The sequence below is a fragment of the Wenyingzhuangia gracilariae genome, assembly GCF_056387575.1.
Map to the genome: position 1 here is coordinate 3,027,501 of NZ_CM150748.1, position 115,343 is coordinate 3,142,843.

General features: G+C 31.5%; 95 protein-coding genes, 2 rRNA genes and 1 other RNA gene (2 of these 98 cut by a window edge). 43 read left to right on the plus strand and 55 right to left on the minus strand.

Annotated features, from left to right (window positions below; translation table 11 throughout):
- From ACY2IJ_RS13330 to bioB, 5 genes are all read left to right on the plus strand, one after another.
- A 23S ribosomal RNA gene (locus tag ACY2IJ_RS13330) occupies nucleotides 1-61 on the plus strand (it extends 2,732 nt beyond the left edge of the window).
- Between the two features lie 151 nt (nucleotides 62-212).
- Nucleotides 213-322 (plus strand): 5S ribosomal RNA (gene rrf / locus ACY2IJ_RS13335).
- Nucleotides 323-597: 275 nt separating this feature from the next.
- Complete coding sequence (locus ACY2IJ_RS13340) at nucleotides 598-1,176, plus strand: MarC family protein (RefSeq protein ID WP_476724812.1); 579 nt, start codon at nucleotides 598-600, stop codon at nucleotides 1,174-1,176.
- A 37-nt stretch (nucleotides 1,177-1,213) separates the two neighbouring features.
- On the plus strand, nucleotides 1,214-2,374 hold the full coding sequence (locus ACY2IJ_RS13345) for a beta-ketoacyl synthase N-terminal-like domain-containing protein (protein WP_476724813.1): 1,161 nt from the start codon (nucleotides 1,214-1,216) through the stop codon (nucleotides 2,372-2,374).
- Nucleotides 2,375-2,423: 49 nt separating this feature from the next.
- A complete protein-coding gene (gene bioB, locus ACY2IJ_RS13350) occupies nucleotides 2,424-3,533 on the plus strand; it encodes a biotin synthase BioB (protein WP_476724814.1) in 1,110 nt (369 codons plus the stop codon).
- A gap of 54 nt (nucleotides 3,534-3,587) precedes the next feature.
- Here bioB and ACY2IJ_RS13355 read toward each other — a convergent pair whose 3' ends face one another.
- Complete coding sequence (locus ACY2IJ_RS13355; protein ID WP_476724815.1) at nucleotides 3,588-5,129, minus strand: glycerol-3-phosphate dehydrogenase/oxidase; 1,542 nt, start codon at nucleotides 5,127-5,129, stop codon at nucleotides 3,588-3,590.
- A 131-nt stretch (nucleotides 5,130-5,260) separates the two neighbouring features.
- On the opposite strand from ACY2IJ_RS13355, the gene dnaE reads away from it, so the two are divergent.
- Complete coding sequence (gene dnaE / locus ACY2IJ_RS13360; RefSeq protein ID WP_476724816.1) at nucleotides 5,261-9,760, plus strand: DNA polymerase III subunit alpha; 4,500 nt, start codon at nucleotides 5,261-5,263, stop codon at nucleotides 9,758-9,760.
- A gap of 60 nt (nucleotides 9,761-9,820) precedes the next feature.
- On the opposite strand, the gene gldJ is transcribed toward dnaE, so the two are convergent.
- The gene (gldJ, locus tag ACY2IJ_RS13365) at nucleotides 9,821-11,524 is read right to left on the minus strand and encodes a gliding motility lipoprotein GldJ (protein WP_476724817.1); all 1,704 of its coding nucleotides are present in this window, start codon (nucleotides 11,522-11,524) and stop codon (nucleotides 9,821-9,823) included.
- Nucleotides 11,525-11,652: 128 nt separating this feature from the next.
- On the opposite strand from gldJ, the gene porU reads away from it, so the two are divergent.
- The 3 genes from porU to ACY2IJ_RS13380 all read left to right on the plus strand — a co-directional run bounded on the left by porU (nucleotide 11,653) and on the right by ACY2IJ_RS13380 (nucleotide 17,793).
- Nucleotides 11,653-15,534: a type IX secretion system sortase PorU gene (gene porU, locus ACY2IJ_RS13370; RefSeq protein WP_476724818.1), complete on the plus strand. Its 3,882-nt coding sequence runs from the start codon at nucleotides 11,653-11,655 to the stop codon at nucleotides 15,532-15,534.
- Between the two features lie 17 nt (nucleotides 15,535-15,551).
- Nucleotides 15,552-16,658 carry a type IX secretion system outer membrane channel protein PorV gene (gene porV / locus ACY2IJ_RS13375; RefSeq protein WP_476724819.1) on the plus strand — a complete coding sequence of 369 codons (1,107 nt, stop codon included), beginning with the start codon at nucleotides 15,552-15,554 and terminating at the stop codon, nucleotides 16,656-16,658.
- Between the two features lie 64 nt (nucleotides 16,659-16,722).
- Complete coding sequence (locus tag ACY2IJ_RS13380; protein WP_476724820.1) at nucleotides 16,723-17,793, plus strand: 3-oxoacyl-ACP synthase III family protein; 1,071 nt, start codon at nucleotides 16,723-16,725, stop codon at nucleotides 17,791-17,793.
- Nucleotides 17,794-17,795: 2 nt separating this feature from the next.
- Here ACY2IJ_RS13380 and tsaD read toward each other — a convergent pair whose 3' ends face one another.
- Nucleotides 17,796-18,818 (minus strand): tRNA (adenosine(37)-N6)-threonylcarbamoyltransferase complex transferase subunit TsaD, encoded by a 1,023-nt coding sequence (tsaD, locus tag ACY2IJ_RS13385; RefSeq protein WP_476724821.1) that lies wholly within the window; start codon nucleotides 18,816-18,818, stop codon nucleotides 17,796-17,798.
- A 105-nt stretch (nucleotides 18,819-18,923) separates the two neighbouring features.
- On the opposite strand from tsaD, the gene ACY2IJ_RS13390 reads away from it, so the two are divergent.
- The 5 genes from ACY2IJ_RS13390 (at nucleotide 18,924) to ACY2IJ_RS13410 (ending at nucleotide 26,905) form a co-directional block, all read left to right on the plus strand.
- Nucleotides 18,924-23,240, plus strand: coding sequence for a translocation/assembly module TamB domain-containing protein (locus ACY2IJ_RS13390; RefSeq protein WP_476724822.1), 4,317 nt, complete (start codon nucleotides 18,924-18,926; stop codon nucleotides 23,238-23,240).
- A 69-nt stretch (nucleotides 23,241-23,309) separates the two neighbouring features.
- Nucleotides 23,310-24,218, plus strand: a complete 909-nt coding sequence (locus tag ACY2IJ_RS13395) for a sugar phosphate nucleotidyltransferase (protein ID WP_476724823.1) — start codon at nucleotides 23,310-23,312, stop codon at nucleotides 24,216-24,218.
- A 156-nt stretch (nucleotides 24,219-24,374) separates the two neighbouring features.
- On the plus strand, nucleotides 24,375-25,361 hold the full coding sequence (gene pfkA / locus ACY2IJ_RS13400; RefSeq protein ID WP_476724824.1) for a 6-phosphofructokinase: 987 nt from the start codon (nucleotides 24,375-24,377) through the stop codon (nucleotides 25,359-25,361).
- 53 nt (nucleotides 25,362-25,414) lie between these two features.
- Nucleotides 25,415-26,416, plus strand: a complete 1,002-nt coding sequence (gap, locus tag ACY2IJ_RS13405; RefSeq protein WP_476724825.1) for a type I glyceraldehyde-3-phosphate dehydrogenase — start codon at nucleotides 25,415-25,417, stop codon at nucleotides 26,414-26,416.
- A 126-nt stretch (nucleotides 26,417-26,542) separates the two neighbouring features.
- Nucleotides 26,543-26,905: a methylglyoxal synthase gene (locus ACY2IJ_RS13410; protein WP_476724826.1), complete on the plus strand. Its 363-nt coding sequence runs from the start codon at nucleotides 26,543-26,545 to the stop codon at nucleotides 26,903-26,905.
- 37 nt (nucleotides 26,906-26,942) lie between these two features.
- On the opposite strand, the gene ACY2IJ_RS13415 is transcribed toward ACY2IJ_RS13410, so the two are convergent.
- Genes ACY2IJ_RS13415 through truA form a run of 4 tightly spaced genes read right to left on the minus strand, consistent with a single transcriptional unit; the run spans nucleotide 26,943 to nucleotide 32,116 of the window.
- Nucleotides 26,943-29,213, minus strand: a complete 2,271-nt coding sequence (locus tag ACY2IJ_RS13415) for a transglycosylase domain-containing protein (protein WP_476724827.1) — start codon at nucleotides 29,211-29,213, stop codon at nucleotides 26,943-26,945.
- A 9-nt stretch (nucleotides 29,214-29,222) separates the two neighbouring features.
- Nucleotides 29,223-29,603, minus strand: coding sequence for a RidA family protein (locus ACY2IJ_RS13420; protein WP_476724828.1), 381 nt, complete (start codon nucleotides 29,601-29,603; stop codon nucleotides 29,223-29,225).
- Between the two features lie 4 nt (nucleotides 29,604-29,607).
- Nucleotides 29,608-31,377, minus strand: coding sequence for an ABC transporter ATP-binding protein (locus ACY2IJ_RS13425; protein ID WP_476724829.1), 1,770 nt, complete (start codon nucleotides 31,375-31,377; stop codon nucleotides 29,608-29,610).
- Nucleotides 31,364-32,116, minus strand: a complete 753-nt coding sequence (truA, locus tag ACY2IJ_RS13430; RefSeq protein ID WP_476724830.1) for a tRNA pseudouridine(38-40) synthase TruA — start codon at nucleotides 32,114-32,116, stop codon at nucleotides 31,364-31,366. The genes ACY2IJ_RS13425 and truA overlap by 14 nt, the downstream gene beginning before the upstream one ends.
- Nucleotides 32,117-32,223: 107 nt before the next feature.
- On the opposite strand from truA, the gene ACY2IJ_RS13435 reads away from it, so the two are divergent.
- Nucleotides 32,224-32,718 carry a metallophosphoesterase family protein gene (locus ACY2IJ_RS13435; protein ID WP_476724831.1) on the plus strand — a complete coding sequence of 165 codons (495 nt, stop codon included), beginning with the start codon at nucleotides 32,224-32,226 and terminating at the stop codon, nucleotides 32,716-32,718.
- Here ACY2IJ_RS13435 and ACY2IJ_RS13440 read toward each other — a convergent pair.
- Both ACY2IJ_RS13440 and ACY2IJ_RS13445 read right to left on the minus strand, forming a co-directional pair.
- Complete coding sequence (locus tag ACY2IJ_RS13440) at nucleotides 32,715-34,490, minus strand: AMP-dependent synthetase/ligase (protein ID WP_476724832.1); 1,776 nt, start codon at nucleotides 34,488-34,490, stop codon at nucleotides 32,715-32,717. The two genes, ACY2IJ_RS13435 and ACY2IJ_RS13440, sit on opposite strands and share 4 nt — an antisense overlap.
- 56 nt (nucleotides 34,491-34,546) lie before the next feature.
- A complete protein-coding gene (locus ACY2IJ_RS13445; RefSeq protein WP_476724833.1) occupies nucleotides 34,547-35,491 on the minus strand; it encodes a LysR substrate-binding domain-containing protein in 945 nt (314 codons plus the stop codon).
- A 115-nt stretch (nucleotides 35,492-35,606) separates the two neighbouring features.
- Between ACY2IJ_RS13445 and ACY2IJ_RS13450 the strand changes: the two genes are divergently transcribed.
- A complete protein-coding gene (locus tag ACY2IJ_RS13450) occupies nucleotides 35,607-36,077 on the plus strand; it encodes a Dps family protein (protein ID WP_476724834.1) in 471 nt (156 codons plus the stop codon).
- A 73-nt stretch (nucleotides 36,078-36,150) separates the two neighbouring features.
- Here the strand turns inward: ACY2IJ_RS13450 and ACY2IJ_RS13455 are convergent, their stop codons facing one another.
- The 6 genes from ACY2IJ_RS13455 to ACY2IJ_RS13480 form a co-directional block, all read right to left on the minus strand.
- Nucleotides 36,151-37,122 carry a transketolase family protein gene (locus ACY2IJ_RS13455; RefSeq protein WP_476724835.1) on the minus strand — a complete coding sequence of 324 codons (972 nt, stop codon included), beginning with the start codon at nucleotides 37,120-37,122 and terminating at the stop codon, nucleotides 36,151-36,153.
- Between the two features lie 64 nt (nucleotides 37,123-37,186).
- Entirely contained in the window at nucleotides 37,187-37,762 is a 576-nt protein-coding gene (locus tag ACY2IJ_RS13460; protein WP_476724836.1) for a Maf family nucleotide pyrophosphatase, read from the minus strand.
- A gap of 10 nt (nucleotides 37,763-37,772) precedes the next feature.
- Nucleotides 37,773-38,615: a geranylgeranylglycerol-phosphate geranylgeranyltransferase gene (locus ACY2IJ_RS13465; RefSeq protein WP_476724837.1), complete on the minus strand. Its 843-nt coding sequence runs from the start codon at nucleotides 38,613-38,615 to the stop codon at nucleotides 37,773-37,775.
- Complete coding sequence (gene smpB, locus ACY2IJ_RS13470; protein ID WP_476724838.1) at nucleotides 38,615-39,070, minus strand: SsrA-binding protein SmpB; 456 nt, start codon at nucleotides 39,068-39,070, stop codon at nucleotides 38,615-38,617. The genes ACY2IJ_RS13465 and smpB overlap by 1 nt, the downstream gene beginning before the upstream one ends.
- Nucleotides 39,071-39,082: 12 nt before the next feature.
- A complete protein-coding gene (locus ACY2IJ_RS13475; protein WP_476724839.1) occupies nucleotides 39,083-39,523 on the minus strand; it encodes a hypothetical protein in 441 nt (146 codons plus the stop codon).
- Nucleotides 39,524-39,563: 40 nt separating this feature from the next.
- On the minus strand, nucleotides 39,564-40,202 hold the full coding sequence (locus ACY2IJ_RS13480; protein WP_476724840.1) for a nitroreductase family protein: 639 nt from the start codon (nucleotides 40,200-40,202) through the stop codon (nucleotides 39,564-39,566).
- 263 nt (nucleotides 40,203-40,465) lie between these two features.
- On the opposite strand from ACY2IJ_RS13480, the gene ACY2IJ_RS13485 reads away from it, so the two are divergent.
- Nucleotides 40,466-41,860: an MFS transporter gene (locus tag ACY2IJ_RS13485; RefSeq protein WP_476724841.1), complete on the plus strand. Its 1,395-nt coding sequence runs from the start codon at nucleotides 40,466-40,468 to the stop codon at nucleotides 41,858-41,860.
- Between the two features lie 602 nt (nucleotides 41,861-42,462).
- Nucleotides 42,463-44,094: an ABC-F family ATP-binding cassette domain-containing protein gene (locus tag ACY2IJ_RS13490; RefSeq protein ID WP_476724842.1), complete on the plus strand. Its 1,632-nt coding sequence runs from the start codon at nucleotides 42,463-42,465 to the stop codon at nucleotides 44,092-44,094.
- Nucleotides 44,095-44,128: 34 nt separating this feature from the next.
- Here ACY2IJ_RS13490 and ACY2IJ_RS13495 read toward each other — a convergent pair whose 3' ends face one another.
- The 8 genes from ACY2IJ_RS13495 to clpB all read right to left on the minus strand — a co-directional run bounded on the left by ACY2IJ_RS13495 (nucleotide 44,129) and on the right by clpB (nucleotide 60,993).
- Nucleotides 44,129-49,417 (minus strand): GEVED domain-containing protein, encoded by a 5,289-nt coding sequence (locus ACY2IJ_RS13495; RefSeq protein WP_476724843.1) that lies wholly within the window; start codon nucleotides 49,415-49,417, stop codon nucleotides 44,129-44,131.
- A 670-nt stretch (nucleotides 49,418-50,087) separates the two neighbouring features.
- Entirely contained in the window at nucleotides 50,088-52,340 is a 2,253-nt protein-coding gene (locus tag ACY2IJ_RS13500) for an FdhF/YdeP family oxidoreductase (RefSeq protein ID WP_476724844.1), read from the minus strand.
- 210 nt (nucleotides 52,341-52,550) lie between these two features.
- Entirely contained in the window at nucleotides 52,551-54,431 is a 1,881-nt protein-coding gene (locus tag ACY2IJ_RS13505; protein WP_476724845.1) for a hypothetical protein, read from the minus strand.
- 25 nt (nucleotides 54,432-54,456) lie between these two features.
- The gene (locus ACY2IJ_RS13510) at nucleotides 54,457-55,653 is read right to left on the minus strand and encodes a hypothetical protein (protein ID WP_476724846.1); all 1,197 of its coding nucleotides are present in this window, start codon (nucleotides 55,651-55,653) and stop codon (nucleotides 54,457-54,459) included.
- 474 nt (nucleotides 55,654-56,127) lie between these two features.
- Nucleotides 56,128-57,255, minus strand: coding sequence for a flavin monoamine oxidase family protein (locus tag ACY2IJ_RS13515; RefSeq protein ID WP_476724847.1), 1,128 nt, complete (start codon nucleotides 57,253-57,255; stop codon nucleotides 56,128-56,130).
- 48 nt (nucleotides 57,256-57,303) lie between these two features.
- A complete protein-coding gene (locus ACY2IJ_RS13520) occupies nucleotides 57,304-57,942 on the minus strand; it encodes a peroxiredoxin (RefSeq protein ID WP_476724848.1) in 639 nt (212 codons plus the stop codon).
- Nucleotides 57,943-57,961: 19 nt separating this feature from the next.
- Nucleotides 57,962-58,297: a gamma-glutamylcyclotransferase family protein gene (locus ACY2IJ_RS13525; protein WP_476724849.1), complete on the minus strand. Its 336-nt coding sequence runs from the start codon at nucleotides 58,295-58,297 to the stop codon at nucleotides 57,962-57,964.
- A gap of 107 nt (nucleotides 58,298-58,404) precedes the next feature.
- A complete protein-coding gene (clpB, locus tag ACY2IJ_RS13530) occupies nucleotides 58,405-60,993 on the minus strand; it encodes an ATP-dependent chaperone ClpB (RefSeq protein WP_476724850.1) in 2,589 nt (862 codons plus the stop codon).
- 242 nt (nucleotides 60,994-61,235) lie between these two features.
- Here clpB and ytxJ point away from each other — a divergent pair, with 242 nt between their 5' ends.
- Both ytxJ and ACY2IJ_RS13540 read left to right on the plus strand, forming a co-directional pair.
- Nucleotides 61,236-61,610, plus strand: a complete 375-nt coding sequence (gene ytxJ, locus ACY2IJ_RS13535; protein WP_476724851.1) for a bacillithiol system redox-active protein YtxJ — start codon at nucleotides 61,236-61,238, stop codon at nucleotides 61,608-61,610.
- A gap of 120 nt (nucleotides 61,611-61,730) precedes the next feature.
- Nucleotides 61,731-62,102, plus strand: coding sequence for a nicotinic acid mononucleotide adenyltransferase (locus ACY2IJ_RS13540; protein ID WP_476724852.1), 372 nt, complete (start codon nucleotides 61,731-61,733; stop codon nucleotides 62,100-62,102).
- Nucleotides 62,103-62,457: 355 nt separating this feature from the next.
- Here the strand turns inward: ACY2IJ_RS13540 and ACY2IJ_RS13545 are convergent, their stop codons facing one another.
- The 3 genes from ACY2IJ_RS13545 to ACY2IJ_RS13555 are packed head-to-tail and all read right to left on the minus strand — an operon-like array spanning nucleotide 62,458 to nucleotide 64,438.
- On the minus strand, nucleotides 62,458-63,246 hold the full coding sequence (locus ACY2IJ_RS13545) for a Cof-type HAD-IIB family hydrolase (RefSeq protein ID WP_476724853.1): 789 nt from the start codon (nucleotides 63,244-63,246) through the stop codon (nucleotides 62,458-62,460).
- A gap of 22 nt (nucleotides 63,247-63,268) precedes the next feature.
- Nucleotides 63,269-63,481, minus strand: a complete 213-nt coding sequence (locus ACY2IJ_RS13550; RefSeq protein WP_476724854.1) for a hypothetical protein — start codon at nucleotides 63,479-63,481, stop codon at nucleotides 63,269-63,271.
- A gap of 6 nt (nucleotides 63,482-63,487) precedes the next feature.
- The gene (locus ACY2IJ_RS13555; RefSeq protein WP_476724855.1) at nucleotides 63,488-64,438 is read right to left on the minus strand and encodes a hypothetical protein; all 951 of its coding nucleotides are present in this window, start codon (nucleotides 64,436-64,438) and stop codon (nucleotides 63,488-63,490) included.
- A gap of 251 nt (nucleotides 64,439-64,689) precedes the next feature.
- On the opposite strand from ACY2IJ_RS13555, the gene glyA reads away from it, so the two are divergent.
- Nucleotides 64,690-65,964 (plus strand): serine hydroxymethyltransferase, encoded by a 1,275-nt coding sequence (gene glyA, locus ACY2IJ_RS13560; protein WP_476724856.1) that lies wholly within the window; start codon nucleotides 64,690-64,692, stop codon nucleotides 65,962-65,964.
- 188 nt (nucleotides 65,965-66,152) lie between these two features.
- Nucleotides 66,153-67,262, plus strand: coding sequence for an MBL fold metallo-hydrolase (locus ACY2IJ_RS13565; RefSeq protein ID WP_476724857.1), 1,110 nt, complete (start codon nucleotides 66,153-66,155; stop codon nucleotides 67,260-67,262).
- 83 nt (nucleotides 67,263-67,345) lie between these two features.
- Here the strand turns inward: ACY2IJ_RS13565 and ACY2IJ_RS13570 are convergent, their stop codons facing one another.
- From ACY2IJ_RS13570 to ACY2IJ_RS13580, 3 genes are all read right to left on the minus strand, one after another.
- A complete protein-coding gene (locus ACY2IJ_RS13570) occupies nucleotides 67,346-67,522 on the minus strand; it encodes a hypothetical protein (RefSeq protein ID WP_476724858.1) in 177 nt (58 codons plus the stop codon).
- A gap of 50 nt (nucleotides 67,523-67,572) precedes the next feature.
- On the minus strand, nucleotides 67,573-67,734 hold the full coding sequence (locus ACY2IJ_RS13575; protein ID WP_476724859.1) for a hypothetical protein: 162 nt from the start codon (nucleotides 67,732-67,734) through the stop codon (nucleotides 67,573-67,575).
- Nucleotides 67,735-67,797: 63 nt separating this feature from the next.
- On the minus strand, nucleotides 67,798-67,986 hold the full coding sequence (locus ACY2IJ_RS13580) for a hypothetical protein (RefSeq protein ID WP_476724860.1): 189 nt from the start codon (nucleotides 67,984-67,986) through the stop codon (nucleotides 67,798-67,800).
- Between the two features lie 194 nt (nucleotides 67,987-68,180).
- Here ACY2IJ_RS13580 and ACY2IJ_RS13585 point away from each other — a divergent pair, with 194 nt between their 5' ends.
- On the plus strand, nucleotides 68,181-68,807 hold the full coding sequence (locus ACY2IJ_RS13585) for a Crp/Fnr family transcriptional regulator (RefSeq protein ID WP_476724861.1): 627 nt from the start codon (nucleotides 68,181-68,183) through the stop codon (nucleotides 68,805-68,807).
- 47 nt (nucleotides 68,808-68,854) lie between these two features.
- Here the strand turns inward: ACY2IJ_RS13585 and ACY2IJ_RS13590 are convergent, their stop codons facing one another.
- Nucleotides 68,855-70,294: a TlpA family protein disulfide reductase gene (locus ACY2IJ_RS13590; RefSeq protein WP_476724862.1), complete on the minus strand. Its 1,440-nt coding sequence runs from the start codon at nucleotides 70,292-70,294 to the stop codon at nucleotides 68,855-68,857.
- Between the two features lie 132 nt (nucleotides 70,295-70,426).
- Nucleotides 70,427-71,656 (minus strand): phosphoserine phosphatase SerB, encoded by a 1,230-nt coding sequence (gene serB, locus ACY2IJ_RS13595; RefSeq protein ID WP_476724863.1) that lies wholly within the window; start codon nucleotides 71,654-71,656, stop codon nucleotides 70,427-70,429.
- A gap of 146 nt (nucleotides 71,657-71,802) precedes the next feature.
- On the opposite strand from serB, the gene ACY2IJ_RS13600 reads away from it, so the two are divergent.
- The 3 genes from ACY2IJ_RS13600 (at nucleotide 71,803) to ACY2IJ_RS13610 (ending at nucleotide 75,386) form a co-directional block, all read left to right on the plus strand.
- The gene (locus ACY2IJ_RS13600) at nucleotides 71,803-73,530 is read left to right on the plus strand and encodes a SulP family inorganic anion transporter (protein ID WP_476724864.1); all 1,728 of its coding nucleotides are present in this window, start codon (nucleotides 71,803-71,805) and stop codon (nucleotides 73,528-73,530) included.
- A gap of 62 nt (nucleotides 73,531-73,592) precedes the next feature.
- Nucleotides 73,593-74,999: an MBL fold metallo-hydrolase gene (locus ACY2IJ_RS13605; RefSeq protein WP_476724865.1), complete on the plus strand. Its 1,407-nt coding sequence runs from the start codon at nucleotides 73,593-73,595 to the stop codon at nucleotides 74,997-74,999.
- 3 nt (nucleotides 75,000-75,002) lie between these two features.
- Nucleotides 75,003-75,386, plus strand: a complete 384-nt coding sequence (locus ACY2IJ_RS13610; protein ID WP_476724866.1) for a rhodanese-like domain-containing protein — start codon at nucleotides 75,003-75,005, stop codon at nucleotides 75,384-75,386.
- Nucleotides 75,387-75,466: 80 nt separating this feature from the next.
- On the opposite strand, the gene ACY2IJ_RS13615 is transcribed toward ACY2IJ_RS13610, so the two are convergent.
- Complete coding sequence (locus ACY2IJ_RS13615) at nucleotides 75,467-76,078, minus strand: low molecular weight phosphatase family protein (protein ID WP_476724867.1); 612 nt, start codon at nucleotides 76,076-76,078, stop codon at nucleotides 75,467-75,469.
- Between the two features lie 102 nt (nucleotides 76,079-76,180).
- Between ACY2IJ_RS13615 and ACY2IJ_RS13620 the strand changes: the two genes are divergently transcribed.
- On the plus strand, nucleotides 76,181-76,720 hold the full coding sequence (locus ACY2IJ_RS13620; protein ID WP_476724868.1) for a DNA mismatch repair protein MutS: 540 nt from the start codon (nucleotides 76,181-76,183) through the stop codon (nucleotides 76,718-76,720).
- 51 nt (nucleotides 76,721-76,771) lie between these two features.
- Here ACY2IJ_RS13620 and ACY2IJ_RS13625 read toward each other — a convergent pair whose 3' ends face one another.
- Genes ACY2IJ_RS13625 through ACY2IJ_RS13635 form a run of 3 tightly spaced genes read right to left on the minus strand, consistent with a single transcriptional unit; the run spans nucleotide 76,772 to nucleotide 80,026 of the window.
- Nucleotides 76,772-78,490 carry a phospho-sugar mutase gene (locus ACY2IJ_RS13625; RefSeq protein WP_476724869.1) on the minus strand — a complete coding sequence of 573 codons (1,719 nt, stop codon included), beginning with the start codon at nucleotides 78,488-78,490 and terminating at the stop codon, nucleotides 76,772-76,774.
- Between the two features lie 59 nt (nucleotides 78,491-78,549).
- A complete protein-coding gene (locus ACY2IJ_RS13630; protein WP_476724870.1) occupies nucleotides 78,550-79,503 on the minus strand; it encodes a glycosyltransferase family 2 protein in 954 nt (317 codons plus the stop codon).
- A gap of 7 nt (nucleotides 79,504-79,510) precedes the next feature.
- Complete coding sequence (locus tag ACY2IJ_RS13635) at nucleotides 79,511-80,026, minus strand: DUF4199 domain-containing protein (protein ID WP_476724871.1); 516 nt, start codon at nucleotides 80,024-80,026, stop codon at nucleotides 79,511-79,513.
- A 142-nt stretch (nucleotides 80,027-80,168) separates the two neighbouring features.
- Between ACY2IJ_RS13635 and ffs the strand changes: the two genes are divergently transcribed.
- The 4 genes from ffs (at nucleotide 80,169) to ACY2IJ_RS13655 (ending at nucleotide 84,432) form a co-directional block, all read left to right on the plus strand.
- Nucleotides 80,169-80,267, plus strand: an RNA gene (ffs, locus tag ACY2IJ_RS13640) — signal recognition particle sRNA small type.
- 230 nt (nucleotides 80,268-80,497) lie between these two features.
- Nucleotides 80,498-81,640: a sterol desaturase family protein gene (locus tag ACY2IJ_RS13645; protein ID WP_476724872.1), complete on the plus strand. Its 1,143-nt coding sequence runs from the start codon at nucleotides 80,498-80,500 to the stop codon at nucleotides 81,638-81,640.
- Nucleotides 81,641-81,682: 42 nt separating this feature from the next.
- The gene (gene ruvB / locus ACY2IJ_RS13650; protein ID WP_476724873.1) at nucleotides 81,683-82,705 is read left to right on the plus strand and encodes a Holliday junction branch migration DNA helicase RuvB; all 1,023 of its coding nucleotides are present in this window, start codon (nucleotides 81,683-81,685) and stop codon (nucleotides 82,703-82,705) included.
- Between the two features lie 2 nt (nucleotides 82,706-82,707).
- The gene (locus tag ACY2IJ_RS13655; protein ID WP_476724874.1) at nucleotides 82,708-84,432 is read left to right on the plus strand and encodes a SulP family inorganic anion transporter; all 1,725 of its coding nucleotides are present in this window, start codon (nucleotides 82,708-82,710) and stop codon (nucleotides 84,430-84,432) included.
- On the opposite strand, the gene ACY2IJ_RS13660 is transcribed toward ACY2IJ_RS13655, so the two are convergent.
- Genes ACY2IJ_RS13660 through ACY2IJ_RS13670 form a run of 3 tightly spaced genes read right to left on the minus strand, consistent with a single transcriptional unit; the run spans nucleotide 84,433 to nucleotide 87,131 of the window.
- Entirely contained in the window at nucleotides 84,433-85,926 is a 1,494-nt protein-coding gene (locus ACY2IJ_RS13660; RefSeq protein WP_476724875.1) for a DUF4301 family protein, read from the minus strand.
- A 10-nt stretch (nucleotides 85,927-85,936) separates the two neighbouring features.
- Nucleotides 85,937-86,644 (minus strand): phosphoglycerol geranylgeranyltransferase, encoded by a 708-nt coding sequence (locus ACY2IJ_RS13665; protein ID WP_476724876.1) that lies wholly within the window; start codon nucleotides 86,642-86,644, stop codon nucleotides 85,937-85,939.
- A complete protein-coding gene (locus ACY2IJ_RS13670) occupies nucleotides 86,631-87,131 on the minus strand; it encodes a 4'-phosphopantetheinyl transferase family protein (protein ID WP_476724877.1) in 501 nt (166 codons plus the stop codon). The genes ACY2IJ_RS13665 and ACY2IJ_RS13670 overlap by 14 nt, the downstream gene beginning before the upstream one ends.
- 181 nt (nucleotides 87,132-87,312) lie before the next feature.
- Here ACY2IJ_RS13670 and ahcY point away from each other — a divergent pair, with 181 nt between their 5' ends.
- On the plus strand, nucleotides 87,313-88,626 hold the full coding sequence (ahcY, locus tag ACY2IJ_RS13675) for an adenosylhomocysteinase (RefSeq protein ID WP_476724878.1): 1,314 nt from the start codon (nucleotides 87,313-87,315) through the stop codon (nucleotides 88,624-88,626).
- A 49-nt stretch (nucleotides 88,627-88,675) separates the two neighbouring features.
- Here the strand turns inward: ahcY and folK are convergent, their stop codons facing one another.
- Complete coding sequence (gene folK, locus ACY2IJ_RS13680; protein WP_476724880.1) at nucleotides 88,676-89,176, minus strand: 2-amino-4-hydroxy-6-hydroxymethyldihydropteridine diphosphokinase; 501 nt, start codon at nucleotides 89,174-89,176, stop codon at nucleotides 88,676-88,678.
- A 60-nt stretch (nucleotides 89,177-89,236) separates the two neighbouring features.
- Between folK and sppA the strand changes: the two genes are divergently transcribed.
- Both sppA and ACY2IJ_RS13690 read left to right on the plus strand, forming a co-directional pair.
- Complete coding sequence (gene sppA, locus ACY2IJ_RS13685) at nucleotides 89,237-90,979, plus strand: signal peptide peptidase SppA (protein ID WP_476724881.1); 1,743 nt, start codon at nucleotides 89,237-89,239, stop codon at nucleotides 90,977-90,979.
- 30 nt (nucleotides 90,980-91,009) lie between these two features.
- Nucleotides 91,010-92,878: a hypothetical protein gene (locus ACY2IJ_RS13690; protein WP_476724882.1), complete on the plus strand. Its 1,869-nt coding sequence runs from the start codon at nucleotides 91,010-91,012 to the stop codon at nucleotides 92,876-92,878.
- Here the strand turns inward: ACY2IJ_RS13690 and ACY2IJ_RS13695 are convergent.
- From ACY2IJ_RS13695 to pyrR, 4 genes are read right to left on the minus strand one after another with little or no spacing between them, the layout of a single operon-like run.
- On the minus strand, nucleotides 92,875-93,789 hold the full coding sequence (locus tag ACY2IJ_RS13695; protein ID WP_476724883.1) for a ribonuclease Z: 915 nt from the start codon (nucleotides 93,787-93,789) through the stop codon (nucleotides 92,875-92,877). The genes ACY2IJ_RS13690 and ACY2IJ_RS13695 overlap by 4 nt on opposite strands.
- Nucleotides 93,789-94,115 carry a hypothetical protein gene (locus tag ACY2IJ_RS13700; RefSeq protein WP_476724884.1) on the minus strand — a complete coding sequence of 109 codons (327 nt, stop codon included), beginning with the start codon at nucleotides 94,113-94,115 and terminating at the stop codon, nucleotides 93,789-93,791. Before ACY2IJ_RS13700 ends, ACY2IJ_RS13695 begins: the two co-directional genes overlap by 1 nt.
- Nucleotides 94,116-94,119: 4 nt before the next feature.
- Entirely contained in the window at nucleotides 94,120-95,049 is a 930-nt protein-coding gene (locus tag ACY2IJ_RS13705; protein ID WP_476724885.1) for an aspartate carbamoyltransferase catalytic subunit, read from the minus strand.
- The gene (gene pyrR, locus ACY2IJ_RS13710; RefSeq protein ID WP_476724886.1) at nucleotides 95,050-95,598 is read right to left on the minus strand and encodes a bifunctional pyr operon transcriptional regulator/uracil phosphoribosyltransferase PyrR; all 549 of its coding nucleotides are present in this window, start codon (nucleotides 95,596-95,598) and stop codon (nucleotides 95,050-95,052) included.
- A gap of 146 nt (nucleotides 95,599-95,744) precedes the next feature.
- Here pyrR and ACY2IJ_RS13715 point away from each other — a divergent pair, with 146 nt between their 5' ends.
- From ACY2IJ_RS13715 to ACY2IJ_RS13750, 8 genes are all read left to right on the plus strand, one after another.
- Nucleotides 95,745-97,112, plus strand: a complete 1,368-nt coding sequence (locus ACY2IJ_RS13715) for a tetratricopeptide repeat protein (protein WP_476724887.1) — start codon at nucleotides 95,745-95,747, stop codon at nucleotides 97,110-97,112.
- 32 nt (nucleotides 97,113-97,144) lie between these two features.
- Entirely contained in the window at nucleotides 97,145-98,068 is a 924-nt protein-coding gene (locus ACY2IJ_RS13720) for a polyprenyl-phosphate transporter (protein WP_476724888.1), read from the plus strand.
- A 2-nt stretch (nucleotides 98,069-98,070) separates the two neighbouring features.
- Entirely contained in the window at nucleotides 98,071-99,075 is a 1,005-nt protein-coding gene (locus ACY2IJ_RS13725) for a DUF368 domain-containing protein (protein ID WP_476724889.1), read from the plus strand.
- A 1-nt stretch (nucleotide 99,076) separates the two neighbouring features.
- A complete protein-coding gene (locus ACY2IJ_RS13730; protein WP_476724890.1) occupies nucleotides 99,077-99,820 on the plus strand; it encodes a shikimate dehydrogenase family protein in 744 nt (247 codons plus the stop codon).
- A 97-nt stretch (nucleotides 99,821-99,917) separates the two neighbouring features.
- Complete coding sequence (locus tag ACY2IJ_RS13735; protein ID WP_476724891.1) at nucleotides 99,918-100,307, plus strand: hypothetical protein; 390 nt, start codon at nucleotides 99,918-99,920, stop codon at nucleotides 100,305-100,307.
- A 25-nt stretch (nucleotides 100,308-100,332) separates the two neighbouring features.
- Nucleotides 100,333-100,920 carry a penicillin-binding protein activator LpoB gene (locus tag ACY2IJ_RS13740; RefSeq protein ID WP_476724892.1) on the plus strand — a complete coding sequence of 196 codons (588 nt, stop codon included), beginning with the start codon at nucleotides 100,333-100,335 and terminating at the stop codon, nucleotides 100,918-100,920.
- A gap of 67 nt (nucleotides 100,921-100,987) precedes the next feature.
- The gene (locus tag ACY2IJ_RS13745; protein WP_476724893.1) at nucleotides 100,988-102,376 is read left to right on the plus strand and encodes a COG3014 family protein; all 1,389 of its coding nucleotides are present in this window, start codon (nucleotides 100,988-100,990) and stop codon (nucleotides 102,374-102,376) included.
- Nucleotides 102,377-102,421: 45 nt separating this feature from the next.
- Nucleotides 102,422-104,128, plus strand: coding sequence for a DUF349 domain-containing protein (locus ACY2IJ_RS13750; RefSeq protein WP_476724894.1), 1,707 nt, complete (start codon nucleotides 102,422-102,424; stop codon nucleotides 104,126-104,128).
- 48 nt (nucleotides 104,129-104,176) lie between these two features.
- Here ACY2IJ_RS13750 and ACY2IJ_RS13755 read toward each other — a convergent pair whose 3' ends face one another.
- The 10 genes from ACY2IJ_RS13755 to ACY2IJ_RS13800 all read right to left on the minus strand — a co-directional run bounded on the left by ACY2IJ_RS13755 (nucleotide 104,177) and on the right by ACY2IJ_RS13800 (nucleotide 112,453).
- Nucleotides 104,177-104,755 (minus strand): Crp/Fnr family transcriptional regulator, encoded by a 579-nt coding sequence (locus ACY2IJ_RS13755; RefSeq protein ID WP_476724895.1) that lies wholly within the window; start codon nucleotides 104,753-104,755, stop codon nucleotides 104,177-104,179.
- A gap of 66 nt (nucleotides 104,756-104,821) precedes the next feature.
- Nucleotides 104,822-105,136 carry a DUF6122 family protein gene (locus ACY2IJ_RS13760; RefSeq protein ID WP_476724896.1) on the minus strand — a complete coding sequence of 105 codons (315 nt, stop codon included), beginning with the start codon at nucleotides 105,134-105,136 and terminating at the stop codon, nucleotides 104,822-104,824.
- Entirely contained in the window at nucleotides 105,123-105,755 is a 633-nt protein-coding gene (locus ACY2IJ_RS13765; protein WP_476724897.1) for a WbqC family protein, read from the minus strand. The genes ACY2IJ_RS13760 and ACY2IJ_RS13765 overlap by 14 nt, the downstream gene beginning before the upstream one ends.
- Before the next feature lies 1 nt (nucleotide 105,756).
- A complete protein-coding gene (lepB, locus tag ACY2IJ_RS13770; RefSeq protein WP_476724898.1) occupies nucleotides 105,757-107,307 on the minus strand; it encodes a signal peptidase I in 1,551 nt (516 codons plus the stop codon).
- Nucleotides 107,308-107,323: 16 nt separating this feature from the next.
- Complete coding sequence (dapB, locus tag ACY2IJ_RS13775; protein WP_476724899.1) at nucleotides 107,324-108,025, minus strand: 4-hydroxy-tetrahydrodipicolinate reductase; 702 nt, start codon at nucleotides 108,023-108,025, stop codon at nucleotides 107,324-107,326.
- Between the two features lie 2 nt (nucleotides 108,026-108,027).
- Nucleotides 108,028-108,507, minus strand: coding sequence for a DUF5683 domain-containing protein (locus ACY2IJ_RS13780; protein WP_476724900.1), 480 nt, complete (start codon nucleotides 108,505-108,507; stop codon nucleotides 108,028-108,030).
- Nucleotides 108,508-108,586: 79 nt separating this feature from the next.
- Nucleotides 108,587-109,480, minus strand: a complete 894-nt coding sequence (locus ACY2IJ_RS13785) for a ParB/RepB/Spo0J family partition protein (protein WP_476724901.1) — start codon at nucleotides 109,478-109,480, stop codon at nucleotides 108,587-108,589.
- 4 nt (nucleotides 109,481-109,484) lie between these two features.
- Nucleotides 109,485-110,246, minus strand: coding sequence for a ParA family protein (locus ACY2IJ_RS13790; protein ID WP_476724902.1), 762 nt, complete (start codon nucleotides 110,244-110,246; stop codon nucleotides 109,485-109,487).
- 111 nt (nucleotides 110,247-110,357) lie between these two features.
- Nucleotides 110,358-111,824, minus strand: a complete 1,467-nt coding sequence (locus tag ACY2IJ_RS13795) for an aminoacyl-histidine dipeptidase (RefSeq protein ID WP_476724903.1) — start codon at nucleotides 111,822-111,824, stop codon at nucleotides 110,358-110,360.
- Nucleotides 111,824-112,453 carry an NAD(P)H-dependent oxidoreductase gene (locus tag ACY2IJ_RS13800; protein WP_476724904.1) on the minus strand — a complete coding sequence of 210 codons (630 nt, stop codon included), beginning with the start codon at nucleotides 112,451-112,453 and terminating at the stop codon, nucleotides 111,824-111,826. Before ACY2IJ_RS13800 ends, ACY2IJ_RS13795 begins: the two co-directional genes overlap by 1 nt.
- Nucleotides 112,454-112,530: 77 nt before the next feature.
- Here ACY2IJ_RS13800 and ACY2IJ_RS13805 point away from each other — a divergent pair, with 77 nt between their 5' ends.
- Nucleotides 112,531-113,805, plus strand: a complete 1,275-nt coding sequence (locus tag ACY2IJ_RS13805) for a DUF2851 family protein (RefSeq protein WP_476724905.1) — start codon at nucleotides 112,531-112,533, stop codon at nucleotides 113,803-113,805.
- Here the strand turns inward: ACY2IJ_RS13805 and ACY2IJ_RS13810 are convergent.
- Nucleotides 113,802-114,614, minus strand: coding sequence for a metallophosphoesterase (locus ACY2IJ_RS13810; RefSeq protein ID WP_476724906.1), 813 nt, complete (start codon nucleotides 114,612-114,614; stop codon nucleotides 113,802-113,804). The two genes, ACY2IJ_RS13805 and ACY2IJ_RS13810, sit on opposite strands and share 4 nt — an antisense overlap.
- A 31-nt stretch (nucleotides 114,615-114,645) precedes the next feature.
- On the minus strand, nucleotides 114,646-115,343 hold the end of the coding sequence (locus ACY2IJ_RS13815) for an alpha-ketoacid dehydrogenase subunit alpha/beta (protein ID WP_476724907.1). Its footprint extends 1,759 nt past the window's final position; only the last 698 of its 2,457 coding nucleotides appear in the window; its start codon lies off the right edge, out of view — the gene reads right to left on this strand; it ends in the stop codon at nucleotides 114,646-114,648.

Sequence of the window (115,343 nt, forward strand, 5' to 3'; positions counted from 1 at the left end):
ACAGGTGTAAAGGCAGTAATGTCATAGCCGAGTATTACTAATAACCCATAGGCTTATGTACTTGCGGGCTTTAATAACGTATACAATCGAGTAATAGAAAAAGTATAATATTGGTATCAATATGTTAACACATAATCAATTTACAATTGGCAATGTACAATTATGAAAAAAAATCGTAATTATTAATTGACTAGTTTGTAATTGAATAATCTTAAGGTGATTATTGCAATAGGGCTCACCTCTTCCCATTCCGAACAGAGCAGTTAAGCCTATTAGCGCAGATGGTACTATCGTTAGATGGGAGAGTATGTCATCGCCTTTTTTTGAATCCCGATTCTTTATTAGAATCGGGATTTTTTGTTTTATATAACCTTCATTAACATTGTAGTGATGGTTTTTGGGGTATAGAGTTTGCTGATTACTAGTTTTTTAAAATATTTCCTCTAGGTTTATCTGCTTTTTTTAAAACAATATCTGAATGTAAAAATTGAGCTGCTTTTGCAGAATCTGTTACTTTAACAGCACTACGTTTTAATATTTCAGATTCAAATTTGGTTAATACACTTTTTCTTAAGGAATAATGTGTAGTTTTGATGAATGAATTTGTTTTTTAATTTTAAAGAAATTGTTACAGCAACTATGATTCTTTTTGCTGTTATTGACATTATTGGAAGTGTACCAATTATTATTAATCTCCGAAAAAAAGTAGGACACATTCAATCAGGAAAAGCAACTATTGTTTCTGGTGTTATTATGGTTTTGTTTTTATTTGTAGGTGATGAAATTTTAAGCTTGATAGGAGTTGATGTAAATTCATTTGCTGTAGCGGGATCATTTGTTTTATTTTTTTTAGCTATTGAAATGATACTTGGAATAACAATTTTTAAAGATGAAATGACAGAATCGAGTTCTATAGTCCCTATTGCTTTTCCTCTTATTGCTGGGGCTGGAACTATGACTACTTTAATTTCTTTAAGATCTGAATTTGCTGTAGAGAATATTGTGGTTGCTATTTTTATTAATAGTATTTTTGTGTTCTTTGTTTTGAAAACCTCAAAAAAAGTTGAACAGATTTTAGGAGGAGTAGGTTTAAGTGTGCTAAGAAAAGTGTTTGGAATTATTTTGTTAGCTATTGCAGTTAAATTATTTACTTCTAATATTAATCAATTGTTTTAATACTTTTTAGAAGAAAGAATTTTATGAACTATTTTGGATGAAATTAATATCAATAACTGGGTACGCTTCTGTTTCAACTTTGGGAATCAATCCTATGGAGGTTTGGAAATCGTATAAAGAAGAAAAACACTTTTTAGAAGAGTTAACTTTTGATAAAGTAAGCGCTTTGGTAAGTAAGTTGCCAGAGAGTATAGAAGAAGAATTGAATGTCTTAAAAAATTCTAATACAAAATACAAACATTTAGATAGGTCTGTATTGATGGCCATTTATGTAGGAAGATTAGCCTTTAAATCTTCTGGATGGGAATGTAGTTCAAGCTTTGGAATTAACATGGGATCTTCTAGAGGAGCAACGGGATTGTTTGAAGAATTTTATGATGATTTTTCTAAAAATGAACTTGGTAAAACCCATCCCTTAACATCACCCACCACTACGTTAGGAAATTTATCAACTTGGATTGCTGATGATTTACAATCTAAAGGACCAGTTATTTCACATTCAATTACATGTTCTACAGGCTTGCATGCTATTTTAAATGGTGTAGCATGGATTAATTCGGGCATGTCTAATAAATTTATGGTTGGTGCCACAGAGGCACCTAATACTCCGTTTACAATTGCTCAAATGCAAGCTATTAAGATTTATGCAGACAACAAAGATTTATATCCTTGCAAAGCATTAAATCTTGATAAAAAACGAAATACAATGTGCTTAGGAGAAGGAGCAGTTGCTTTTTGTTTAGAAGAAGGAAAAAACGACAAAGCAGTTGCTTATATTGAATCTGTTGGGTATGCAACAGAAAAATTAAAACATAATATTTCTATTACAGATGAAGCAGAATGTTTTCAAGATTCAATGAAAATGGCTTTGAAAAATTTAGATGGTGAAATAGATGTGATTGTAATGCATGCACCTGGAACCATAAAAGGGGATTTATCAGAAATAAAGGCTATAGAAAAAGTTTTTGGTAAAAAACAACCCTCTATAACCTCTAACAAATGGAAAATAGGACATACTTTAGGGGCTTCGGGTTCTTTTAGTATGGAATTAGCCATCTTAATGTTAATGAAACAAGAATTTATTGGAATTCCTTATTTGCCTGATTTAAAACAACCTACTAAAATAGAACGTATTATGGTAAATGCTGTTGGCTTTGGAGGAAATGCAGTTAGTATTGTTTTAAAGAGAAATTCGTAAATAAAGAAGCATTTTTTACTACTTTTACCGAATCAATTAAATGAAACTTATGAGTGAAGTAAGACACAATTGGACAAAGGAAGAAATTTTAGAAATATACAATAAACCTTTGATGGAGCTTTTATATGAAGCAGCAACCATTCATAGGTTACATCATGATCCTAATGAAGTTCAGGTATCTACTTTGTTATCTATAAAAACAGGTGGATGTTCTGAAGATTGTGGATATTGTCCGCAAGCAGCACGTTATCATACAGATATTGAAGGGAATGATTTAATGCCTGTACAACAGGTTAAAGCACAAGCTTTAAGAGCAAAAGCATCAGGGTCTTCTAGAGTTTGTATGGGAGCTTCTTGGAGAAATGTAAAAGACGGACCTGAATTTGACGAAGTTTTAGAAATGGTTCGAACCATTAATAAATTGGACATGGAGGTATGCTGTACTTTGGGAATGGTCACTGAAAACCAAGCACAAAGATTGGCAGAAGCAGGTTTGTATGCTTATAATCATAATTTAGATTCATCAGAAGAATATTATAAAGAAGTAATTTCTACAAGAGGGTTTCAGGACAGATTAGATACAATAGACAATGTTAGAAAAACCAATGTAACAGTATGTTCTGGAGGAATTATTGGAATGGGGGAATCTATAGAAGATAGAGCAGGAATGTTAGTTGCATTATCAACATTAAACCCACAACCGGAATCTACACCAATTAATGCTTTGGTAGCGGTTGAAGGAACACCTTTAGAAGATCAAAAACCAGTGGAAATTTGGGATATGATCAGAATGGTAGCTACCACAAGAATTGTATTGCCAGAAACTCAAGTAAGATTGTCTGCAGGAAGAACTCAAATGAGCCAAGAAGGACAAGCATTTTGTTTCTTTGCAGGAGCCAATTCTATTTTTGCAGGTGACAAGCTGTTAACAACTCCTAATCCTGATGTAAATGAAGATATGAAATTGTTTGAGAAATTAGGTTTGAATCCTATGAAACCATTTACTAAAAAGGTACAACCTAAATCAGTTTCAGCAGAAGATTCTAAATATCAAGCATTGGGAGAAAATCCTAAATGGACTAGACCAGAGCATAAAATTGCTAAAAACGAAGAAGCAAAACAAAAAGCCAAAGAAATAAGAGCAGCTGAAAAGGCTTAAACAAATTTCTAATAAAACATAAAAAAACTCGTAGAATAAAATCTACGAGTTTTTTTATGTTAAAAGATATTGTTGAGCTAGTTTCGTGAAGTTTATAACTTCCTTTTCTCTCCATTGGTTGTTTTGGTTTAAATATTGTTGCATAATTATAGCTACTGTTTCTGCAGAGTCTATACTTGCTTTGGCATCTAAAAATAATAAACGAATTCTTCTAGCTAAAAAATCTTCTATTGTTTTAGCATCTTCATTGTGTACAGCCCAAACAATTTGAGCTTTTATGTAGGAATAATTAGGATGGATTTTTTCTTTTAATTCAGGATTTTTTTCAGTCAAACGTTTAATTAATTTAGCATCCGTACCATAAATGCTTAAAGGATTTGTATCATTTTTTTGTTTGTGATACCCGTGAATATTTAAAAATTCAGTTTCTGATTTTACAAAAGGAATTACGGCAACCATAGTGGCCTTGTCTACAACGTCTTCTGCCATTTTTCTATAGGTCGTCCATTTACCCCCAGCAATACTAATCAAACCACTTTTACTAACCTCTATTACGTGTTCCCTAGAAATTTCGGCAGTATCTTCTGCGTTTCCATTTTTTACCAAAGGACGTAAACCTACAAAAACACTTTTTACATCTTTTTTAGTAGGAGTTTTAGTTAAATATTTAGCTGTGTGAGTTAATAAAAACTCTATTTCATCTTTTTTAGCTAAGGGTTCATAAGAATATTTTTTCACAGGAGTATCGGTAGTTCCAATAATTATTTTATCATGCCAAGGAACAGCAAATAAAACTCTACCATCTTCTGTTTCAGGAATCATAATGGCAGTATCACTAGGTAAAAAACTTTTATCTAAAACAATATGCACTCCTTGACTACTGGTCATTATTTTAGGAGTAGATTTTTGATCTTGTTGTCTAATGGTATCAGAAAAAACACCTGTAGCATTAATGACTGCTTTTGTTTGGATTGTATAAGTTTTAGAAGTATTTACCTCTTTAATAATTGCACCATCAATCAATCCAGCTAAGTTTTTGGTAAAGTTTACAAATTCGGTATAATTTAAAATTGTTGCTCCTTGATCTTTAGCAGTTTGCATCATGTTAATTAGCAGACGGGTGTCATCAAACTGACCATCGTGATAAATTACACCACCACGCAATCCTTTTTGACTAACGGTAGGAATGTAATTAATGGTTTCTTCTTTCGATAAAAATTCTGAATCTCCAAAACCTTCTTTTCCAGCCAACCAATCATATAGTTTTAAACCAATTCCATAAAAAGGACTTTCCCACCAATCGTAAGTAGGAACCACAAATTTTAAATCGTGTACAATGTGTGGTGCATTTCTTTTTAAAATGGCACGTTCTTTTAAAGCTTCTAAAACCAAAGAAAAATTTCCTTGTTGTAAATATCTAACTCCTCCATGTATCAGTTTGGTACTTTTGCTAGAAGTCCCTTTTCCATAGTCTTCTTTTTCTACCAATAAAGTTTTATATCCTCTAGAAGCTGCATCAATAGCCGTTCCAATTCCTGTAGCTCCACCACCAATAATTAGTATATCCCAATGAGTGTTTTCAAGTAAATCTTTCATAATAAAGATGATTTGATGGTTGTATTAAAGGTACTACAAATATTGGTTGATAACTATTTTGTAGGATGCTTAAAACGACAATATTTTACGTGATATATTTTGTATTTTTAATCCTTCCCAAAAGAAAGCATATGTACTTAATTTTTGATACAGAAACTACAGGTTTACCTAAGAGCTATAAGGCTCCAATGACAGATACTGAAAACTGGCCTAGATGTATACAAATAGCTTGGCAATTGCACGATGATATGGGACGTGTAATTGAGCACGATAATTTTATGGTACAACCAGATGGATTTAACATTCCATTTGATTCTGAAAAGGTACATGGTATTTCTACCGATTTGGCTTTGGAACAAGGAATTTCTTTGAAAGAAGGTTTAAATCGATTTAATCAAGTTTTAGAAAAAACCAAATTTTTAGTAGGACAAAATGTTACGTTTGATGTAAACATTATGGGAGCTGAATTTATTAGAGCTGGAATAACTCCCAATTTTAAGGCCTTTGAATTTGATAGTTTTAATTTAGAATCGTATAATTTTAATGCCAAAATTCCTAAAAACAGACCTTTAGCTATTGACGACTTATCTGAAGATGACAAAAACACGCTTGGAATTTTAGATACATGTACCGAGGTTACAGCTAGTATGTGTCAAATTCCTGGAGGTAGAGGAGGAAAATTCAAACTGCCAACTTTAACAGAGTTACATCATTATTTGTTTGGTGTTGGTTTTGGCGAAGCTCACAATGCAACCGCCGATGTAGAAGCTACGACTCGTTGTTTCTTTGAGTTGATTAGAAAACAAGCTTTTACACAAGAACAATTAGATGTAGATCCGAGTTATTTTACAGCGTTTAAAACGCTAAACCCTAAACCGTTTGAGGTAATAGGATTAAAACACTTAAACTTAAAAAAGGAAAGTGATAAAATTCGTAAACGTCAATCGGAGCAAGCAGGAGCTAAAGGAAAAGGGGTTAATGTAAAAGAAAATTTAGCAAAATTAGAAGAAGTTTCTTTTGCACATTTACACAATCATACTCAATACTCTATTTTACAATCTACCATAGAAATAGGTGCTTTGGTAAACACTGCTGGTAAATACAACATGTCTGCAGTTGCCATGACAGATACTGGAAACATGATGGCGGCTTTTCATTTTACCAATGCTGTTGCCGGGTATAACAGTGGAATTAAAGCTAAAAGAGAAGAAGCCGAAGAAAAAGGAGAAGCGTTTGATGGAAAAGAATTAGTACCCATAGTAGGTTGCGAATTTTTTGTTTGTGAAAACCATTTAGATAAAACCAAAAAAGACAATGGATATCAAGTAGTGATGCTTGCTAAAAACCGTAAAGGATATCAAAACCTAGCTAAAATGTCTTCAACCGCTTTTGTGGATGGTTTTTATTATGTGCCAAGGATTGACAGGAAGGTTGTAGAACAATACAAAGAAGATGTTATTGTTTTAACAGGAAACTTGTATGGAGAAGTACCTAGTAAAATTTTAAATGTAGGAGAAAAGCAAGCCGAAGAAGCTCTGTTGTGGTGGAAAGAACAGTTTGGAAGTGATCTGTACATTGAGCTAATGCGACATGGTCAAGAAGATGAAAATGTGGTAAATAAAGTTTTGTTAGAGTTTTCTAAAAAACACAATATTAAAGTAGTTGCTACTAATAATACTTTTTACATAGATCAAGAAGATGCTAATGCGCATGATATTTTGTTGTGTGTAAAAGATGGAGAAAAACAAGCAACACCTATTGGTAGAGGTAGAGGCTATAGATACGGATTGCCTAACGATCAGTATTATTTTAAGTCACCAGATGAAATGAAGGAATTGTTTGCTGATATTCCTGAAGCAATTCGCAATATTCAAGAATTGGTAGATAAAATAACTCCTTTTACTTTGGCTAGTGATGTATTGTTACCCGCTTTTGATATTCCAGATGAATTTAAAGATGATAAGGATTTAGAAGATGGAGGTAAAAGAGGAGAAAATAACTTTTTAGCCCATTTGGTATACGAGGGAGCTAAAAAGAGATATGGAGAAATTACTCCAGAAATTAAAGAGCGTTTAGATCTTGAGTTAGATGTTATTGCCAAAACAGGATATCCTGGATATTTTTTAATTGTAGAAGATTTTATACGAGCTGCCCGAGAAATGGGAGTTTCTGTAGGACCAGGACGTGGGTCTGCAGCAGGTTCTGTTGCGGCTTATTGTTTATGGATTACCAATATAGATCCAATTCAGTACGATTTACTTTTTGAGAGGTTCTTAAATCCGGAACGTATTTCCATGCCCGATATTGATATTGATTTTGATGATGAAGGACGTGGACGTGTTATTGATTATGTAATTGATAAATATGGAGCCAATCAAGTAGCACAAATTATTACTTATGGTACCATGGCTGCAAAATCATCTATTAGAGATACAGCCAGGGTTTTAGATTTACCACTTTTTGAAGCCGATAGAATTGCCAAGTTGATTCCTGGTATGAAGCTTAAAAAAATATTTGGATTAGATGATAAAGAATTAGCAGCTAAGTTACGATCCGAAGAAATGGAAATGGTTAACGAACTTAAACGTATTTCCGAAGGAGATGGGTTAGAAGCAGAAACTGTAAATAAAGCCCGTGTTTTAGAAGGGTCTGTACGTAATACAGGAATACACGCTTGTGGAGTTATTATTACTCCAGATGATATTACCAAATTCGTACCTGTATCTGTTGCTAAAGATTCGGATATGTATGTAACCCAGTTTGACAACTCTGTGGTAGAAAGTGCAGGTTTGTTAAAAATGGACTTCTTGGGGTTAAAAACACTAACCCTTATTAAACATACTTGCGAAATTGTAAAAGCTAGACATGGAGTAGAATTAGATCCAGAGTCTTTTCCTATTGATGATGTAAAAACGTATGAACTTTTCCAAAGAGGAGAAACCGTAGGGATTTTTCAGTACGAATCTCCAGGAATGCAAAAATACATGCGTGAATTAAAACCGACAGTTTTTGCCGATTTAATTGCGATGAATGCCTTGTACAGACCAGGACCTTTAGAATACATTCCAAGTTTTATCAACCGTAAACATGGAATAGAAGAAATTTTGTATGATTTACCAGCTGAGGAGTACAAAAACCGATTGGCTGAAACTTATGGAATTACCGTTTATCAAGAGCAGGTAATGTTATTGTCTCAAGATTTGGCAGGTTTTACCAAAGGTCAGGCAGATACTTTGCGTAAAGCTATGGGTAAAAAGCAGATAGCAGTTCTAGCAAAAATGAAACCTTTGTTTATAGAACAAGCAGCTGCAAAAGGACATGATGCTAAGGCTTTAGAAAAAATATGGAAAGACTGGGAGGCATTTGCATCTTATGCCTTTAACAAATCTCACTCTACCTGTTATGCTTGGATTGCTTATCAAACCGCGTATTTAAAAGCACATTACCCAGCAGAATATATGGCGGCGGTGTTGTCTAACAACATGAATGATATTAAGCAGGTTACTTTCTTTATGGAGGAATGTAAGCGAATGGGACTAACCGTTTTGGGACCCGATGTTAACGAATCTTATGCAAAATTTTCTGTAAATGATGAAGGGGCTGTTCGATTTGGAATGGCTGCTATAAAAGGAGTTGGAGGTATTGCTGTAGATGGAATTATAAATGAACGAAAAGAAAATGGGCCATTTGTTTCTATTTTTGATGTAGCCAAACGTGTTGACCTACGAACGTGTAATAAAAAAGCATTTGAAGGCTTGGCATTAGCAGGAGGGTTTGATTCTTTTGGTGAAGTACACAGAGCACAATTTTTTGCCACTGACGAAAAAGGAATGACCTTTTTAGAAAAGGCAATTAAATTTGGTCATGCCTATCAAGAAAGTATGAATTCTTCACAAGTGTCTTTGTTTGGAGAAGCTTCGGATGTGCAATTACCAGAACCCCAAGTACCACCTTGTGAAACATGGGGTACCATGGAGTTGTTGTCTAAAGAAAAAGAAGTTGTAGGGATTTACATATCTGCGCATCCTTTAGATGATTATAAAAATGAAATGCGATTTACCAATTGTACAGCTAGCTTATTTAAAGAAGATTTAAGAAAGCATGTAGGAAAAAACTTTTCCTTTGGTGGAATTTTAACAAGTGCAGAACACAGAATTGCTAAAAATGGAAATGGGTGGGGATCTTTTATTATTGAAGACTACACGGACTCACATGAATTTAGACTTTTTGGAGAAGAGTATTTGCGTTATCAACATATGCTGGTTCCAAATTCCTTTTTATATTTAAGTGGAACCATTCAAAAAGGGTGGACACAAAAAGATGGTAGTGAGGGGGAACCTAGAATACGATTTTCAGAATTTTCGTTACTATCTGATGTAATGGATAAAAAATGTAAGAAAATTACTTTTAAAATGCGATTGCATGAAATTACTGAAGAAAGGATAGAGCAATTAGAAATGCTTTTATCTGGGTTTACAGGAGAGGGGGCTAAACAGACTATTGGTTTTAATTTAATATCAGAAAAAGATAGAATTGATATTGAAATGCCGTCAAGAACGTATAAGTTAAAAGTATCTTCAGAATTGTTTGAGTATTTAGATAAAGAAGGTTTTGAATACAAACTGAATTAAAATAAAAAGAGGAATCACCAATTTAGATGATTCCTCTTTTTTATTGAGTAGTTATTTTTTCTAGTAGTAAGAAATATTAAAAGCAGATCTTTTTACTTTTTCGTGTCCTTCACCCACTTTACTAACTACACATCTAAAACCAATATAGTCTGTAGACATGTATTCTTCTAAATATCTTCTTTGAGATGGGTCTAACCAAAACTCTCTATCTTTCCAAGAACCACCTTTATAAACTCTAGAGTGGTTTGTAATTAAAGTAGTTCTAGGTTTGTCGTCATACACATACTCTAATTTACCTGTTTCTTCGTTTAAAACTGGAGGAGGGATAATAGGAGCATTGTACATTTTTTTTCTTCTTTCAGGATCTTCTTCTAAATAAGTTCTAGAAGAAGCAATATCTCCATCAGCAAAATCTCTATTGTCAGCTTTTCTAAAAGAAGGGCTTAAATAAGCATCACTGCTAGATATTTCTTCTTTAATAATTTGTCCGGGTAATACGGTAGGAACAATTTTTCCGTTAGGAAGTGTATCGTAACTCATGGTGTTGTAATCAGCAATTATTACGTTACCATTCTCGTCTAATTTAGGTTTTCTAAATACATTTCCTCTAGCGTAATTAAAATCGTTTAAATTGGTGTCCATTTCTGGTCTGTATACATCAAAAACCCATTCAGCTACATTTCCAGCCATATCATACAATCCAAAGGCATTAGGAGGGTAACTTCTTACAGGTGTTGTAATATCTCCATAATCAGAGCTCCATCCTGCAATACCACTATAATCACCTTTACCTTGTTTAAAGTTGGCATGTTGCACGTAGTATTTACTTTGTAAATCTCTAGTTGTTTCTCCGTTCCAAGCGTATTTTTTTCTACCTCTAATGGTATTAAAATAGCGATTTTCTATATCTGCTTTGGCAGCATATTCCCATTCAACTTCTGTTGGAAGTCTGTATGAAGGAGAAGGAGAGTGTCTGTCTATATTTAAGACAACATCTTTTTTATCTACTACAGCAGCAATAGTGGTCGTATCGTTTTCTTTTTCTTCAGGATTGGTTACATATTCTGTATAAATAGAATAATCACCATTGAATAGTAATTTAGGGTCTGTTTCAAAAACTTCTGCATCAAAGTGATTTCTACCTTCTATGGTAACTTGATTATTGGTATATAAAGGCTTTAGAATTCCTTCTTCCATTAATTGCTTTTCGGCTATTCTGTCGGTTCTCCATTTGCAATAATCATTTGCTTGTCTCCAACTAACACCTACTACAGGATAATCTTCAAAAGCTCTGTGCCTTAAGTAGTTTTTAGACAAACCACCATCGTGTCCTAAAGGTTTTTTCCAAACATTTTCGTTAGGAACGGCAGCAGCATATATGTGCTTGTATTTAGGGTTGTCTGGAGGGAATACTTTTTTAAGCCAATCTAAATAAATGAGATATTCTCTGTTGGTTACTTCTGTATCATCAATATAAAAACTTTGTACGTGTACGGTTTTTGGTGGATTGTTAATTCCTCCCATAACGTCTTGTTGAGTTTGTCCCATAACAAAAACACCACCCTCTACAAGAACCATGTTGTCGCTTATTTCTTGTCCTCCATCAGGAGATAATTTAGAAAGTCCTCCGTTTTCTGGCAAACTAAAGTCCATTCCTACGTTTTCAGAATGTCTGTGAGTGCTAAGGTTTTGCTGGTTAAAACAACTTGTTAAGCAAAGCAATATGATGCTAGATTTTAAAGATGTTTTTATGATTTTTTTCATAAAGATTCTAATCACTATAAATGTTAATTGGTACGCAAGATATCATATAATCCTTAATTACACAATTTAAATATGTTGTGTAATTCAGAAGTTTGAAATCATTATATTCGTGAAATAATTCTATAAAAATGAAACTACGTTACTTAGTCTTTATTATATTAAGTACCCTACATGTTTTTGGACAAGAAAAAAAAGATTTTAGCCTTGCTTGGGAAGTAATATACGAACCGGTTTTGCAAAAAAATATAATGCTTGCCAACAACGTAAGTCTTAACAACGAGTTACAACCTGTTTTTTACGAACAGTTTGATATGGAGAATGGTCAAGAATTAAGTAGCTATGAGGTTGGTAATGTGGTTGTTCAAAAGACAACAAATAGAGAATTAGAAACCTTAAATGTAAATGCACTTTCTAGTTCATTTAACCCAACTTTAAGAGTTGTAAAAAATGGAACCAAAAGCCTTTTGGTTTTAAAAGCAAACCCTGTGTATAAAAATACAGCAGGAGATGTTGTAAAGGTTGTGTCGTTTGTGCTTAATTACGGTTTTAAAAGTGTAAGAGCTGCAAGGTTTGGAAAAGTAAACTCAGCAACGTCTCAAATAAACTCAGTTTTAGCAACGGGTACTTGGTATAAAATAGCGGTAGATAAATCTGGAGTTTTTAAGTTAGATGCACCTTTTCTAAAATCATTAGGAATAAATACAACTACAATAAACCCAAGAAACATAAGAGTATTTGGAAATGGAGGTACTATGTTACCCGAATTGCTAACAAAAGCAAGAGAGGAAGATTTGGTGGAGAATGCTATTTATGTATCTGGAGAAAATGATCAGGTTTTTAACGATAATGATTTTGTTTTGTTTTATGCCAAAGGACCTATAGGTTGGAACTTACCATCAAGAGAGAATATTTCTCATGTTCAAAATGTTTATAGTAACTATGCATATTATTTTATAAATGTGGATAGTGGAGTTCAAGGAAAAAGAATTCAAAACCAAGCTTCGGTTAATGGAGCAACCACAAAAAGTATTACCACATTTACAGATTATCAATTTCATGAAAAAGAATTGGTCAATTACATTAGAGTAGGAAGAAAATGGTTTGGAGAAGACTTTACAGTTCGTAATACGCAATCTTTTGAGTTTGTTTTTCCAAATATAGATGTTACACAACCTGTTTATGTTACAGGCTCTTTTTCGGCATCATCAAAAAGTACAACAAGTACCTACACTGTAAAATACGACAACCTAGATGGAGATACAAATACCAACATTCAAGTATTGTCCACAAATATAGAACCTTCTTCTTCTTTAGCTTATGTAAGCAGTTTGGCAAATAATAGTTTTAATGCTCAAAACTCTAATATTAAATTAGATGTAACATGGAATGCCAATGGTGATTTATCTGCGTTGGCATATTTAGATTATTTAGAGGTTACAGCAGATAGATTTTTAACAGCTAATGGAAAACAATATGGATTTGTAAACTTTAATTCAAAGCTAGAATCAGAAATTTTGGAATATAGCATTACCAACAACAGTCAAATAGATGCAATTTGGAATGTAACCAATATTACCAATGTAACCAACGTGTTAGATACAGATGCAAGCACCAATACTTTTAAGTTTAAAGAGCAAACCGATGGGAGTTTAAAATATTATCAATTGATAAAATATGCAGATGCTTATACACCTATAAAATTACCTAATTCTGTTGTCGCCAATCAAAATTTACATAGCCTTTCAAATGTTCAATATTTAATTGTAACCGATAAAAATTTAAAAGAAGAAGCAGAAAAATTGGCTAATTACCATAGAGCAAATACAACTATTTCAGAAACAAATACCAATTTATTAAATGTTAAAGTGGTAGATGTAGATCAAATTTACAATGAGTTTGCATCAGGAGTTCCAGACATAACAGCTATTAGAGATTTTGCCAAGTATTTATACGATCATGGAGATTCTGAAGAAACAAAACTAAAATACTTGTGCTTGTTTGGAGATGCTAGTATAGATTATAAAGGAATAAAATATCCGAATACAAATTTGGTGCCTACGTATTTGTCTACAAGAAGTGCCAATTTAACAAACTCCTACAATACAGATGATTACTATGCGTATTTAGATGAAACAGATGACTTGATAGATGATGGAGAAGTTTCACAAGGAGGACAACTAGATATTTCTACTGGTAGAATACCCGTAAAAACAAAACAAGAAGCAAAACAATATGTAGACAAAATTTTAAACTACTATTCCCCAAAATCTTTTGGAGCATGGAAAAATAAAGTTACCCTTTTAGGAGATGATGGTCAAGAAGGAGAAGATCAAGATTTGATAAAATTTTTAGATCAAGCAGCACAACGAATAGAGGTTAACAATAAAAATTTAAATTTAGACAAACTTTACACAGATGCCTTTAAAGAAGAACAAACAGCAGGAGGAGGAAGTTACCCAGAAATAAAGAAAAGATTTGATGAAGCGTTTAATAGAGGTTCATTAGTTATTAATTACTTTGGACACGGAAATACCTCTTCTTTAGGAGAAGAATCTTTCTTAGGAATTTCAGATATTAGGTCTTTTAGAAATCTAAATACCCTTCCGTTATTTATTACAGTAACTTGTGATTTTTCTAGGTTTGATGACCCTACAATTGTATCTGGAGGAGAAGAATTAATAGAAAGTGCCTATGGAGCAGCAGGTTCTATGATTACAACATCTAGAGAGATTACCATTTTTGCAGGAGAAAAAATTAATAACAAACTAGCAGATTTTTTATTCAGTTTTGACGGAAAAAACCGAACAGTTGCCGAAGCATTAAAAGACACCAAAAACGATTTGATATTATCTAATGAATTGTTTGTTTTCTTTTTTGGAGACCCAGCCATGCGCTTGTCTATTCCAAAAGAAGGAATTGTATTAAATAAAGTACAAAAACATATAATTGATGAAAATACAGGAAATGTAACTTATCAAGATGTTACAGAATTAAACGGATTGTCTAAATTAAGAGTTACAGGAGAAATACAAAATAATGGTACGCTACACAAAGACTTTAATGGACAGCTATCGGTGGTTTTGTTCGACAAAGAAATTGACAGAAAAACGTTGTTAAATGAAGGAACGGGTACTGTAGTAGAGTTTAAATCGTTAGAAAGTAAAGTATTTGTAGGAAAAGCATCGGTTACCAATGGAGAGTTCCAGTTTGATTTTATTTTGCCAAAAGATGTAAGTGTAATCCCCGATAATTCAAAATTTAGTTTTTACGCATCCTCTTCTACAGAGGAAAGAGCTGGAAGCAGTTTTGATTATAAAATAGGAGGAATAGATCCAGATGCAGAAGAAGATACAACACCACCAGAAATACAATTGTTTTTTGAAGATGAAACATTTGTGGACGGTGGAAACACGTCATCAACTCCAAATTTGTTAGCAAAAATTTATGATGAAAACGGAATCAATACATCTTTAAACTCTATAGGACATAATATTTCTTTAATTATAGATGGAGATTCTGCCAATCCTATATCATTAAACGAATATTATACTACGGAATTAGACGATTTTACCAATGGAGTTGTAAATTATCAGTTACCAGAGTTAGAAGTAGGGAATCATACCATTACATTTAAAGCATGGGACTCACACAATAATTCATCAAGTCAAACGTTAAACTTTTTTGTTGAAGAGGATACAGGGTTTAAATTAAGCAAGGTATTAAATTATCCTAATCCTTTTATCAACCATACAGAATTTTGGTTTAAAAACAACAGACAAGGAGATCCGTTAGAAATTAAAGTACAAATTTATACAGTATCAGGTAAATTAATTAAAACAATTAGAGCTACAACAAGTAATTTAGAAGGAATTGAAAGATCTACAACTTGGGATGGAAAAGATGATTTTGGGAATCGTTTGGCAAAAGGAGTTTACTTGTATAAATTAGTTGTAAAAAATACATTTACGAATGAAGTAGATGAGAAAATTGAAAAATTAGTAATATTGTAAAAAACAGAAAAACTTACATGAGAAACTTAAACTTAAACTTAACTACTATAGTTTTGGCAGTGCTTTTTAGTACTTCTTTTTATGCTCAAAATAATACGATTACTACAGTAGCACCATTTTTAAATATTGTTACAGATGCTAGAGCAGCAGGTATGGGAGATGTTGGTGTTGCTTCTAGTGCCGATGGAAATGCATTGTTCCATAATGCCGCTAAAATGGTGTTTCATAAAAATGAAGTTACATTAGGAGTAAATTACACTCCATGGTTACGTAACTTAACCGACGATATTTATGTAGGGAATTTTACGTATCAGCAAAAAATAGATGAAAGAAGTGCTTTTGGAGGAGGTATTAAATACTTTAACTATGGAGAAATAGAAATTACACAGTCTGGAGGTAGCGGGACAGGTCCTAGTAGTTCAGCTTACGAATTAGCTTTAGATGCAGCTTATTCTTTAAAACTAAGCGAGAATTATTCCATGGCTGTAGCACTTAGGTATGTACGTTCTGATTTAAGTATTACAGGAACTGAAATTTCAGACATACAACCTTCAAACGGTTTTGCTGTAGATATTTCAGGATATTATGTTTCTAACGAAATGGCTTTTAGTCAATTTAACGGTGTTGCCAGAGCAGGTTTTAATATTAGTAATATAGGACCTAAAGTAAGCGTGTTGAATAGCGAAGGTTTTTTACCTACCAATTTAAAATTAGGAGGTGGTTTTGATTTTATTGTGGATGATTACAATCAGTTAGGAGTAACTTTAGAATTTACCAAGTTATTAGTGCCTACGGTAGACGGAGAAGACAAAAATTTTATAGAAGGAATGTTTGCTTCTTTTGGTGATGCTCCAGGAGGAATTAAAGAGGAGTTACAAGAAGTAACCATTGGACTAGGAGCAGAATATTTGTATAACAATGCATTTGCTTTTAGGGCAGGATATTTTAAAGAAAACGAAAATAAAGGAAATAGAAACTTTTTTACATTAGGAGCTGGTTTTAAAGCAAGTTCTTTTAATGTAGATATATCTTATCTAGCAAGTAACTCAGTTGTTAACAATCCGCTTGAAAATACACTAAGATTCTCCTTGTCTTTTGATTTAGGAGATATATACGAGTATTAATCCTAAAAATATATTTACATTTGAACCGGCATTTGAATAATGCTGGTTTTTTTATTTATTATATATGTATAACAACGTAATTATAACAGGTACCGGAAGTGCTATTCCTAATAGAATTGTAAAAAACATAGATTTTAAAAATCATGTGTTTTTAAACGAAGATGGTTCTCTTTTTGAAAAAGAGAATGATGAAATTATTGAGAAGTTTAAAGCAATTACAGGAATTGAAGAAAGAAGATATGCTGAAGACCATATTAACACATCTGATTTAGCAACTCAAGCTTCAAAAAATGCAATAACAGCTTCAGGAATAGATAAAGAACAATTAGATTTAATTATAGTTGCTCATAATTTTGGAGATGTTAAAAACGGAAGTATTCAAGGTGATATGCTTCCTAGTTTAGCAACCAGAGTTAAAAACAAGTTAGGAATTGAAAACCCTAATTGTGTAGCTTACGATATTTTATTTGGTTGCCCAGGTTGGGTACAAGGAGTTATTCAGGCCAACCAAGCCATAAAAGCAGGAGATGCTAAAAAAGTATTAGTGATTGGTGCAGAAACGCTGTCTAGAGTTGTAGATGACAGTGATAGAGATAGTATGATTTTTGCAGATGGTGCAGGTGCTACTATTTTAGAATTAAAAGAAGAAAATGTAGAAAGAGGAATATTAAGTACAGCTGCTCAAACCTATGCTTTAGACGAAGCAGATTATTTATATTCGGGGCCATCATACAATCAAAATTTAGATCAAAGTGTAAATTATATTAAAATGCTTGGTCGTAAAATTTATGAATTTGCTTTAACAAAAGTACCTGCAGCTATAAAAGTAGCGATGGACAAAAGAGGTATAGAAATAGATGATATTTCTAAAATATTCTTGCATCAAGCTAACGAAAAAATGGACGAAGCTATTGTAAAAAGATTGTACAGAATTTTTAGAAAACCCGTAAAAAAAGATGTGATGCCTATGTCTATTCAAAAATTAGGGAATAATTCTGTAGCTACCGTTCCTATTTTATATGACATGGTACTTCGTAATCAATTAGCAAATCATACGTTAGCACCTAACAATATTGTTGTTTTTGCTTCGGTTGGAGCGGGAATGAACATCAATGCAATAACTTACAAAGTATAGTTTTACGAATTTACTTTTAATCTTGGGTTTGCAGTAACACTTTGGTTATTGTACAATCCAAGTTTGTATTTTTGATAAGCAGTAATTGCAATCATAGCTGCATTATCTGTAGTGTATTCAAATTTAGGAATGTAGCAAGACCATCCTAAGTTGGTTTGTGCGGTAAGTAGTCGTTTTCTAATTTCAGAGTTGGCAGAAACACCTCCGGCAATAGCTACTTGTTTAATACCAGTTTCTTTAACGGCTTTCTTTATTTTATCCATTAAAATTTCAGCAATGGTGTTTTGAACGCTCGCACAAATGTCATTTAAATTCTCTTCAATAAAATTAGAGTTTTCTTTTACTTGTTTTTGTATAAAATATAAAATTCCGGTTTTTAAACCACTAAAACTAAAGTGATGATCTTTTACTTTGGGTTTGCTAAACTTATATACAGGAGTTCCAGACTGTGCATACTTATCTATTAAAGGACCACCAGGGTAAGGTAATCCTAGAATTTTTGCAGTTTTGTCATAAGCTTCTCCTACAGCATCGTCAATAGTTTCACCTAAAATTTCCATTTCAAAATAATCATTCACTTTTACAATTTGAGTATGTCCTCCACTAATGGTTAAACACAAAAAAGGAAATGTTGGTTTTTTATCGTTGGCATCATCAATAAAATGAGCAAGAATATGAGCCTGCATATGATTAATAGCCAATAAAGGAATACCTAGCGCAAGAGCCATAGATTTAGCAAATGAAGTTCCTACTAATAAAGATCCCATTAAACCTGGACCTTGAGTAAAAGCAATAGCAGATAGATTTTTTTTTGTGATATTTGCTTTTTTCAAAGCAGCATCTACCACAGGAACAATATTTTGTTGGTGTGCTCTTGAAGCTAATTCAGGAACCACACCACCGTATTTAGAATGAATATCTTGATTGGCTACAATATTAGATAGAATTTGTTCGTTACAAATTACAGAAGCACTAGTATCATCGCAAGAAGATTCTATAGCTAAGATGTATGTTTTATCAAGCATATTTAGAGTTTAATTAACTATTTTAGTGGCACAAATTTAGGGTTTATAAAAACAATAATAAAAATACTCGCTCGGTTTTTAATAGGAATAACAGTTCTCTTGTTATTGCTAGTTTTTGCACTGCAATTTGGTAAAACACAAACTCTTATTGTAAACTATGTTTTTGATTATTTAAACAAAAAATACGATGTTTCTTTTCAGTTAGAAGAAATTAAAATTAATCCTTTTGGCTCTTTTAACATTAAAAATGTTTTAATAGAAGATCATTATCAAGATACTTTAATTTATGTAGAGCATTTGCAAGGGAGTTTGGTAGATTTTCATAAAATTAAAAACAAAACAATTTCTTTTAAAAACGTAAACGTTAAAAACGCTTGGGTAGATGATTATTTATACAAAGGAGATTCTATTAGTAGCTTAACCGTTTTTTCCTCAAAGTTTAAAACTTCTAAAAAAAGTAAAACACCTATAGAATTGTTGTTTAAAAACATTGTTTCTAACAATTTAAGATATGTAAGGAGGAACGATGCACAAACAATTGTAGACTTTCATAATATTTCTGGAGTTATAAATAAATTAGATCTTGAGGGACCTAAAGTGCAAGTACATGCAGATTCTTTAAACCTGATAGATGTTTATGGCATTACGTATGAAAAGCTAAAAACAGATTTTAGTTACTCACTTTCTAAAATGAGTTTTAAAAACACTCATATAAAAACGGCCAATTCTAATTTAAAATTAAACGCAGATTTTACATACGAACCTGGACAAATGGCCGATTTTGTAAACAAAGTAAAACTACAAGCCAAAATTGATGAAAGTATACTTAGTTTAAAAGATATACACAAAATATATCCATATTATGCTCAAGGACAGTTATTTGAGGTTACCACAAAATTATCGGGTACTTTAAATCGTTTGGATTTAGAGCAAACAAAAATTATATCAAAAGATCATCAAACTTATTTAATAGGAGATTTTGAATTGAACAACAGCATACAAAACAGAAACAATTTTTGGTTTAGAGCAAAAGATGCAGCTATAGAAATAGTTCCAGCCTCTTTAACACATACGGTTCCTAGTCAATATCATAAAGAATTGCCTCAAAAATTTTATGGATTAGAACAGTTAAACTTTAATGGAGATGCGTTTGTGTCTAGAGAAAAATTAGTGTTAACGGGTGGTTTAGCCAGTAATTTAGGAAACCTACAGGTAAACGGATTGATAGATGAGTTGAACAAAGACACAAAAAAAATAGATGTAAAAATTATTCACGGAGTTGTGTTTAAAAACAAACACCTAAAAGGATTAAAAAATGTAACCTTAAACGGTGTTTTGGCAGGAAATGTATCTAAAAATAAAGTAGCGCTTAATACCAATTTGTATTTAAAAAAAATAGGGTACAAAGAACTAAATTTAACCCATTCTAACTTGTTTTTAAAAATAAATAACAACGATATAAGTGCACAATTTAAAACATTAGATTCTTTACTAACTTTCCAAGCAAATGTAGATTATATACAACAAGCAAAAGGTCAAAAAAAGTACGATTTAGATTTTAAAGTAACCAAAGCCAAATTGTCCAAATTGTTTCCTAAAAATGTGTCGTATCAAAAAAATGTAACAGCCACAGGAGCGTTAAGTATTCTACAAAACAACGATAGTATTGTAGCAAAAGGATTGATAGATGATCTGCATATAGAAACAGCTTCGGATTCTTTAAACTTAAGCGCTATCGATTTAGATTTTTCATCAAAAGGTTTAAATAAACTCATCAATTTAGATTCAAAAAAATTACTTTCCTTAAATGTAGAAGGTGCTTTTGAGTTTTCTGATTTTGAAAAGTTGGTAGAAAATGCATTGTACAAATTTATTCCAGGTAAAAAAACAAGAACAAATGTTAAAAATCAAACCTTAAATTTTGGAGTAGAGGTTTACCCAGAGTTTCTAAAATCTATTACCAATAAAGTTGTTTTAAATCAAAACGTTAAAATATCTGGAGTATTAGATGCTGAAGGAGATAAAGGATTGATTTATGCCACAGCACCATCATTTTCATCACAAGATTTTCAGGTAGATAGTTTAAGAATTTTCTTAGACAATTCTAATCAATGGATCAATTCAAACATATCGGCCAAAAAATTTAAGTTTAAAAAACAAGTGTACGATGACTTGTCTTTATTAGGAAAAAAAATAAACGATACCCTTTTTGTAAGATCTAATTTTAATACAGATAAAATAGACAACAGAGCTGTTTTTAACCTAACAACAGAAAACGATGCTTTAACGTTAGGAATAGAAAATGTATATTTTAAGTATTTAAAATCCACGTGGATTAACAAAGAAAAAAAGCAAAACAAAATATATTACAACTACAAAACAGGAGATTGGTATTTCTATGGAATTTCTTTCGGAAACAAAGATCAAGAGTTTGATTTTGATGGAAGTATAAAAAAAGGAAAATCTAAAAACTTAAGACTAGCATTAAAAAACATTCATTTAGGAGAAATATTTCCAACTATAGATAGTTTAAAAATAGGAGGTATAGCAAGTGGAGAAGTATTTTTTAGGGAAAAAAACACTTTGCTAAAGCCTGATGGAAATTTGATTGTAAAAAAACTAAAAATTAACGGAGTTGATTATGGAGCAATGAAAACCAGCATTAAACCAAGTGGAAACAAATTAGGTTACAATGTAAATTTTAATATTTCTAACAACAACACTCAGAATATTGATGCTACGGGAGAAATTATTGTGAACGAAACCAATTTTTTAGATTCTAACATATCTTTAAATGTTGTTTTAAACAATCTAAAATTAAACTCCTTAAGTCCATTAGGTAGAAATGTATTGTCTGCTATTAGAGGAAAAGCTAAAGGAAATTTTAATTTAACAGGGCAATTAAACGATTTTAATACATATGGTTATATAGAACTTTCTAATGCCGGATTAAAATTTCCCTATTTAAATACCAATTACAATTTTACAGACCATACAAGAATAGACTTAAAAGGGAAAAGTTTTGTGTTTGATAAAATAGATCTAGAAGATAGTTTGTTTAAAACCAAAGGAGTTTTAAAAGGAAAAATAGATTACGATAAATACAACAATTGGACGTTAGATTTAAGAGTAGATACCAACAATCTGCTAGTAATGAATACACAACAACACGAAAATTCTAGATATTTTGGAACTGCTTTTATGGATGGTTTTGCGACCATAAAAGGATTGACGTCTAATTTAGCCATTAATGTTACCGGAAAAACATTGCCAAACACCAAGTTTGTATTGCCCATTAGCGATGTAAAACAAGTAGAAAACAATAGGTTTATTTACTTTAAAGAACAAAAAACAAATCTTACGAATGAAGATGATACTTACTCTCTACCAGAAAATTTAGGAGGAGTAAGCGTTGTCTTAAATTTAGACATTACAAAAGATGCGTTGGGAGAAGTCGTAATAGACCAGACCTCAGGTAGCTCTTTGCAAGGAAGAGCAGACGGTAGGTTGTTAATAGATATAGACAAATACTTTAATTTAAAAATGTATGGAGATTTAGTAGTAGATGAAGGTCTTTATAACTTTAAATATGGTGGAATTGTAAACAAACCTTTTATTGTTAAAAAAGGAGGAACCGTTTCTTGGAACGGAGATCCTTACAAAGCCGAATTAAATATAGAAGCCATACACAGTGTAAAAGCAAACCCCAAGGTGTTGTTAGAAAATCTTGCGGTAAACAGAAAAATTGAAATAGACTTGGTTACTCAAGTAACTGGAGAATTGTTTGACTCTAAGCAAGAATTTATGATTGAAATTCCCAATGCAAGTTCAACGGTGGCATCGGAGTTAGATTTTAAATTAAACATAGATGAAAACTCAAAAATGAGACAGTTTTTCTCTTTATTGGTTTCTAAATCCTTTTTTGATGAAAACAGACTAAACAATACCAGTGCAGTACTGTCTAATACAACCTCAGAATTAATATCAAACGCAGTTACAGATATTTTTAATAACGATGGAGATAAACTACAGTTTAACTTTGGATATACATCTGGAGAAACTTCCGAAGTAGAAGATTTAGCTATAGACAACCAAATAGATATAGGAGTAGAAACAGAAATTAACGATAGAATTTTAATCAACGGAAAATTAGGAGTTCCTGTAGGTACAAAAACACAATCTACAGTTGTAGGAGAAGTTAAAATTGAATTTTTGCTAAACAAAGCAGGAAGTTTAAGATCTTCAGTGTTTAACAGGCAAAACGAAATACAATATTCTGAAGAGGAACAGGGGTATACACAAGGTCTTGGTTTAAATTATCAAATAGATTTTAACAACCTAAAAGAAATGCTTCAAAAAATAGGAGTCAAATCCAAAGAAAAAGCCAAAAAAGAAGACGAAATAGAATTAATTGATGATTAATTAATAAAAGCAAATTTTACAGAATCAGATAAAAAACTATTTTTACAAACATTAAAATAAAAAAATAAAATGAGCACATATACACTGGTAGTTTTAGCAGCAGGAATGGGAAGCCGTTACGGAGGTTTAAAGCAAATGGACACAATGTCTGAAGAAGGAGATACAATAATTGATTTTTCTTTGTATGATGCTATTCAAGCCGGATTTAAAAAAGTAGTTTTTATTGTAAGAGAAGAATTTATAGAACAATTTAAATCTAAATTTGATCAAAAATTAGAAGGAAAAATTCAAATAGAATATGTGTGTCAAGAGTTAGATAAAGTACCATCAGGTTACCCAATTCACCCAGAAAGAAAAAAACCATGGGGAACCGGACATGCATTATTGGTGACCAAAGGAGTTGTAAAAGACAATTTTATTGTTATTAATGGCGATGATTTTTACAGTAGAGAAGCTTTTCAAACCATTATAGGAGAATTGGAAACATTAGATAAAAATTCTCATAATATGTGTATGGTTGGTTTTAATTTAGATAAAACCATATCAGAAAACGGATACGTATCTAGAGGGCAATGTTATGTAAATAGCAATCAAGAACTAACCGATGTGGTAGAAAGAACTCATATAGAAAAAATAGAAGACAAAATTTATAGAAAAGATGAAAATGGAAGTTTGGTAGAAATGGAAAACGATACAACTGTTTCTATGAACTTTTGGGGCTTTACACCCATGTTTTTAGAAGCTTTGGAAAAAGATTTTGTTTCTTTTATGAAGGAAAGATCTGCAGAATTAAAAAGTGAGTTTTTTATACCTACAGTAGTAAATAACGTTATTCAATCTAAAAAAGGAGTTGTTAAAGTACTAAAATCTAATGCAAAATGGTACGGAGTTACCTATGCAGAAGACAAACCAGTGGTTACAAAAGCAATAAAAGAATTAAAAGAAAAAGGAGTTTACCCAAAAGAACTTTGGAGTTAAAAAACAAAGAACTAAGAGGGTAAAAAATACAAAACAAGCAAGTGTTTTTTAGAGCTAATAAACTTAGAAATACTCGATATCGTTTTCGTATTTAAAATTACAACTAAGATTTTAGGCGTTAAATATTATTACTTTTATACATTATAAAATTAGAACATGAATACTAAAGTAACTAAAATAGCCGTAATGACTTCTGGAGGAGATTCTCCAGGAATGAATGCTGCGGTAAGAGCTGTTGTTAGAGCTTGTATATACAATAATATTGAATGTATGGGAATCATGAGAGGTTACCAAGGATTGATTGAAAATGAATTAATTCCTTTAGACTCTAGAAGTGTTCGTAATACAATCAGTAGAGGAGGAACTTTTTTACAATCTGCACGTTCTAAGGAATTTAGAACACCAGAAGGAAGAGCTAAAGCATACGAAAATTTTAAAGCAAACGGATTAGATGCATTAGTGGTAATTGGAGGAGATGGTTCTTTTACAGGAGGAATGATTTTTAACAAAGAACACGGAGTTCCTGTAATAGGAATACCTGGTACTATTGATAATGATATTTATGGTACACAATTTACATTAGGTTATGACACTGCTCTAAATACGGTAGTAGATGCAATTGATAAAATTAGAGATACAGCCTCATCACACAACCGTTTATTTTTTGTAGAAGTAATGGGAAGAGATGCTGGATTTATAGCATTAAATGCAGGAATTGGAGCCGGTGCCGAAGAAATATTAATTCCAGAAGAAAATTTAGGAATTGAAAGATTGGTAGAATCTTTAGAAACAAGTAAAAAATCTGGAAAAACATCAAGTATTGTTGTGGTTGCAGAAGGAGATAAAACTGGAAAAGGAGTTTTTGAACTAAAAGACTATGTAGAAAAGAACATGCCAGAATACGATGTACGTGTATCTGTATTAGGACACATGCAAAGAGGAGGTTCTCCATCTTGTTTTGATAGAGTTTTAGCGGGACGTTTAGGAGTAAAAGCCGTAGATTTGTTAATTGAAGGAAAATCAAACTTAATGGTTGGAATTAATAACAATGAAATTACTGCTACAGATTTAGAAAAAGCAGTAAAGCTTCACCACGACATTAACAAAAACCTATTAAGAGTTGCTGATATTTTAAGCATCTAGACAAAGAACACACAAATAAGTAAATAAATTAATAAACATTATAATTAATTATCATGGTAAAAATCGGAATTAACGGATTTGGAAGAATAGGTAGATTGGCTTTTAGAGCTGCTGCTAAAAGAGAGAATGTACAAGTTGTAGGTATCAACGATTTATTAGACGTTGACTATTTAGCTTACATGTTAAAATATGACTCTGTACACGGTGAGTATGACGGGACAATTGAAGTTGTAGACGGAAAGTTAGTTGTTGATGGAAACGAAATTAGAGTAACTGCTGAGCGTAACCCAGCAGATTTAAAATGGTCTGATATTGGTGCTGAATATGTAATAGAATCTACAGGATTCTTTTTAACAAAAGAAGCTGCTAAAGGACATATTGAAGCTGGAGCTAAGAGAGTTGTAATGTCTGCTCCATCTAAAGATGATACTCCAATGTTTGTAATGGGAGTAAACCACACTGAGTACACTGCAGATATGCAATTTATGTCTAACGCATCATGTACTACAAACTGTTTATCTCCTATCGCTAAAGTATTAAACGATAACTGGGGAATTACAGAAGGATTAATGACAACTGTACACGCAACTACTGCAACTCAAAAAACAGTTGATGGACCATCTGCAAAAGACTGGAGAGGTGGACGTGCTGCAATTCACAACATCATTCCTTCTTCTACAGGAGCTGCAAAAGCAGTAGGAAAAGTAATTCCTGAATTAAATGGAAAATTAACAGGTATGGCATTCCGTGTTCCTACTATGGATGTTTCTGTGGTTGATTTAACTGTAAAATTAGACAAGCCTGCTACTTACGAAGAAATTTGTGCTAAAATGAAAGAAGAGTCTGAAGGGGCTTTAGCTGGAGTTTTAGGATATACTGAAGATATGGTAGTATCTCAAGATTTCGTAGGAGATGTAAGAACTTCTGTATTTGATGCTAAAGCAGGTATTGCTTTAACAGATAACTTTGTAAAAGTTGTTTCTTGGTACGATAACGAAGCTGGATACTCTAACAAAGTAATTGACTTAATTGAATATACTTCTACTGTAAAGTAATTGTAAATCAATATTAAATAAAAAAGCATCCTTTTAAAAGGATGCTTTTTGTTTTTTATGAAGATACATAAATGTCATATTCTAAAAATAAGTTATATTTAAACTTGTATAATATTTAAAGAATATATGGAAATAGCAATTATAGCACATGATGGTAAAAAAGCTGATATGGTTCAGTTTTTAATGGAACACAAAGATTTATTACAAGCTAAAGGTATAAGCCTAATATCAACAGGAACTACAGGTTCTAAAGTGGAAGCTGCAGGTTTAGGTGTTCATAAATATTTATCTGGACCTTTAGGAGGAGATGCGCAAATTGCTGCAAGAGTTGCTGAAGGTAAAACAGGAATGGTTATTTTCTTTAGAGATCCGTTAGAAAAACATCCGCATGAACCAGATATTTTTATGTTAATGCGTTTGTGTGATGTATACAATGTTCCTTTGGCAACAAATCCAGCTACAGCTACTTTATTAATAAAATCAGTATAAAACAAAAAAAGCCTTTATAATAATAAAGGCTTTTTTATTATTCAATGGTGTCTTTACTTTTTTTTCTTCCAAACAAACGTGTAAAAAAGTTTCCTTTTTTCTTTTTGGTACTTTCTTTTTTATCAAAGAAATCAAAGAATTTTTCAATAGTGTTTTCTTCTCTATAAAATTCACAATCGCAATTTTTTACAACATCATCACTAAATTTAGGAAATCCAGCAGCTAATTTTTTGTTTAGTTTATGGTCTGTATAGGTTGTGCCAGTTATTTTTCCTACAATAGGTAGTGCAGCTACAGAACCGCCTCCAATTCTAGAGGGTAAATGTATACTAGGATATTTACAGCCTACCCATGCACCAATAGCAATATTGGAGTTAAAACCTATAAACCAAGAATCACTATAAGCTTGTGATGTCCCCGTTTTACCTGCCCAATCGCCTTTTGTAGAGTAGCTTGTTTTTAGTCTAATGGCAGTTCCTTTATCTACCACACCTTTTAACAAGTATTGCATGGTTTCTAAGGTCTCTGTGCTTAAAACAGGTTCCTTTGGTAGTTTGCTTGGTTTGTGTTCATAGATAATATTTCCTTGTGGATCTTTAATTTTATCAATGTAATAGGGTTCTATATTGTGTGTTCTTGTAGCAAAAGGAATGTATGCATGAACCATGTTTTGTAAAGAAAACGTAGTGGTACCCAAAGCTGTTGATGGGTTTGGGTTTAAATCTTTGGTTAATCCTAAGGCTTTTGCTGTTTCTTGTACTTTTTGATGTCCAACATCAAAATAGGTAGTAACAGTTGGAATATTAACACTTTTGGCCAATGCACCTACCATGCTGTAGTATCCTCCGTTAGTTAAATCGTAGTTTTGTGGTTTCCAATTGTCATAATCTGTATAAGTAACCTCTTCATTGTTAATCCAGTCGCAAGGTTTTTTTCCGTTTTCTAAAGCTGCAGCATATACAATAGGTTTAAAGGTAGAGGCAGATTGATGTTCACTTGTAATTAAATTATAAGGTAAGTACTCGTAATTGTTACCTCCTACATATATTTGAATAGCACCTGTTTGGGTGTTTACTCCATAAATGGCAGCATTAATCATTTTAAGATAGTGGCTAATTGAGTCTATAGGCGAGTACATGTGTGTTTTAGTTTCCCAATCAAAAACAACAGTTTTTCTTTTTTCTTTGGAACGTAATTTTAGTTCTTGGTTAGACAAGCCCTTAATTTTTAATTTTTTATATTCTTTGGTTTGCTCCCACTCGGAAAGAATTAATTGTTGAATTTCTTTTTTATGTTTTAAAATATTCCAATAAGAATCCATAGATTTTTGCAACTTTGTTAAGTGTTCTTTTCTGGCATTTAAAGCATTTTCTTGTAATTCAGCATGCAAAGTAGTTTCTATAATCAATCCATCTTTTTCAACATTCCAAGTGCTACCATCTGGTTTTAAGTGTTGTTCTAGAATTTTTGAAGCGTTGTTTTTTACTTGGTGTAAAAAATAACCATTTGGATTTTGGTTGACTATATTTTTATATTCTGTTTGAATATCTTTTCTACTAGAAATATTGTATTCTTCTTTAGAAATGTATCCTTCTTTTAGCATTTGGTGTAATACTACATTTCTTCTTCGCAAGGCATTCTCTGGGTGCTTATTAGGGTTGTAGTAAGAGTTTGCTTTAAGCATACCCACCAATATTGCCGATTGTTCTAAAGTTAGTTTATTGGTAGATACAGAAAAGTAACGCTGTGCTGCAGACTCTATTCCATATACATTTTCACCAAAAGGTACGGTGTTAAAATACAGTGCTAAAATTTCGTTTTTAGAGTAAATATTTTCTAGTCTATTTGCTAGAATAGCTTCTTTGGTTTTGTTAACTGGCATGGAAAGAATGGAAAAATTCTTTCTCTTAAATAAATTTTTAGCCAGTTGTTGAGAGAGTGTACTTCCTCCACCAGAAGAGTGGTTGCCTAGCAATATTGTTTTTACAATAACTCTAAGCATTGCTATTTTGTCTATTCCTTTGTGCTGATAAAACCTACTATCTTCCGTAGCAATTAAGGCATTAATTAAATGTTTAGGAAGTTGGCTGTACGATATGTTGGTTCTGTTTGTTAAAAAGAACTTTCCTATTATTTTTTGATCATTGCTATAAACAACACTTGCTTGTGCTTGTTTTATTTCTGTTAGTTCTTTTTTATTTGCAATGGGACCAAACCCACCTATGTATACTAAGCCTATAAAAAGACCTAATAAAACAATTCCTAGAATACCAAGCTTTAATAAAAAACGAAAAAGTTTTCGGATCATTTTTTAGGTTTATAAGTGAGCAATAATAGAAATTTCTATATTCACGTTTTTAGGCAACTTGGCAACTTGTACACATTCCCTAGCAGGTGCTGTTTGATTGTTAAAGTAGGTTGCGTACACATTGTTTATTTCTGTAAAATCATCCATATTGGTAATAAAAATAGAAGCCTTTATTACATGCTCAAAGGTAGCACCAGCTTCTAATAAAATGGCATGAATGTTTTTCATTACTTGATGAGTTTCATCAATAATGTTATGAGTTACTAGTTCTCCGTTTTTTGGATTTATAGCAATTTGTCCGGAAATATATAAGATTCCGTTTACAGAAACCGCTTGATTATAGGGCCCTACAGGTGCTGGAGCGTTGGTGGTTTGATATATCTTTTTCATAAGGTTAAGCTATTTGTTGATTGGAAAATTGTTTGTCGTGTAGGTTTTTGTAAAATCCGTCTTTAATATTTATAAGTTCTTGGTGTGTACCTTGTTCTACAATATTCCCTTTTTCTAAAACAATAATTTTATCAGCATTTTTTATGGTTGCTAATCTGTGAGCAATAACAATACTTGTTCTGTTTTGAGTGATTTTATCAATAGCATACTGAATCATTTGTTCGGAATGAGAGTCTATAGACGAAGTAGCTTCATCTAAGATTAAAATGCTAGGATTAGAAACATAGGCTCTTAAAAAGGCAATTAATTGTCTTTGACCAGAAGAAAGCATTACCCCTCGTTCTTTTACATTGTATTCAAAACCACCAGGCAAACTTTCTATAAAGTCTGCAATTCCAATTTGAGTAGCTGCATCTTTAATTTCTTGTATTGTGATTTCTTTTTTTTGTAAGCTAATGTTGTTTTGTATGCTGTCTGAAAATAAAAAAACATCTTGTAAAACTATGGCAATTTCATTTCTTAAAAAATTAAGATCATAGTCTTTAATAGAGGTTCCATCTACTAAAATAGAACCACTATCAATATCATAAAAACGATTGATTAAATTAATAATGGTAGATTTTCCTGCTCCTGTAGCTCCTACAATTGCAATGGTTTCACCTTGTTTTACATTAAAAGAAACTCCTTTTAAAATGGGCTCATTTTTTATGTAACTAAAAACAACATCTTTAAAAGAAATAGTACCTTTAATAGCTTTTGGGTGGTATGTTCCTTGGGTGCTTATATGACTTTGTGTGTCCATTATTTCAAACACTCTATCTCCTGCAACCATTCCCATTTGTAGTGTTGTAAATTTATCAGCAATTTGTCTTAAGGGTCTAAATAACATTTCGGTCATCATAATAAACCCAACAATTTCTCCTTGAGTTACATTTCCGTCAATAGCCAATTCTTTACCTCCAAACCAAACTAATAAACCTATGGCTATAGATGATAGTACTTCGGCCACAGGATAAAAAATAGAAAAATACCAAACGGTTTTTATATGTGCAGATCTGTGTTTTTTATTGATTTCTTGAAATTTATCGTATTCAATTTTCTCTCTATTAAACAATTGAACAATTTTCATTCCTGTAACTCGCTCTTGCACAAATCCGTTAAGATTGGCTACTTGAATTCTAACCTCTTGAAAAGCATTTTTAATAGCTCTTTGAAATATTTTGGTAGCATAAATTAAAATTGGTAAAACAATAAATGCAATAAAGGCTAATTTCCAGTTAATGTAAATCATCATTACTGCAACAAAAAGCATTTTTAAAATATCGTTCACAATCATAAACAGTCCTTGACTAAAAAACTGAGCAATACTTTCTACATCAGAAACCACTCTAGTTACCATTTTACCTACAGACGAATTGTTAAAATAAGCCATGTTAAAGGAAAGAATGTGTTTAAAAAGTTTGGTTCTAATATCTTTAATAACATTTTGTCCCAATAAGTTGGCTAAGAAAATAAAAATTAGCTGGAACAAGACCTCTACAATTAGCGCAGCCAAAATAATAATGACTAAGGTTAAAAAACCTTCTTCGGTTTTGGTATACACGTAGTTGTCAATAGCATTTATAATTAAATAGGGTCTAATTGCTCCTACAGCAGCTAGTAAAATAGATGATATACCGGAAAAAATAAATAAAGACTTGTAGGCTGATGCATAGCCCATAATACGACTAAAAACGTTAATGTCGAATACAGATATTTTTTTATTTGATGCCATTGGTTATTGTGTCTGGGTAAGTTATTTGTGTTAAAAAAAGTCCATGAGCAGGGGCCGATGCTCCTGCATTTATACGGTTTTTACTTTCTATAATTGTTTTAATTTCATCTGGATTTATTTTTTCTAATCCTACATTAAATAAAGTACCTACAATTGCTCTTACCATATTTCTTAAAAATCGATCTGCAGAAATATAAAAAACAAGTTGGTTTGCATGTAAAACCCATTCTGCCTTGTAAATATTACAATTGTATGTTTTTACATCGGTTTTAGATCTAGAAAAACATTTAAAATCAGTATAGTCTAGCAAATAACTTGCCGATTTGTTCATGGCTTCAATATTTAATTTTTTATTGATTTGCCACTCAACATCTGTCGTAAAAGGACTTTTACCTAACAAAATTCTATACTCATAACTTCTTTTTGTAGCATCAAAGCGGGTATGAGCAGCACTGTGTACTTTAAATAGCTGATGAAATACAATATCGTTGGGTAATAATGAGTTGATTTTATAGCAGTATGTTTCGGAATTTAACTCTAAATCAGTATCAAAATGAATAAACATTTGCGAAGCATGAACTCCTGCATCGGTTCTACCTGCTGCAACTACCTCTGTAGGGGTTCGTAAAATTGTAGATAGTGTTTTTTGAACCACTTCTTGCACGCTAATTGCATTGGGCTGAATTTGCCATCCGTGGTAGTTTTTTCCTAAATAAGAAAGTTCTGCAAAATATCTCAAACGTTTGTTTTTTATAAGGGTAAAGGTATTGAATTCATACGGTACAATCAATAGAATCTATAAAAGGGAATGTGTTTATATTCAAAAAAAATATCGATTTTTGTAGGATGAAAATAGTACTTCTTTCGGATACACACGGTTATATAGATGAGGCAATTCTAAAGTATATAGCACAGGCTGATGAGGTTTGGCATGTGGGAGATATTGGTGATATTTTGGTTACAGATACAATTAAAGAAATAAAACCTTTAAGGGCTGTTTATGGTAATATTGATGGAGCCCAGGCTAGAGCAGAGTTTCCTTTGGATCTTAGATTTGTGGTTAATGGTTTAGATGTTTGGATGACTCATATAGGAGGTTACCCTAGTAAGTACAATGTGAGAATAAGAGAGGAGATAAAAAGAAACCCACCAAAATTATTTATTAGTGGGCATTCTCATATTTTAAAAGTTCAATACGACCATAAGCTTAATTTGTTACACATGAATCCGGGTGCAGTTGGTAAACACGGATTTCACTTGGTTAGAACAATGCTTAGGTTCCAAATTATAAAAGGTGAAATTACCAATTTAGAGGTTATTGAGTTGGGCAAAAGAGTTTAGTTGTTTCTGTAAATTTTATCGTATAAGTCTTTGTAAATTTCTAGAACTATTTTTCGTTTTACTTTCATTGTAGGGGTTAAGTGGCCACCATCAATAGTCCATTCATCTGGAGTAATTTCAAACTTTTTTATCTGTTCCCATTTTCCAAATTTAGTATTGCATAACGTAATTTCTTGCTGAATTCTATCAATTACTTGTGGGCAATTAATAATGTCTAAATGAGTATTAATGTTTGGAATTCCTTTTATTTTACACCAATCTTTAACGTATTTAAAGTTGATTTGTATTAAAGCGGCTGGCATTTTTTCTCCTTCACCAATTACAATAATTTGGTCTATAAATCTAGATTGTTTTAATTCGTTTTCTAGCAAATTAGGAACAATGTATTTACCTCCTGATGTTTTAAAAATTTCTTTTTTTCGATCTGTAATTTTTAAGAAACCTTCATCATCTATTTCGCCAATATCTCCTGTACAAAAATAATCTCCATTCATTACTTCGTTGGTTTTTTCAGAATCTTTGTAGTAGCCTAACATTACATTTGGTCCTTTTACTAAAATCTCTCCATCATCGGCAATTTTAATTTCTACATTTTTTAGAGGTTTTCCTACGGTTCCTATTTTAAATTCTCTATTCACAATTTGGTTTACAGCAATTACTGGCGAGGTTTCTGTTAAACCATAACCTTCTAAAATAGGCATTTCTGCAGCAGCAAATACTCTGGCTATTCTAGGCTGTAAAGCAGCACTTCCCGAGACTAAAAAATCTAAATTTCCTCCTAAAGCTTCTTTCCATTTGCTGAAAATTAACTTTTGCGCAATTTTTAACTTTAAACTGTAGCACCAGCCTTGGTTGGTAAAAGGTTCTAATTGTAGACCAATATTTACAGCCCAATAAAATAGTCCTTTTTTTATTCCTGTTAATTCTTGTCCTTTTGCATAAATTTTATCGTAAACTTTTTCAAACAATCTAGGAACCCCAGTCATTATATTAGGTTTTATTTCCTTTAAATTATCACTAATAGTATCCATAGACTCTGCAAAATATATTTGAATACTATTGTATTGGTATAGGTATAAAATCATACGTTCAAATACATGACAAACAGGTAAAAAGCTCAAGGCCTTTGTTCCTTTGTTTGCTTTGGGTAGTCTGGCAGAACTATCTATGGTGTTAGATATTAAGTTTTGATGACTTAGCATAACTCCTTTGGGTTTTCCTGTAGTTCCAGAAGTGTAAATAATGGTTGCTAAGTCATAGGTTTGTATACTGTTTTTTATGTTTTCTAGCAGTTGATCATTGTTTGCTTTTTTTCCAATACTAAGCAATTCTTTCCAGTTTTTAACTGAGTCTATATCATCAAAGCTATATATTTCTTTTAGCTGGGTATTGTTTTTTATAGCGTTTACTTTTTGCAACACTTCTTGGTCTGAAACAAAACAATAAATAGCCTCGGAATGATTTAATATATATTCATAGTCTTTGGCAGAAATGGTAGGGTAAATAGGAACGTTTTGTGCTCCGGTTTGTAGTATTCCCATGTCTACAATATTCCATTCCGTTCGGTTAGTGGTAGAAATGATCGCAATTTTATCGTTTTTTTGAATACCAAGTTCTAATAAGGCTTTAGAAACTAAATTGTATTTTGTAACGTATTCTTGCGTAGATGTAGAAACCCAAACACCATTATATTTTGTGTTAAAAGCCTTTTCTAAGGGTTGATTTTCTAATTGATGAATAGGAAAATCAAATATTCTAGTAACTGATTGCATATATAATTTTTTGGTATCTATTAATGTAGTAATTTTATTTTAGTTTTTCAAGAGAATTATTTCTCTAGCTTTAAAGGGCTTATAATGTCTACATTACTAAAAGCGATTACACCTCTTAATACTCCCGATATTTCATTTTTTAATGCATTAATAATCTGAAGTTTTAAGCCCGATTTATGATAAATAATACTAACCTCTCTTGCAGGATGAGGTTTTTCAAATTCTCTAATTAGTTCTTGGTCTTCTTTTTTTAAATCCATTGAGTGCAAGTAGGGTAACAATGTCATTCCTATTCCTTCTTTTGTCAATTTAATAAGAGTATCAAAACTACCACTTTGTAATGCAAATTTCTTTTTACTCTTATTCCCCAATGTGCTACAAATATTTAAAACACTTTCTTTAAAACAATGTCCATCTTCTAGCAGTAACAAATCTTCTATGTCTAAATCATTGGGTTGCAGATTTTTTTGTTTAAAAAGACGATGCTCTTTGTGTACCAAACCTATAAAGGGTTCGTAATAAATAGGAGATTCTATAATTGTGTTGTTGTTTAAAGGAGTTGCGGCTATGGCAGCATCTAAATGTCCGTCTGATAATTTTTGAATGATATCAGCAGTGGTTAATTCGTAAACAATTAGTTCTACTTTAGGATATTTTTTATTAAAGTTTTTTAAAAATAATGGCAATAAACTAGGCATAATTGTAGGAATAATACCTAATTTAAACTCTCCTCCAATGTATCCTTTTTCTTGTTCTACAATATCGTTAATACGACTACTTTCATTCACAATAATTTTAGCTTGAGCAACAATTTTTTTTCCTACTTCTGTTAATTCTATAGGTTTTTTATTTCTATTAAATATTTGCACCTCTAGTTGTTCTTCTAATTTGTGTATTTGCATACTAAGAGTAGGTTGTGTAACAAAACAATATTCGGATGCAGTGGTAAAGTTTTTATGTTCTGCAACGGCTAAAACATATTTTAATTGAGTAATTGTCATGATTGTTTTTTTAGTATCAATACTATTTATAAATATATTAAAATTATCAATTATAGTTATTTAAATGCTCCGTAAATTGTAGTTACTTTTATAAGGAATTTAAAAAAATATTAAAATGAAAAATATGGTTGTAGGTCTTGAAAATGAATATTCTGTTAAGGTGGCAGAAAAATTAAATGTATTATTAGCAAATTATCAAATTCATTATCAGAATTTAAGAGGTTTGCATTGGAATATTAAAGGGAAAAACTTTTTTGAATTGCATGTTAAGTTTGAAGAGTATTATGGAGATTCTCAATTAAAAATTGATATGATTGCAGAGAGAATTTTAACACTTGGAGGTGTGCCATTACATACATTTACAGATTATTTGGAGGTTTCTAGAATAGGTGTTGGAAAAAACATATCTAAAGACGTAGAGGCTGTTCAGTTGGTGGTTAATGGTTACAGTCAGTTGTTAGAATTAGAAAGAGAAATTCTGAATATGTCTGGTGATGCTGATGACGAAGGAACCAATTCTATGGTTAGTGATTTTATTAGTGAACAAGAAAAAACATTGTGGATGTTAAATTCTTGGTTAGGATAATCAAGAGAGTTTGTAAAAAAATAAAAAGGCTTCTGAATTTCAGAAGCCTTTTTTAATGGTATGTTTTTAAGAACTAGGTTCTTTTAATTGCTTTTTGAGCGGCAGCTACAATAGCAGCAGCGTTTAATCCGTATTTGTCCATTAATTGTGCAGGTGTTCCAGATTCTCCAAAAGTATCGTTTGTGGCAACAAACTCTTGTGGAGCAGGGCTGTTTAAGGCAAGAGTTCTAGCAACACTTTCTCCTAAACCACCTAAAAAGTTATGTTCTTCTGCAGTAACTACACATCCTGTTTTACCAACAGATTTTAAAATTAACTCTTCATCTAAAGGTTTAATTGTGTGTATGTTAATTACTTCGGCAGAAATTCCTAATTCATCTAATTGTTCTGATGCTTGTAAAGCCTCCCAAACTAAATGTCCTGTAGCTACAATTGTAACATCAGTACCTTCAGTCATTTGAATTCCTTTACCAATTACAAATTTATTTTCGTGTTCTGTTTCAGTAAATTTAGGCATATAAATAGGCACTACAGGTCTACCAAAACGTAAGTAAACAGGACCTTCGTGTTCTGCAATAGCAATAGTTGCTGCTTCTGTTTGGTTGTAATCACAAGTGTTGATTACAGTCATACCTGGTAACATTTTCATAAGACCTAAGTCTTCTAAAATTTGGTGAGTAGCACCGTCTTCTCCTAGAGTTAATCCAGCATGAGAAGCACAAATTTTTACGTTTTTATCAGAGTAAGCAATAGATTGTCTAATTTGATCGTATACACGACCTGTAGAAAATCCTGCAAAAGTTCCTGTAAAAGGAATTTTACCACCAATAGTTAAACCAGCTGCAATTCCCATCATGTTAGCTTCTGCAATACCAATTTGGAAAAATCTTTCAGGGTTTTCTTTAATAAATTCATTCATTTTTAATGAACCAATTAAATCAGCACATAGGGCAACAACATTAGGATTTGTTCTTCCTAAATGCGCTAATCCAGCACCAAAACCTGAACGGGTATCTTTTTTCTCTGTGTAAGTGTATTTTTTCATTTTACAGTTCTAACATTAATTGTGGGCAAAAGTAATAATTTTATATGGTTGAAAGTATATAAAATTAGAAGTTTTTAAGTTCTGTGTACAACTTCTGTACAGGTAGGCCTACTACGTTTGCATAACTTCCTTCTATTTTAGTCACTCCAATCAATCCAACCCATTCTTGTATACCATAACTTCCGGCTTTGTCAAAAGGTTTGTAGTTATCAATGTAAAAATTTATTTCCTCTTTAGAAAGTTTGTTAAAATAGACTTCTGTTTTATCTGTAATAATTTTTGTTTTTTGAGTGGTAGCTAAACAAATAGAAGTAATTACTTGATGATTGTTACCAGACAATTCTTCTAACATTTGAATAGCTTGTTCTTTATCTTTTGGTTTTTCTAAGGCTTTGTTATTAGACCAAACAATAGTATCGGCTGTAATTAACAATTCGTTTTTATTTAGTTGTATAGCGTTAGATTTAAACTCTGCTAAAAACTCTGTAATTTGTTCTGCTTTAAAATGATGAGGGTAAATTTCTTGACTATCAATTGTTTTGGTTTCAAAGGGAATGTTTAATTCTTTTAAAAATTGTTGTCTTCTAGGAGATTTAGAACCTAGAATAATTTTATATTTTTTTAGTAATTCTGTAAGCATATTGTTTTGTTTAGTTAAAAAGTACTGTTAAAATTCCAAAGCCTATAATTAATTTAAGAATTCTACTAATTTTTGAAATCTGATTTGTATTGTAGTTCAGTTGTTTGTAACAGTAGGCTAGTGGAGATATTAAAAATAGAACAATAAATAATTTAAAGTAGGTAGTATTGGACAGGTACATGATAATTAAAAAACTAGCAAGCGTTAATCCAATAAGAGATTTACACAATTGTATTGTGTGTTTAATTCCTATAACTATAGGTAGTGTTTTTAAATTGGCCTTTTTGTCTCCTTTAATGTCTTCAATATCTTTGATAATTTCTCTGATAAAATTTAGTAAAAAAGCAAAATAAGCTAGTACAATAATAAGTTGCTTTTGATGGTGATTAGAAGGAATAATCACTAAAAAAAACAGAATAGAAAGAGCTGTAAAACTAGCAATTAATAAATTACCTATTAACGGAGTTCCTTTTAGTTTTTTACTATAGGTGTATAAAAAGATTAAAGAGGTAATTCCGTAAAAAAATAAACTGATATTTTGTAAATAATAACAAGCAAGTGTGCCAAATAATATACCTAATCCATTAAAAAAAACATAAGCCCCAAAAGTTTGTTTGGTAGAAATGGAGGTATAAATTATTTGTTTATGAGGTTTGTTTATTTTATCGGTAACAACATCAAAATAATCATTGATAATATTACCTGCTGCAGCCAAACAAAAAGTACTTATTATGTAAAGTATACTTATAGTGTTTAATTGAGAATATGAGTATATAAAAGTAACAATAAGAGTTTGACTTATGGCGATAAGTAAAAGGTTTTGAATTCTAATTAATTGAAGCCAAGCCAACATTAGTAGTTTTTCTTTATTCTATCTAAAGAAATCTTATTATCACGATCTTTAATCGTTTGCCTTTTGTCGTATAGTTTTTTTCCTTTACACAAACCAATTTCTAATTTGGCAATTCCTTTTTCTGTTAAAAACATTTTTAAAGGAATAATGGTTAAACCAACGTTTTGTACTTCTTTGTTTAGTTTTTTAAGTTCTTTTTTGTTTAGTAATAATTTTCTAGAGCTTTTGGGTTTGTGGTTGTATGCATTTCCATATAAATACTCTTCTATAAACATATTAATAGCAAATAATTCTCCATTGTCGTTAAATTCACAAAAACTGTCTGTAATTCTAGCTTTGCTTAATCGAATGGATTTTATTTCAGTTCCAGTTAATACAATTCCAGCCACATACTTGTCTAGAATTTCATACTCAAACCTTGCTCTTTTATTTTGAATGTTTATTTTTTTTTGCATAATGTATACTTGTTATAATTCGTTAATTTTGTAACGAATGTTGAAACCAAACTGAAGAATTTCTAAAGATGTTTTAGTAATAATGTTTAGTTGAGGCCTCCAGTCTAATCCTATAGTTATAGGAGTTTTCTTAAATAGATATTCTATACCTGCTTCACCATTAACTCCTAATATAAATGGATCTCCTACAAAGGTAGACAAACCTGTTCCAAAATAATATTGAAAATTTAAATTAGCTAAATTGGTGTTGCTTACTGTAAAATCGTATAACAAATTAGCTCCTATACCTTCTCCAAAAGTTATATCTCCGTGCAAACGTGTATGATCTTCAAAATTTACAATTCCATCAATTGCTACATTGTTGTCTCCAAAACTTCCTAAACGAATCCCTATTTCTTGTGCGCTTAAATTAACAGATCCTATAAATATTAATAAAGCAATTATTTTTTTCATTTTTTTTCATTTTTTAGGTCAAGCAAAAATACAAAGATTCCTATATATTAATAAAGGTAGAATAGTCTTTATTTTTACCCTGTTTATTTCTCCAAGCACCTGTTATTTGTTTGGTGTTTGGCAAGTTTGTTTCTTTAAATAAAAAAAGACTACCTAGCAGTTGTTCTTTAATAGGTATGTTTAAAAGTGTTTTAAAATAATCGTTTCGTAACGTTCCTCCGCTAGACCAATAGTTTTCATATTCTTTTTCTGTGGCCGTTAATAATAAATTTTGAATTGCAGCACTGGTTGCAGCTACGTGTTCAATATTTTTTTGATTAAATTCTATGTTCTTATCCTCTGTTGATTCTGGAATCCAAGTAGCTTGTATTAAAGCTGTGGCACAATTTAGCATTTGTATAATTTTACCTCCATCAATATTATTATCTAGATAATGTTTGGCTAAATTTCTACAAGCTTTGGTGTCTAAAACATAAAACCTCCATGGAGCAATAGACTTTAAGTTGTGTTGTTCTACCGCTTGTGTGTTGGCTGGATAGTGAAAAGGAGCTTTTCCTGCCAGTTCTAGCATTTCATTAATGTCATTAAACAAAGTACTAGATTCCTGTATTTCTAAAGGAGTATTGCTAAGTAATTTTAAAGTTCTGCGTTTTGATAGTATGTTTTTAAAAATGCTCATGATTTAATACAAAAAAAATAATGATTAATAAGGTGTGTTTTTTTGATAAAATAAACAGTAAGTAGCAAAACTATCAAACTACAATTAAAAAATAGATTTAAAACAGTTTTTTAACTGTGTAAAAACATTTACTACTTTTTATTTTAAATTTTCTGGAAAAATAACTTTGGAATATGTTTTTATATTGTTGAATACACGTACTTTTGCACGTATAAATACGTAGTAAAATACGTATTTGTTTTAAAATGTAAAAAATAATAGATATGTCAACTTCACAAAAAGCAACAAAATTAGAATTGTTCAATTTAAAAAGTAAGCCCATCCAAACATTTTGGATTACCTCTATAGCTTTTTTTATGTGTTTCTTTTCGTGGTTTGGAATTGTTCCATTTATGCCACAAGTAGTAAAAGATTTAGGCTTAACTCCAGATCAAAAGTGGAACTCAATAATATTAGCGGTAACAGGAACTGTATTTGCTCGTTTATTAATAGGTAAATTATGCGATAAATACGGACCTAGATTATGTTATACATGGTTGTTAGCTATAGGAGCCATTCCTGTAATTTGTATTGGTTTGGTACAAACCCCATTACAATTTTTAATATGTAGATTGTTTATAGGGTTTATAGGAGCTTCATTTGTAATTACTCAATTTCATACATCTATTATGTTTGCACCCAACATTGTAGGTACTGCAAATGCAACTTCTGCAGGATGGGGAAATTTAGGTGGTGGTGCTAACCGTTTAGGAATGCCATTAATTGCTGCTGCCGTAATTAGCTTTGGTGTTGCAGAAACTGATGCATGGAGGTATTCTATGATTGTAGCAGGTGTTATTTGTTTTTTAATGGGAATTGTTTATTATTTCTGTACTCAAGACACGCCTAATGGAAATTTTAAAGCTTTAAAAGCTGCTGGAAAAATGCCAAAACTTAAAAAAGATGAAGCTGGTTTTTCTGTAGCTGTAAAAGATTATAGAGTTTGGATTCTATTCTTAGTATATGCAGCTTGTTTTGGAATGGAACTAACCGTGTATGGAACCATGGATGATTATTTACAAAACACATTTCAACTAGAACGTGTAACAGCAGGGAATTTAGTATTGTCTTTTGCTTTAATGAATATTTTTGCAAGAACTTTAGGAGGTTTTTTTGGAGATTTGTTTGGAAGGTTAAAAGGATTAAGAGGACGTGTTTTGTTTTTAACTGTTATATTGATAATAGAAGGATTGGTCTTGGCTACCTTTTCTACAATAGATAATTTTGTAGTTGCCTTTGTTTTTCTAATATGTTTTAGTTTGTCTGTTCAAATGGCAGAAGGAGCAACGTTTTCTGTAGTCCCTTTTATTAATAAAAAAGCCATAGGTTCTATTAGTGGAATAGTAGGAGCAGGAGGAAATGTAGGAGCTTTGTTGGCCGCCATTTTGCTTAAAACAAAATCAGCTTTTGCAGAGCAGCAGGCAATTGCAGAAACTTTAGGAGCTAGTGAAAAAGTTGTAAAAGCTGCTCAATCAGCAGCTTCTTCTCAAGCTGTTGCTAACGGATACTTTATTATTGGTGTTTTGGTCATATTAACAGCTGTAATTTCTTTAACAATTAAGTTTTCTGAACAAGAAAATAATGAAAAAGAATTGGTTTTAAAACCCAAAACAGTATAATTTAATAAGAGTTATTTGTCAACCTCAACCTTGTTCGTTGAGGTTTTTTTATGCATAAAACTAAAGAACTGACAAAAAACATCTTTTTTATTGTTTGTCAAGTGATTACGGTTTATCAGAACTTTAAAATATATTTAAAAAAAAGTAGAATTGCTTTGGTTTGAATATATTTATTACGTAGTTTTGTTTTAGGTATACGTAGTTTTTATTACGTATATTTAAAAGAGCTACGAAACGTGTGTGTTTTTTAATTAGACAAAGTTATTATAGAAGAATTGGGAGGTTTTTTTAAGATATTTGTTTTGCTAATTGTAGGTTGATTACTATTATTTTGATAGTAGTTTATTAGGTTGAAATAGTATTTAGAATTAGCGTGTTAAAAGTTTTATCTAAAAAAACGTATAACGAATCGTAGCCTCTTTTTTACCATGTATTATCCTTTCTCATATGTGTGAGATAGTTTTAATAGTTTCTAGTTATCACTTGCCATTTCATTAGTCAGGAATGGCAAGTTTTTAATTTTTTTTACGTATAAAATAGAGGTTCTCAAGACGGTTGTCTAGGGAACCTTTTTTGTATTTTTGGAGCTTAAATAATATTTTATGATTTCTGTAGATAATTTAGCAGTAGAGTTTAGTGGACATACACTTTTTAGCGATGTGTCTTTTGTAATTAATGAAAATGATAAAATTGCCTTAATGGGTAAAAATGGAGCAGGAAAATCTACTATGATGAAAATTATAGCAGGTTTACAAACTCCTACTAGAGGAGGTGTACGTTGTCCTAAAGATACTGTTATTGCTTATCTGCCACAGCATTTGTTAATGGATGATAATTGTACCGTAGTACAAGAAGCTTCTAAGGCTTTTGATGAAGTATTTTCTATGAAAGCTGAAATGGAAGATTTAAATAAGCAACTAGAAACAAGAACAGATTATGAGTCTGATGAATACATGAAAATTATAGAGCGTGTTTCAGATTTAGGAGAAAAGTTTTATGCGTTGGAAGATGTGAATTACGAAGCAGAGGTAGAAGTGGCTTTAAAAGGTTTAGGTTTTAAACAAGAAGATTTTAATAGACCTACATCTGAATTTAGTGGAGGGTGGAGAATGCGTATTGAATTGGCTAAAATTTTATTAAAAAAGCCAGATTTAATTTTGTTAGATGAGCCTACTAACCACGTAGATATTGAATCGGTTATATGGTTAGAAAACTTTTTGTTAAATAAAGCCAAGGCAGTTATCGTAATTTCTCACGATAAGGCCTTTGTAGATAACATAACCAATAGAACTTTAGAAGTTTCTATGGGAAAAGTGTATGATTATAAAGCAAACTATTCTCATTATTTAGAATTAAGAAAAGAACGTAGAGCCAATCAGCAAAAAGCTTATGATGAGCAACAAAAAATGATTGCCGAAAACAAACTATATATAGAAAGGTTTAAAGGTACTTACTCTAAAGCATCATCCGTTGCATCAAGAAAAAGAATGCTCGAAAAAATGGAAATTATAGAGGTTGATGAAGTAGATACTTCATCTTTAAGATTGCGTTTTCCACCTTCACCAAGATCAGGAGATTACCCTGTAAAAGTAGAAAACATGAGTAAGTCTTATGGTAATCATACTGTGTTTAAAAATGCTAACATGGCTATTAAACGTGGAGAAAAAGTAAGCTTTGTAGGGCAAAATGGACAAGGAAAATCTACCATGATAAAAGCCATTATGGGGCAAATAGATTTTGAGGGGTCTTGTGGATTAGGACATAATGCCAAAGTTGGATATTTTGCTCAAAACGAAGCATCGTTGTTAGATAATGACATGACTATTTTTGAAACCGTAGACAATGTTGCTGTTGGAGATATTAGAACTCAAATAAAAAATATATTAGGGGCTTTTATGTTTAAAGGAGATGATATTGAGAAAAAAGTAGGAGTCTTGTCTGGAGGAGAAAAAACACGTTTGGCTATGGTAAAACTATTGTTAGAACCTGTAAATGTTTTAATATTAGATGAGCCTACCAACCACTTAGATTTACGATCTAAAGATGTAATTAAAGAAGCTTTACAGAATTTTGATGGTACATTGATCTTAGTTTCTCATGATAGAGATTTCTTAAAAGGATTGTCCGAAAAAGTCTTTGAGTTTAAAGAACAAAGGGTTATTGAACATTTTGAAACGATTGATGTTTTTTTAGAGAGAAATAAAGTAGAAAATTTAAAAGAAATAAACTTTTAAAAAAAAGCTCCCTTTAGAGGGAGCTTTTTTTATGTTATTTAAATAGTATTTTTCTATTTATAATTCCTGCGTTAGTTTTTATTTGAAGAATATATATGGTACTTGATATATTGCTAGGACTTAAATTAATTTGATTTTGATTGTCTAAATGATTCCATGTTTCAAGTTTTTGTCCCACAAGATTAAATAAATCAATAGCTTGTATTGTTAAGTTGCTATTGTTGGTTATTTGTATTGTTTCATTACTACTAGTTATTAAAATTGCTTTAGCTTCTTGTTCTGCAACACTAAGCTTTTGACTTTCTTTAAATGTCAAATAAAATCGATCAGAATAAACTTGTGGTGTTAAGTTTAAGGTAGCTTTACCTTTAGTTAAAGATTGTGTTGTGTTGGTTTCTTTGTCCAATAAATACACTTCTCTGTTTACGTTTTGCCATTCATCAATATCAATAGTAACAGTTCCAGTGTATCCCATTTCTATTTGAATTGGAACTTCTAGATTGTTTGTAATTGCAGGAACCCCAGTAATTACATATTTACGATCATCATGAGGAAATTTCCAACTAATATCAGTAGGTCCATCATTAAAAGAAACTGCATCATAGCCACGATCGTGGTATATTGTTGTTCTCTTGTCAAAAGAAACTCCAATTTGTCTGTGAATGTTTTCGCCTTCTTCATTTAGAAAGTTCATACCTAATTTAATGATTGGTTTTTCAGTAACTAAATTTTGAATACTAGTGTTGTTTTTGGATAAATGTTTTTGAGGTACAGCTTTAAAAAACACAGAGTTATTTCCTTCTGTAATATATTCTCTTTGACTATTGTTAAAAGTAATTGTACCTCCGTTACCATCACCTGATACAAAAAATCCTTGTCCAACAGCAATGTAAGATTTAGGTTCTTTATAAGTACCATTTCCTACATGTGGTGTATCTGCACCTGTGTCATTCTCTGAGTAGTTATCAGCAGAAACTCCCATGTCAATAGTTCTTGTAGCGTATCCTCCAATATAGCCTGCATATTCATGTCCTCTATCACCACCATTATCTTCTCCAACGTGTTCCCAAAAATATAAAGTTCCATCAATAGCATTAACATTATCTTCAATAAATTTTTTAACACTAATAGCAGAAGGATATGGGTTTCCTAATAAATAAGATTCTCCTCCTCCTATAGAAGTGGTTAAATTACCATCATTAGGAACTCCTACAAAAGTGTAGTTTTGCGCTACACCAGGTCCTTTAAAGGTATATCCATCGGTTTGTTTAATGGTTCCTGTAGATTCTTTTAGTATATAATTAGACACATTAGCTTGGTTACTCGCATAGGTGTAAATCCATTCTTTAGCAATACTAATTGGAGTTGTGTTATTTCCATCTTCTCCATCAATAAAATTAATATCTAATGGAGTAGAGTTTGCTGAGGTTGGGGTAGTCCCGTCTTTCATAACACCAGCAACGGTATAGGTAGTACCTCCTGAGTTAGTTACAGGAGACGAAAAATAATTATATCTATACACACTTGGAATGGTAGAGTTTTGATCAATATATAATTTTCCATTACCACTTATTTTTTTAGCATTGGTGTGTGTTTGTATTAGTTGAGCGTTTCCTTTAAGTCTAATTTCAGCTCCTGAATTTATTGTTATATTATCGGTAACAATTAAAGCGTTGTTGTCTATAGTTAGTTTGTTATTACTTGCAATAGTTAGTTTTTTTGCGGTAAAACTTGAGCCTGTGTGTTCGTAGTTTTCACTAATTGTTACAACTCTAGATTTGTCAGGAAAACCTTTAGTCCATGTGTTACCAGTTCTGTTGGTAGTTCCAAAATTATGTACTCCAAGTCTTATGTTGCTAGTGCTGTTTGCATTGTTTATTTCTGATCTTACAGGTGCGTTAGGATGTCTTTTAGGACCTCCATTATTAAGAACTTCATAAGGATCTAGAGCATCATCTACAAATTTAGTCCATTCACTAGCAGTGTATGTTGAGTTATAGCTTGAAATATTGTCATTTCTAACATAAGAAGTGTTGTTTAACATACCGGAAATCACATCAAACTTGTTTTCCCAGGCAATAGCTCCTGTTTCACTTGTAACAATAAGTATATCATTTCCTCCATCAAAATCAGTTATATCATTATTGGTTATAGGAGTTTCGTTAATATTACCTAATACGGAAGAACTACTTTTAATAATAGCCGATTGACCTGCTGTTAATGTTGTGTTTATAGTGTAGGTAGCAGATGGGATGATTCCATTTTGATTTCCACTTGTGTTTTTGTAAAGAGCTAATATAATTGTATTAGCATCTATAGTATTATTACTATTATTGGTAACTTCAATCCATCTTTCTGTGGTAGAATTATGATAAACTTGTGTAATCATAGCAGATTGAAAAGCTGTTACATCTCTAGCTCCAATATAGAGGTCGTAATCTTCGATGTCTAAATTTTTGTAATCATAACTACAAGAGCTTGAAGGTTCTCCGTCTCTATACAATCCAATTCTCATTCTGGTTTTACCAATGCTAGCAGTGCTAGGTATGTTGATAGAAACATTTTCTACAACAGATGTGCTAGCATTAACAGAGGCTACAAATACTTTTTCATTTGTTTCATCAAAATCACCATCAATATTGTAATCAATCCAGATTACTAAATAAGTTGGTGCCCAATTTTGTTTTGTGTAAGTAATGGTACCAGTTAAAGTACTAGCTGCAGAAACGGTTGTAGATACACCTTCATAATAATGATAAATTAAATTGGTGAATGATGTTGTGTTATCTATGCTACCAAAAGAAGTATTGTTTATATAGAAATTTTCAGATTGTGTCTGAGTAAAACCACAATACAATAAGTTTTCTGTAGTAAACGTAGTGCTTGAGGTGTAAGATGCACAATTAGCATCAATAGATACTTGTACCTCGTATTCGGTGTCGTCAAGCAAACTTGTAAGTGTTGTATTGGTTGTAATTATATTGTTAATTTCTGTCCATGTACTAGCACTCGTTTGTTTATATCTTAATTTGAAAGGACCTGTTTCAGGAGAAGACCAGCTAATTGTAGCTTCTGTTTCCGTGACGTTTGTTGCTGTTAAAGAAGTAGGTGTAGCAGGTGTACTAATATTAATTGTTTGATTAGAGGTTTCTATAGTTTCACCATTGTCAAAAGACCAAGTAATTGTATAACTACCGTTCGAGTTAAATGTAGTTGGGTCTGTAGTAGTACCTGTAATTGTGGTTCCACATTGATAGTTTAATATAGGTTGTTCAGCAGTGTAGCTACAATAAGCATTGATAGTTTCTAAATTAGGAGCTGTAAAACTTCCTGAATAATTAGAAACATGTACGTTAGCAGTACAACTAGAAGATAAACCATCAGAATCTGTTACTGTAAGAATAACAGAATTGTCTCCTAAATCATCACAAGTAAAAGTAGATTTATCAATACTAAGAATTAAATCATTAGGAGAATCATAAGTATCTGTAGACCCATTGTTTAATTGGCTAGCTGTTATAGTAGCTGTACCGCTAACATCTAAAGAAATATTTAGATCTTGACAGATAGCCGTAGGTGGAGTTAATACAGGGTTAATAAAAATATTATAATCTTCAATATCTCTAGTTTCATATCCTGTATAACAAGGATCATCAGGGTTGTTATCTCTGTATAAGATTATACGCATTCTTGTTTTACCAGAAGATGCTGTGTTGGGAATAGTAATAGATACATTTTCTGCAATTACAGTTCCCCCTGATTGTGAGTTAGAAAACACTTTTTCATTAGCATCTTCAAAGTCTCCATCAATATTGTAATCAATCCAAATAGATAGTGTTGTTGTTGCCCAATTAGGTGTTTCATAATCAACATTTCCTGTTAAGGTTTGACCTGCTGCTAGCGTGGTAGAGTGTTGATCAAAATACTGATAGATATTTCCACTTAGAGTGGTTGTGTTACTAATATCTCCTAGGTTTGTCTCTTTAATGTAAAAAGTTTCCTGATTTCCTGTAGAGCTCCCGTTTAAACAATACAAAACTTCTACGGTTGTAAAGTTACTGGTGGCTGTGTAAGTAGCACAATCGGCATTAATAGCTACTTGCACATCATATTCAGAGTTGTTGTCTAAGCCCGTTAGGGTAGTACTGTTTCCAGATATGTTTAATTTTTCTTTCCACTTACTTGTTCCTTTTACTCGATATCTTATTTTAAATGGTCCAGCATCAGAAGACGACCAATTTATAGTAGCTGTAGTTTCTGCTATATTAGATATAGAAACAGAAGAAGGAACAGAAGGAGTCGTTATATTTATGGTTTGTGTAGAGGTTTCAATAGTTCCTCCGTTGTCAAAAGACCAAGTAATTGTATAGCTACCATTAGAGTTAAATGTTGTAGGATCCGAAGTAGTTCCTGTAATAATAGTTCCACATTGGTAGTTTACTACAGGAGCAGTAGCGGTATAACTGCAGTAAGTATTTACTGTTTCTAACGTAGGAGCTGTAAAACTACCTGAATATGGACTAACATTTACAATTGCTGTACATGTATCTGTACTTCCATTGCTATCTGTTACAGTAAGTGTAACAGTATTGTCTCCAAGATCATCACAAGTGAAAGAAGTTTTGTCTAAACTGTATGTTAAAGCTATGTTGTTAGCATCATCTTCGGTGTCTGTAGATCCATTGTTTATTTGGTTGGCTAAAATTGTTACACTTCCAGAAACATCTAGGGCTACATTTAGGTTTTGACAAATTGCAACAGGAGCTGTATTGGGACTAGAAATAGCAATGTTGTAATCGTAAATACTACCAGCATTGTAGTCAAAATCTTCATCATCAGGAATAGCTCCAGTAATATCTACAGCAATACGCATTCTTGTGGTTCCTGTAATTGCATTTGAAGGAACATTAAACGTAAAAGTTTCTATTATTTCAGTTGCACCAGATGTATTGTCTTGTTTTGTATAAAGAGTTTCATTAGCATCATCAAAATCATTATCTCCATTAAAATCTATCCAAGCAACTAATCCAGGATTATTATAATGGTCTGTTACGTATTTTACCTCTACTGATACGCTGCTATTTTTTGTTATTGAAGCGGAAGCATTATTAAAATATTTATAGGTTACATCACTATCTTGAGTTACATCTGGTTGATTTAAATCCGTATTATTAACCTTTAGATTTTGAATGTATAATGTATTGTACACCCCAACTTTAGTAGGCTGTGGATAGGGTGATGCATCAGTTATTTGCGAATATCCGTTTTGAAACATGCAGAATGCAATAACTGTAAGTAATAATATGTAGTAGTTTTGTTTCATGTCATTAAAAATTTGTTGGTCTAAATATTTTAAAATGAAATATATACGTAAAGTATATTATTTGGTTTTCTATTTAAAAAAGTTAGCAACTTTACAAATACTTAAATTTTTATCTAAAAAAAAATTTTTTCAAAGATAAAATATTATAGTTATAACATATGTTAAAAATCGATAAATGACATACATGTATTTAATATGATAAAAGCGAAACAAAATAGTAGATAATTTTACATGTGGATGAAAGTTGTTTTTGTGTTAGAGTTTTGTTTGTTTTGTTGTGAAGTTTTTAATATATGGGTTGGTTTAGTGGTGTTTTCGTATAAAAACGAATCTTTTCTTAGGGTTAAGTAGTATTAAAAATATAGTTTAATCGTGTTAAATAGTTCGTTTAATGGTGAACAAATTTAATTCTTCCTATAACAAAAAGTACTTGTCGTTTTTTTAGAGGTATAATTCAGAAAATATTAAAGAGTTGTTTTGTCATTTTTTTTTGAAGATATAGGGGGAGACACTATATGTTTTTGTTGTATTTGAAATTGAAAAATCCTCACAAGATTGCAAGGATTTTTCGTGGGGTCAAACTAAAACTTCAAAAATGATTAACTTAATACTGTAAAATTAAGTTTAATAATTGTAAATCAGTGTTTTGTATTGCTGTGTGTTTCCGTAGTTATGCCTTTATTTTTACTTTAATTGATTTTGATGAAGGAGTGTGACTAGAATGTGCTATCAAATCTATGGGTACTAACGGGTTAGACTCTGGATAATAGGTCGCTACACATCCTTTAGGAATATTATAGGGTACTACAGAAAAACCTTCAACCTGTCTTTTAATATTGTTGTAGTTATTGTACAATGTAACTTTGTCTCCTTTTTTCAGGTGATTGTTTTTCATGTCTTCTTTATTCATAAAAACAACCATTCTTCCATTGTAAATCCCTCTGTATCTATCGTCTAGTCCATAAATAGTTGTATTAAACTGATCGTGACTTCTAGTAGTCATCATAATATATTCATCAGCTTCTGGTTGTATGTTCCCTAGTTTGTTTACGGTAAAATTTGCTTTTTTGTTCTGTGTTGTAAAATTACCCGTTCTTGCTCCGTTAGGTAATTCAAAACCAATGGGTTGTTTTACTCTTTCGTTAAAATTTTCAAAGCCATCAATTGTTTTGTCAATTAAATCTCTAATATTATTAAAATCATCGGTTAAAAAATCCCAATCTACAGTGCTATTTTTTAAAGTAGCTTTGGCAATATTGGCTACAATAATTGGTTCACTTTCTACTTCTTTAGAAGGAGGAATAAGTGCTCCTTTACTACTGTGAACCACTCCCATGGAATTTTCTACGGTAACAAATTGTGCTTTTCCGTTTTTAATAAATTTATCAGTTCTACCCATAGAAGGCAAAATTAACGCTGTTTTACCTGGGGTTAAATGTGATCGATTTAATTTGGTAGATATGTGTGCTGTAAGGTTACAATTGCGTAATGCCTGACTAGTGTATGTAGTGTCTGGGGCTGCCGATAAAAAATTACCTCCCATTCCAATAAACACTTTTACATGCTTGTGATACATGGCTGTAATAGCTTCTACTACAGAATATCCGTGTTCTTTAGGAGGGGTAAATCCAAAATTTTCGCTGATTTTATCAAGTAATTCTTTACTTGGTTTTTCGGCAATTCCCATAGTTCTGTCTCCTTGAACATTACTGTGTCCGCGTACAGGACAGGTACCGGCACCTTCTTTTCCGATGCTTCCTTTCATTAACAGTAGATTTACTACTTCTTGTATATTATCTACCCCATTCACATGCTGAGTTAATCCCATTCCCCAACAAGCAATAATTTTTTGTTTGTTAGCAATTAAGGTGGTAACGTGATTGATTTCGTTCTCTGTTAAGCCCGTTTTTTTTATAAGATTTTCTAAGTTATGTGTTAAAAGTTCTTTTTTAAACTCATCAAATCCAGCGGTTTTGTTGTTAATAAATTCTTGATCTAAAATTTCTGGATTTTTTTCTGCTAGTTTAAAAAGTTTAAGCATAATGGCTTTTAATAAAGCCACATCTTCATTAATTTTTATTTGCAAATAATAATCAGCAATGTCTACACCGCCTCCTATAATTCCTTTAGGATTTTGAGGATTTTTAAAGTTCATCAATCCTGCTTCTTTTAAAGGATTAATGGCTACCACTTTGGCACCATTTTTTTTAGCTTTTTCTAAACAAGCCAACATTCTAGGATGATTGGTGGCAGGATTTTGACCAAAAATTAAAATGACCTCTGCCTTGTATAAATCGTCTAACGTAACAGAACCTTTTCCAATTCCTACAGTTTTAGACAAGGCAACTCCACTAGATTCGTGACACATATTAGAGCAATCGGGTAAATTGTTGGTTCCATACATTCTAATAAACAACTGATATAAAAAAGCAGCCTCATTACTGGTTCTACCCGAGGTATAAAATGCAGCTTCGTTTGGATTATTTAACTGATTTAGTTCTTGCCCAATAATTGTATTGGCATCTTTCCAAGAAATTGGAGTGTAGTGTGTGTCGTTTTCTCTAAGAATCATAGGATGTGTTAAACGTCCTTGTTGTCCTAGCCAGTAATCGCTCTTTGCTTGTAATTCTTGTACACTGTATTTTGCAAAAAATGCAGGATCTGCAATTTTTTCCATAGCTTCCTCGGCAATTGCTTTTACACCATTTTCACAAAATTCACCTAATTTAGATCTATGACTAGGGTCTGGCCATGCACAACCTGGGCAATCTATTCCCTCTTTTTGATTTAGTTTACTTAATACTTTTAAAGAATTTTTAACAGACATTCTGCTAAAAATTTGTTGTAAAGAAATATAAACGGCTTTTACACCAGCTGCACTCTGGGCTTGTTCCTTTATTGTCACGTTTTTAGTGTGTTTCATTAGTTTGTTTTAAGCTAAATTAATCTTGGTAGAGAATTTTAAAATGAAAAATACAATTTTAGAATTATTTGTGTATATATATTTGTACGGTATTGATGAAATATTACACAGAATTAACTGCTAGTTGTTTTAAAACAGTTTATATGGACTCATAAAAATTAAAAAAGGGACTTTTTAAAGTCCCTTTTTTAATGCCATAAATAATAGTTGTTAACTATTGGTAGAATGAATGTAGTCAAAATAATCTGTAAGTAATTTTACTTTTCCAGGAGACATGTCTCGTGTAATAGGCATTAGCAGTGTGGTGTTTTTATAAGGTTCGGAAACACGTTGTTTAATTACTTGATATACTTGTTGACTAATTAAGGTTTCGTTGTTTAAAGGCAAACGCATAGACATGGCAGGAAATACAATGTAGTAGTAGCGCAGTACTTCTGAGTAAACAAAATCCCAGGTAAACTTTTTAGAATCGGGTAATAAAGAATAATCGTCATTTGCATAGGTTCTAAGTACCATGTAGTAATTAGCAAATTGTGCTCCGTTAATTGTTAAAGAAACTTGTTTTACACCTGCTTGTAGCCAATTGGTGTTTAATTGAAAATTAGCAGCTTCTGAAGCTTTAATTACAGTAGAACCTTTATACGTGTTGTTGTTAGCATCTAAAGGAGTAAAGTTAATTGTGTTTCCTAATTTATCACTAAAACCTACATTCATTTCTGTGTATTGATCATAAGCTGCAGCTAGTTGACCACTATCTGAAAATACAATATCAAGTTGTAAATCTTCTGTAACTTCTTGTCCTTGTTTGGTAATGTTAAAATTTAGGGTTTTGGTCTGATTAGGATCAAGATAAACTCCTCTATCATCGCTTACAATTCTGTAAGTTTGTTCGCAGGCATAAGTTGTTGTTAAATTGTGATTACTATCTAATGCTACTAATAATAAATCCCCTAAAGTAAGTTGTTGAATTTGAGCATCATTTAGTGCGATGTCTACCATACCACCTGTTGTGTAGTAATTTGTATGGTCGTATGGAATTTTAACTATGGTAGAAATATTTAGATTGCTTTTTACGGCTAAATATAAATTCCCTGGGTCGGCAGTAGGACTCATAGTGCTTAAGTCATCTCTATTGGCTCTAGGTTTTGGTTTGATAAAAGTACTAGACATATTTAAAGATAAAATTTTACTGCTAGGATCTAGTTGAACATAAGTATCTGCTAAACAAATATTAGAATCATTACTAGGATCAGATTTTAAAAGTCTACCAGGTAAACATGTTGCTGTTTCATTGTTATTCCAAACACCAATAGAACCAATAGTATAACCTAATACTGGATTTATAGGAGCATTTCCTTGTTCGTATTCTGATATAATAGCTTGACGAGAGTAAATAGTCATCACCTCAAACATGGTAAATACAACTGTAATTCCTTTTTCTTCTTTTGCTTTTTCTATAAGCGCAGAAATTTGTGGGTTTGATGCATCGTATTCCCAATCATCACTATACTCAAAAGACAATTGCCAAGAGGTATTGGCTATTCCAAATCCAGGAGGTTGAATGTTTATAGATTTTGCTTGAAAGTTTCCTTGCTGCGAGCTGCTTTCTATTGTTTGTAAAGATCTAGTGTAGCATCGGGTATTTTCATGAATTCTTAAAATAGGATTGTTAGAGTCTCCTATTTGCAATCCTCCAACTAAAATTTGTGTACAAGTTGTTCCTGTTGCATCTATATCTACCATAATTGGAGAACCAACAGGGGTGTTGCTTTGGTTTGCAGGATCTAAAGAACCTAGCAAATATATACCTTGATCAATAATTTCTCCAGTGTTCTGAATGTTGTTCGGGTTTCCAAAAGAAGAAATTTTTGCATTGTTAAACTTCGTAACATAATCACCATAGTAATTCCATCCGGGATTTGATTTTAGGTTTTGAATGGCTTGCTCATCTGTAAGGTTGATTAACAACGGAGACAACATTGCTTTTACAGGATCTACCATAAATTGATTTACATCATCATTGTTGGCAGTACAAACATTGGTGGAGATTCCTCCCCAAAAGTTAATTCTATAACTATTTAAATAAGACATATTGCAATTTTTTTTAGAGGATTAATTATTTAGAACTTTGTGCTTCTAAGAACAAGAAACTGTAATCGGTTTTTATGTTGTTAACCCCTGCAGTGCTATGACAACCCATACAACTACTGTTTTGCTGAATGTATGTTTCCATGGTTGTGTTTGCAGAAATGTTAGGAGTAGGAGTCCCTTGTGGATTTCCAGGGTCGTTAGGGTCTGCAGGCCATTGCATTGTTATTAATTGATAATTTTTCCAGACAGTACCTTGCAGTAGTTTTTGCCATTTGGCATTGGCATTTTGTGCAGATGCAGGTATGGGAGTTGTTCTTACTACTTGAGTAGCAAAACTAGGTTTTGTATTGTGCAAAGGTTGTTCTTTGTTTACGGGGCATTTGCTTGTAGGACATTCTGGATTGTAATAAGAGTATTGATTTCCAGCAGTATTTTCATTTAGATTTGGAGCATTTTTTATATGCTCAAAAGTTGCCCAAACCCATTGTGGTGAATTTTTAGATTTGTAAATAATATGTAAGCCAACAAGCCCCACTGTAGCTGTTCCTATTTGGTCAATTTCAGCTTCGCAAGTAAAAAAATCAGTAAGAACATCATTATTTCCCATAATTTTCCATGCTGATTTTATTTCCATACTATTAATGTCCATATTCATATTGCTGTTTAGTTTTGCAAGGTTAGAAGCATCATAGTATTGATTGTTGTATATAAAATCAAATTCTGTTTTGTTCATGTATTTTTCATAATACGTGTATTGCAAATTTTGATCTACCAAAGGACCTCCTACAGCTTGAGCAGTAGATGATAATTGTTCCTTTATTGTTGGATCTACTTTAGAAATGGTTGATAGTTTTAATTTTTTTGTATACGTTGTTTTCCATGGCTCGGGTTGTTGTCCGTTTGGAAGAAATACACTTTCCGATGTTCTAAATGTTTGCCATACCACAGTTCCTGAATCTCCAATTTGTTTAGAGGTATCTGCAACTCCTCTTTTAGATGTGTTTGCAGGCCAATTTAGAGCAACAAACATTTGCCAAGCATAGTTGTCAAAATTTGCTTGTGTTCTAGTGGCTGGGTCGTTTACAGGAAAAGTAGGTTGTAAAACAACAGAGCTACTTGTTGATATTTGTTTGGAATATCTGCTAGATTCTTGAGAAACAGCCTTAAAGGCTATAAACAAGAGCATTGCACATCCTAAAATAATAAAGCTTAACTTTTTCATAGTTTTTAGTTTTTGTTAAATGTGTTAGTTATAGTTGTATAGATTACTGCACAAAACGCATGTTTTATGTAGAGGGTTGTGGTTGTAAGGAAAGTGTAAAAAACTATGAAAGAAGAGGTGTTTTTTGAATAAACGAAAGAAACAATTAAACAGGTATTTGTTCACCAGTCGTATATAGCGGTGTGTTTCTAAATGTGTTTTTATCAGTCGATGAATTAAATCAAAAGATAAAAGCACAATAAACGAATACATTAATGGCAAAGGATGCCAACTTAATGTTGTTGTTATTTCTTTTAACATAGCATTATAAATATAATGCTTTATAAACAAGTAGCAATTAAAAAGTAATTTAATTATAATTTGTTTATTATTTATTTATGTTGATATTTTAAATAAAGAATAAACAAGTAAAACTTAATAATAATAGGTTGGCTAACAAAACTAATGTTTTGTTAGTTTGCTGATGTATTTCTTTTAAAAAGTCTTTAGGGTATTAAATATTTTTAAAGCACTTCTAATAGCTCCTTCCATATAGCCAGCATAGGCCTCAGAAGTTTCTGTACCTGCTATCCATATTTTATGATTAAAATAGGATTGTTGAAAAGCATTGTGTCCGTTATTTTGATGAGGTAAAACCAAATCATCATACTCGGCAGAAGTATAAATGTTATTTTTCCAAACCATTTCTTCATAAGTAAGATAATCTCTTGCTTGTTTTCCGTAGTATTTTTCTAATTGCTTTAGAGCTAATTCACAACGTTCTTCTTTGGATATTTTGTGATACACTCCGTTAAAAAATCCTTTTAAAGCGTAAAGATTGTTTTCTTTGTTAGAGTGGTCGTACATTTCTGGAATTGGTCCTACATTGCTAAAAATAGTTCCGCTTAAGTTATTTTCTCTCCAAAACGGAAGTTTGTAACTAAATGCTACTTTAATAGATTCACCCATCCAAGTGTGTGTGTTTTTGGCTATTTGGTAAAAATTGTTTTCTAGCTTAGGATCAAAAGTAATGGTGTTTGTAAGTAGGTGAGGAGGTAGGGTTGTAATTACAAAATCACAGATATAGCTTTTGTTTTTTGTTTTTACAAATACTTTGTTGTCTTGATCTACTATAGCGCTTACTTTTTGATTTAAAAGAATGTTGTCTTTAGGAATATGTGTGGCCAATTTTTGTATTAATTTATGGGTGCCTCCTTTTAGTCTATAACTCGGATCTTGATTTGTAGGAAGTTGTACAATTTGTGGTGGACTGGTAGAAATAGGTTCGTAAATAGCAGTGGTTCCTAAAAGTTGTTCAAATAAATTAAGGTTGAGTTCTTTTAGCAGTTTTAAAATTTCTGTGTGTTGATTGGCAAACCAAGTAGCTCCCAACTCAATAGTTGTTCCGTTGTCTGTTTTTTGAGTATAAATTCTACCTCCTAAACGGTTTTGAGCTTCTAGAATTTTAAACTTGTAATTTGTTTTGCTTAAAAAATAACCAAGAGTAAGTCCTGTTAAGCCACCTCCAATAATTATAATTTCTTTAGTGCTATTATCCATTCTATATGTTTCTAGTAGATTGAGTCTGTAAACTACGGTTTTCTTACATAAAAAAAACTCCATAAATAAATATTTATGGAGTTTGATGTTTTTGTAAAAAAATACCTTTACTTATAGGTTTGGCTGTGGAGTCATTCTTAAGTAAGGTTTAATTTCTTTATGTCCTTTTGGAAATAAATTAGGAATTTCATCATTTTTAACAGCAGGAGTAATTACAACATCTTCTCCGTGTTTCCAGTTGGCTGGAGTTGCTACTTTATGGTAGGCTGTTAATTGTAAAGAGTCAATAACTCTTAATATTTCGTCAAAGTTTCTTCCTGTTGATGCAGGATATACAATAATCAGTTTTACTTTTTTGTCTGGATCAATAATAAATACAGAACGAACGGTTAATGTGTTGTCTGCATTTGGATGAATCATATCATACAAGTCAGATACTTTTTTGTCTTCGTCTGCAATAATTGGAAAATTAACGGTTGTGTTTTGTGTTTCGTTAATATCTTGAATCCATCCGTTGTGAGATTCAACTCCATCTACACTTAAGGCAGCAACTTTTACATTTCTTTTAGAAAACTCTTCGGTGTATTTGGCTACGGTTCCTAGTTCTGTAGTACATACAGGAGTATAATCTGATGGATGAGAAAATAAAACTCCCCAACTGTCTCCTAGCCATTCGTGAAAGTTAATTTCACCTTCTGTAGTTTTTGCGGTAAAGTCTGGTGCAGTATCACCTAATCTTAATGTGCTCATAATCTTTTTTTTAATTGTTTTATATATTGGCTACATAAATCCAAGCTTTTTTACCTGAATGAAATGTAGCTTTTATTCTTTTATAATCGGATACTTCATAGGCATCTGATTGTTTTAATTCTTCGTCTGTAATTTCAAAAATCATACCTTTTATTTCATCATTTGGGTTGGTAGAAATTTGGGCTATAGGGTGGTATTCTTTTCCGCTTTTACGGATAACATCTAGGTCGGTAATTTGTAGTTTTCCTAACACATATCCTTTTAAAGAATCTTTAAAACCAGTTAACAATCTACCATAAGTTTCTAGTTGTACTTTTTCTAACTGTAACGTTCCGTATGAAAATAATAAATGCATGATTTATTGTTTAAAATCACTCAAAGAAACAAGTACTTAAGTTTCTTTGAGTGAAATGGTTTGTCTGTTAATTATTTATAATTATGTATTACAAATACAGGTCTAATTTAACGATTCTTAAAAAATAATTGGTCATCAATAGCATCTAATTCCACAGAACTTTGATTGTTGATGTTTCCTGCTAAAATTTCTTTAGACAATAAATTTAAAACCTCTTTTTGAATGACACGTTTAACAGGTCTTGCACCAAATTCAGGATCAAATCCTTTTTGAGCCAAAGCTAATTTTGCATGCTCTGTAGCTGTTAGTGTAATTTCTTTATGGGCCAATAAATGTGTTAATCCTTTTAAGTGTAGGTCTACTATTTGTGTAATTTCCTTTAAATCAAGAGGAGTAAACATAACAATTTCATCAATACGGTTAATAAACTCTGGTCTTACAATTTGTTTTAAGTTTTGTAAAACTTTTGTTTTTGCTTGTTCTGCAATTAGCTCTTTGTTTTGATCGGTTGCTTTTTCAAACTGCTCTTTAATTATTTCGGCTCCCATATTGGAGGTCATAATAATTATTGTGTTTTTAAAATCTGCCACACGTCCTTTGTTATCGGTCAACCTACCTTCATCTAATACTTGTAATAAAATATTAAAAGTATCTGGATGTGCTTTTTCAATTTCATCTAATAATATTACAGAGTAGGGTTTACGTCTAACAGCTTCTGTTAATTGCCCACCTTCATCGTAACCTACGTAACCAGGAGGAGCTCCTACCAATCTACTTACAGAATGACGTTCTTGATACTCACTCATATCTATACGAGTTAAGGCTGCTTCATCATCAAATAAATATTCGGCCAAAGCCTTTGCTAATTCTGTTTTTCCAACTCCGGTGGTTCCTAAAAACAAGAAACTTCCTAAAGGTTTTCTGGCATCTTGCAACCCAGCTCTGGAACGACGTACTGCATCAGAAACGGCCTCTATAGCCTCTTCTTGTCCAACAACTCTTAAATGCAATTCATCTTCTAGTTTTAATAATTTTTCACGTTCACTTTGCAGCATTTTTTGAACGGGAACACCTGTCCATTTGGCAACAACTTCAGCAATGTCATCTTCGGTTACTTCTTCTTTAACCAAAGAATTTTCTTGGTTTTCTGCCAATGATTTTTGGGCTTCATCTAATCTTTCTTGGGCTTCTTTAATTTTTCCGTAACGCAATTCTGCTACCAAACCATAATCGCCATTTCGTTCGGCCTTTTCGGCTTCTAGTTTGTAATTGTCAATTTCATCTTTTATAGTTTGTACGTTGTCTACAATGTCTTTTTCAGATTTCCATTGGGTATAAATGCTGTCTCTTTTTTCTTGAGTGTCTGCCAATTCTTTGCGTAAAAGTGAAAGTTTTTTTTCGTCTTTTTCACGTTTAATAGCTTCTATCTCTATTTCTAACTGCATTATTTTTCTGTCTAAAACATCTAACTCTTCTGGTTTAGAGTTTATTTCCATACGCATTTTAGCAGCAGCTTCATCCATTAAATCAATTGCTTTGTCTGGTAAAAAACGAGACGTTATGTAACGCTGACTTAATTCTACCGCCGCAATAATAGCACTATCTTTTATTTGAATTTTATGATGTGCTTCGTACTTGTCTTTAATTCCACGTAAAATAGAGATGGCACTTTCTGTATCAGGTTCGTTTACTACTACCTTTTGAAAACGTCTTTCTAGAGCTTTGTCTTTTTCAAAATATTTTTGATATTCATCTAAAGTAGTAGCTCCAATAGCTCTTAATTCTCCACGAGCCAAGGCAGGTTTTAAAATATTGGCAGCATCCATAGCACCTTCTCCACCACCAGCACCTACCAATGTGTGAATTTCATCAATAAACAAAACAATGTCTCCTTCTGCAGAGGTTACTTCTTTTACTACAGATTTTAAACGTTCTTCAAATTCACCTTTGTATTTTGCTCCCGCAATTAAGGCTCCCATGTCTAAAGAAAAGACTTGTTTGTCTTTTAAGTTTTCTGGCACATCACCTTTTACAATTCTGTGAGCTAAACCTTCTGCAATGGCTGTTTTACCCACTCCTGGCTCACCTATTAGCATAGGGTTGTTTTTGGTTCTACGAGAAAGAATTTGTAGAATTCTGCGAATTTCCTCATCTCTACCTATTACAGGATCTAGTTTTCCTGTGCTAGCCAATTTGTTTAAGTCTTTAGCGTATTTGTTTAAAGCATTGTAGGTTTCTTCTGCACTTTGTGAGGTTACTTTTTGTCCTTTTCTAATCTCATCAATAGCAGCTTTTAGTCCTTTTTCTGTTACACCTTGGTCTTTTAAAATTTGACTAACCGTATCTTTATTATTTAATAGAGCAAGCAAAAGGTGTTCTATAGACACGTATTCATCATCCATTTTTTTTGCAATATTACTTGCATCTGTTAAGGTTCTTGCACAGGTGTTAGACAGTCCTATTTGTCCTCCGCTTACTTTAGGAAAACCTTCTAATGTTTTGTCTAATACTTGTGGTAAAACAGAAATGTTTACTTGTAATTTTTTTAATATAAAAGGAGTTACATGCTGGTCTACTTCTAAAATGGCTTTTAGTAAGTGTGTGTTTTCAATTTGTTGATGCTGTAATCCTTGAGCAATTTGCTGTGCTTGTTGTACAACTTCTTGCGATTTTATGGTATAATTATTAAAATTCATAATTTTTTATGTTTAAGGATTTATTTCTTAAATAGCTATTTCTGTACATAGATTATCAATTCTTATTCCTTTAAATAGAAACGGAATATCTGTCTGTTTTATAGACAAAATGTCTTTTTTTTAGTTGGTAATCAGTCTTTTTGTCTTGCTTGTAAGCTATAGATAATAGACCGACTGAGATGTTATTAATAGTAAAAGAAGCAATATATTTGCTGTAGTTATAATATAATAAGATATAGAGTATGGGATTTTTTGATAAAATATTAGGAAGTAAATCTGAAGGAGAACAAAAAAGTGCTAACAAAGTAACATGGAACGAATTAACTTCTGTAGCTCAGTTAGAAGATGTTGTTGCAGTTTCTAAAGAAACTAAGGCAGTTATTTTTAAGCATAGTACACGTTGTAGCATTAGTGCAAGTGTGTTAAATAAGTTTGAAAAGCAAGTAGGAGAAGGATATGCTTTGTATTTTTTAGATTTAATTGCACATAGAGATATTTCTGCTGCTATTGCAGAAAAATTCAATGTGGTTCATCAGTCTCCACAAGCTATTTTTATAGAAAACGGTAAAGTAATTCAGCATGATTCACATTATGGTATACTTGAGCTAACAATGTAAACTGTTTAAAATCAGTTAAATAAATGGTTTTTGTGTTCTAATGTTAATTTAATGTTAATTTAACGTTGTTCAATTGTAAAATAGTTGTATCTTTGTAGTATCAACATAAATACAATTATTATGAAAACTACATTATTTATCTTATCACTATTCGTTGGAATAGTTTCTTACGGTCAAAAAGAAAATGTAAAAGTTCAAAAACAAGGAGAATTGTATCAAATAACTCTTTTCCATGCAAATGGATTAGTTGCACAAACAGGATTTATTACTGCTGATAAAAAATTACACGGAACATGGAAATCATATGACAATCAAGGAGAAAAGGTTTCTATGGGACATTACGAGAATGGAAAGAAAACCGGAAGATGGTTTTTTTGGAAAAACAATACAGAGGCTTTAACTCAAGTAGACTTTGGTTCTGATTATAGAATTGCAAGTGTATACGAATGGAAAGGTAATTCTCAGTTAGCAGATAATGAAAGTGAAGATTAAATCTCCCTTTTTTAAGAATTTTAAAAGCCACTCAATTGAGTGGCTTTTTTTATGCAACGCTTTCTTTGGTATTAGGTTCTGAAACTCCTTGAGTTATGCAAACAGATTTGTGAATACCTTTTATGTATGCATAAAAAGTATTACACCTTGCACAGTTTAATAATTCTACAAAAAATAAGAGTTTCAGAAACTTCTTTTTACGTTTTTTAGAACGTAGTGTTGAGGTACAACACGGACAGGTTCGTTTTTTCATCTTATTAAATTTATGGTTTGTAGCTTATAAAGCTATGCAAAAAAAAAGTCAATCTACTTGATTTTAGTTAATTGACTCTTTCTTTTAGAATTAAAAAGGAAGTTATAAAAGGTATTTTTCTATTACTTCAGCCACACCATCATTGTTGTTAGAGGCTACAATAACATCTGCTTTGTTTCTTAATTCAGGAGTAACATTATCTACCCAAACCCCTAAGCCAGCAAACTCAACCATGCTTAAATCATTACCAGCATTTCCTACAGCAATGGTTTCGTGTTGTTTAATTCCTAATTGTTGAATGAGTCTGTGTAACGTAGCTGCTTTGTCTATTCCTTGTGGCATTACTTCTAAAAAGAAAGGCTTAGAAGTAGCAATGTTAAGATCTGGTCTTTCTGTTTTTAAATGGGCTTCTACTTTTTTTAGATAACTAGGTTCTTCTAACAGCAAACATTTTACACAATTTTGGGTAATACTTTCTTTTAAATTCTGAACCTTATGATAAGGCATACCTGTTAATTTTCTTTCTACATCTATATATTTAGAGTCTTTTGTTCCTACAATAGCTCCATTAAAATAAGTAATAAAAGCAGTGTTGTTTGCTTGGCTATAATCATAAAGCTGATGAATGTCTTGTACATTTAAAGTTTGTTCAAAAATACATTCTTCTGTAGCCATATTAATAATTTGCCCTCCGTTAAAAGATATAATATAGGAGTTGTATTGGTCTAATTCAAGTTCTTTTGCAAACTGAATCATGGCTGGAGTAGGTCTTCCAGAAGCTAAAACAACGTAAATTTCTTTTTCTTGGGCAGCTTTAATGGCTTTTTTATTTTTGGCAGATATGGTGTAGTCATCTCTTAATAAGGTGTCATCCATATCTAATACAATCATTTTATAGCTCATAGATTTTGGTTTAAAAATTAAATTTTTGTTTGGTAATTATATTCTGTAGTTGCAATTTAATATCGTTACTAGTATCTAAAATCATTTGATTGTTTGTAGGAAATGGCACTTTTTTATTAGATAACATATTTAAGTGTATATCTGTTAAAGCTCTACGATCTCCTTTTTGATTGGCATAATAATGTTCAAAAATAAATTCGCTATTTAAAGGAATACTAGCCAATATTTGTTAATTCTTAAAATTTAAAAAACGAGCAGTGGCTTTAATGGTGCAGTTTTTACTTTGTATAAATTGATGGAAAGTACTGGTTACTTTAATTTTTTTATCTTTTTTAATATCGTTTCCGTTTTTGTCCTTTTTTACATTTCCTTTTTCGTCTAACACATATTTTTCACCATCTACAATTTCTTTTTCTTTTACAAGCAAAGTTTCTTTAATGCGTTCAGGACTTATGTGTATTTGATTGTAGGTTACTAGTAACACGTAATCATAATTTGTAGTTTCATCAAAAGAGTTTTGGTAGCTTACCCAGTAATTATTTAACTGATATTCACTTAAGTTTAGCAAGTTGTTCGCTAATCTTTTGGGAATAATTTGTCCTGATTTGTTTTTAAAATCAATTAACACATAATCCATTCCTTTTGCTCTAGATTTGTCTATTAGTTTTAATACATTTTTATAGTTTGGGTTAATACTGTGTAAGTATTTAAAATCTTCATGGGCTTCTCTAATCAACAACTTGTTGTTTTGGTTAAGATTGTTGTTAGCTTTATTGTATAAATAATCTGAAAGTTGATTTCTAACGCTAAGGGTTTTGTGCATGTAATTTTCTAGCTTAAAATGATAGCCAGGGATAGGTAATAACGGACGTATTTTGTTTTGCCTTTTTTCTAATAGTAAAAGGGTGTTGAATTTGCATTCTAAGTTTTCAGCATTTACATCGTAAGTTAAAAATTCAAGAGTTCTTTTGTCTTGATCAACCGCTTTGTTATACGATTCAAACAACAATTGATGAAATTCTGGAGCTTTTTTACCATATCTGTTGTTTTGTAAATAGTTTAATGCTTGCTGAATGGCTTGGTCGTAATTTCCTTGAGCCAAATATTTTTGAGAAGTTTTGAGCCCAGAACAGCTTATTATAAAAAGAAAAAAGAAGAAATAAGGTAGTTTTTTTATCATAAGAACGTGGTTTTTTTAGCTAAACCAATTTTTAGGCCAAATTACAATTAGAAAAAGAATGATAAAATTCTTTAGTGATTTAAGCACGCAAAAGTAAAATTTTCTGTTTTGCTACCATCAAAAAACAAAATAAAGGATAGCTTTCTGAATAGAAGAATATTATAGAAATATATTCTTAGTACTTTTGGTTAAGCATGAATAAATATTTATTATTTTTGCAATTCATTTTCAATCTCAAAAACACCTAGAATATGAAACGTGATCAAATCATATTTGATTTAATTCAAGACGAAAAAGAAAGACAATTAAAAGGAATTGAATTAATTGCTTCGGAAAACTTTGTTAGTGAACAAGTAATGGAAGCACAAGGTTCTGTTTTAACCAATAAATATGCAGAAGGATACCCTGGTAAAAGATACTATGGTGGATGTGAAGTAGTAGATATTGTAGAACAATTGGCAATAGACAGAGCAAAAGAATTATATGGTGCAGAATACGTAAACGTACAACCACACTCTGGATCTCAGGCAAACGCAGCAGTATATTTTTCTGTGTTAGAGCCAGGAGATAAAATATTAGGTTTTGATTTATCTCACGGGGGACATTTAACACATGGTTCTCCAGTAAACTTTTCAGGAAAAATTTACAAGGCAGTTCACTATGGTGTAGATAAAGAAACAGAAGTTTTAAACTACGATAACATTTTAGAGATTGCAAAAGCAGAAAGACCTAAAATTATTGTAGCAGGAGCTTCATCATATTCTAGAGATATAGATTTTGCTAAATTTAGAGAAATTGCAGATGCGGTTGATGCTTATTTATTGGCAGATATTTCTCACCCATCTGGAATGATTGCAAAAGGTATTTTAAATGACCCAATGCCTCATTGTCACTTTGTAACAACTACAACTCACAAGACTTTAAGAGGTCCTAGAGGAGGAATGATTATGATGGGGAAAGACTTTGAAAACAAAGACGGAATTAAGTTAAAGAACGGAAACTTAAAAATGATGTCTGCTATTATTAATGGAGCAGTATTCCCAGGAATGCAAGGTGGACCATTAGAGCACGTTATTGCTGCAAAAGCTATTGCTTTAGGTGAAGCTTTAACCGATGAATATTTACATTACCAAGTTCAAGTAAAAAAGAATGCTGCTAGATTGGCTAAAGAATTGGTAGCTAAAGATTATAAAATTATTTCTGGAGGAACAGACAATCATTGTATGTTAATAGATTTAAGAAATAAAAACTTATCTGGTAAAGATGCTGAACAAGCGTTGGTAAAAGCAGATATTACAGTAAACAAAAACATGGTACCTTATGATACTCGTTCTCCGTTTGTAACATCTGGTATTCGTTTAGGTGCTTCTGCAGTAACTACTCGTGGTTTAAAAGAAGATGATATGGCTGTAGTAGCCAACTTTATTGATGAAGTAATTAACAACTTTGAAAACGAAGAGGTATTAGAATCTATTGCTGGTAAAGTAAATGAATTTATGCAAGACAGACCATTGTTTCAATGGTAAGTAAATAACAATCTTTTTGTAAGATTTAAAAAACCAGAAAAACCATTTGTTTTTCTGGTTTTTTTGTGCCTTTGTAAAAAATAACATTGAACCAATTATGTATAGTTTTAAAGTGTTTAACGACTCTATAAAATCTAGATGTTATTGGAGTTATAGCAAGTGATATGATAAAAAAGATTTTAAAGAAAATGATGATTACAATTTTAGCCATTATAAGTACATTCATAATTGTTTATGTACTGTTTGTTCGTTTTTATCCTAGTTTTGGAGGAGATGTTTCAAAAAAAGAGCAAGAACTTTACAACAAATCGGCACAATTTAAAAATGGAAAGTTTAAAAATACCCAGCCTGTTCCCAAAGAACTTAGTTTTATAGAAAATCTAAAACTAGCTTACACCTTTTTTACAACCAAAGTGCCTAACGGACGTCCTAAAAATAATTTAGAAGTAGAAAAAATATCTTTAGAAAAAATAAAGAATTACCAAGGGAAAGCAAGGTTAATTTGGTTTGGACATTCTGCCTTTTTTTTACAAATAGATGGAAAAAACATATTAATAGATCCTATGTTTGGAGAGGTAGCAGCTCCGCATCCGCTATTGGGAGGTAAAAGATTTAATACGCAATTTCCTATAAATATTAATGAATTGCCACACATAGATGCAGTTTTGTTTTCTCATGACCATTACGATCATTTAGATTATGAATCTATTCTTAAAATTAAAGATAAAACAGATCAATTTTTTGTTCCGTTAGGAGTGGGAGTACATTTAAAAGCTTGGGGAGTAGAGGCTTCTAGAATAAAGGAAATGGATTGGTGGCAAGAAGTATTTTTTAACAACATAAAATTTGTATGTACTCCTGCACAACATTTTTCTGGTAGAAAACTAAATAATGGACAAAGTACATTGTGGAGTTCTTGGGTGATAAAATCGAAAAACGAGAATATATATTTTAGTGGAGATAGCGGTTACGCAAATCACTTTACAGAAATAGGAAACAAATACGGTCCTTTTGATATTGCCTTGATGGAATGTGGACAATACAACGAAATGTGGTCAGATATTCATATGATGCCAGAAGAAACAGCTCAAGCAGGGTTAGATGTACAAGCAAAAAAAGTAATGCCTATACATTGGGCTGGTTTTAAGTTGGGGTTGCATTCTTGGATAGATCCGGTAGAGCGTATTCATAAAAAAGCAAAAGACTTAAACCTAACGATTATTACTCCAAAAATAGGAGAAGAAATTATAGTTAAAGATTCTGTTTCTAACTATTCAAACTGGTGGAAGAATAAGTAAAGATTATTATTTTATAAGTGCTCCAGCTAATGATTTAAAAAAGTTACAAAAGTGTTTGCTGTAAAAGCAAAAGAGTCGCTAAATTAGCGACTCTTTTTTTTAGGTTTTAATTGTTCTATTTTTTGTTGATGGTACAGTTTTCCAGTGTCTTTAGTGTAGTCAGTATCTTGAAAAATACCACACGATGTATTGGCTCTTACCAAAGATTTTTGACTTTGTAATTTTGATAATGCTTGAATGTCCTTAGTTAAATATTTCATAATTGTTTAATAGGTCCATAATTACCATACAAAATTACACAAAATAAAAATTATTTATAAGACAAAGTACGCATACCTGTTCCAGATTCTTTTACTAAAAAAATATTATAATCAGTAATTTTAAAAATACCATCAGATAAAGAACGATTCACTAAGGAAGTGTCGCTTACTTTTTTAGAGTTTGCTTCAATACTTTTGTTTAAATAGTTCATAATTTAAAAGATTTTAAGGTTTATAAAAATATTTGATTATCTATAACATAAGAAAAATGATTCTTACATAAAAAGATAATTTAAATTTTCTTCTTCGTTATTGGACTTGTTACTACTCTGAAGACAGTTTTTTACAGCAGGACTGTTGTAATCATAATTTTGAAATATACCACATGATGTTGAATGATTTACCAATGATTTTTCATTAGATCTTTTTCCTATTTCTTCAATGTTTTTGTTTAAATACTTCATAATCTTAAAGTTTTATTTGTTAGTAATATTCCATAGGATAAAGCTATAAAACACTGACAGTAACCAAGCTGTGTTTTGGCAGTTGAATTGCATCTTTTTCTCAAGGCTGTAATTAATTCATGTATGTTTTTTAATAGTTATTGCTTTGCTGCTATATATTTTAATATTTTTATGATTGGTTAATTTTAAGAAGTATGATTGAAGAATTAGAGTTGCATTATGGATATCTTTTTGAAAAAGAGTTATTGCAAGAAATAAGTGTAATAGGAGTTGTAAAAGAAGTGGCTGCAGGTACAACACTTATGAGTATTGGTCAGTATATAAAATCAATGCCTTTACTAATTCACGGAGCTGTTAAAATATTAAGAGAAGATGATGAAGGAGATGAATTGCTTTTGTATTTTTTAGAAAAAGGAGATACTTGTGCAATGACTATGAGTTGTTGTGTTGGAACTAAGAAAAGTGAAATAAAAGCAATTACAGAATTAGACACCAAACTAATAATGATTCCTGTAGAAAAAATGGATGAATGGGTAGGAAAATATAAAAGTTGGAGAAATTTTGTGTTAGATAGCTATCATAGCAGATTGATGGAGTTATTAGAAACTGTAGATACCATTGCTTTTAAAAAAATGGATGAACGTTTGCTAAAATATTTAAATGATAAAGTAGCTGTTACAGGTAGCAACTTAATTAAAAGTACACATCAGGAAATAGCTTATGAACTCCATACATCAAGAGTTGTTATTAGTAGATTGCTAAAAAAACTAGAACAACAAGGAATGATAGAGCTGCATAGAAACTCTTTAGAAATATTATAAAAAAAGCCGATTCAATATAAATGAATCGGCTTTTTTTAGAGCATTATTTACATAGAAAGTTCCCTTAACTTTTTTTCAAGAAAACTTTCATGTGTAAGAACGTTAGATGTAGGCCTATCGGCACTAAAACTAACGAGTTTACCTTTTTTGTCAAAAATCATATAATTAGGAACCCAGCTTATTTCCAAAAACTTGTTAATTCTAGATTCTAAACCCATAGGAATTTGATAGTGGTTTTTGTTGCTAAAAGAAGTTTGAAAAATTTTTCCCCAAGAGTAGTTTCTTCTACTTCCTACGTATAAATAAACAAATACGATGTCTTTATTTTTTAGTTTTTTTCGCAAATCACGAGAATGAGGCATTGAAACTCTACAAGGTCCACATTGCATGTTCCACATATCTATATACACTACTTTTCCTTTGAATTTTTTCATCATTTTATCAAAAGTAAGTTGGTTGCCATTACTGTCTACCAACATAGTTTTGGCAAATTCTTTATGCAATGGTTTGTTGATTAGTTTTTGTTTGTCGTAAAACTTTTCCAAATTACGGTTGATAAATTTTTGACTGTATTCACTTGTTTTTAATTCTTTAAATAATTGAATAGAAAGGGTGTCGTATTGGTTTCTAAGTAGTCCAGAATGGATGTTTTTAGCCAATACATATTCTCTTGTTAGGCCCGATAAGGAATCTGTAAGCATTTTGTTAAATGCTTTTTTGTAAGAGTGTAAAGATTTTAAGTTTAAGTTTTTAGAAAATTCATTGAATTTTGTGTAAACTAAACTATGAACATCATTTATGTAAGTAGGAGAAAAAGCTTTTTCATCATTTACAAGAAAAGAGAAGTTATTTAGCTGGTTGTATTCTTTGCTTAGCTTTAAAGGCGATTTTAGTTTGTTCCTATAGGCATAACTTTTGACATAGTTTTTTAAGACATTTTGCGATATAATTTCGGTAGAAATTATAAAATATTGAATAAACTCTTTTTCAAAGTTGGTTTTATCATACTGATTAAAATAATCCAATCTTTTCTGTTTTACCTTATTTATTTGTTTTAAGAATACGTCAGGTGTAGACTTAGATCTTTTGTATTTGTAATAAAAGCTCATATCTGCAGCTCCGTTTTTTTCAGCTTTAAATAAAAAGTTGTTTTTCTCGGCTCCTTTTCCTGAGTATACAATATCATCTGCATCGGCTATTAACGTAAAATGATCTGTAGGTAGTAAACAAATTTCATGATAATATCTTCCTGTATAAATTTTTCCTGTTGTAATACGTGAAATGGGAATTTTAATAGAGAAGTTTCCTGCCTTGCCTATGTTTGTTTTAACTATTTTAGGAGATGTTATAGGGTTGTCATTTAAAATTAGTTTTACTTCTTCTGCTTTATTAGAAAGTAGTTTACCACGAATAGTAACCTCTTTTATTTCTTGAGAAAATAATTGCGCAGAAAGTATGCTAAAAAGCATAATAAATGTTTTTTTCATAGTTTTTTTTGATGAAAATACAAATAATATGTACAAATGTTATTTATCAAGAAATAAAATATATAGTTGTTATAAAAAAAAGCCGATTCAATATAAATGAATCGGCTTTTTTTATTTGTATGTGTTTGGTGTTTACATCAAATCAATATGTCTGTCGTGGTATCCTAGTAAGTACAAAACACCATCTAATCCTAAACTAGAAATAGAGCTTTCGGCACTTTCTTTTACCTTAGGTTTTGCATGAAAAGCAATTCCAAGTCCAGCTAAATTCAGCATTGGTAAATCGTTAGCACCATCACCCACAGCAATTGTTTGGTTAATGTGAATCCCTTCTTTTTTAGCAATGGCTTTTAAGAATTCGGCTTTTTTGTTTCCGTCAACAATTTCACCTATATACCCACCTGTTAAGGCTCCATTTTTTATTTCTAATTGATTTGCATGTACATAATCAATACCTAATTCTTTTTGTAAATACTCTGCAAAATAAGTAAATCCACCAGATAAAATAGCGGTCTTAAATCCGTAGTATTTTAAGGCTTTAAATAGTCTTCTTGCTCCTTTTGTAATAGGTAGGTTTACCGCAACTTCACGTAAAACATCTTCGCTTAAGCCTTCTAGCATGGCCATACGTTTTTTAAAACTTGTATTAAAGTCTATTTCTCCACGCATTGCAGATTCTGTAATGGCAGCTACTTGTTCTCCAACTCCAGCCAATTCAGCTAATTTATCTATAACTTCTGCCTGAATTAAAGTAGAGTCCATATCAAAACAAACCAAACGTCTGTTTCTACGGTAAATGTTATCTTCTTGAAAAGATAAATCTACATTTAAGGTTCTAGAAATTTCCATAAACTTAGAAGTCATAGCTTCTTTGTTTTTTACTTCTCCTCTTACAGATAGTTGAATACAAGAACGAGGTTGCTCGTTGTTTTCTATTAAAGAAGTACGTCCGGTTAAACGTTTAATGGCATCAATATTTAAATCTTCTTCGGCCATTACTCTAGTTACTGCAGATACTTGTGCAGCTGCTAGTGTTTCTCCCAAAATAGTTACAATGTAACGTGGTTTTCCTTGGGCTTTTACCCAGTTTTCGTAGTCTTCTATAGAAATAGGAATAAACTTAACCTTAATGTCAAGTTCATAAGCTTTAAATAGCAAGTCTTTTAAAACAGGAGCAGAATCGTTACCTGCCGGCACTTCAAACAACATTCCTAAGGATAATGTGTCGTGAATATCTGCCTGACCAATATCTAAAATGTTAGCTTTGTATTGTGCTAAAACAGAGGTTAAACCTGCTGTTACTCCAGGTTTATCTTGTCCTGAAACTTTTAATAAAATGACTTCTTTGTGCGCATTTGCCATATGGAAATGGTGTTTGTTTTAAAAGTGTAAAAATGCCCAATCTAGCTGATATATACAAAGTAATCTACATAATTTTTTAGTGTAACCTTTGTTACTGTGTGTAACTTTTATGACCACTAGTTTTGTATTTCTATTCTTATGTTATTATGAAACAATATTTTCCTATTCTAAACTGGTTGCCTAGCTATAAAAAAACATTTTTTTATGGTGATGTAATGGCTGGGATTACTGTTGGAATTTTATTAATTCCGCAAGGTATGGCTTATGCCATGATAGCAGGTTTGCCTCCAGTTTTTGGACTATATGCTGCATTAATGCCACAAGTAATATATGCAATTATGGGAACCTCTAGACAATTGTCTGTGGGACCTGTAGCTATGGATTCTCTATTGGTAGCAGCCAGTTTAGGAGCTTTAAGTGTTACGGGCTTAGAGAATTATATTGCCATGGCCATATTCTTATCTTTATTTATGGGGCTGTTTCAATTGTTATTGGGAATTCTACGATTGGGGTTTTTGGTTAATTTTTTATCAAAACCTGTAATTAGTGGGTTTACATCTGCAGCCGCTATTGTAATAGGATTAAGTCAGCTAAAGCATTTTTTAGGAATCTCCATTCAGGGAAGTTCTAAATTACATCTTTTAGCAGCTCAAGTTTTTACACACATTACAGAAACACATTGGGTTACCTTGTTTATTAGTTTTTTAGGAATTGTAATTATTGTGCTTTTAAAAAAATACACTCCTAAAATTCCATCAGCTTTGGTGGTTGTGTTTTTGGGAACATTGGTAGTTTATCTGTTTAACTTACAGGATTTGGGAGTAAAAATTGTAGGCGATATCCCTAAAGGATTGCCTTCTTTAAAAGTTCCAGATTTTAATAATATTCCTTTGTCAGAATTAACACCTTTGGCCTTAACTTTAGCATTAGTGGCTTATATGGAAGCTATTTCGGTTTCTAAATCTTTAGAAGAAAATGAAGATCATTATCAGATAGATGCGAATCAAGAATTGGTGGCTTTAGGAATGTCTAACATTGTAGGATCTTTTTTTCAATCTTATCCTACCACAGGAGGTTTTTCTAGAACAGCAGTAAACAATCAAGCAGGGGCACATACAGGAGTTTCAAGCATTGTTAGTGCTATTGTTATAGGGTTAACCTTATTGTTTTTAACACCGTTGTTTTATTATTTGCCCAGTGCAGTATTGGCATCTATGATTATGGTAGCGGTCTATAATTTAATCGATTTTAAAATGCCTGTTCAGCTGTGGCATCAAAATAGAGATGAGTTTTTTTTGTTAATCACCACATTCATCATCACTTTATTTATAGGGATTACTCAGGGAATATTGGTAGGAATTATGGCTTCTTTGGTATTGATGATTTATAAAACGTCACAACCACACATTGCCGTATTGGCTAGAATAGAAGGAAGTAATTATTTTAAAAATATAGAACGATTTCATCAGCAAGTAAAACACAGAGACGATTTGTTAATTGTTCGTTTTGATGCACAATTATTTTTTGGAAATAAAGATTTTTTTAAGAAAACATTAGAAGGGTTAGTGGCTCAAAAAAAAGAAACTTTAAAAGCTGTAATTCTTAATGCAGAATCTATTAGTTATATAGACAGCAGTGCCAATTCTATGTTAATTAAATACATACAAAGTTTAAAAGAACAACACATAAAGTTTTTTATAACAGGTGCTATTGGTCCTACAAGAGATGTGTTGTTTACCAATGGGATTGTAAAAGAATTAGGAAAAGAAAACTTGTTTGTAAGAACTTATGAAGCCGTAGATTGTTTTGATGGCATTATATGTAAAGATGATTTGCAAAATAAAATTTGTCAGCAAACGGTTCGTAGAATGTAACTATTGTTACTGTACAGAAGTTAGAATAGCTTTAATTTTGATAGCATAAAAAAAATAAAAGAATGAAAATAGAACAAATTTATACAGGATGTTTGGCTCAAGGAGCTTATTATATAGAAAGTGAAGGAGAAGTAGCTATAATAGACCCATTAAGAGAGGTGCAGCCTTATATAGAAATGGCCTCTAAAAACAAGGCTACTATAAAATATATTTTAGAAACCCATTTTCATGCAGATTTTGTAAGTGGTCATGTTACCTTGTCTAAAAAAACGGGAGCACCTATTGTATATGGACCCAATGCCAACCCTACTTTTGATGCCATTATTGCAAAAGACAATCAAGAACTTAAATTAGGAAAAGTTACCCTTGTAGTTTTGCATACTCCGGGTCATACCATGGAATCTACCACTTATTTGTTAAGAGATGAAAACGGAGCTGATTATGCTTTGTTTACGGGAGATACTTTGTTTTTAGGCGATGTTGGTAGACCCGATTTGGCTCAAAAAGCTGCAGATATGACTCAAGATGATTTAGCTGCTATTTTATACGATAGTTTACGAACTAAAATAATGCCTCTTTCTAACGATTTAATTATTTATCCTGGCCATGGAGCAGGTTCTGCTTGTGGTAAAAATTTAAGTAAAGAAACCAAAGGAACCTTAGGAGATCAAAAAGAGAATAATTATGCTTTAAGAGCAGATATGACCAAAGCTGAATTTGTAAAAGAAGTAACCGATGGTTTGTTGCCACCACCTCAATATTTTCCTTTAAACGTAAAAATGAACAAAGAAGGATATGAAGATATTGCTGAGGTTATAGCACAAGGAACCCATGAATTGTCTGCAAATGAATTAGAGTTGTTGGCCAATGAGGTGGGAGCTTTGGTGTTAGATGTAAGAAGTCAAGAAGATTTTGCCAAAGGTCACATTCCGCAATCTATATTTATTGGGATAGATGGAAGTTTTGCTCCATGGGTAGGTGCATTAATTGGAGACGTTAAACAGCCTATTGTTTTGGTAACTCCAGAGGGGAGAGAAAAAGAAACCATTACACGTTTGTCTCGTGTTGGTTTTGACAATACTTTAGGATATTTAAAAGGAGGTTTTGAAAGTTGGAAAACCGCAGGTAAGGATTATGACACTGTTCGTCAAATAACGGCTTCTGGTTTGGCAACAATAATAAACAAAGCAACTCCTGTTTTTGATGTAAGAAAAAATAGTGAGTTTTTATCGGAAAGAGTTCAACATGCAAAAAACACACCCTTAGATGCTATTAACGATTATTTAAAAACATTTCCTACTACTAGTAATTTCTATATTCATTGTGCAGGTGGTTACAGAAGTATGATTGCAGCATCTATCTTAAAAAGTAGGGGGATTCATAATTTTATAGATGTGGTAGGTGGTTTTTCTCAAATAAAAGAGTCAAAAATTCCTGTAACAGATTATGTTTGTCCATCAACCTTATAAAAAATGAAACAAATAATTTATATAGGTATAGGAGTTGTTATTGTTGCATGGTTTGTGTTTCAGAAAATTAAAGAGCAGCAATTAAAAGAAAATAGATTGTATATAGCAGATTTTAAAAAAGCATTGAAGCAAGATAAAATTCAACTAATAGATGTTAGAACAGCTAGAGAGTTTAAAGCAGGACATATACCCAAAGCAATAAATATAGATGTATTATCTCTATCTAATTTTAAAGAACAAATAGAGACTTTAAACAAAAATAAACCAACTTATATATACTGTCGTTCTGGTAAAAGAAATTTAAAGGCTTTGGATCAAATGCTAAATAGCGGTTTTGTAAATATTTACGATTTGAAAGGAGGATATATAGCTTGGGAAAACAAGTAGAAGCTTATTAAACTAGTGCATAAATAAAAAACTCAGAATTGTATAATTCTGAGTTTTTTATTTTAATAATAGAAGTAGTATTATACTAATTGTGCTTTTACTTTTTTGAATAAAATACCCATTTCACCTGCAATTAGTTTAGATGTGTTTAAGTAAACGTCTTTTTCATTAAGTTCTCCATCGCTTGTTTTTGGATCTGTATAAGGTAAATGAAAGCGAGCAGATGCATCTAATATAACAGGACAATTTTTATCAGCATGACTGCAAGTTGTAATTGCTATAAAAGGAGTTTTATTCACAGGATGTTCTACAATTTTAGAAAAGCCCAATATGCTTTTAGTGCTATTGGTGTAATTTATAATGTATTTAGGATTTTTATGATTGAATTCTTCTAAAACAAATTTAAAGCCACAGGTTTCTAATGCTTTTAAGGTGTTGGCATGAAATGCAGTTTCTGAAGTTCCACCAGAGAAACTAAAACCATTGTGAATTTTAAAAAACTCCATAGCGTAATATGCCCATACTTGTGCTAATTGACTACGTCTAGAATTATGGGTGCAAATAAAATTAATATTTACAATTTCTTTGGTGTTAATTGTTTGAGCTATTTTGTTTGCAATATTTTGTAGTAATTTTTCTCTTTGAATATCTAACTTTGTATTGCGAATTGCTTTTTCAAAAATTTCTTTCACGTTTGTTTTTTGTAATAAAGACATTTGCACGGGTATATAATGTTGTAAGAAACAAATATACAGGGAAGAATATAATCATATGTTAATATATAATTAAGTAAAATGAAATTTAAAATAGGGGACAAGGTATTGGTAAAAGACTCCATTGTTAAAGGAATTGTTGCTAAGTTATTGAAAAACAAAGTTTTTGTTTTAGATGAAGATGGTTTTGAGTTGCCTTATGATGAAAGTGAGTTAATTTTAGTTAACGTTGAGCAATCTAAACTTTCTATGTACACAGATATAAACAATAAGATGCTGTTGCAAAAAGAGAATTTAAAAAATGATGTAAAACGAAGTGTCAAAAAAAATAAGCAAGAAAAATATGGAGTTGTCATGGAGGTAGACCTGCATATAGAAAAATTAGTAAAATCTAAATCGGGTATGTCTAATGCTGATATTTTAAACAAACAATTAGATATGGCTAATCATAAAGTTAATTTTGCAATAAAGAATAGAATTCCAAAAATTGTTTTTATTCATGGAGTGGGTGAAGGTGTGTTAAAAGAAGAATTGTATAGATTGTTTAATAGATTTTCTTTACGCTATGAAGATGCATCGTATCAAAAATATGGTTTAGGAGCTACAGAAGTAAGTTTTTAAATAGAAAAAGCCCAATTGTTACAATTGGGCTTTTTATTGCTTAAGTAAATTTTATTTAAGATTTAAAGTATCTATAATACTTTGAATTTTTTCATCAAGTTTAGCTTCTACTAGCTTAGCTTCTTCATGATTTTTTAATTCTGCTTTGGCACCAAAATAAAATTTAATTTTGGGTTCTGTACCACTAGGTCTAACACATAATTTAGTACCATCTTCTGTATGATATATCAACACGTTAGATTTAGGAACGTCAATTTTAGTTTCTTCACCAGTAAGGAGGTTTTTTTGTATAGAAGATTCATAATCACAAACAAATTGAACTTTAGAACCCACAATTTCTTTAGGTGGATTTGCTCTAAAGTCAGCAATCATTTGTTGGATTTGAGCAGCACCATCCATTCCTTTTTTGGTAATAGAAATTAAAGATTCTTTATAGAATCCGTGTTCTTTATAAATGTCTAATAGTTGTTGGTATAATGTTGTTCCGTTGGCTTTGGCATGTGCTACCATTTCGCAAGCCAATAAACAAGAAGTAACAGCATCTTTGTCACGTACAAAATCTCCTATCATGTATCCAAAACTTTCTTCACCCCCACCAACAAAATCTTTTGTAGGGTTGTCTGCAATGGCTTTACCAATCCATTTGAACCCTGTTAGTGTAATTACGGTTTCTACTCCATAATGATCTGCCAAAACTTTTACCATTTCAGAAGAAACAATAGTTGTTGCTGTAAACTGATTTCCGTTTAACTTTCCTGCTGCTTTTTTTTGTTTAATTAAAAAGTCGGTCATTAAAATCATGGTTTGGTTACCGTTTAGCAACTTCATGTTTCCGTCTAAATCTCTAACAGCAATTCCTAAACGGTCACTATCAGGATCGCATCCCATTAAAATATCGGCATTAACAGCATTGGCTAAGTCGGTTGCCATGGCTAAAGCCTCTGGCTCTTCTGGGTTTGGAGATTTTACTGTAGGAAAGTTTCCGTTAGGTTTAGATTGCTCTTTTACCAAGTGAACATCGTTAAAACCGGCTTTGTCTAATACTTGAGGAACAGACATAATAGACGTTCCGTGCAAAGCTGTAAATACAACTTTTACATCGCTCCTGTTTACGTTTCCAAAAGTTCCGTTTTCTACAGAAACTTTGTGAAAAGCTTCGTCTACCTCTGCACCTATATAAGTTAACAAACTATCGTTTGCTTTAAATTTAATTTGATCAAAAGAAACATTGTTTACTTCATTAATAATCAATCCATCATTAGGAGGTGTAACTTGGCAACCATCGGCACCATATACCTTATATCCGTTGTATTCTGGCGGATTGTGAGAGGCTGTTAATACAATACCAGCATCGCACCCTAAATGACGAACGGCAAAAGACAATTCTGGAGTTGTTCTTAAATCATCGAACAAGAAAACTTTAATTCCGTTAGCTGTAAATACATCAGCAACAACTTTGGCAAACTCTTTACTATTGTTTCTACAATCAAAAGCAATTACTGTTTTTAATTCTTTGTTAGGATTGTTGGCAATTAAAAAGTTAGACAATCCTTGTGTTGCTTTTCCTAAAGTGTATTTGTTTATACGGTTGGTTCCTGCTCCCATAACACCACGCATTCCACCAGTACCAAATTCCATATTTTTGTAGAATCTGTCTGTAAGTTCTTCTGGAGCGTTGTCTATTAGGTTTTGAATTTCTTGTTGTGTTTCTTCATCAAAAGTGGGAGTTAACCACTGTTTAGATGCTTCTAAGATTTCAGAATTTGCCATGTGAGTGCGTTCTATTAAATTATTTTTGGTTTAGTGAGGTAAATATATGGATTTGTAGGTTATATTTCTTTTTCTATATAATACAAATTGCTTGTTTTTTTGTTCTTTAAAATCATTTCGCCAATAAAACCTGCTATAAAAAGTTGAGTTCCTAAAATCATAGTGGTTAGGGCAATATAAAACAAAGGATTATTGGTGACCAATCCTGCTTTTTGATGGTAGTAAAAAACAATTATAAGTTTGGTAATTCCTATATATGCTGTTGAAAAAAAACCAATTAAAAACATAAAAGTTCCCATTAAACCAAATAGGTGCATGGGTCTTTTTCCAAATTTAGATAAAAACCAAAGAGTTATTAAATCTAAAAAACCATTGGTAAAACGTTCTATTCCAAACTTGGTTTCTCCGTATTTTCTGGCTTGATGTTGTACTGGTTTTTCTCCAATTTTTTTGAATCCTACATTTTTAGCTAGTATGGGAATGTATCGGTGCATTTCTCCAGTTACATCTATAGATTTTATTACTTTTTGTTGATAGGCTTTTAAACCACAATTAAAGTCGTTTAATTCTATTCCAGATGTTTTTCTTGCTGCCCAATTAAATAGTTTAGAAGGAATGTTTTTTCTTAATTTGGAATCATATCTTTTTTTCTTCCATCCACTAACCAAATCAAATCCTTGTTGTGTAACCATTTGGTATAGTTCTGGAATTTCTTCTGGACTGTCTTGTAAATCGGCATCCATGGTAATAATTACATCTCCTTTAGCTTTTTTAAAACCTGCGTTTAAGCCCTGGGATTTTCCAAAGTTTTTTAAGAATTTAATTCCCTTTACATTGGGGTTTGTGTGTTGTAAATTTGTGATAATTTCCCAAGAAGCATCGGTGCTACCATCGTCTACAAAAATTAATTCATAACTATAGTTGTTTTGCTCCATTACGGCTACAATCCATTTGTGCAACTCTGGTAAAGAGTCTTCTTCGTTTAATAAAGGAATAACTATAGATAATTGCATGTAATTCTTATTTGTTTCGGACAAATATAGCAGTTATAACCGCAGTAATAAAACCTATAAATAAATTGATAGCAATACTAAATAAAATAGTACCTGGTAAAAATGCATTTTTAGATAATTGTACAGCATTGTTTAAATCTTCTGTGTTTTTAAACTGACCAGTTGCAATTAAACGCTCTCTGTTCATTTGTTCAAAATCGGTAAGAGTAGTAGGTTCTATGCTGTAAATAAATAGTAAAGAATAAGCTATATAAACCAAAGCGGTAATAAAACCAATGGTTAAACCAGGTTTTATAATTTGTCCAAAGCTTTCAAAAGCAACATGTTTTTTTAAATATAAAATAGCATAGGCAACAACAACTACAGGTATAACTAACCCAATTAAAGAAAATACAGAATTTCTTTCTCCAATATAAGGATTGGTTTGCGTTACTGTATTAATAATTACTTCATTTAAGACTAATAAAAGTCCTGATAATATTCCGAATTTTAAGACAGGTTTGGTGCTAAAAAATGAATTCATTTGAATGTTTACTATTAAAATTTAAGCGCAAATATAGGTATTTATTATGCTAAAGTGTAGTGTTAGAGTAAGATGAATTGAATGTTAAAAAATGATTGATGAAATGTTGTGAGAATTGTAATAAGGTTGTAAATTTGCAGCCGGGCAAGTCCTACACAACTAGCTCCCTCGGAATCCCCCAGGGCGGGAACGCAGCAAGGGTACTTGGTTGTAGCGGTGTGATGTAGGGAGCTTGCCCTTTTTTAGACAAGACAATTAGTAAGTTTATTTTACATAAAAACCCAACTATATAATTATATAGTTGGGTTTTGTGTTTTTTGTAATAAAAAATAATAATGAAGACTATTATTACGTTTATTATAAATAAAATTTTTAACATTTAACCTTTGTTAAGTTAATTGTATTGAAAATAAAATCTATGAATGTAATTATAGATAGTTTTATATTTTTGTTTTTTAAAAATTAAAAAAAATGAAGGAAGAAATTTCTTTAATGCCTAAGGGAGATAATGCGGGACTATTTATTGTAGTTTCTATTGTAATGTTTGTTTTAGCAACAGAATATTTAATAGCAAGAAGAAAAGGAAAGAAAATTTTTAGATTTGAAAATACCATTGCAAATATATCTATGGGAATTTTTGATAGGATTGCTGGAGTTTTTATGGTTCCAATTATCTTTTTTTTCTACCATTACTTACACGAATATTTTGCGATTTTTGAAATTCCACAAACAACAATGTGGTTCTTTATAGCTGTGTTTGTTTCCGATTTTGTTTGGTATTTCTATCATAAATCTGGACATAGAATAAACTTATTTTGGGGCTCTCACATTATTCATCATCAAAGTGAAGATTACAATTATAGTGTAGCTTTTAATTTAACACCATTTCAGGTATTTATTAGAATATTGTTTTGGTCAAGTATGCCTATTATAGGTTTTTCTGCAGAAGTAGTTTTGGGAACTCATGCTGTTTTAGGATTGTATCAATTTTTATTACACACTCCCTTAATTCCAAAATTAGGTATTGTAGAAGAGTTTATGGTAACTCCTTCACACCACAGGGTTCATCATGGTAGTAACCCTAAATATTTAGATAAAAATTATGGAGGTATTTTTATTATTTGGGATCGATTGTTTGGAACATTTCAAAGAGAAGAAGAAGAGGTGAAATATGGAATTACAATGGATATTAATTCTAGAGATTTTGTAACAGGAGTGTTTCATTACTATGCCAATCTTATTCATTTAATGAGGCAAATGCCAACGGTTAAAGGAAAATTAAATATTTTATTTAAAGGACCGGATTGGGTGCCAGAAACGGGAGAGTTACAACACTTACCCATCTATGTTCAAAAAGGAACCTACGAGTATAAAGTATATTCTCCTGTAGAAAAAACCTATATTATTGGTAATATTGCCTTGGTAGCAGTGGTGCTGTGTACCATGTCTTATAAAATTGCAGAAGTTCCAAAATTTGGTTTAGAAGTTATGACTTTTTATATGTTAGTTACTTTGGTAACCATTGGAAGAATGATGGAAAAACAATCTGTACTATTTTTAGAACTTTTTAAATATGGAATTGTAGCTGCATACATTTTATATTCATTCCTATAATTGTGATTGAAAGCTTATATTTGTTTTATAAGTATCACATGAATGAATGAAAATCTAAATCCTGAAAGCACAAATTATTCTAACAATGAATTGGATGTAGAAAAAAAACTACGTCCTCTATCGTTTGATGATTTTACTGGACAAGAACAAGCTATAGAAAATCTTAAAATTTTTGTAGAAGCAGCCAATATAAGAGGAGAGGCTCTAGATCATACTTTGTTTCATGGCCCTCCAGGATTGGGAAAAACAACCTTAGCTCATATTTTATCTAATGAGCTAAATGCAGGAATTAAAGTAACTTCTGGACCTGTTTTAGACAAACCTGGAGATTTAGCAGGATTGTTAACCGGTTTAGATGAAAGAGATGTATTGTTTATTGATGAAATACACAGACTTAGTCCTATTGTAGAAGAATATTTGTATTCTGCAATGGAAGACTTTAAAATAGATATTATGATAGAGTCTGGACCAAATGCAAGAACTGTACAAATAAATTTAGAACCTTTTACATTAATTGGAGCAACAACACGTTCTGGTTTGCTAACAGCTCCCATGCGAGCTCGTTTTGGAATTTCTAGCAGATTACAATATTACGATACAGAACTATTAAGCACCATTGTACAAAGAAGTGCACATATATTAAAAGTTCCAATAAGTATGGAAGCAGCTATAGAAATAGCAGGTAGAAGTAGAGGAACCCCTAGAATAGCCAATGCATTATTACGTAGAGTTAGAGATTTTGCACAAATAAAAGGAAATGGGTCTATTACAATTCAAATTGCTCAAATTGCATTAAAAGCACTAAATGTAGATGCTTTTGGATTGGATGAAATGGATAATAAAATTTTAACAACAATTATTCAAAAATTTAAAGGAGGTCCTGTAGGAATAAGTACTTTGGCCACTGCAGTAAGTGAAAATGCAGAAACTATAGAAGAAGTTTATGAGCCTTTTTTAATTCAGCAAGGGTTTATTATTAGAACTCCAAGAGGTAGAGAAGTAACAGACTTGGCTTATAAGCACCTGCAAATTACAAAACCAACAAACCAGGGAGAATTGTTTTAGATATGAAAAAGTGGATTCCTATTTTAGAATGGTTGCCAACATACAACGTAAAGGAAAATTTAAAAGCAGATGTTGTTGGTGGTTTTACAGTAGGAGTTGTGCTAATTCCGCAAGGAATAGCCTACGCATTAATAGCAGGTTTACCACCTATTTACGGATTGTATACGGCTTTGCTACCACAATTAATGTATTTAATTTTTGGAACTTCACAAAGAGTTGCCGTTGGGCCAGTAGCTATGGATTCTTTAATTGTGGCAGCAGGAATTTCTACATTGGCTGTTGGAGGAACCGATTTGTATATTACGTTTTCTATTTTACTAGCTTTTTGTGTAGGAATAATACAGTTAATGTTGGGAATAGGTAAACTAGGGTTTATTGTAAACTTTTTATCTAAACCTGTTATTAGTGGCTTTAGTTCTGCTGCAGCCATTGTAATAGGAATTAATCAATTCAAAAATTTATCGGGAATTCCAATTCCTAGAAGTAATCGTTTGCAAGAAATTTTACTTTCTTTAGTGCATCAAGCAAACCAAGTAGAAGTACAAACCCTTTTGGTAGGGATTGTAACCATTCTTATTTTACTATGTATAAAATTCACAAAATCAAAATTACCAGGTCCTTTATTGGTGGTGGTTTTGGGGATTATAACTCTATATTTTACACATCCGCTATTGCCAAACGTAGCAGTTTTAAGAAATATTCCATCCGGATTGCCTTCTTTTAGCTTGCCAAACATAACCATTAAAATGATTCTTGATCTATTGCCTATTGCTCTAACATTGGCAATTATTGGTTTTTTAGAAACTATATCAATAGGTAAAGCCATAGAAAAAAGTACAGACGAGGTGATGATATCTCCCAACAAAGAATTGATAGCATTAGGAATGATGAATATTGTGGGTTCTATGTTCAAATCATATCCTTCTACAGCAAGTTTTTCTAGGTCGGCAGTGAATGAAGATGCGGGATCTAAAACAGGTTTGGCAGCTTTGTTTTCTATTGTAGTTCTTGTTTTGGTGTTGCTATTTTTAACCCCTTTTTTTTATTACTTACCTAAAGCGGTATTGGCAGGAATTATTATTGTATCGGTTATTAAGTTGATTAATTACAAAGAAGCTATACGTTTATGGAAATTAAATAAAAGTGATTTTTGGATGCTGATAGCTACTTTTTCTGGAACTCTTTTTTTAGGGATTAAAGAAGGAATTACCATAGGAGTAGTTTTGTCTTTATGTATGCTAATTGCTAGAACTTCTAGACCTCACGTAGCTGTTTTGGGTAGAATTCCAGATACAAATGTTTTTAGAAACATAAATAGATTTGAAGAGGTAGAGGTAGATACTCATATTTTAATTTTAAGATTTGATGCCAGAGTTTATTTTGCCAATGCAAATTATTTTAATGAAGTTTTACAAATTAAAGCCAAAGAAAAAGGAGAAAAATTAAAACTAATTTTATTAGACTGTGAATGTATTAACGGGGTAGATAGTACCGCTATACAAATGATTGAGTCTGCAATAAACTTTTACAACGATAAAGGGGTAGAAGTATATTTTTCTAATGTAAAAGGACCTGTAAGAGACATGTTGACCAAAAGTGGTATTGTTGATAAAGTTGGATCTCAAAAGTTCTTTATCAACAATAACGATGCTTTGACCTATTACAAGACAGGTAAATTAGATAGAAATCAAGATTTAACAGACTATATTGGGCAAGCCAATATTTAATTATGCTTGATGCATTGGAGATAGTAAATCTGTAACCGTTTTAACAGGGTTAAAAGTTTCTATAGGTACTTCTACAAAAACAGTCAACCAATCTGCCATACCACCATTCCATAAACCAGGTAATTCTAAACCTTTAACAGGCTTTCCGTTTACGGTTTTGTCTGTAACAAATACAGCATCGTGGTCTACAAATTGAGTCAAATCAAATTTAGTTCCTTCAAAATTCTTAATTGCACAAACAATGTCTACAGGGTTAAAATGTGTAGATTGATGAAAAATTTCTAATTGTTCTTTGTCCTCTTTATCAATTTGAGCACCTTCTATAATTTGTAAACTAGGTTCTTCATCGTTTTTTCTAACCCAAAATGGTCCTCCACCAGCATCTCCTTGGTTTTTAATCATACCGCAAACTCTAATAGGTCTGTTTAAAATGCTAAACAACTTGTCTTTAGTACAATCTTTGTCAGAAATTTTGATAAAAAAGTTTTCTATAAGAAAAAGCTGAATTTCTTGAAGGTTTAACTCTTCTGAGTTTTGTTGAATTGCTTTTAAATAAAAGTGAATTTGTTCTTGTAAAGAAAGTAATTTTCCTGCAAGAATTTGCTTGTATTTAATGGTTTCTTCCATATGATTTTGATGAGATACATTGTCTATGTTTTTTATAAAAACAAGATCAGCATCTAAATCATTTAAGTTTTCTATCAAAGCACCATGTCCACCAGCTCTAAAAACATAGTCTCCGTTTTCATCTTTAAAAGGTGTGTTGTCGTAGTTTACAGCTATGGTGTCTGTATTGGCTTTTTGAATAGAAAAAGTAATGTTAAAATGAACGTTAGAATTGTCGTAATTAGTTTCAATATAATCGTTTACCGATGTTTTAAAAACATCTATAAAATTAGGACTTACTGTAAAATGAATATTTACAGTTTGATCTTTACCGATACAATAATGTAAGCTTTCATCAATTTGTTCTTCTAACGCAGTTTTGTTGTCAATATCGTATTGATGAAATTTAATCAACCCTTTTGGGGTGTTTTGATAATTTAAATTATCTGGGCTTAATAAAAAGTTTAAGAAATCTAACTTGTTCGCTAAATTGTCTAGTTTTTTTATTTTAGGATAGATTTTGTGAAACTCAATGATAATATCTTTGTAAAAAGGAAACTTATGTAAGTTGTTAAAAAAATATTGAGACATTGGGTTGTTTATTTTTGAGTTGTAAAACTCACACAAACCTTTAAACATTCTAGAAGCTAACCCTGAAGCGGGTGTAAATTTATATACCACTAAATCTTGTTGTTTAATGTTGTATATATTCATGTACTTACTCCTGTCTAGGCTGTTTATTGTAATAATTCCATCGTTTATTTGGGCTATTCTATCTAATTCAATAATTGGAGTACCTTTTACAAAAGCAATTAACTGTTGTGTTAATTTTTCGTTAGAAATTCCTCTTTTATCAATTTCTTGTTTCAGTTTTTTTTCAAGCCTCATAGCTATTGTATTATTTAAAAATGTCGTTTTCTTCAAAAGCAGTGCCTATCACTACTAAAGTAGCACCGGCATTGTGTATTTCTGTAATTTTTTCGAGAGATCTAATTCCTCCTCCTACAATAATAGGAATATTTACGGAATTAAATACTGCGTTAACAACATCTTTTCCTACCGGTTGGGAAGCACCACTACCAGCTTCTAAATACAAAAGCTGATGTCCCATGTATTGCCCTGCAAGGGCAGTGTCTTTTATCAGGTTAGTGTTTAGAGGATTTATAGGATTGGTTTTAGAAACTTTCATGGTACTAGTTTCTTTCTTTCCGTCAATTAAAATGTAAGAGGTAGATACAATTTCTAAACTACTTTTGCTTAAAAAAGGAATGGCTTTTACTTGTTGATGAATTAAATATTCTGGATTGTTACCTGAAATTAAATTTAAAAATAACAAAGCATCTGCATAGTTTGTAAGATGGGTGTAATCTCCAGGAAAAAGAACCACGGGTATGTTAATGTGTTTTTGTAGTTCTTTGGCAATAATTTCTGTTTGCTGGTTGCACACTGTACTTCCGCCAAGCAATAAAAAATGAATAGGAGCTTTATAAATTCTATTACAGATGTTTTTTACATCTGCAACAGAAACTTTGTCTGGGTCTATTAAAACAGCAATTAATTTTTGGTTTTCTTGTTTTGCAGTTTGTAAGGTGTTAAGAAAGTTCATTAGTTGATATAGCTGTAGCTAAAGAGTAATTTTCTATTTGATAAAAATAAATATCGCAATTTTGTTTTAATTCAGGGGTGTTAATAAATCCTTTTGCATTTTCTGTACAAAAATCAGTAACAATCAAATCATTTTTAAAACTCATACCTCCGCTTGGGTGAATTTTAAACATAGATTCTTTAGCTCCCCAAATAAAAGTCAATTTTTTAATAAAATCTTCTTCAGTCAATTCTTCTTGATTAATATCTGTAAATCTATGTTTGATTACTTTTATTTTGTCTCTATTTTTTTCAATATCAATCCCCACAATGTCGTTAGAAATTACAATGGCAGAAAAATCAAAAGAGTGTGTAATAGAAATATTTTGATGATGAACTAAAATAGGTTTTCCATAATTGTTATAATACAAATCATCATCGGTTAAATTGATGTGGTTTAGTAGATGACGAATACTTAAAAATCCTTTCTGATGAGATTCTGATTTCATCGAATTTACTCTATTTAAACTGCTTTTAGATAAATAAACATCCCTTAGAATAGCTATGCTCTCGGTTATTTTCCAAACGTAAACAGTGGTGTTTGGGTTAATTTGGATTGTTTTAAATAAAGGCATTTATTATAGTAAGGATTTCGTAAATTTGCAGTCTAAAAGCAACAAAGATAGTAATATGAGTTTAGAAACAACATACGTACCTTATAAAGTAAAAGATATTTCTTTAGCAGAATGGGGTAGAAAAGAAATTCGTTTGGCAGAATCTGAAATGCCAGGATTAATGAGTATTCGTGAAGAATATAAAGGACAAAAACCTTTGGCAGGTGCAAGAATTGCAGGGTGTTTACACATGACCATTCAAACAGCTGTTTTAATTGAAACCTTGGTAGATTTAGGTGCAGAGGTTACTTGGTCTTCTTGTAATATTTTTTCAACTCAGGATCAAGCTGCTGCTGCTATTGCTGCTGCTGGTATTCCTGTTTATGCTTGGAAAGGTATGAATGAAGAGGAATTTGATTGGTGTATAGAACAAACCATTTTCTTTGGAGAAGATAGAAAACCTTTGAATTTAATTTTAGATGATGGAGGAGATTTAACAAACATGGTGTTAGATAAATATCCTGAATTGGTATCTGGAATTAAAGGATTATCTGAAGAAACAACTACAGGAGTTCACCGTTTAATAGAACGTGTAAAAGCAGGAACATTGCCAATGCCAGCTATTAACGTAAACGATTCTGTAACCAAATCTAAATTTGACAACAAATATGGGTGTAAAGAATCTTTAGTAGATGCAATCCGTAGAGCAACGGATGTAATGATGGCTGGTAAAGTAGCTGTAGTTGCAGGTTATGGAGATGTTGGTAAAGGTTCTGCAGCTTCTTTAAGAGGAGCAGGAGCTAGAGTTATTGTTACAGAAATAGATCCTATTTGTGCGTTACAAGCTGCAATGGATGGTTTTGCTGTTAAAAAAATGGACGATGCTATAAAAGAAGCAGACATTGTAGTTACTACTACAGGAAATAAAGATATTATAGTAGGTCGCCACTTTGAAGCTTTAAAAGACAAAGCTATTGTTTGTAACATAGGTCATTTTGACAATGAAATTGACATGGCTTGGTTAAATAAAAATTACGGAAATACCAAAGTAGAAATTAAACCACAGGTTGATTTGTACAACGTAAATGGAAATGATGTAATTATTTTAGCAGAAGGACGTTTGGTAAACTTAGGTTGTGCTACAGGACATCCAAGTTTTGTAATGTCTAACTCTTTTTCTAATCAGGTTTTGGCACAATTAGAGTTGTGGCAAAACAGCGATGCTTATAAAAATGATGTGTACACATTGCCTAAGCATTTAGATGAAAAAGTTGCACGTTTGCACTTGGCTAAAATAGGGGTGGAATTAGATGTTTTATCAGAAGATCAAGCAAAATATATTGGTGTTACTGTAGAAGGTCCATACAAACCAGAATATTATAGATATTAAGAAATAGAACTATTCTTATTAAAAAGCCTCACAAATTGTGAGGCTTTTTTTATACGTTTAAAAGATGCTTGGTTTGGGTAATTTCACTGTCATCATCACATTCAGCAAGCAATGTTTCTAATGTTTTGTTTAAGACAGGGTGCTTAAAGTTAGAGGTAATTTCAATCAAAGGAATTAATACAAAATTTCGAACATGCATTCTAGGATGTGGAATTATTAAAAGCTCTGTATTAATGATTTCATTATTAAAAAAAACAATATCAATATCTAAAGGTCTAGCTTGGTAACCTGTATTGTTAGAATTTCTTGTTCTACCTAGTTCCAATTCAATATCCAATAAATACTTAATTAATTGTTGAGCATTTGCATTGGTTTCTAAGGTAATTGCAATGTTAAAAAAATCATCGCTTTTAAAACCCCAAGGCGGAGTTTGGTATATAGACGATGTTTTTAAAATACGTCCAAAAACAGAAATTTTTTGAATAGCATTGTTTAGGTTCTCTAGTTTGTTCCCTAAATTAGTCCCTAATGATAAATGAGCAATGTTCATGAGTGTTCATCTCTTTTGGCAAAGAAATCATTTATATTTGTTTTATTAAAAAATTGAAGAATGAATTTTATTAAAAGTGTGCTATCTTCTATGGTAGCCATATGGTTGGTACTTGTTGTATTGGTAATAGCTAGTGTGGGAATTGTAATAGCGGTTTCTGATGATATTGTAAAAGAAGTAAAACCCAACAGTGTTTTAGAAATTAATTTGTCTGGAGAAATGAACGACTTTTCACCTGTAGGTATAGATCCTGTTTCAGAGTTGTTAGGTTTTGAGGATAAAACAGTTGGATTTAACAATCTTTGTAAAGCGATAGAAGGAGCTACTTATGATAAAAATATAAAAGGAATTAGCATAACAGGTTGGCCTAGTAATATGGGGTGGGCACAAGCTACAGCATTAAGAAAAATGCTATCTACTTTTAAACAGAAAGGAAAATTTGTATATGCTTATAACGATGTTTATTCGCAAAAAGATTACTATTTAAATTCTGTAGCCGATTCAATTTTTATGTCTCCATTAGGATATGTAGAGTTAAAAGGATTGCATTCAGAAGTTTTGTTTTACAAATCTTTTCAGGAAAAATATGGAGTTAAAATGGAGGTCATAAGGCACGGAAAATACAAAAGTGCTGTAGAACCTTTTATTGCTGATGAAATGAGTGATGCCAACAGAAAACAAATTAAAGAATTGATAGAAGGGTTGTGGAAGGAAATTCACAAATCTATTTATACTTCTAGAAACATTAATGTAGAACAAGCTGTTTTAAATTTATACGGACAGTCATCTAAAACAGCATTAGAAAACAAATTAGTAGATGCTGTGGTTTATAAAGACATGTATATACATAAAATAAAAAGAAGGTTGGGGGTTGAATCAGGAGAACTTAAAAAAGTAGCTGTTACAGATTACATGGCTAATCAATCTCTTTTAGATTTAGGTAATAAAGGAGATAAAATTGCTGTGGTATATGCACAGGGAGAAATTATTTATGGAGAAGGAGAGCTAAATATTATTGGTCAGAAAAAAATGATGAAAGCTTTAAAAAATGCTGCAGATAACAAAAAAATCAAAGCCATTGTGTTTAGAATCAACTCTCCTGGAGGAAGTGCTTTGGCATCAGATTTAATTTGGAGAGCAGTAGAAAAAGCCAAAGAAAAAAAGCCTGTAATTGTTTCTATGGGAAATGTAGCGGCCTCTGGCGGATATTATATTGCATGTGGTGCAGATAGAATTTTTGCAGAGCCAACAACCATTACAGGTTCTATTGGGGTTTTTGGAATGTTGCCAAACGCAGCAGAGTTGGCCCAAAAAATAGGAATCAATTCAGAAGTGGTAAGCACTCATAACAATGGAGTGCATTATAGTGTTGTACAGCCTGTAGACAAACGTTTTAAAAAAGTAGTAAAAAATAGTATAGAAACCATTTACGATGAATTTTTAGACAGGGTTGCCAAAGGAAGAAATATGACAAAAGACCAAGTAGATACAGTAGCACAAGGTAGAGTTTGGACTGGAGTAAAAGCTTTAGAAATTGGTTTGGTTGATGAATTAGGAAGTTTAGACAATGCCATTGCTTATGCGGCCAATTTAGCTCAGGTAAAAGAATATTCTTTAAAGGAATATCCGGAATACGAATTAGACTTTAAAGAATTGTTTGGTTTAGGATCTTTAATAAAATCCGATTATTCCCTTAAAACATTGCTACACACTACAGGATTAGAAAAGCTAGAAAGTGTTCAGAAAGTTTTTAAAATAAAAGGAGTACAGGCTAGAGTTCCGTTTGAGATGAGTATAGAGTAAAAAATATAAATTACTAGTAAAAAAAGATAGATGAAAATAAATATTTCCAAAGCGATAAAACAGTTTTTCCCGAATCCGTCTTTGGATTTAGTTTACTTTGAAGCTATCGCTAATGCGTTAGATGCAAATGCTACAGAAATAATTTTAAAAATAGATATCCAATCGTTCGAAAATGCCAAATCTTTAAAAATTGAAATAACAGATAATGGAGGTGGTTTCAGTAATAGAGGATTTGATCGGTTTTGTGCTTTGTTGGAAACAGACTCGCCAGATAACAAGGGGTTAGGGCGTTTAGTGTTTTTGAATTATTTTAAAAAAGCCAGTTATGACTCATTTTCTCAAGATGCAAAAAGGATTTTTGTTCTAGATGATAATTTTGAAAATGAATTTGATAGAAGAACTACACTAGATACTTATGGAACAAAACTATTGTTATCTAACTGTAAGTTAAGTAGTATTAGGACTTATGACTACCTTAGAGCAGAATCACTTGCTAAGTCAATAGAATTACATTTTCTTCCAAGATTGTTTCTAATAAACAAATCAGAAAAAGAAGTAAATATAATTATTGAAGTTAATACTAATGTGCCAAATCCAGAAAAGAATTTTTATGAAGACAGAAAAATAATATCATCTAATAATTTACCTGAGTTAAAAAGCAAATTTTTTAAAATAGAGCAAACAGATTTGTATGCTAATTTCGAATTATTATATAAAGTTGAAAAGGATTACGAAAACTCCAATTTAATTATAGCTCTAAATGCTGATAATAGAACTATACCTATTTCAGATATTATATCAAAAGATAATATTCCACAAGGCTATAATTGTATATTTTTAATTCAATCAGATTATTTTAGAGGTAAGGTAGGTAATTCTAGGCAGAAGCTTGAATTAGAAAAGAATCAATTTAATGCTTTAAAGTACTCTATTATTCAAGAAGTAAAAACAATACTAGAGTTAGAGATACCTTCAATAATTGATAGAAATAAGAGTCAGAAAGATTTTCTTGATAAGAAGTATCCACATTTGGAAGGGTATTTTGATAATAATATTGCAGGTTTAGTTGATAAAAATAAGCTTCTTGAAAAAGCTCAAGAAAAGTTTTTTAAAGATCAAAAAGAAACACTAGAGGTGAATCATTTAACTGATTCGCTTTATAAAAAATCACTTGAAGTTTCTTCTCGTGTTCTTACAGAGTACATTCTGTATAGGAATTTGATAATTCAAAAATTAAAAAACACTAATTATAAGGACAGTGAGTCAGATATTCATGAGATGATTGTTCCAATGAGAGAAACATTTAGTTCTAAAACATATTTTACAGATTTATATAGAAATAATGCATGGTTGTTAGATGATAAATTTATGTCATATAATACTATTTTAAGTGATCAGGAACTTTCTAAATTAATAGATGAATTGAGAATTGAAGAAGAAGTTGAACAAGATAAATCAACAAGACCTGATATTTCGATAATTTTCAATGGTAATCCAGAAAGTCAAAAAGTTGATTTAGTAATTGTTGAGCTTAAAAAAAGAAAAGCAGGTCTTCACGAAAATGAGAAAGTAATAGGTCAAATTCAAAGACGTGCTAGAAGACTGCTAGAGTTTTATCCAAATAAAATTCAAAGAATGTGGTTTTATGGAATTGTTGATATAGATGATGATTTTGAACTTTATCTTGACTCTAATGAATACACCGAGATTTTTAGTGTTGGTAAAGCATTCTATAAAACTCAAAAAATTGTATACAAAGTTAATGATGAAAAATTTGAATGTCCAATAGGTATAACAATTCTTTCGTTTGATGCGTTTTTAGATGATGCAGAAAAGAGAAATGAAACATTTTTAAATATATTAAAAGAATCAATAAAAAAATCAAGTAAGAATGATTAAATAATAAACACCTTACCACTTTCCGCCAATTCCACATTTTCAAATTCCGTTTGGGCTTCCGTTTTAAACTGATTTAAATCACTGTATCTGCTAGAGTAGTGGCCTAAAATTAGTTTTTTAACCTCTGCTTGTTTGGCAATACTCCCTGCTTCCTTAGCTGTGCTGTGTTTGGTGCGTTGGGTTAAATTTTTTTTGTCTTCTAAAAAAGTAGATTCATGATACAACAAACTAACCCCTTTTATAATAGGAACAATATCGGGTTTGTAGGCAGTATCGCTACAAAAAGCATAACTTTTAGCAGGTTTGGGAGGTAGTGTTAAATCCTCATTTTCTAAAACGGTTCCATCTTGTTTGGTAAAGTCTTTTCCGTTTTTTAGATTGTGATAATCACAAATTTCTATTTCGGGTTCATGGATAATGTTCTCCATGTTCAGTTTTCTTTGTCCTTCTTTTTCTTGAAATAAAAAGCCATTGGTATATACCCTATGATCTAAAGGAATGGTGGTAACACTTATTTTTTTATCCTCAAAAATTACTATAGGTTCTGTGCTTTTTAACTCATGGAAAAGCAAGGGAAAAGCCGTCCAAGAATTAGACAGTTTTAATTGTAAAGTTATAATTTCTTTAATGCCTTTAGGGCCGTAAATATGTAGTTCGGTTCTACGGTCTAACAAACCAAATGTAGAAATTAAGCCCACCAAACCAAAAAAGTGATCTCCGTGCAAATGAGAAATAAAAATATGTTTAATTTTTGCAAAAGGAACTTTGTGTTGTCTTAACAAAACCTGTGTTCCTTCTCCGCAATCTATTAAAATATGTCTTTCGTTAATTTTTAGGTATTGAGCCGTAGGGTGTGCATTGGTTCTGGGTGTGGCTGAATGGCAGCCTAATATGGTTAGTTGAATTCCCATTAAAAACCTAAGTCTCTAGTCATTTCATCCATGTCTATAATGTCTTCTGCTTCTGTTAAGGTAGGCACTACATTTAGTTCTTCTTCAAAAGCATCGGCATCAAAACCAGAAGCTACAATGGCAAAAGATTGATTGTTTTCTGTATGAACTACAGCATATTCTTCTAAAGACTGAATTTCTTCTTCTTTTATAGCAATGTTAGAAAAATCTAACACTATGTTTTTGTTCTTTAAATCTGTAAACACATTAGAAAACTCTTTGTAAAAAGAGTTAAAATCTGTTTTAGCAGTAAGAAGAGTATATTTTTCGGATGAGGTAATCTCCATTCTATTATTTTTTAATTTTTGATGCTAACAAATAAATACAAGCCATTCTAATGGCTACACCATTTTCTACTTGGTTTAGTATAATTGCCTGATCAGAATCAGCAACATCAGAGGTAATTTCTACACCACGATTAATAGGACCAGGGTGCATAATGGTAACTTCTGAGTTAAGTGAATTTAGTAATTTTTTGTCAACACCATACAATTGGGTATATTCTCTTGTAGATGGGAAATATTTAATATCCATACGTTCGTTTTGTACACGTAACATATTGGCAACATCTGCCCATTCTAAAGCTTTTCTTAAATTGGTTTCTACACCAACACCTAAGCTTTCTATGTACTTAGGAATAAGAGTTACAGGTCCGCATACTTTTACTTCGGCACCTTGTAGTTTTAAAGCATAAATATTAGATAGTGCTACACGAGAGTGTAAAATATCTCCTACAATTACTACTTTTTTACCTGCTACATCTCCTAGTTTTTCTCTAATAGAAAAAGAATCTAGCAAAGCTTGTGTAGGGTGTTCGTGGGTTCCATCGCCTGCGTTAATAATTCGGGTGTCTACATGTTTGGCTAAAAACTCGTGAGCTCCAACATTGGGGTGTCTCATTACAATAATATCTACTTTCATAGACAATATATTGTTTACAGTATCTATTAAAGTTTCTCCTTTTTTAACAGAAGAACCCGATGCAGAAAAGTTAATAACATCTGCAGACAAACGTTTTTCTGCCAATTCAAAAGATAATTTAGTTCTTGTGCTGTTTTCAAAAAATAAATTAGCAATGGTTATATCTCTTAATGAAGGAACTTTTTTGATAGGTCTGTTGATCACTTCTTTAAAATGATCGGCCGTCTCAAAAATTAAATCGATATCTTCTTTTACTAGGTGTTTAATTCCTAATAAGTTTGGAACACTTAACGTCTTCATTTACTTGTCTTTCTTGTTAATAATATAAACGGCATCTTTAGTGGTGTCATCACTCCAGCTTACCAAAACTTTTTCTTCGTTAATTACATCTACAGTAGCACCTTTATAGTCTGGCTGAATAGGTAAATGTCTACTAAAACGTCTATCTATTAGCACTAAAAGCTCCACTTCTTTGGGTCTTCCGTATGATTGAATAGCGGTTAAAGCAGCATTTATACTTCTACCAGAAAATAAAACATCATCAATAAAAACTACTTTTTGATCTTCTACCAAAAAATTAATTTCAGTAGAGTTGGCATTCAAAGGTTCGTCTCTACGTCTAAAATCATCTCTGTAAAAAGTAATGTCTAACTTTCCTACTTTAATGTCTTTAACACCGTAATCGTTCTTAAGAATTGAAGCAATTCTTTCAGAAAAATAGGTTCCTCTAGGTTGTAGTCCTATTAAAACAGTATTAGAAAAATCACCGTGATTTTCAATTAATTGACAAGCCAATCTTTGAAGTATGATTTGAATTTTTTTTGAGTTTAGAAGTATTTTATCACTCATAAGGTCTAAGTAAATTAGTAGTACAAATATAGCTTTTTTGTTGATTAATTTGTTAAAAACATTTGATTCCACTTAGTGATAGAAACCTACTTTCTGTGTATTTTTATGTAAGATGAATAGCTTGTAGGCTACTAAAACCATAAAACATGATGTCATTATCTAAATTTGAGGAAATGCTAAAGACAAATGATGTGTATTTTTTTGATACAACTGAGTTTGAGGAGATTATCCATTATTATTTAGATGAAGGAAATACATCGATGGCTAAAAAAGCTGTTTTTTTAGCATTAGAACAGCATCCAGATTCTGCTGATATTAAATTAATTCAGGCAGAAATAATGGTGTTCGAAGATAAATTAGACGATGCCAAAACGTTGTTAGATAATTTAATGGCCATTTATCCGTCTAATGAAGAGGTGTATATTCAAATAGCCAATTTACATTCCAAAAAAGACAATCATACCGAGGCAATAAGGTTTTTAGAAATAGCCAAAGAATATACAGATGATTTGGCTGATGTTTCATCTTTGTTAGGAATGGAGTATTTGTATTTAGATGAATATGAGAAGTCTAGAACTCATTTTTCTATTTGTTTGGAAACAGATTTGGAAGATTATCAGGCTTTGTATAATATTATTTATTGTTACGAAATGGAATCTGCCCATAAAGAAGCCATTGAGTTTTTAAATAATTACATCAATAAAAATCCGTATTGCGAGGTTGCATGGCATCAAATAGGAAGACAATATTTTGTATTAAAAGATTACAAACAAGCACTAAAATCTTTTGATTATGCTGTGGTGATAGATGAATCTTTTATAGGAGGATATATAGAAAAAGCCAAAACATTAGAAAAACTAAATCGTTATGATGAGGCTATTAAAAATTACCAAATAACGTTAGATTTAGACGACCCTACAGCGTATGCTTATTTAAGAATTGGAGAATGCTATAAATACAAAGGAGATGCTGCCAAAGCAATTTATTTTTATAAAAAAGCATTGCACGAAGATCCTTTGTTAGACAAATGTTGGATGTTGTTAGCTGTTATTAGCAGTGAACAAAAAAGTTATGACAAAGCATTACATTATTTAAACAAAGCGATTGCCTTAGATGAAACCAATGTGGAATATTTGCGTTTTCAGGCAGATATTAATTTGCGATTGAATTTTTATGAAGAAGCAGCTGATACTTTGGAAAAATGTATAGAGTTAGGAGAGTCTGGAGTAGCTGTTTGGGTAACTTTGGCCGATATTTGGGTGCTTATAGGAGAGTACAACACCGCATTGCTTACTTTGATAAAAGCCAAAAAGCAACATCATAATTTTGCGGAAATAGAATATAGGTTGGCTTGTTTGTTTTACATTTCTGATCAAAAAAAGGAAGCCTTTTTACATTTAAAAACTGCTTTAACGTTAGATTTTGAATATCACTACACAGTGCAAGATTTGTATCCTACAGTTTTTAAAGATCCAGAAGTTGAAAGAATGATTTCAAACTTTTTGGAGAACTAGTTTTTAAATTTATTTTTGCCAAAACACTTTTAATGAAAAGATCACTTAAAGATTATGCCGTTATTTCTTTAAAAGGAATGGCAATGGGTGCTGCAGACGTAGTGCCTGGGGTTTCAGGAGGCACTATTGCTTTTATTTCTGGAATTTATGAAGAGTTGCTAACCACCATAAGTAACATCAACCTATCGTTGTTAAAAACATTAAAAGAAAAGGGACTAAAAGAAACTTGGAAACAAGCAAATGCTAACTTTTTAGTGGCTTTGTTATTAGGAGTTGCCATAAGTGTAGTTTCTTTGGCTAAAGGAATTTCTTTTTTATTGAGTACCCAACCTATTTTGGTATGGTCTTTCTTTTTTGGCCTAGTGTTGGCTAGTATTTTTTATGTAGGAAAACAAATTAGTAAGTGGAGATTTCAAGAGGTTATAGCTTTACTTATAGCAGGTGCAGTGGCCTATTGTATTACCATTGCAGAACCTTTGGTGAATGATGAGGCTTCTTATCTTTTTTTATTTTTAGCAGGAGCCCTAGCTATTTGTGCCATGATTTTGCCAGGAATTTCTGGAGCTTTTATTTTAGTGTTATTGGGAGCTTATGAAGCCATTCTTACAGCGGTTCATTCAAGAGATTTACAAGCTATTGTAATTGTAGGTTTAGGGTGTGTTGTTGGTTTGTTAAGTTTTTCTAGAGTGTTAAAATGGATGTTTCAGAATTATAAAAATTTAACATTAGCAGGCTTAACAGGTTTTATTATTGGTTCTTTAAATAAAATATGGCCATGGAAAGAAACCATAAGTACCAGAATTAATTCTAAAGGTATAGAAGTGCCTGTATTGCAAAATAGTATTTTACCTGCAAATTATACAGAAGATGCCCAGTTGACAGTAGCCATAACCTTAGCTGTAGTTGGTTTTCTATTAATTTTTGGATTAGAAAAATTAGCAAGTCATAAATCATAAACATGTTTCCAAAAGGAAGTTTACTGTATAGTTTGTTACTCTTTGTCAAAGGAATGTTGATGGGGATTGCAAACAAGGTACCAGGTGTTTCTGGCGGAGCAGTGGCTTATGTGTTAGACTTTTACAACGAATTGATTTATTCTTTTCAAAAAATTAATGCCAAAGCATTTGCCTTACTTTTTAATAGAGGTTTTAAGAGTTTTTTTACTTATATAAATGCTAGGTTTTTAGTGTTTATTGTGGCAGGTATAATAGTTAGTTATTTTACAGTTTCTAAATTATTAGATTATTTTTTAATACACAATGAACTAAATGTATGGTCTCTTTTTTTTGGAATGATTATAGGTTCTGGAATCTATTTAATTAAAAAATATGAAAACTGGCAACTAAAAAGTTACCTGTCTTTGTTTGTAGGAATTTTTATAGGGATTGCTATAAATTTTATAGAACCAAGCACAGAAAATCATAATTTATGGTTTGTGTTTTTGTGTGGAGTTATTGGTGTTTCTGGAATGACTATTCCTGGTTTGTCCGGATCTTATATCTTAATGTTAATGGGGAATTATGTGTTTTTATTAGTAGATACTGTAAATGTATTGTCTAAAGTACTAATGTCTCTATTGGCAGGAAATTGGGCCGTATTAGACGAACCATATCATCAGGAATATTTAATAATTATAGGGGTTTTTACCTTAGGATCTGTGTTCGGATTGATCTTTTTTTCTCAAATTTTGGCTTTTGTATTGGTAAAATGGGGAAAAATAGTAAATGCCTTAATTATTGGTTTTATAATAGGATCTTTAGGTACTGTTTGGCCATGGAAAAATAAGGTCTTTGCACAAAAAAATGGAGCTATAATATTAGACAAATTCAACAATAAAATAATTATTGGGTTCGATAAATTTTTTCCAGACTTAACACTGCATCAAAATTGGATAGCCGTAATATTTGTTGTTACAGGTGTTTTGTTAGTGCTTGGGATAGAACGTTTTTCAAAAATAAATTAAAATGAATAAAGTTACATTTGGATTGGTAGGAAGAGATATATCGTACTCTTTTTCTAGAGGATATTTTACAGAAAAGTTTACCAAAGAAGAAATAGAAGGACATGAGTATGTTAATTTTGATTTGCAAGATATTTCTTTGTTAAAAAAAGTGATAGAAGAAAAAGAAAATGGGCTAAAAGGATTAAATGTTACCATTCCTTACAAACAAGAAGTTCAGCAATTTTTAACTTCTATAGATAATGATGCCAAAGAAATAGGAGCTGTAAATACCATTAAAATAAACAATGATGGTACGGTGGTTGGTTACAATACCGATGTGTATGGTTTTCAAAACTCAATACTTCCTTTTATCAAACCTCACCATACAAAAGCTTTAATACTAGGAACAGGAGGGGCTTCTAAAGCGGTGGCTTATGCATTTAAAAAATTAGGTATAGCATATAAATTTGTGTCAAGAACAGCTACGGATACTGTTTTGGGGTATCATCAGTTGAATAAAGAAATTATAGAAGAGTACACTATTATTGTAAATTGTTCTCCGTTAGGTACATCTCCAAAAACAGAATTAAAACCAGATATTCCTTATCAATTTATCAACAATCAACATTTGTTGTTTGATTTGATATACAACCCATCGGAAACTACATTTTTACGTTTGGGAAGAGAGCAAGGAGCAGCTACCAAAAATGGGTTGCAAATGTTGGAGTTGCAAGCAGAAAAATCTTGGGAAATTTGGAATAGTTAATCAATTATAAAACATAGAATTTTGTGAATGTTCGCTAGAAAAAGTTTGGTATAATTTTGGTAACTTAGATGTGTATATCACATTAAAATATACCATTATGAAAAAAATAATATTCTCATTACTTTTTTTATTTGTTGCCATAGGGTTTTCTCAAAACAATAAAGATCAAAATCCCAACTATAAAGAAGCTTATCAAAAATATGCAACTGTTGCCAATGATTATATTAAGCAACAAGGAACAACAGCGCAACAAACCTATGTGGCTATAGACCCTATAGAGGAAAAAAGAATACGTAAAAAAATTCATAAAGACCATAGAGCTATGCGATCTTTGTGGAGACATGAAGAACGAATGGAAAGAGCTAAAAACACTCGTTATTACACACCCTATTATTCTTCTAGAGTTGCGGTTTATGGAGGAGTAAGTTATCCTTTTTACAGAAGCAGATTCGGAATTCGTTTTCCTATAAACAATTGTAGATTTTAATAAAAAACAAATCAATAAAATAAAAATGAAAAAAGTAATATTTACAACCCTTTTGGGGATGTTGGGTTTTTTAAGCATCACATCTTGTGCTAGAAAGATAATAAGGGTAGCTACTGATGAGCAAATTGATATTAGTGGAAGATGGAATGATACCGATGCAAGATTGTCTGCAGAAGCCTTAAGTAGCCAAATTGTAATGGGAGATTGGATTAATGAGTACAAAGCTGAAACAGGAAAAAAACCAACGGTTATTGTAGGTTTGGTAAGAAACAAATCTCATGAACATATAGATGCTGAATTGTTTACTATAGAAGTAGAAAAAGCGTTGGTAAAATACCAAAAAGCAAGAGTTGTTCAAGGAGGAGAAATGAGGAATGAATTAAGAGCAGAAAGAGCAGACCAACAAACCAATGCTTCTGTATCTACTATGAAAAAATTTGGTTTAGAAACAGGAGCTGATTTTATGTTGCAAGGAACTATTAACTCTGTTGTAGATGCTTTAAAAAAACAAAAAGTAGTTTATTATCAGGTAGACTTAACGTTAACCAATATTCAGACCAACGAAAAGGTTTGGTTTGGGGATAAAAAAATTAAGAAATACATAAAAAACTAAATAATAAATAAAGGTAAAAAGCTGCTTAGTAACTATACGCTAAGCAGTTTTTGTTTCTTTTAAGTTTATGAAAACGAAACAATTGAGTATACGTTTTTTTTATTTGATATTAATTTTATGTCAAATAAGCTGTGCCACCTACCATTCTTTAAGTCAAAAATATCAAAAAGAAATTGTAGCAGGCGAGTTTACAAATGCAATAGAAAGTATAGAAAAAAATAAATTTCTAAATAAAAAAAGAAATGAATTACTGTATTATTTAGAAAAAGGAAAAGTAGCTTATTTAAACGGAGAATATGAATTAAGTAATGAATTGTTTAATAAAGCAGATGTATTTATAGAAGATCAAAAGAAAAGCTTAGCTGCTGGGGTGTTGGGAGTAATTACCAATCCAGAAAAAACACCTTATAGAGCAGAAGACTTTGAGAAAGTTAGCATTCATTATTACAAAGCGTTAAATTATATTTTTTTAAAGTTGTATGATGAGGCTTTGGTAGAAGCTAAGAGAATTAATTTAGAACTTCAAAAAATAAACGATTCTTATCCGGCAGGTAAAAAAAATAGATATACTACAGATGCTTTTGCATTAAACTTACAAGGAATGTTGTACGAAGCAACAGGGAATTTAAACGATGCGTTTATATCTTACAGGAATGCAGTAGAGTTGTATTTAGAAAATAAAGGAACTTATTTTGGAGTGGCAATTCCAGAACAACTAAAAAAAGATGTTGTTAATACTGCGCATGCATTAGGTTTTGTACAAGAAGAAGAAAAATACAGCAAGTTATTTGGTATAAAAAACAATAAAAATATAGTAAGAGAAGGAGAACTTATAGTGTTTTGGGAAAATGGTTTAATTCCATATAAATCACAATCTTATTTTACCTTTGTGGCATTGCCAGGTAGCAATAATGGATTTGTAAACTTTAGCAATCAAGAGTTGGGAATTAATTTTCCTGTACCTACAAATTCAAACAGTACAAGTGTTTTAAATATAGCCTTCCCAAAATATCAAAATAGACAATCTTATTATACCAAAGGAAATATTATAGTGAACAATAGCTCTCACAAAAATTACTTTGAATTGATAGAAGATTATAAAACCATTGCATTTAAAACATTACAAGATAGAACACTAAGAGAAATTGGGAAAATTGCATTAAGAACTATAGCCAAAAAAGTATCGGAAAACGCAATAAAAAAACAAAACGAAGGATTAGGGGTTTTGGTAAGTTTGTTTAATGCAGCAACCGAAAAAACAGATACAAGAAATTGGCAAACGTTGCCCAATCAAATATTGTATAGTAGAATATCGTTGCCACAAAAAGACAATAAAATAAAAATAGAGGTAAATTCTATACAAGGAATGCCTGTAACAAAGGAATTTAACGTTAAGGCAACAAATAATATTCAGTTTTTAAACTATATTACTCCCCAAATTATATTGCCTAATTAATAGTATTTTTTAGCTTTAACAAATTAAACAATTACAACAATAGAAATGGATAAAGAAATTCAATCAGTAGATTATAAAACAATGTCGTTAGAGGCTTTAGTAGATAGATTGAAAACAATTCTTAGTGAAAAACCAATACAAGACATCAAGGAAGAAGCAAATGCCATAAGAGCATCTTTTTACTTACAGTATAATGAGTTGGTAGAAAAAGCAAAAGAAGCCTTTGTTAATGATGGAGGTAATGAGATAGATTTTGAATTTTCGCAACCAGTTCAAGTAGAATTTAAAACACTTTGGAAAGCATATATAGAAAAGAAAAATGCACATCATCAACAAATAACTCAAAGCTTAAAAGACAATTTAGCTAAAAGAGAAGCTGTTATAGAAGGAATAAAAGTATTGATAGAAAAAAATGATGTATCAAGTTCTTATAAAGAATTTCAACAACTACTATCAGATTGGAAAGAAATAGGAGCTGTATCTTCAGATAAATATCAAGAAACTTGGGGGAATTATCACCTATATGTAGAACAGTTTTATGATTTGTTACATTTAAACAATGATTTAAGATCTATTGATTTTAAACACAATTTAGAAGCAAAACAACAAATAATAGAAAAAGCCAAAGAACTATTAAATCATACAGATATACAATTTGCTTTTAATGAATTGCAGGTGTTGCATAAAATTTGGAAAGAAGATACAGGGCCTGTAGCTAAAGAACATAGAGAACCTGTTTGGCAAGAATTTTCAGAAATAACCAATGCAATTCATAACAAAAAATCAGAATATTTTGAAAAGCTAAAGAAAGAAGAAGAAGCAAATTATTTAAAGAAAGTAGCTAAAATACAAGAATTAGAAAATTTTGATTTTAGCAATAATAAAACTTTTGGAGATTGGAAAAAAAGCATTGATGCTTTTGATCAATTAAAAGAAGAATTTTTAGCGATAGGTAAAATTCCAAAAAATAAAACCAATCAAGTTTGGGAAGGATTTAAAGCATCTACCAAAGCTTTTAATACGGCTAAAAACGATTTTTTTAAAGAAAGTAAAAAGCAACATAACGAAGCATTGGCACAGAAAAAAGCTTTGATTGAAGAGGCTTTAAAATGGAGAGATTCTGATGATTTGGTAAAAGCGACAGAGGCTTTTAAAAGAATTCAGGCAGAGTGGAAAAGAGTGGGTTTTGTACCTAGAAAACAAGCAGATGCTTTATGGAAAGAGTTTAAAAGTATTTGCGATGCTTATTTTGATAAGTTAAATACATTTAAAAAAGAAGGAACACCAGAGCAGCAAGAAAATTACGATAGTAAAGTTAAGTTTTTAGAGGTAATAACTAATGGAGATATTACTGAAGAAAACATAAATGAAATTCTAAAAACTTGGGTGCAAATAGGTATAGTTCCTCCCCAAAAAAATAGCATAGACCAAGATATACAAACATACATTCTAAAGAGTTTACCATTACAAAAAGAAGAGTTGGCTACTGAATATTATAAATATCAGGTAAAGTTGGCTTATTGGTCTGCAATAGAAAGTAAAAAGTTACAGGATGAACAAAATAACTTAAGAAAAGAAGTTGATACTGTAAATAAAGATTTAAAACAGTTGGAAAATAACTTAGGTTTTGTTTCAGGAGGAAAAAAAGGAAATCCTTTGTTAGAAGTTGTTTTAAAGTCAATAGAAAAAGAAAAAAACAAATTAAAGTTAGCTAAAAAGAAGTTAAAATATTTAAGGAGCGTACAGCAGTAATAAGAAATACAGAATAAAAAAAAGAGAAGCTTTTAGCTTCTCTTTTTTTTATTCTGTTAACAATTTTTTTCGAATTCTACTTAGCTGAATAGGAGTAATACCTAAATGAGAAGCAATATGATATTGAGGAATTAATTGATCAATATTCTTAATTCGTTTTCTTAAGATTAAGTACCTTTCGGTAGCATCTTTAGATAAAACGTCTATAAATGCTTCTTCTAATTTGGTATACTCTATTTCTAAAGCCCTATACATAAATTCGCTAAACTCTACACTTTCTTGTCTAAATTTAGTTAAATCGTCTTCTTTAACTTCTACAATCAAACAGTCTGTTAAACATTGACAAGCAATTTTAGCAGGTGTTTTGTCTATTGCCGATTTTAATGAAGTGGCCATGTTACCTGAACAGGTAATAGATTTATTTATTTCTTGAGAATCTGGAGTTTCTTTCATGTACGTTCTTGTTATTCCGTTAAGAATAAAAAAAACTTTATCATTAATACTTCCTAATTCGCATAAATGATCTCCTGATTTGTAAGGAACTACCGAGGATATACTCAGTAGTTTTTGAAAATCTTCATTAGACAGTGGGTAGATGTCTTTGATGAAATTGATTAATATTTCCATTAATGTATGTTGTTAAAGGTGGTGTACTTACTAACAAATGTAAGTATTTGTTTAGTAAAAAAATAGTTATTTAAGTAAACAATCTGTTAAATCTGTTAATAAATGAAAAAGTATTCCAATGGCTACAAGCCTTGTTTTTTTAGGTATTAACATTATAAAATAGATATATATTATGGGAAAACTATGCAACGGATGAAATTGAATACTACATCTATTGGTATCAAATATTGGTGTTGCTATTAGGTGGTCTAAATCTATTAGCATAGTACTTATTAAAAGTATCCAATTTTTTTTCCAATTTTTTGGGTTATATACATAAGCAATAATTCCTGGTGCTAAAAAATGCATTCCATAGTGTATGAAAAAACTAACAGAAAACATTTTTTAAATTTAATTTTTCTAAATAAGTAATGGCACTGGGTCCTTCCATAAAAATAAGGTCTAAAATACTTAGGTTAGGAATAAAACCATGTTTGTCATCAAATACTTGAATGTATTTATCAAAATTAATACCCAATTCACCTTTTGAATGAATCCAATCTCTTAAGTCAACACCCTCTAAATTTATTGCATATGCTTTGCTGTTTTTAGTAGGAATGTTTTCTTGTAAGGCATCCATTACAAATTGGTGACAAGCATTGTGTAGGTCTGACAAATAGGTGTATTTTGTTTCTAAGATTGTATGTAAATCATGCTCGTAAAATTCAAAAAAAGGTGAGGAACTATATGCTGATTTTAAAGATCTTAAATGCAGTTTTTGCCAATCCTCTGCATAGTTAATTTCTACGTTAGGTGTTATAGTCTTTATCTCTTTACTTTTGTTTACAGGAACATTTAATAACAACTTACCGTTGGCAGCATAAATGTAGCAACGTGTCCTGTAAGTTTGCTTGGTAAAATGATCGTGGAGTTCAAACGTAGTACTTTTTGACTGTACAATAGCAGCGTATTGTGCAATTGGTGCAAAATACGCTGGTTGAACAATAATATTTTTTGACATATTATTTTTTTCTTCTTTTGTAAACTTCTTTTCCTAAGTAATAAAGACCAAGAAAAACAATAAAATATAGAAAATAAGATTTAGGTTCTCCATCTCCATGCACAGTAGTAAACATTCTGTCCCAACGTATTTTTTTATTAATAGCGGTTTGGTTTTGGTCTAAACTCATCCAAATAAATACAGGTTTTCCTACTACATGGTCAAAAGGGGTGTATCCCCAATAACGTGCATCTAGTGAGCGTTGGCGGTTGTCTCCCATCATCCAAAAATAATCTTGTTTAAAAGTATAGGTATGGGTTTCTTTTCCGTTAATGTAATATTTTCCGTTTTTAATTTCAAAGTCATTGTTTTCGTATTCCGAAATAATTCTTTTGTAAAAAGGAATAGATTTTTTATCTAAAACAACTTGATCTCCTTTAGCAGGAATGTATATAGGTCCGTAATTGTCTTGACTCCAAGCGTATTGTGGATCATGTGGAAAAATACTAGGGTCATAAGTCCCTTTAGGATCTATGCTTCTTTTAATAGAAATAACCTTAGGGTCTTTTTGCATTAACAAAGCATGTTCATTGTCTAGATTTATGTAATATTTTGTTCTTTCTCTATTTAGTACAGAGGCTTCATCAGGATTTACATTGTAGGTGTATACAATTTCATCTCTAGTAAAAGGTTTGTTAGTGTCTACATAATAATTAAATTGAGGCTTGGCTCTATCTGGTAAAACGGTTTGTTTTCCGTTAATAAAAATATAACCATTTCTAACTTCTAAACTATCTCCAGGTACACCTACGGCACGTTTTACATAGTTGGTTTTTTTATCTATAGGTTTGTAGGTAAATTTTCCAGAGTTGTCTCCCCACATTAAGGCAAGGGAGTCCGATGGCCAGTTAAAAACCACAATTTCATTTCTTTTTACTTTCTGAAAACCAGGAAGTCTAAAGTAAGGCAGTTCAATTCCTTTAATGTAAGAACGCAATCCTGTACCAGGTATAGAATCATGCACCATAGGTAGGGCAATTGGACTTATAGGTGTTTTTGCACCGTAATGAAATTTACTAACAAATAAAAAGTCACCAATTAATAAAGATTTTTCTAAAGATGATGTTGGAATGGTAAAAGGTTGCATTATGTAGGTGTGTACAAATGTTGCAGCAGCTACAGCAAAGGTAATAGAGCTTACCCATTCTCCTGTTTTACTTGGTGGTTTAATGCTTCTATTTTCATTGTATTTTAACTTATCAAAAACAACATAGTTTAAGTAAAAATTATAAAATCCTAAAGATAAAATGGCCAACCAAGTATCTTTGGTGTCAAATTTTCTAAAACTTCTAGCTATTTCTACCCAAATAACAGGGAAAATTAACAAATTAATTACTGGAATAAATAAAATGATGACCCACCATTTTGGACGTTTTATAATGTCCATTAACACAATGGCATTGTATACAGGAATGGCTGCTTGCCATGCTTGTTTACCTGCTTTTTTATATAGTTTCCAAGTACCTGCAAAGTGTAATACTTGTACTAGTATAAAGAATAATATCCAGTTCATTTCTTTTATTTTGTAATTATAAACCTAGTACGTCTCTCATAGAGAATACTCCTTTTTTATCTACCAACCATTCTGCTGCAATAACGGCTCCTAAAGCAAATCCTTGGCGGTTATGTGCTGTGTGCGTTATTTCTATACTGTCTACTTCTGATGTATAGTTTACGGTGTGTGTACCTGGAACTTCTGGGCTACGAATGGCTTTGATAGGAATGTTTAATTCATCTGTAGCTTTGTCAACTTCCCAACCTTTGTATTTGGTGTTTTCAATAACTCCTTCGGCCAAAGTGATAGCTGTACCACTAGGTTCGTCTAATTTTTGTTTGTGATGAATTTCTTCCATAGTAACGTTGTACTGAGATAAGTTCTTCATCATTTTTGCCAAATGTTGGTTCAACTCAAAAAAGATATTTACACCTAAGCTGTAGTTAGAAGCATATATAAATCCTCCATTTTTTTGTTCACACAATTCCACCATATTGTTATAATCTGCCAACCATCCTGTGGTTCCAGATACTACAGGAACTCCGTTGTTAAAGCAGTTAGAAATGTTTTGAACAGCAACAGTAGGAATACTAAAATCAATAGCAATATCTGCTAATGTAATGTCATATTCTTTGGTGTTTTCGTCAACAATTACTACGATTTCATGACCTCTATTAACAGCTATTTTTTCAATAGTCTGTCCCATCTTTCCATATCCTAATAATGCTATTTTCATGTTTAAAAATTTAAATTTAAAGACAACCCTACATAATTTTTTTTAGATGATGGTTCTTGCATCAATTGAGGGTCGAATGTTATATTGTCTGATATATTAAATTGTAGCAAGTGTGCATCTATACTTGCTTCTAATATTTGTAACGCATACAAACCTACAAAAGTTAACAAAGATGTATCTCTGTTTCTTCTTAAAATTTGTTGTGCACTTTCTAAGCTTTCGGTAGAAAATGTATTAATGAATTCATCGGTTTTACCGGCTTGTCTTTGTTTAAAAGCAGTTCGGTATCTTTTGTAGCTTCTGTTGTTAATACTGTAGTAGTACAAGCTACTAGCTAAAGCTCCATATACAATAGGTATTTTCCAATAACGACCATTATATGCTTGTCCTAAGCCTGGAATTACAGCAGAATAAAAAGCAGCTTTTGCAGGAGACAAAGGATTAAAACTATCTTGATCTTCTAAAAAAGCTTTGCTATCCATAGATAAACTTCCTTCTTTTATTTCTTGACTATAAGATAGATGAAAGCATAGTGTTAGTAACAGTAATATGAAAGAACGATTATTCACTTAGATTTAAAATGGCTTTAATTTGATTAAATTCTTTTTCGGAGTTAAAAGAAATAGAAATTTTACCTTTTCCTTTTTCATTGGCAGTAATAGCCACTTTTTGTCCAAAAAAACGATTGAAAGTTTGTTCGTTGTCTTTTATAAAAGTAGGAACACTAGGAGCTGTTTTGGGAGCTTTGTTCTGTTTTATTTGTGCTACTAATGCTTCGGTTTGTCTTACAGACAGTCCGTCTTTTAGTATTTTTTCGTAAATCTCTAATTGCTTTAAACTATTGTCTAAATTAATTAAAGCTCTACCATGTCCCATGCTTACAAAACCATCTCTCATTCCTGTTTGAATAATAGGGTCTAGTTTTAACAAGCGTAAATAATTGGTAACTGTAGATCTTTTTTTACCTACACGTCCTCCTAATTCCTCTTGGGTTAAGTTAATTTCATCTATTAATCTTTGATATGATAAAGCTACCTCTATAGGGTCTAAGTTTTTACGTTGAATGTTTTCTACCAAGGCCATTTCTAGCATTTCTTGGTCATTAGCTAAACGTATGTATGCAGGAATTGTTGTATTTCCTATTAATTTAGAAGCTCTAAATCTTCGTTCTCCAGAAACTAATTGAAATTTATCGTTTTCTAAACGTCTAACAGTTATGGGTTGTATTACTCCCAAAACTTTAATAGATTCTCCTAACTCTTTTAAAGCTTCTTCATCAAAAAAAGTTCTAGGTTGAAAAGGGTTGACTTCAATTTGTTCTAGCTCTAATTCTATAATGCTTCCAATAATTTCAGTAGCTTTTTCATGATTAGCACTACGAACACTCATGTCATTTTCTTTCAATAATGCAGAAAGACCTCTACCTAAAGCTTGTTTTTTTGTTGCTTTTGCCATATGTTTAATTCTTTGTAATCACTTCGTGAGCAAGGTTAATATAGTTTACGGCACCTCTACTTGTAGCATCGTATGCAATAATACTTTCTCCGTAACTTGGAGCTTCTCCTAAACGAATGTTACGTTGTATAATGGTTTCAAAAACCATGTCACTAAAGTGTTTTTTAACTTCTTCTACTACCTGATTAGAGAGTCTTAGTCTAGAATCATACATGGTTAGTAAAAGCCCTTCTATGTCTAGTGAAGGGTTGTGTATTTTTTGAACACTTTTAATGGTGTTTAATAATTTTCCGAGTCCTTCCAGTGCAAAATATTCACACTGAATAGGAATAATAACAGAATCGGCAGCTGTTAATGAGTTTAAGGTGATTAAACCTAAGGAAGGAGCACAATCTATAATAATAAAATCATACAAATCTTTAATAGGTTTAAGCACATCTTTTAACATATATTCTCTATTTTCTTTGTCAACCAATTCAATTTCAATAGCCACCAAATCTATATGAGCGGGTATGATATCAACATTAGGAGAATTGGTTTTTACAATAGCTTCTTGTGCCGTGCAAGTATGTTCTAAAATTTCGTAAGTTCCTTTTTCAACGGTTTCAATATCTATACCTAAACCAGAGGTTGCATTGGCTTGGGGATCGGCATCAATAATTAAGACCTTCTTTTCTAGAACTCCTAATGAGGCTGCTAAATTTACCGAAGTAGTAGTTTTTCCAACTCCTCCTTTTTGATTGGCAATGGCAATAATTTTTCCCATGAATACATCTAGTTTATGTTGCTCGTAAAAGTACAATTATTTGTGTGTAACTAAAAGTTAAGATATTAACAATTATGATACCAAACAATGTGTTTTTTTGTAGGTTTTCTATTATGATTTAATGTTTTTTTCGGGAATGTTTTTTAGAATTTCCGTTAAAAATTTCCAAAATTTTTGAGTTGATGAAATAGAAGCTCTTTCATCTGGAGAATGGGCTCCTCTAATGGTAGGTCCAAAAGAAACCATTTCCATGTTAGGGTAGGGTTGTCCTATAATACCACACTCTAGGCCTGCATGACAAGCGTTTACATGAGGTTCTTCTTTAAATAAATCTTTATAAAGAGAGGTCATTACTTCTAAAATACTTGCATTTGGATTGGGTTGCCAACCAGGATAAGTTCCATCTGTAACAACTGTAAAACCTCCTAAACTAAACGTAGCGGTTAGTTTGTTCACCAAATCAAACTTTTCACTTTCTATAGAAGATCTTGTTAAACAAGCAAGGGTTATGTTTCCGTTGTTAACATTTACAGAAGCTAAGTTGTTAGAGGTTGCTACCAAATCTGTAATACTAGGATCCATAGTGTATACTCCGTTATGGCAAGCGTATAAGGTGTGGATTAAGTTAAATTGTGTGGTAGCATCTAAACCTGTTTCAAAACTTTCTGATGAACTTAGTAAAATGGTTAAGTTTTCTTCTTTTACCAACCATTCTTTCTGAATATTTTTTGCAATTGTATCAAATGTTTCTTGAGTGTTTTGATGATTTTCTATGGCAATAAAACAATTTGCTTCTCTGGGAATTGCATTTCTAAGTCCACCTCCTTGTAAAGAAATTAGTTGAAACTTAATGTCCTTTTGCAATTCAAATAAAACTCTTGTTAAAATTTTATTGGCATTTCCTAATCCTTTATGAATTTCCACTCCAGAGTGTCCTCCTTTTAATCCGTTTACGGTAATTTTATAAAAAGAACTGTTTTGGTTTACTGAGCTAGGTGTGTAGGTTTTTGTAGCGGTAACATCAACACCTCCTGCACAACCAATAGTAATTTCATTATCTTCCTCGGTATCTAAATTTAACAGAATATCACCAGAAATAAAACCTGGTTGCAATTCAAAAGCACCGGTCATACCTGTTTCCTCATCAATGGTAAATAAGGCTTCTAGTTCCGGATGTTTAATGCTATTATCTGCTAGCAAACTCATAATGGCTGCTACTCCTAAACCATTGTCTGCACCTAAGGTAGTTCCTTTTGCTTTTACCCAATCACCCTCTACATATATTTCAATTCCTTGAGTGTCAAAATCAAAAACGGTATGGTTGTTTTTTTGATGTACCATGTCTAAATGCGATTGCAAAGTCACCTTTTTTCTGTTCTCAAATCCAACAGAAGCAGGTTTTTTAATCAATACATTTAAGGCTTTGTCTTGCGTGGTTTCTAAACCTAATTTTTGTCCAAAAGAAACCATAAAATCAGAAATGGCTTGTTCTTTTTTAGAAGCTCTAGGAATTGCGTTAATGGAATTAAAATGAGCCCAAATTTCTTTAGGCTCTATGTGTGATAGTGGGTTGTTCATTAGATTTCTATAATTATTTCTGATAAAGGTTTTCGCACCTTTTTTTCTTTGGCCATAAAATCATCTTCTGCTCTAAAACCAACAGGTAGCAATAATGCAGATTTTAGGTTTTTAGATTCTAGGTCAAGTACTTCATCAATTTTAGAAGGAACAAAACCTTCCATAGGGCAAGAGTCTATTTTTTCTAAAGCACAAACAGTTAATAAATTTCCTAAGGCAATGTAGGTTTGTTTGGCAAAAGATGCGTGTTTGTCTTTGGTACTTTTACTATCAAAATCGTTAATTAAAAAATCTCTAAAAGGTTTAATAGTTTCTTCAGGAGTTTTTCGTTCACTAATAACTCTATCAAAGTAGTTCGCAACATCTTTTCCGTCAAAATGGTTTGGATAACATAGCACTAAAAGGTGAGAAGCATCGGCTACTTGCCTTTGGTTAAACGCGTGTGGAACTAACTGCTCTCTTAACTCTTGATTTTCTACAATTACCAAACTTAAGGCTTGTAAACCGTAGGATGTAGCTGTTAAGTTAAAGGCTTCTTTTATTAATTGCAATTGTTGTTTGGATAGTTTTTTGGTGCTATCAAATTTTTTGGTTGCATATCGCCACTGAAGGCTTTCTATTATATTCATGTGAAAAATCTTGTGTATAGGCAAAAATAAGTTTTTTATTTTTTAACTTACTGTATTCAACCAGATTCTACAACGCTATGAAAGAGTCTTTATTGCATTTAGTTTGGGAACAACAGCTATTTGAAGCTAGCAATTTGTTCACCACAAAGCAACAAGAATTAAACATACATAAAAAAGGAAGCTTAAACCATTTACAAGGTCCAGATTTTGGAAATGCTATAATTTCTATTGATGGACAAAAATGGGCAGGAACTATAGAGATTCATGTAAAATCTTCGGATTGGTATGCGCATCAACATCAAAAAGATCCCAATTATCAAAATGTAATTCTACATGTGGTTTATGAACACGATGTTGAGATTTTTGATTTGCATAGCAATGAAATTCCTACTCTAGAACTAAAGCAATACATACAAAAAGATGTTTTATTGAAATACAAAAAGCTGATGAGCAATTCTAAGCAATGGATTTTTTGTGAATCGGAATTAAAAAATACGGATGTTTTTAAGTTAGAAAGTTGGTTAGAGCGTGTGTATGTAGAGCGTTTGGAAAGAAAAGTAGGGGAGATAGAAAAGGTTTTTACAACGACTGGGCAAGATTGGGAAGCAACATTGTTTTTGTTAATGGCCAAGTATTTTGGTGGAAATGTAAATGGAACTATTTTTTTAAATGCTTTTTCTCAGATTGATTTTTCTATAATTAGAAAACAAATTTCTAATAAAAAAACAGCTTCGTTATTATTTGGATTGGTGGGGCTGCTAGAAGATGAACATGTAGAAGACATGTATTATGAGTCTTTGCAAAAGGAATTTTATTACCAAAAACAAAAATACCAACTAGAAGATTTACAGTTGCCAAAACTTAATTTTTACGGATGTAGACCTCCAAATTTTCCAACCATTAGACTGGCACAGTTGATTGCTTTTTATGAAAAACATTTAACAGTGTTTGCTACCATTTTAAGTTTGGATACAGGAATAAAAGGTTATAGAGACTTTTTTACCATTGAAATGGAAGCTTATTGGAAGCAGCATTATAATTTTAACAAACCTTCTAAAAAATCGGCCAAGCAAATTAGCAAAGGTTTTGTGGACTTGTTGTTGATGAATGTAATTGTTCCTGTTTTGTTTTTTTACGCTAAAAGCAAAGGAAAAGACCAAAGCCATTTGTTAGATTTAATGTATGAAATTCCTGCAGAAAAGAATAGTGTAATTTCTAAATTTAATCAATTAGGAGTTAAAACAAATTCGGCTTTACAAACTCAAGCGCTACTAAGACTTAAAAAAGAATATTGTGATAAAGAAAAATGTGCTGAATGTGTTGTTGGTGTAGATTTAATTAAGAAAAACTAAAGATCCATTTCTACCATTTCTGCTCTAGCTCCAAATCTAATTGGTAAAATACTGGTACCTATTCCTTTTGAAATGTACATTTTAGGTTCTGTGTTTTTGTACCAACCTTTTAAGTATTTTCCACTTCCTTGTGGTTTAAAAGGAACCAAGCCTAAAAATGTAATTTGTCCACCGTGTGTATGTCCAGAAAGAACTAAGTCAATTGTTAAGTCTCCTTTTTGTTTGGCAATAATATCTCTATACTCTGGGCAATGAGATAAAACAATGGTTGTATCTACTTTTTCTATATTTTTTATTGCCTTTTTAAAATCAGGAGTACCACCTATATAATCATCAACACCAATAATAGCTACGTTACGATTTTTAATAGCTACAGTTCTATTTTCGTTAATTAATAACTCGCAATTATGATTAGAAAAGGTGTGCTTTAGTTTGTTTAAATCTACATTACCCCAATACTCCCAATTACCAGTAATGGCATATTTAGGAATGAAATTGTCTATTAAATTTAAAAATTGATGAAGCAATTCTATTTTATTGGTTTCATCAACAGAATCTCCTGTAATAAAGATAAGATCTGGCTGTAAAGAATTTATTTTTTTGGCAATAGATTTGTGAAAATAACGAAGCTTGTCAAAATGTAAATCAGAAATTTGAATGATTTTAATTTTGTTGGTGCCTGATTTAGAAATATCAAAATAATTCCAATCAATCACATATTTTTCGAACCAAAGAATATCTAAAAAAAAAGTTCCAATGGAAGCTATTATTCCTGTTTTGATAAATTTTCTTCTAGATATTTTTATCATTTATCAGGATGTTTTTAAAACAAAAGATCTATTAATACAATTTAGGAAACTTAGCCGGATTTGCTTCGTGGAACATAGTGTATACTTTTTCAAACACATCATCGTGAGAAGGTTTAGAAAAATAATCACCATCACTACCATAAGCAGGTCTGTGTTCTTGAGCTGAAATACAAATAGGTTTACTGTCTAAATATTGATAAGCATTTTGCTCATCTACAACTTTTTGTAAAATATAAGCAGAAGCTCCACCTGGTACATCCTCATCAATTATGGCTAATCTGTTTGTTTTAGAAACACTATAAGAAATGTTGTGATCTAAATCAAAAGGCATTAAACTTTGTACATCTACCACCTCTGCATTAATACCCACTTGTGCCAACTCACGTTGAGCAACTTCCATTACAATTTTTAAAGTAGAACCGTAAGAAACCAGTGTAATATCTGTTCCTTCTTTAATGGTTTCAGTATACCCAATAGGGGTTAAAAACTCACCTAAATTGTTTGGTTTTTCTTCTTTTAAACGGTAACCGTTTAAGTTTTCTATTACAATTGCAGGTTCGTCTGTTTGCAAAAGGGTGTTGTAAAAACCAGCTGCTTTGGTCATGTTTCTAGGCACCAATAAATGCATACCTCTTAAACAACTTAAAATTAAAGCCATTGGAGATCCAGAATGCCAAATACCTTCTAATCTGTGTCCTCTTGTTCTTACAATTAAAGGTGCTGTTTGTT

Bases quoted from the DNA above. Each gene is read 5' to 3' on its own strand.
- ACY2IJ_RS13490 (WP_476724842.1), top strand. From the start codon at position 42,463: ATGATTTCTGTAGATAATTTAGCAGTAGAGTTTAGTGGACATACACTT.
- ACY2IJ_RS13620 (WP_476724868.1), top strand. From the start codon at position 76,181: ATGAAATTTAAAATAGGGGACAAGGTATTGGTAAAAGACTCCATTGTT.
- pfkA (WP_476724824.1), top strand. From the start codon at position 24,375: ATGAATACTAAAGTAACTAAAATAGCCGTAATGACTTCTGGAGGAGAT.
- ruvB (WP_476724873.1), top strand. From the start codon at position 81,683: ATGAATGAAAATCTAAATCCTGAAAGCACAAATTATTCTAACAATGAA.
- ACY2IJ_RS13525 (WP_476724849.1), bottom strand. From the start codon at position 58,297: ATGCATTTATTATTTTCATACGGAACGTTACAGTTAGAAAAAGTACAA.
- lepB (WP_476724898.1), bottom strand. From the start codon at position 107,307: ATGAACTGGATATTATTCTTTATACTAGTACAAGTATTACACTTTGCA.
- ACY2IJ_RS13590 (WP_476724862.1), bottom strand. From the start codon at position 70,294: ATGAAAAAAACATTTATTATGCTTTTTAGCATACTTTCTGCGCAATTA.
- ACY2IJ_RS13480 (WP_476724840.1), bottom strand. From the start codon at position 40,202: ATGAGCATTTTTAAAAACATACTATCAAAACGCAGAACTTTAAAATTA.
- ACY2IJ_RS13790 (WP_476724902.1), bottom strand. From the start codon at position 110,246: ATGGGAAAAATTATTGCCATTGCCAATCAAAAAGGAGGAGTTGGAAAA.
- ACY2IJ_RS13690 (WP_476724882.1), top strand. From the start codon at position 91,010: ATGAAAATAAATATTTCCAAAGCGATAAAACAGTTTTTCCCGAATCCG.
- ACY2IJ_RS13540 (WP_476724852.1), top strand. From the start codon at position 61,731: ATGAAAACTACATTATTTATCTTATCACTATTCGTTGGAATAGTTTCT.
- ACY2IJ_RS13435 (WP_476724831.1), top strand. From the start codon at position 32,224: ATGAAAATAGTACTTCTTTCGGATACACACGGTTATATAGATGAGGCA.
- gldJ (WP_476724817.1), bottom strand. From the start codon at position 11,524: ATGAAAAAAATCATAAAAACATCTTTAAAATCTAGCATCATATTGCTT.
- ACY2IJ_RS13745 (WP_476724893.1), top strand. From the start codon at position 100,988: ATGAAAACGAAACAATTGAGTATACGTTTTTTTTATTTGATATTAATT.
- ACY2IJ_RS13565 (WP_476724857.1), top strand. From the start codon at position 66,153: ATGATGATTACAATTTTAGCCATTATAAGTACATTCATAATTGTTTAT.
- ACY2IJ_RS13625 (WP_476724869.1), bottom strand. From the start codon at position 78,490: ATGGCAAATTCTGAAATCTTAGAAGCATCTAAACAGTGGTTAACTCCC.
- ACY2IJ_RS13805 (WP_476724905.1), top strand. From the start codon at position 112,531: ATGAAAGAGTCTTTATTGCATTTAGTTTGGGAACAACAGCTATTTGAA.
- ACY2IJ_RS13475 (WP_476724839.1), bottom strand. From the start codon at position 39,523: ATGAAAAAAATAATTGCTTTATTAATATTTATAGGATCTGTTAATTTA.
- ACY2IJ_RS13345 (WP_476724813.1), top strand. From the start codon at position 1,214: ATGAAATTAATATCAATAACTGGGTACGCTTCTGTTTCAACTTTGGGA.
- ACY2IJ_RS13455 (WP_476724835.1), bottom strand. From the start codon at position 37,122: ATGAAAAAATACACTTACACAGAGAAAAAAGATACCCGTTCAGGTTTT.
- ACY2IJ_RS13505 (WP_476724845.1), bottom strand. From the start codon at position 54,431: ATGTCTTATTTAAATAGTTATAGAATTAACTTTTGGGGAGGAATCTCC.
- ACY2IJ_RS13630 (WP_476724870.1), bottom strand. From the start codon at position 79,503: ATGCAATTATCTATAGTTATTCCTTTATTAAACGAAGAAGACTCTTTA.
- ACY2IJ_RS13730 (WP_476724890.1), top strand. From the start codon at position 99,077: ATGAATAAAGTTACATTTGGATTGGTAGGAAGAGATATATCGTACTCT.
- ACY2IJ_RS13810 (WP_476724906.1), bottom strand. From the start codon at position 114,614: ATGATAAAAATATCTAGAAGAAAATTTATCAAAACAGGAATAATAGCT.
- ACY2IJ_RS13500 (WP_476724844.1), bottom strand. From the start codon at position 52,340: ATGAAACACACTAAAAACGTGACAATAAAGGAACAAGCCCAGAGTGCA.
- ACY2IJ_RS13520 (WP_476724848.1), bottom strand. From the start codon at position 57,942: ATGAGCACATTAAGATTAGGTGATACTGCACCAGACTTTACCGCAAAA.
- folK (WP_476724880.1), bottom strand. From the start codon at position 89,176: ATGAACATTGCTCATTTATCATTAGGGACTAATTTAGGGAACAAACTA.
- ytxJ (WP_476724851.1), top strand. From the start codon at position 61,236: ATGGGATTTTTTGATAAAATATTAGGAAGTAAATCTGAAGGAGAACAA.
- porU (WP_476724818.1), top strand. From the start codon at position 11,653: ATGAAACTACGTTACTTAGTCTTTATTATATTAAGTACCCTACATGTT.
- ACY2IJ_RS13440 (WP_476724832.1), bottom strand. From the start codon at position 34,490: ATGCAATCAGTTACTAGAATATTTGATTTTCCTATTCATCAATTAGAA.
- ACY2IJ_RS13410 (WP_476724826.1), top strand. From the start codon at position 26,543: ATGGAAATAGCAATTATAGCACATGATGGTAAAAAAGCTGATATGGTT.
- ACY2IJ_RS13715 (WP_476724887.1), top strand. From the start codon at position 95,745: ATGATGTCATTATCTAAATTTGAGGAAATGCTAAAGACAAATGATGTG.
- ACY2IJ_RS13645 (WP_476724872.1), top strand. From the start codon at position 80,498: ATGAAGGAAGAAATTTCTTTAATGCCTAAGGGAGATAATGCGGGACTA.
- ACY2IJ_RS13515 (WP_476724847.1), bottom strand. From the start codon at position 57,255: ATGGAGTTTTTTTTATGTAAGAAAACCGTAGTTTACAGACTCAATCTA.
- ACY2IJ_RS13635 (WP_476724871.1), bottom strand. From the start codon at position 80,026: ATGAATTCATTTTTTAGCACCAAACCTGTCTTAAAATTCGGAATATTA.
- ACY2IJ_RS13665 (WP_476724876.1), bottom strand. From the start codon at position 86,644: ATGAACTTTCTTAACACCTTACAAACTGCAAAACAAGAAAACCAAAAA.
- ACY2IJ_RS13720 (WP_476724888.1), top strand. From the start codon at position 97,145: ATGAAAAGATCACTTAAAGATTATGCCGTTATTTCTTTAAAAGGAATG.
- ACY2IJ_RS13695 (WP_476724883.1), bottom strand. From the start codon at position 93,789: ATGGGAATTCAACTAACCATATTAGGCTGCCATTCAGCCACACCCAGA.
- ACY2IJ_RS13555 (WP_476724855.1), bottom strand. From the start codon at position 64,438: ATGATAAAAAAACTACCTTATTTCTTCTTTTTTCTTTTTATAATAAGC.
- ACY2IJ_RS13765 (WP_476724897.1), bottom strand. From the start codon at position 105,755: ATGTCAAAAAATATTATTGTTCAACCAGCGTATTTTGCACCAATTGCA.
- ACY2IJ_RS13755 (WP_476724895.1), bottom strand. From the start codon at position 104,755: ATGGAAATATTAATCAATTTCATCAAAGACATCTACCCACTGTCTAAT.
- ACY2IJ_RS13800 (WP_476724904.1), bottom strand. From the start codon at position 112,453: ATGAATATAATAGAAAGCCTTCAGTGGCGATATGCAACCAAAAAATTT.
- glyA (WP_476724856.1), top strand. From the start codon at position 64,690: ATGAAACGTGATCAAATCATATTTGATTTAATTCAAGACGAAAAAGAA.
- ACY2IJ_RS13340 (WP_476724812.1), top strand. From the start codon at position 598: ATGAATTTGTTTTTTAATTTTAAAGAAATTGTTACAGCAACTATGATT.
- ACY2IJ_RS13465 (WP_476724837.1), bottom strand. From the start codon at position 38,615: ATGTTGGCTTGGCTTCAATTAATTAGAATTCAAAACCTTTTACTTATC.
- ACY2IJ_RS13735 (WP_476724891.1), top strand. From the start codon at position 99,918: ATGAAAAAAATAATATTCTCATTACTTTTTTTATTTGTTGCCATAGGG.
- ACY2IJ_RS13705 (WP_476724885.1), bottom strand. From the start codon at position 95,049: ATGAAGACGTTAAGTGTTCCAAACTTATTAGGAATTAAACACCTAGTA.
- ACY2IJ_RS13785 (WP_476724901.1), bottom strand. From the start codon at position 109,480: ATGGCAAAAGCAACAAAAAAACAAGCTTTAGGTAGAGGTCTTTCTGCA.
- ACY2IJ_RS13460 (WP_476724836.1), bottom strand. From the start codon at position 37,762: ATGCTTACAGAATTACTAAAAAAATATAAAATTATTCTAGGTTCTAAA.
- ACY2IJ_RS13795 (WP_476724903.1), bottom strand. From the start codon at position 111,824: ATGAACAACCCACTATCACACATAGAGCCTAAAGAAATTTGGGCTCAT.
- ACY2IJ_RS13660 (WP_476724875.1), bottom strand. From the start codon at position 85,926: ATGAGGCTTGAAAAAAAACTGAAACAAGAAATTGATAAAAGAGGAATT.
- gap (WP_476724825.1), top strand. From the start codon at position 25,415: ATGGTAAAAATCGGAATTAACGGATTTGGAAGAATAGGTAGATTGGCT.
- dnaE (WP_476724816.1), top strand. From the start codon at position 5,261: ATGTACTTAATTTTTGATACAGAAACTACAGGTTTACCTAAGAGCTAT.
- ACY2IJ_RS13380 (WP_476724820.1), top strand. From the start codon at position 16,723: ATGTATAACAACGTAATTATAACAGGTACCGGAAGTGCTATTCCTAAT.
- ACY2IJ_RS13725 (WP_476724889.1), top strand. From the start codon at position 98,071: ATGTTTCCAAAAGGAAGTTTACTGTATAGTTTGTTACTCTTTGTCAAA.
- sppA (WP_476724881.1), top strand. From the start codon at position 89,237: ATGAATTTTATTAAAAGTGTGCTATCTTCTATGGTAGCCATATGGTTG.
- ACY2IJ_RS13610 (WP_476724866.1), top strand. From the start codon at position 75,003: ATGAAACAAATAATTTATATAGGTATAGGAGTTGTTATTGTTGCATGG.
- tsaD (WP_476724821.1), bottom strand. From the start codon at position 18,818: ATGCTTGATAAAACATACATCTTAGCTATAGAATCTTCTTGCGATGAT.
- ACY2IJ_RS13415 (WP_476724827.1), bottom strand. From the start codon at position 29,213: ATGATCCGAAAACTTTTTCGTTTTTTATTAAAGCTTGGTATTCTAGGA.
- ACY2IJ_RS13740 (WP_476724892.1), top strand. From the start codon at position 100,333: ATGAAAAAAGTAATATTTACAACCCTTTTGGGGATGTTGGGTTTTTTA.
- ACY2IJ_RS13570 (WP_476724858.1), bottom strand. From the start codon at position 67,522: ATGAAATATTTAACTAAGGACATTCAAGCATTATCAAAATTACAAAGT.
- ACY2IJ_RS13585 (WP_476724861.1), top strand. From the start codon at position 68,181: ATGATTGAAGAATTAGAGTTGCATTATGGATATCTTTTTGAAAAAGAG.
- ACY2IJ_RS13605 (WP_476724865.1), top strand. From the start codon at position 73,593: ATGAAAATAGAACAAATTTATACAGGATGTTTGGCTCAAGGAGCTTAT.
- ACY2IJ_RS13510 (WP_476724846.1), bottom strand. From the start codon at position 55,653: ATGAAAAAGTTAAGCTTTATTATTTTAGGATGTGCAATGCTCTTGTTT.
- ACY2IJ_RS13700 (WP_476724884.1), bottom strand. From the start codon at position 94,115: ATGGAGATTACCTCATCCGAAAAATATACTCTTCTTACTGCTAAAACA.
- ACY2IJ_RS13760 (WP_476724896.1), bottom strand. From the start codon at position 105,136: ATGTTTTCTGTTAGTTTTTTCATACACTATGGAATGCATTTTTTAGCA.
- pyrR (WP_476724886.1), bottom strand. From the start codon at position 95,598: ATGAGTGATAAAATACTTCTAAACTCAAAAAAAATTCAAATCATACTT.
- porV (WP_476724819.1), top strand. From the start codon at position 15,552: ATGAGAAACTTAAACTTAAACTTAACTACTATAGTTTTGGCAGTGCTT.
- dapB (WP_476724899.1), bottom strand. From the start codon at position 108,025: ATGAAAATAGCATTATTAGGATATGGAAAGATGGGACAGACTATTGAA.
- ACY2IJ_RS13580 (WP_476724860.1), bottom strand. From the start codon at position 67,986: ATGAAGTATTTAAACAAAAACATTGAAGAAATAGGAAAAAGATCTAAT.
- clpB (WP_476724850.1), bottom strand. From the start codon at position 60,993: ATGAATTTTAATAATTATACCATAAAATCGCAAGAAGTTGTACAACAA.
- ACY2IJ_RS13575 (WP_476724859.1), bottom strand. From the start codon at position 67,734: ATGAACTATTTAAACAAAAGTATTGAAGCAAACTCTAAAAAAGTAAGC.
- ACY2IJ_RS13600 (WP_476724864.1), top strand. From the start codon at position 71,803: ATGAAACAATATTTTCCTATTCTAAACTGGTTGCCTAGCTATAAAAAA.
- smpB (WP_476724838.1), bottom strand. From the start codon at position 39,070: ATGCAAAAAAAAATAAACATTCAAAATAAAAGAGCAAGGTTTGAGTAT.
- bioB (WP_476724814.1), top strand. From the start codon at position 2,424: ATGAGTGAAGTAAGACACAATTGGACAAAGGAAGAAATTTTAGAAATA.
- ACY2IJ_RS13655 (WP_476724874.1), top strand. From the start codon at position 82,708: ATGAAAAAGTGGATTCCTATTTTAGAATGGTTGCCAACATACAACGTA.
- serB (WP_476724863.1), bottom strand. From the start codon at position 71,656: ATGGCAAATGCGCACAAAGAAGTCATTTTATTAAAAGTTTCAGGACAA.
- ACY2IJ_RS13420 (WP_476724828.1), bottom strand. From the start codon at position 29,603: ATGAAAAAGATATATCAAACCACCAACGCTCCAGCACCTGTAGGGCCC.
- ACY2IJ_RS13425 (WP_476724829.1), bottom strand. From the start codon at position 31,377: ATGGCATCAAATAAAAAAATATCTGTATTCGACATTAACGTTTTTAGT.
- ACY2IJ_RS13445 (WP_476724833.1), bottom strand. From the start codon at position 35,491: ATGACAATTACTCAATTAAAATATGTTTTAGCCGTTGCAGAACATAAA.
- ACY2IJ_RS13485 (WP_476724841.1), top strand. From the start codon at position 40,466: ATGTCAACTTCACAAAAAGCAACAAAATTAGAATTGTTCAATTTAAAA.
- ACY2IJ_RS13670 (WP_476724877.1), bottom strand. From the start codon at position 87,131: ATGAAATCAGAATCTCATCAGAAAGGATTTTTAAGTATTCGTCATCTA.
- ACY2IJ_RS13750 (WP_476724894.1), top strand. From the start codon at position 102,422: ATGGATAAAGAAATTCAATCAGTAGATTATAAAACAATGTCGTTAGAG.
- ACY2IJ_RS13450 (WP_476724834.1), top strand. From the start codon at position 35,607: ATGAAAAATATGGTTGTAGGTCTTGAAAATGAATATTCTGTTAAGGTG.
- ACY2IJ_RS13495 (WP_476724843.1), bottom strand. From the start codon at position 49,417: ATGAAACAAAACTACTACATATTATTACTTACAGTTATTGCATTCTGC.
- ACY2IJ_RS13355 (WP_476724815.1), bottom strand. From the start codon at position 5,129: ATGAAAGATTTACTTGAAAACACTCATTGGGATATACTAATTATTGGT.
- ACY2IJ_RS13780 (WP_476724900.1), bottom strand. From the start codon at position 108,507: ATGGATAGCAAAGCTTTTTTAGAAGATCAAGATAGTTTTAATCCTTTG.
- ACY2IJ_RS13545 (WP_476724853.1), bottom strand. From the start codon at position 63,246: ATGATTGTATTAGATATGGATGACACCTTATTAAGAGATGACTACACC.
- ACY2IJ_RS13395 (WP_476724823.1), top strand. From the start codon at position 23,310: ATGAGCACATATACACTGGTAGTTTTAGCAGCAGGAATGGGAAGCCGT.
- ahcY (WP_476724878.1), top strand. From the start codon at position 87,313: ATGAGTTTAGAAACAACATACGTACCTTATAAAGTAAAAGATATTTCT.